98 protein-coding genes, 4 tRNA genes, 1 other RNA gene, 2 pseudogenes and 1 CRISPR repeat array (1 of these 106 running past the window's edge) are annotated in these 115,343 nt (G+C 72.8%); of the genes and pseudogenes, 45 read left to right on the top strand and 60 right to left on the bottom strand.

The window, feature by feature from the left end; all coding sequences use genetic code 11:
• A protein-coding gene (locus JK356_RS16455; protein WP_201868841.1) for an MBL fold metallo-hydrolase crosses the window boundary here: on the bottom strand, positions 1-384 show its 5' portion. 369 nt of this gene lie to the left of the window's left edge; only the first 384 of its 753 coding nucleotides appear in the window; it begins with the start codon at positions 382-384; its stop codon lies off the left edge, out of view.
• Between the two features lie 395 nt (positions 385-779).
• Between JK356_RS16455 and JK356_RS16450 the strand changes: the two genes are divergently transcribed.
• Both JK356_RS16450 and JK356_RS16445 read left to right on the top strand, forming a co-directional pair.
• Positions 780-1,118, top strand: a complete 339-nt coding sequence (locus tag JK356_RS16450) for a hypothetical protein (RefSeq protein WP_201868839.1) — start codon at positions 780-782, stop codon at positions 1,116-1,118.
• Positions 1,119-1,250: 132 nt separating this feature from the next.
• Complete coding sequence (locus tag JK356_RS16445; protein WP_201868831.1) at positions 1,251-1,733, top strand: VOC family protein; 483 nt, start codon at positions 1,251-1,253, stop codon at positions 1,731-1,733.
• Positions 1,734-1,760: 27 nt separating this feature from the next.
• Here JK356_RS16445 and JK356_RS16440 read toward each other — a convergent pair whose 3' ends face one another.
• The 5 genes from JK356_RS16440 to JK356_RS16420 form a co-directional block, all read right to left on the bottom strand.
• Entirely contained in the window at positions 1,761-2,981 is a 1,221-nt protein-coding gene (locus JK356_RS16440; RefSeq protein WP_201868830.1) for a sugar ABC transporter permease, read from the bottom strand.
• The gene (locus tag JK356_RS16435) at positions 2,972-3,724 is read right to left on the bottom strand and encodes an ATP-binding cassette domain-containing protein (RefSeq protein ID WP_201868950.1); all 753 of its coding nucleotides are present in this window, start codon (positions 3,722-3,724) and stop codon (positions 2,972-2,974) included. Before JK356_RS16435 ends, JK356_RS16440 begins: the two co-directional genes overlap by 10 nt.
• A 41-nt stretch (positions 3,725-3,765) precedes the next feature.
• Complete coding sequence (locus tag JK356_RS16430; RefSeq protein WP_307815654.1) at positions 3,766-4,848, bottom strand: substrate-binding domain-containing protein; 1,083 nt, start codon at positions 4,846-4,848, stop codon at positions 3,766-3,768.
• A 135-nt stretch (positions 4,849-4,983) separates the two neighbouring features.
• Positions 4,984-7,356 (bottom strand): SpoIIE family protein phosphatase, encoded by a 2,373-nt coding sequence (locus JK356_RS16425; RefSeq protein ID WP_307815652.1) that lies wholly within the window; start codon positions 7,354-7,356, stop codon positions 4,984-4,986.
• 117 nt (positions 7,357-7,473) lie between these two features.
• Positions 7,474-9,081 carry a hypothetical protein gene (locus tag JK356_RS16420; RefSeq protein WP_201868825.1) on the bottom strand — a complete coding sequence of 536 codons (1,608 nt, stop codon included), beginning with the start codon at positions 9,079-9,081 and terminating at the stop codon, positions 7,474-7,476.
• 615 nt (positions 9,082-9,696) lie between these two features.
• On the opposite strand from JK356_RS16420, the gene JK356_RS16415 reads away from it, so the two are divergent.
• Positions 9,697-10,665, top strand: a complete 969-nt coding sequence (locus JK356_RS16415; RefSeq protein WP_201868823.1) for a GlxA family transcriptional regulator — start codon at positions 9,697-9,699, stop codon at positions 10,663-10,665.
• A 272-nt stretch (positions 10,666-10,937) separates the two neighbouring features.
• A complete protein-coding gene (locus tag JK356_RS22405; RefSeq protein WP_307815651.1) occupies positions 10,938-12,551 on the top strand; it encodes a PE-PGRS family protein in 1,614 nt (537 codons plus the stop codon).
• A gap of 30 nt (positions 12,552-12,581) precedes the next feature.
• Here JK356_RS22405 and JK356_RS16405 read toward each other — a convergent pair whose 3' ends face one another.
• A complete protein-coding gene (locus JK356_RS16405; RefSeq protein ID WP_201868821.1) occupies positions 12,582-13,253 on the bottom strand; it encodes a DUF4157 domain-containing protein in 672 nt (223 codons plus the stop codon).
• Positions 13,254-13,412: 159 nt separating this feature from the next.
• Here JK356_RS16405 and JK356_RS16400 point away from each other — a divergent pair, with 159 nt between their 5' ends.
• Positions 13,413-14,261 carry an endo alpha-1,4 polygalactosaminidase gene (locus JK356_RS16400; protein ID WP_201868819.1) on the top strand — a complete coding sequence of 283 codons (849 nt, stop codon included), beginning with the start codon at positions 13,413-13,415 and terminating at the stop codon, positions 14,259-14,261.
• A gap of 10 nt (positions 14,262-14,271) precedes the next feature.
• Here the strand turns inward: JK356_RS16400 and JK356_RS16395 are convergent, their stop codons facing one another.
• Both JK356_RS16395 and JK356_RS16390 read right to left on the bottom strand, forming a co-directional pair.
• The gene (locus JK356_RS16395; protein ID WP_201868817.1) at positions 14,272-16,158 is read right to left on the bottom strand and encodes a protein kinase; all 1,887 of its coding nucleotides are present in this window, start codon (positions 16,156-16,158) and stop codon (positions 14,272-14,274) included.
• 212 nt (positions 16,159-16,370) lie between these two features.
• Entirely contained in the window at positions 16,371-17,675 is a 1,305-nt protein-coding gene (locus JK356_RS16390) for a D-arabinono-1,4-lactone oxidase (protein ID WP_201868811.1), read from the bottom strand.
• Between the two features lie 124 nt (positions 17,676-17,799).
• Between JK356_RS16390 and JK356_RS16385 the strand changes: the two genes are divergently transcribed.
• Complete coding sequence (locus tag JK356_RS16385; protein WP_201868809.1) at positions 17,800-19,029, top strand: amino acid deaminase/aldolase; 1,230 nt, start codon at positions 17,800-17,802, stop codon at positions 19,027-19,029.
• 13 nt (positions 19,030-19,042) lie between these two features.
• Here JK356_RS16385 and JK356_RS16380 read toward each other — a convergent pair whose 3' ends face one another.
• Positions 19,043-20,137, bottom strand: coding sequence for a DUF4185 domain-containing protein (locus tag JK356_RS16380; protein ID WP_201868807.1), 1,095 nt, complete (start codon positions 20,135-20,137; stop codon positions 19,043-19,045).
• 605 nt (positions 20,138-20,742) lie between these two features.
• On the opposite strand from JK356_RS16380, the gene JK356_RS16375 reads away from it, so the two are divergent.
• The 3 genes from JK356_RS16375 to JK356_RS16365 all read left to right on the top strand — a co-directional run bounded on the left by JK356_RS16375 (position 20,743) and on the right by JK356_RS16365 (position 24,091).
• On the top strand, positions 20,743-21,369 hold the full coding sequence (locus JK356_RS16375; protein WP_201868805.1) for a DUF4956 domain-containing protein: 627 nt from the start codon (positions 20,743-20,745) through the stop codon (positions 21,367-21,369).
• On the top strand, positions 21,366-22,223 hold the full coding sequence (locus JK356_RS16370) for a polyphosphate polymerase domain-containing protein (protein WP_307815648.1): 858 nt from the start codon (positions 21,366-21,368) through the stop codon (positions 22,221-22,223). Before JK356_RS16375 ends, JK356_RS16370 begins: the two co-directional genes overlap by 4 nt.
• 122 nt (positions 22,224-22,345) lie before the next feature.
• Positions 22,346-24,091 (top strand): CotH kinase family protein, encoded by a 1,746-nt coding sequence (locus tag JK356_RS16365; RefSeq protein WP_201868803.1) that lies wholly within the window; start codon positions 22,346-22,348, stop codon positions 24,089-24,091.
• A 231-nt stretch (positions 24,092-24,322) separates the two neighbouring features.
• Here the strand turns inward: JK356_RS16365 and JK356_RS16360 are convergent, their stop codons facing one another.
• The 4 genes from JK356_RS16360 to JK356_RS16345 form a co-directional block, all read right to left on the bottom strand.
• Positions 24,323-24,733, bottom strand: coding sequence for a DUF6069 family protein (locus tag JK356_RS16360; RefSeq protein ID WP_307815647.1), 411 nt, complete (start codon positions 24,731-24,733; stop codon positions 24,323-24,325).
• A complete protein-coding gene (locus JK356_RS16355; RefSeq protein ID WP_201868798.1) occupies positions 24,730-25,341 on the bottom strand; it encodes a TetR/AcrR family transcriptional regulator in 612 nt (203 codons plus the stop codon). The genes JK356_RS16360 and JK356_RS16355 overlap by 4 nt, the downstream gene beginning before the upstream one ends.
• Before the next feature lie 123 nt (positions 25,342-25,464).
• A complete protein-coding gene (locus tag JK356_RS16350) occupies positions 25,465-26,802 on the bottom strand; it encodes a VanZ family protein (protein WP_201868797.1) in 1,338 nt (445 codons plus the stop codon).
• Between the two features lie 156 nt (positions 26,803-26,958).
• Positions 26,959-27,972, bottom strand: coding sequence for a LacI family DNA-binding transcriptional regulator (locus tag JK356_RS16345; protein WP_201868796.1), 1,014 nt, complete (start codon positions 27,970-27,972; stop codon positions 26,959-26,961).
• Between the two features lie 325 nt (positions 27,973-28,297).
• Here JK356_RS16345 and JK356_RS16340 point away from each other — a divergent pair, with 325 nt between their 5' ends.
• Positions 28,298-29,266, top strand: a complete 969-nt coding sequence (locus tag JK356_RS16340; RefSeq protein ID WP_201868795.1) for a glycoside hydrolase family 6 protein — start codon at positions 28,298-28,300, stop codon at positions 29,264-29,266.
• A gap of 395 nt (positions 29,267-29,661) precedes the next feature.
• Positions 29,662-30,015, top strand: coding sequence for an SSI family serine proteinase inhibitor (locus JK356_RS16335; protein WP_201868789.1), 354 nt, complete (start codon positions 29,662-29,664; stop codon positions 30,013-30,015).
• A gap of 371 nt (positions 30,016-30,386) precedes the next feature.
• Here JK356_RS16335 and JK356_RS16330 read toward each other — a convergent pair.
• From JK356_RS16330 to JK356_RS16295, 8 genes are all read right to left on the bottom strand, one after another.
• Positions 30,387-30,460: transfer RNA gene (locus tag JK356_RS16330), tRNA-Thr, on the bottom strand.
• A 77-nt stretch (positions 30,461-30,537) separates the two neighbouring features.
• Positions 30,538-32,142 carry an alpha/beta hydrolase gene (locus tag JK356_RS16325; RefSeq protein ID WP_201868788.1) on the bottom strand — a complete coding sequence of 535 codons (1,605 nt, stop codon included), beginning with the start codon at positions 32,140-32,142 and terminating at the stop codon, positions 30,538-30,540.
• A gap of 62 nt (positions 32,143-32,204) precedes the next feature.
• On the bottom strand, positions 32,205-33,407 hold the full coding sequence (locus JK356_RS16320; protein WP_201868787.1) for a DNA polymerase III subunit delta': 1,203 nt from the start codon (positions 33,405-33,407) through the stop codon (positions 32,205-32,207).
• A gap of 318 nt (positions 33,408-33,725) precedes the next feature.
• Entirely contained in the window at positions 33,726-36,650 is a 2,925-nt protein-coding gene (tmk, locus tag JK356_RS16315) for a dTMP kinase (RefSeq protein WP_201868785.1), read from the bottom strand.
• A 103-nt stretch (positions 36,651-36,753) separates the two neighbouring features.
• Entirely contained in the window at positions 36,754-39,612 is a 2,859-nt protein-coding gene (gene topA, locus JK356_RS16310) for a type I DNA topoisomerase (protein ID WP_201868783.1), read from the bottom strand.
• A gap of 214 nt (positions 39,613-39,826) precedes the next feature.
• Positions 39,827-41,359, bottom strand: a complete 1,533-nt coding sequence (locus tag JK356_RS16305; protein ID WP_201868782.1) for a methyltransferase — start codon at positions 41,357-41,359, stop codon at positions 39,827-39,829.
• Positions 41,360-41,428: 69 nt separating this feature from the next.
• On the bottom strand, positions 41,429-42,085 hold the full coding sequence (locus JK356_RS16300) for a small secreted protein (RefSeq protein ID WP_307815646.1): 657 nt from the start codon (positions 42,083-42,085) through the stop codon (positions 41,429-41,431).
• Positions 42,086-42,580: 495 nt separating this feature from the next.
• Complete coding sequence (locus tag JK356_RS16295; protein ID WP_201868780.1) at positions 42,581-43,069, bottom strand: ubiquinol-cytochrome c reductase iron-sulfur subunit; 489 nt, start codon at positions 43,067-43,069, stop codon at positions 42,581-42,583.
• A 202-nt stretch (positions 43,070-43,271) separates the two neighbouring features.
• Between JK356_RS16295 and JK356_RS16290 the strand changes: the two genes are divergently transcribed.
• From JK356_RS16290 to JK356_RS16280, 3 genes are all read left to right on the top strand, one after another.
• Positions 43,272-43,781 (top strand): sigma-70 family RNA polymerase sigma factor, encoded by a 510-nt coding sequence (locus tag JK356_RS16290; protein ID WP_307815645.1) that lies wholly within the window; start codon positions 43,272-43,274, stop codon positions 43,779-43,781.
• Positions 43,778-44,575 carry a zf-HC2 domain-containing protein gene (locus JK356_RS16285; protein ID WP_201868777.1) on the top strand — a complete coding sequence of 266 codons (798 nt, stop codon included), beginning with the start codon at positions 43,778-43,780 and terminating at the stop codon, positions 44,573-44,575. Before JK356_RS16290 ends, JK356_RS16285 begins: the two co-directional genes overlap by 4 nt.
• Positions 44,576-44,785: 210 nt before the next feature.
• Positions 44,786-45,010, top strand: a complete 225-nt coding sequence (locus JK356_RS16280; protein WP_201868775.1) for a hypothetical protein — start codon at positions 44,786-44,788, stop codon at positions 45,008-45,010.
• Positions 45,011-45,086: 76 nt separating this feature from the next.
• Here JK356_RS16280 and JK356_RS16275 read toward each other — a convergent pair whose 3' ends face one another.
• The 6 genes from JK356_RS16275 to JK356_RS16250 all read right to left on the bottom strand — a co-directional run bounded on the left by JK356_RS16275 (position 45,087) and on the right by JK356_RS16250 (position 48,669).
• Positions 45,087-45,959: an RNA polymerase sigma factor SigF gene (locus JK356_RS16275; protein ID WP_201868773.1), complete on the bottom strand. Its 873-nt coding sequence runs from the start codon at positions 45,957-45,959 to the stop codon at positions 45,087-45,089.
• A gap of 225 nt (positions 45,960-46,184) precedes the next feature.
• Positions 46,185-46,967: a SigB/SigF/SigG family RNA polymerase sigma factor gene (locus JK356_RS16270; protein WP_201868770.1), complete on the bottom strand. Its 783-nt coding sequence runs from the start codon at positions 46,965-46,967 to the stop codon at positions 46,185-46,187.
• Positions 46,968-47,067: 100 nt separating this feature from the next.
• Complete coding sequence (locus JK356_RS16265; RefSeq protein WP_201868768.1) at positions 47,068-47,238, bottom strand: hypothetical protein; 171 nt, start codon at positions 47,236-47,238, stop codon at positions 47,068-47,070.
• A gap of 259 nt (positions 47,239-47,497) precedes the next feature.
• A tRNA-Ser gene (locus JK356_RS16260) sits at positions 47,498-47,587 on the bottom strand.
• A 46-nt stretch (positions 47,588-47,633) separates the two neighbouring features.
• Entirely contained in the window at positions 47,634-48,071 is a 438-nt protein-coding gene (gene tadA, locus JK356_RS16255) for a tRNA adenosine(34) deaminase TadA (RefSeq protein WP_201868944.1), read from the bottom strand.
• Between the two features lie 70 nt (positions 48,072-48,141).
• Positions 48,142-48,669, bottom strand: a complete 528-nt coding sequence (locus JK356_RS16250; protein ID WP_201868766.1) for a hypothetical protein — start codon at positions 48,667-48,669, stop codon at positions 48,142-48,144.
• A 272-nt stretch (positions 48,670-48,941) separates the two neighbouring features.
• Here JK356_RS16250 and upp point away from each other — a divergent pair, with 272 nt between their 5' ends.
• Positions 48,942-49,574 (top strand): uracil phosphoribosyltransferase, encoded by a 633-nt coding sequence (gene upp / locus JK356_RS16245; protein WP_201868765.1) that lies wholly within the window; start codon positions 48,942-48,944, stop codon positions 49,572-49,574.
• Between the two features lie 19 nt (positions 49,575-49,593).
• Here the strand turns inward: upp and JK356_RS16240 are convergent, their stop codons facing one another.
• The 4 genes from JK356_RS16240 to JK356_RS16225 all read right to left on the bottom strand — a co-directional run bounded on the left by JK356_RS16240 (position 49,594) and on the right by JK356_RS16225 (position 53,702).
• Complete coding sequence (locus JK356_RS16240; RefSeq protein WP_201868763.1) at positions 49,594-50,280, bottom strand: LytR C-terminal domain-containing protein; 687 nt, start codon at positions 50,278-50,280, stop codon at positions 49,594-49,596.
• Between the two features lie 90 nt (positions 50,281-50,370).
• Positions 50,371-50,676: a type II toxin-antitoxin system VapB family antitoxin gene (locus tag JK356_RS16235; RefSeq protein ID WP_201868761.1), complete on the bottom strand. Its 306-nt coding sequence runs from the start codon at positions 50,674-50,676 to the stop codon at positions 50,371-50,373.
• Positions 50,677-50,685: 9 nt separating this feature from the next.
• A complete protein-coding gene (locus tag JK356_RS16230) occupies positions 50,686-52,137 on the bottom strand; it encodes a M28 family peptidase (protein ID WP_307815644.1) in 1,452 nt (483 codons plus the stop codon).
• Between the two features lie 251 nt (positions 52,138-52,388).
• Positions 52,389-53,702: a nucleotide sugar dehydrogenase gene (locus JK356_RS16225; RefSeq protein WP_201868759.1), complete on the bottom strand. Its 1,314-nt coding sequence runs from the start codon at positions 53,700-53,702 to the stop codon at positions 52,389-52,391.
• 150 nt (positions 53,703-53,852) lie between these two features.
• On the opposite strand from JK356_RS16225, the gene JK356_RS16220 reads away from it, so the two are divergent.
• Positions 53,853-54,062: a hypothetical protein gene (locus JK356_RS16220; RefSeq protein ID WP_201868757.1), complete on the top strand. Its 210-nt coding sequence runs from the start codon at positions 53,853-53,855 to the stop codon at positions 54,060-54,062.
• Between the two features lie 161 nt (positions 54,063-54,223).
• Here the strand turns inward: JK356_RS16220 and JK356_RS16215 are convergent, their stop codons facing one another.
• On the bottom strand, positions 54,224-55,456 hold the full coding sequence (locus JK356_RS16215; RefSeq protein ID WP_201868755.1) for a pyridoxal phosphate-dependent aminotransferase: 1,233 nt from the start codon (positions 55,454-55,456) through the stop codon (positions 54,224-54,226).
• A gap of 425 nt (positions 55,457-55,881) precedes the next feature.
• On the opposite strand from JK356_RS16215, the gene JK356_RS16210 reads away from it, so the two are divergent.
• Genes JK356_RS16210 through JK356_RS16195 form a run of 4 tightly spaced genes read left to right on the top strand, consistent with a single transcriptional unit; the run spans position 55,882 to position 60,675 of the window.
• On the top strand, positions 55,882-57,498 hold the full coding sequence (locus tag JK356_RS16210) for a DASS family sodium-coupled anion symporter (RefSeq protein ID WP_201868752.1): 1,617 nt from the start codon (positions 55,882-55,884) through the stop codon (positions 57,496-57,498).
• A 32-nt stretch (positions 57,499-57,530) separates the two neighbouring features.
• A complete protein-coding gene (locus JK356_RS16205; protein WP_201868750.1) occupies positions 57,531-58,880 on the top strand; it encodes an extracellular solute-binding protein in 1,350 nt (449 codons plus the stop codon).
• A gap of 5 nt (positions 58,881-58,885) precedes the next feature.
• A complete protein-coding gene (locus JK356_RS16200) occupies positions 58,886-59,824 on the top strand; it encodes a carbohydrate ABC transporter permease (RefSeq protein ID WP_201868940.1) in 939 nt (312 codons plus the stop codon).
• Positions 59,821-60,675, top strand: coding sequence for a carbohydrate ABC transporter permease (locus JK356_RS16195; RefSeq protein ID WP_307815641.1), 855 nt, complete (start codon positions 59,821-59,823; stop codon positions 60,673-60,675). The genes JK356_RS16200 and JK356_RS16195 overlap by 4 nt, the downstream gene beginning before the upstream one ends.
• 104 nt (positions 60,676-60,779) lie before the next feature.
• Here the strand turns inward: JK356_RS16195 and JK356_RS22400 are convergent, their stop codons facing one another.
• Positions 60,780-63,359, bottom strand: coding sequence for a rhamnogalacturonan lyase (locus JK356_RS22400; RefSeq protein ID WP_201868744.1), 2,580 nt, complete (start codon positions 63,357-63,359; stop codon positions 60,780-60,782).
• Between the two features lie 223 nt (positions 63,360-63,582).
• The gene (locus JK356_RS16185) at positions 63,583-64,509 is read right to left on the bottom strand and encodes an NADP-dependent oxidoreductase (protein WP_201868742.1); all 927 of its coding nucleotides are present in this window, start codon (positions 64,507-64,509) and stop codon (positions 63,583-63,585) included.
• Positions 64,510-64,599: 90 nt separating this feature from the next.
• Between JK356_RS16185 and JK356_RS16180 the strand changes: the two genes are divergently transcribed.
• The gene (locus JK356_RS16180; protein WP_201868740.1) at positions 64,600-65,403 is read left to right on the top strand and encodes an SDR family NAD(P)-dependent oxidoreductase; all 804 of its coding nucleotides are present in this window, start codon (positions 64,600-64,602) and stop codon (positions 65,401-65,403) included.
• Between the two features lie 6 nt (positions 65,404-65,409).
• Here the strand turns inward: JK356_RS16180 and JK356_RS16175 are convergent, their stop codons facing one another.
• Entirely contained in the window at positions 65,410-65,685 is a 276-nt protein-coding gene (locus JK356_RS16175; protein WP_201868738.1) for a hypothetical protein, read from the bottom strand.
• 319 nt (positions 65,686-66,004) lie between these two features.
• Between JK356_RS16175 and JK356_RS16170 the strand changes: the two genes are divergently transcribed.
• Positions 66,005-66,481, top strand: coding sequence for a DUF5708 family protein (locus JK356_RS16170; RefSeq protein WP_201868736.1), 477 nt, complete (start codon positions 66,005-66,007; stop codon positions 66,479-66,481).
• Between the two features lie 7 nt (positions 66,482-66,488).
• Here the strand turns inward: JK356_RS16170 and JK356_RS16165 are convergent, their stop codons facing one another.
• The 6 genes from JK356_RS16165 to JK356_RS16140 form a co-directional block, all read right to left on the bottom strand.
• The gene (locus JK356_RS16165; protein ID WP_201868734.1) at positions 66,489-67,478 is read right to left on the bottom strand and encodes a TIGR03557 family F420-dependent LLM class oxidoreductase; all 990 of its coding nucleotides are present in this window, start codon (positions 67,476-67,478) and stop codon (positions 66,489-66,491) included.
• Positions 67,479-67,600: 122 nt separating this feature from the next.
• A complete protein-coding gene (locus JK356_RS16160; protein ID WP_201868732.1) occupies positions 67,601-69,643 on the bottom strand; it encodes a TIM-barrel domain-containing protein in 2,043 nt (680 codons plus the stop codon).
• Positions 69,644-69,705: 62 nt separating this feature from the next.
• Entirely contained in the window at positions 69,706-70,539 is an 834-nt protein-coding gene (locus JK356_RS16155; protein WP_201868730.1) for a carbohydrate ABC transporter permease, read from the bottom strand.
• 6 nt (positions 70,540-70,545) lie between these two features.
• Positions 70,546-71,460, bottom strand: a complete 915-nt coding sequence (locus JK356_RS16150) for a carbohydrate ABC transporter permease (RefSeq protein ID WP_201868729.1) — start codon at positions 71,458-71,460, stop codon at positions 70,546-70,548.
• Positions 71,461-71,480: 20 nt separating this feature from the next.
• The gene (locus JK356_RS16145; RefSeq protein ID WP_201868728.1) at positions 71,481-72,731 is read right to left on the bottom strand and encodes a sugar ABC transporter substrate-binding protein; all 1,251 of its coding nucleotides are present in this window, start codon (positions 72,729-72,731) and stop codon (positions 71,481-71,483) included.
• A 64-nt stretch (positions 72,732-72,795) separates the two neighbouring features.
• Complete coding sequence (locus JK356_RS16140) at positions 72,796-73,767, bottom strand: LacI family DNA-binding transcriptional regulator (RefSeq protein WP_201868727.1); 972 nt, start codon at positions 73,765-73,767, stop codon at positions 72,796-72,798.
• Between the two features lie 555 nt (positions 73,768-74,322).
• On the opposite strand from JK356_RS16140, the pseudogene JK356_RS16135 reads away from it, so the two are divergent.
• Positions 74,323-74,891: pseudogene (locus JK356_RS16135) on the top strand (DinB family protein).
• 52 nt (positions 74,892-74,943) lie between these two features.
• On the opposite strand, the gene JK356_RS16130 reads toward JK356_RS16135, so the two are convergent.
• Positions 74,944-75,957, bottom strand: a complete 1,014-nt coding sequence (locus JK356_RS16130) for a glutathione S-transferase family protein (RefSeq protein WP_201868725.1) — start codon at positions 75,955-75,957, stop codon at positions 74,944-74,946.
• A 248-nt stretch (positions 75,958-76,205) separates the two neighbouring features.
• Here JK356_RS16130 and JK356_RS16125 point away from each other — a divergent pair, with 248 nt between their 5' ends.
• Entirely contained in the window at positions 76,206-76,844 is a 639-nt protein-coding gene (locus JK356_RS16125; protein WP_201868723.1) for a ClpP family protease, read from the top strand.
• Between the two features lies 1 nt (position 76,845).
• Positions 76,846-77,448: a ClpP family protease gene (locus JK356_RS16120; protein ID WP_201868721.1), complete on the top strand. Its 603-nt coding sequence runs from the start codon at positions 76,846-76,848 to the stop codon at positions 77,446-77,448.
• 25 nt (positions 77,449-77,473) lie between these two features.
• Here the strand turns inward: JK356_RS16120 and JK356_RS16115 are convergent, their stop codons facing one another.
• The 11 genes and pseudogenes from JK356_RS16115 to JK356_RS16065 form a co-directional block, all read right to left on the bottom strand.
• Positions 77,474-77,887 (bottom strand): helix-turn-helix domain-containing protein, encoded by a 414-nt coding sequence (locus JK356_RS16115; protein ID WP_201868719.1) that lies wholly within the window; start codon positions 77,885-77,887, stop codon positions 77,474-77,476.
• Positions 77,888-78,005: 118 nt separating this feature from the next.
• A pseudogene (locus JK356_RS16110) lies at positions 78,006-78,588 on the bottom strand (DUF4291 domain-containing protein); the annotation flags it as partial.
• Positions 78,589-78,642: 54 nt separating this feature from the next.
• A CRISPR array of direct repeats spans positions 78,643-79,646; the repeat unit is 28 nt; unit sequence GGACCATCCCCGCGTGCGCGGGGAGCAG.
• Between the two features lie 101 nt (positions 79,647-79,747).
• Positions 79,748-80,458 (bottom strand): type I-E CRISPR-associated protein Cas6/Cse3/CasE, encoded by a 711-nt coding sequence (gene cas6e / locus JK356_RS16105; RefSeq protein ID WP_201868717.1) that lies wholly within the window; start codon positions 80,456-80,458, stop codon positions 79,748-79,750.
• A gap of 10 nt (positions 80,459-80,468) precedes the next feature.
• Positions 80,469-81,194, bottom strand: a complete 726-nt coding sequence (gene cas5e, locus JK356_RS16100) for a type I-E CRISPR-associated protein Cas5/CasD (RefSeq protein ID WP_201868716.1) — start codon at positions 81,192-81,194, stop codon at positions 80,469-80,471.
• On the bottom strand, positions 81,191-82,393 hold the full coding sequence (gene cas7e, locus JK356_RS16095; RefSeq protein ID WP_201868714.1) for a type I-E CRISPR-associated protein Cas7/Cse4/CasC: 1,203 nt from the start codon (positions 82,391-82,393) through the stop codon (positions 81,191-81,193). The genes cas5e and cas7e overlap by 4 nt, the downstream gene beginning before the upstream one ends.
• 33 nt (positions 82,394-82,426) lie before the next feature.
• Positions 82,427-83,062 (bottom strand): type I-E CRISPR-associated protein Cse2/CasB, encoded by a 636-nt coding sequence (gene casB / locus JK356_RS16090; protein ID WP_201868712.1) that lies wholly within the window; start codon positions 83,060-83,062, stop codon positions 82,427-82,429.
• A gap of 129 nt (positions 83,063-83,191) precedes the next feature.
• Positions 83,192-84,886: a type I-E CRISPR-associated protein Cse1/CasA gene (casA, locus tag JK356_RS16085; RefSeq protein WP_201868710.1), complete on the bottom strand. Its 1,695-nt coding sequence runs from the start codon at positions 84,884-84,886 to the stop codon at positions 83,192-83,194.
• 19 nt (positions 84,887-84,905) lie between these two features.
• A complete protein-coding gene (cas3, locus tag JK356_RS16080) occupies positions 84,906-87,701 on the bottom strand; it encodes a CRISPR-associated helicase Cas3' (RefSeq protein ID WP_201868708.1) in 2,796 nt (931 codons plus the stop codon).
• A 1,102-nt stretch (positions 87,702-88,803) separates the two neighbouring features.
• Positions 88,804-90,360 (bottom strand): hypothetical protein, encoded by a 1,557-nt coding sequence (locus tag JK356_RS16075; RefSeq protein ID WP_201868705.1) that lies wholly within the window; start codon positions 90,358-90,360, stop codon positions 88,804-88,806.
• Positions 90,361-90,429: 69 nt separating this feature from the next.
• Positions 90,430-91,143, bottom strand: a complete 714-nt coding sequence (locus JK356_RS16070) for an ATP-binding protein (protein WP_201868703.1) — start codon at positions 91,141-91,143, stop codon at positions 90,430-90,432.
• Between the two features lie 117 nt (positions 91,144-91,260).
• Positions 91,261-91,440, bottom strand: a complete 180-nt coding sequence (locus JK356_RS16065; RefSeq protein WP_201868702.1) for a hypothetical protein — start codon at positions 91,438-91,440, stop codon at positions 91,261-91,263.
• Between the two features lie 244 nt (positions 91,441-91,684).
• Between JK356_RS16065 and JK356_RS16060 the strand changes: the two genes are divergently transcribed.
• From JK356_RS16060 to JK356_RS16050, 3 genes are all read left to right on the top strand, one after another.
• The gene (locus JK356_RS16060; protein WP_201868937.1) at positions 91,685-93,265 is read left to right on the top strand and encodes an alkaline phosphatase; all 1,581 of its coding nucleotides are present in this window, start codon (positions 91,685-91,687) and stop codon (positions 93,263-93,265) included.
• Positions 93,266-93,472: 207 nt separating this feature from the next.
• Positions 93,473-93,706, top strand: coding sequence for a DUF2945 domain-containing protein (locus JK356_RS16055; protein WP_201868701.1), 234 nt, complete (start codon positions 93,473-93,475; stop codon positions 93,704-93,706).
• A gap of 7 nt (positions 93,707-93,713) precedes the next feature.
• Positions 93,714-94,046: a DUF3140 domain-containing protein gene (locus JK356_RS16050; protein ID WP_201868700.1), complete on the top strand. Its 333-nt coding sequence runs from the start codon at positions 93,714-93,716 to the stop codon at positions 94,044-94,046.
• A gap of 124 nt (positions 94,047-94,170) precedes the next feature.
• Here JK356_RS16050 and JK356_RS16045 read toward each other — a convergent pair.
• Positions 94,171-94,255: transfer RNA gene (locus tag JK356_RS16045), tRNA-Ser, on the bottom strand.
• Positions 94,256-94,349: 94 nt separating this feature from the next.
• Here JK356_RS16045 and ffs point away from each other — a divergent pair.
• The 5 genes from ffs to JK356_RS16020 all read left to right on the top strand — a co-directional run bounded on the left by ffs (position 94,350) and on the right by JK356_RS16020 (position 98,364).
• An RNA gene (ffs, locus tag JK356_RS16040) (signal recognition particle sRNA small type) lies at positions 94,350-94,446 on the top strand.
• 45 nt (positions 94,447-94,491) lie between these two features.
• Positions 94,492-96,603, top strand: coding sequence for a DNA polymerase III subunit gamma and tau (locus JK356_RS16035; protein WP_201868699.1), 2,112 nt, complete (start codon positions 94,492-94,494; stop codon positions 96,601-96,603).
• A gap of 92 nt (positions 96,604-96,695) precedes the next feature.
• The gene (locus tag JK356_RS16030) at positions 96,696-97,013 is read left to right on the top strand and encodes a YbaB/EbfC family nucleoid-associated protein (protein WP_201868697.1); all 318 of its coding nucleotides are present in this window, start codon (positions 96,696-96,698) and stop codon (positions 97,011-97,013) included.
• A gap of 25 nt (positions 97,014-97,038) precedes the next feature.
• A complete protein-coding gene (gene recR, locus JK356_RS16025; RefSeq protein WP_201868695.1) occupies positions 97,039-97,638 on the top strand; it encodes a recombination mediator RecR in 600 nt (199 codons plus the stop codon).
• A gap of 42 nt (positions 97,639-97,680) precedes the next feature.
• Entirely contained in the window at positions 97,681-98,364 is a 684-nt protein-coding gene (locus JK356_RS16020; RefSeq protein WP_201868694.1) for a DUF5063 domain-containing protein, read from the top strand.
• A gap of 29 nt (positions 98,365-98,393) precedes the next feature.
• Here the strand turns inward: JK356_RS16020 and JK356_RS16015 are convergent, their stop codons facing one another.
• Positions 98,394-98,813, bottom strand: a complete 420-nt coding sequence (locus tag JK356_RS16015) for a DUF1992 domain-containing protein (RefSeq protein ID WP_201868692.1) — start codon at positions 98,811-98,813, stop codon at positions 98,394-98,396.
• Positions 98,814-98,894: 81 nt separating this feature from the next.
• Between JK356_RS16015 and JK356_RS16010 the strand changes: the two genes are divergently transcribed.
• From JK356_RS16010 to JK356_RS15990, 5 genes are all read left to right on the top strand, one after another.
• Positions 98,895-99,512 carry a TetR/AcrR family transcriptional regulator gene (locus JK356_RS16010; protein ID WP_201868690.1) on the top strand — a complete coding sequence of 206 codons (618 nt, stop codon included), beginning with the start codon at positions 98,895-98,897 and terminating at the stop codon, positions 99,510-99,512.
• A gap of 223 nt (positions 99,513-99,735) precedes the next feature.
• Positions 99,736-101,007, top strand: a complete 1,272-nt coding sequence (locus tag JK356_RS16005) for an aspartate kinase (protein WP_201868689.1) — start codon at positions 99,736-99,738, stop codon at positions 101,005-101,007.
• A gap of 313 nt (positions 101,008-101,320) precedes the next feature.
• Entirely contained in the window at positions 101,321-101,998 is a 678-nt protein-coding gene (locus tag JK356_RS16000) for a SigE family RNA polymerase sigma factor (protein ID WP_374100661.1), read from the top strand.
• Entirely contained in the window at positions 101,995-103,200 is a 1,206-nt protein-coding gene (locus JK356_RS15995; protein WP_201868687.1) for a hypothetical protein, read from the top strand. The genes JK356_RS16000 and JK356_RS15995 overlap by 4 nt, the downstream gene beginning before the upstream one ends.
• A gap of 13 nt (positions 103,201-103,213) precedes the next feature.
• Positions 103,214-104,062 (top strand): SURF1 family protein, encoded by an 849-nt coding sequence (locus tag JK356_RS15990; protein WP_201868686.1) that lies wholly within the window; start codon positions 103,214-103,216, stop codon positions 104,060-104,062.
• A gap of 7 nt (positions 104,063-104,069) precedes the next feature.
• On the opposite strand, the gene JK356_RS15985 is transcribed toward JK356_RS15990, so the two are convergent.
• Both JK356_RS15985 and JK356_RS15980 read right to left on the bottom strand, forming a co-directional pair.
• A complete protein-coding gene (locus JK356_RS15985) occupies positions 104,070-104,546 on the bottom strand; it encodes a RidA family protein (protein WP_201868685.1) in 477 nt (158 codons plus the stop codon).
• Complete coding sequence (locus JK356_RS15980; RefSeq protein WP_201868684.1) at positions 104,543-104,701, bottom strand: DUF4177 domain-containing protein; 159 nt, start codon at positions 104,699-104,701, stop codon at positions 104,543-104,545. Before JK356_RS15980 ends, JK356_RS15985 begins: the two co-directional genes overlap by 4 nt.
• A gap of 45 nt (positions 104,702-104,746) precedes the next feature.
• On the opposite strand from JK356_RS15980, the gene JK356_RS15975 reads away from it, so the two are divergent.
• Positions 104,747-105,742 (top strand): ArsA-related P-loop ATPase, encoded by a 996-nt coding sequence (locus tag JK356_RS15975; RefSeq protein ID WP_201868682.1) that lies wholly within the window; start codon positions 104,747-104,749, stop codon positions 105,740-105,742.
• A gap of 20 nt (positions 105,743-105,762) precedes the next feature.
• Complete coding sequence (locus JK356_RS15970; RefSeq protein ID WP_374100660.1) at positions 105,763-107,205, top strand: ArsA family ATPase; 1,443 nt, start codon at positions 105,763-105,765, stop codon at positions 107,203-107,205.
• 11 nt (positions 107,206-107,216) lie between these two features.
• On the opposite strand, the gene JK356_RS22395 is transcribed toward JK356_RS15970, so the two are convergent.
• Positions 107,217-107,600, bottom strand: a complete 384-nt coding sequence (locus JK356_RS22395) for a WhiB family transcriptional regulator (RefSeq protein WP_201868680.1) — start codon at positions 107,598-107,600, stop codon at positions 107,217-107,219.
• A 274-nt stretch (positions 107,601-107,874) separates the two neighbouring features.
• Here JK356_RS22395 and JK356_RS15960 point away from each other — a divergent pair, with 274 nt between their 5' ends.
• Positions 107,875-110,154, top strand: coding sequence for a transglycosylase domain-containing protein (locus JK356_RS15960; protein WP_201868678.1), 2,280 nt, complete (start codon positions 107,875-107,877; stop codon positions 110,152-110,154).
• Between the two features lie 35 nt (positions 110,155-110,189).
• Here the strand turns inward: JK356_RS15960 and JK356_RS15955 are convergent, their stop codons facing one another.
• Positions 110,190-110,657 (bottom strand): GatB/YqeY domain-containing protein, encoded by a 468-nt coding sequence (locus JK356_RS15955; RefSeq protein WP_201868675.1) that lies wholly within the window; start codon positions 110,655-110,657, stop codon positions 110,190-110,192.
• A gap of 71 nt (positions 110,658-110,728) precedes the next feature.
• Here JK356_RS15955 and JK356_RS15950 point away from each other — a divergent pair, with 71 nt between their 5' ends.
• The 4 genes from JK356_RS15950 to JK356_RS15935 all read left to right on the top strand — a co-directional run.
• A complete protein-coding gene (locus JK356_RS15950) occupies positions 110,729-111,652 on the top strand; it encodes a metallophosphoesterase (RefSeq protein WP_201868673.1) in 924 nt (307 codons plus the stop codon).
• Positions 111,653-111,703: 51 nt separating this feature from the next.
• A tRNA-Pro gene (locus JK356_RS15945) sits at positions 111,704-111,777 on the top strand.
• Between the two features lie 1,128 nt (positions 111,778-112,905).
• On the top strand, positions 112,906-113,325 hold the full coding sequence (locus tag JK356_RS15940; protein WP_201868671.1) for a hypothetical protein: 420 nt from the start codon (positions 112,906-112,908) through the stop codon (positions 113,323-113,325).
• Positions 113,322-115,343 (top strand): tetratricopeptide repeat protein (locus JK356_RS15935; protein WP_236671412.1); only part of this gene is annotated, 2,022 nt, incomplete at its 3' end. The genes JK356_RS15940 and JK356_RS15935, both read left to right, overlap by 4 nt.

The following is a 115,343-nucleotide window of genomic DNA, read 5'->3' as shown; positions in this document are numbered from 1 at the left end:
GGTGCCCTCGGGGCCGTGGCGCGCGGGCAGCGCGGTGACGCGCAGCGGGCCGACGCTGGCGCTCTGCCACGGGTCGAGCGCCCGCACCGGATCGCCGAGCCGCTCGCGCGCGGCGCGGGTGGACAGCGTCAGCGGGGTGGTCGACAGCAGGACCCGGCCGGCGGCGTCCAGGTTGTCCGGGTGCTGGTCGTGCGAGAGCAGCACGGCGTCCACCGGCCCGAGGTGGTAGGCCGAGACGGCCGGGCCCTCCGTCTTGGCCAGCGCCCGGCCGACGACGGGGTACTCCCCCGGGCCGTCGAACGTCGGGTCCGTCAGCAGCCGCACGCCACCGGTCTCGATCAGGGCCGTCGGCCCGCCGACATACCGCAGGGAGAATCCGGTCACGGCGTCACCCTAGCTCCGCGTGCCGCCGGGCAGCGGGCGTGACGCGTGGGCGTCGCGACGTGCGCCGGGACCGGTGCCCGGGCGGCGGGACCACGATGTCCGGGCTGGGAACAGAGCCGGGCCCAAGGAGGGAACGAGACCATGCGCCACGACGCACGCGGGCGGGGCCGCACCTTTCGTGCCGTCCTCGCCCTCCCCGCCCTCCCCGCCGTCCTCGCCGTCCTCGCCGCGGTCGCCGTGCCGCTCCTGGCGGGGTGCGGCGGCGACGCCGGGGAGGCCGGTACCCGCAACGCCGGTACGGCGGCCGGCGAGGAGGCCGGCGGGGAGGACGGCGGGACGCCCGGGGCCGCGGCGGGCCAGCCGGACACCGTGTCCTTCCACGAGTTCGGCGCCAGATGGCGGCGCTCGACACGATGCTCGTCTACTGCGCCCCGGGCCTGCCGGGCGGCCCGCGGGACAGCTGCGGCCTCAGCGCCCTCACCGAGGCGGTCACGGAGCTGACCGGGGCGATGACGGAGAAAATCGACAGCGCCCCCGCCCCGGAGGAGTACACCGACGCCGCCATGGCGATCAGCCGGCTGGACGACGCGGTCAGCGACCTGGGCCGCTGCCACGCCTGGTACGCCAGGGGCGGCACGAGCCAGGATGCCGCGACCGACGCGGACTGCTTCCTGGCCTGGGAGCTGCTGACGTCCAGCTGGGAGGCGCTCAAGCCGGCGGTGGACTGGCCCTGACGCCCGGTCCCGCGGCCGGCTCGCCCGTCCGGGTTCCGCGCGCCGCGCCGCGATGAGTTCCGGCGGCCGCCCGGGTCCCCACCGTGACGCACACACCCGCCACCGGGGACCCGGGGAAACGGAGCACGGATCATGCCGGACGTCCAGAAGATCACGACCTGCCTGTGGTTCGACGGCAACGCGGAGGAGGCGGCCGCGTTCTACTGCTCGCTGTTCGACGATTCGCGGATCGTGGAGGTGCAGCGGTACACGGAGGCCGGCCCCGGCAGGCCGGGCGACGTCGTCTACCTCGTCTTCGAGCTGGCGGGCCAGCAGTTCTCGGCGATCAACGGCGGCCCGCAGTTCCGCTTCACCGAGGCCATCTCGCTGATGGTGGCCTGCGAGGACCAGGCCGAGGTGGACCGGCTGTGGGAGGCGCTGACCGCTGACGGCGGCCAGGAGTCGCAGTGCGGCTGGCTGAAGGACAGGTACGGCCTGTCCTGGCAGATCGTGCCGCGGCGGCTGAACGAGCTGACCGGCAGCGACGACCCCGCCGTCGCCGCCCGGGTCACCGAGGCCATGCTGAAGATGCGCAAGATCGACCTCAGCGTCATCGAGGAGGCGGCCCGGGGCTGACCGGCCGCCGCCGGCCGGGCGCGGCCGTCACGCGTGGCCGATGCTGAGCGAGGAGCGGCGGTTGAGAGAGTCCAGCACGATGGCGGCCAGCAGCACGGCCCCGGTGATCATGTACTGCACGGCGATCTCGATGCCGAGCAGCGCCATGCCCGAGGCGATGGACTGGATGACCAGCACGCCGAGCACCGCCGCCCACGTGCTGCCGCGCCCGCCGTAGAGGCTGGTGCCACCGATGACGGCGGCGGCGATCACGTTGATCAGCAGTTCGCCGCTGCCCGCCGCCTGGCTGACGGACGAGACGCGGGAGGCGAAGAACAGCCCGCCGAGCGCGGCCATGGTGCTGGAGATGGCGAAGACGGAGACCCGCACGGCGACGATGTCGACCCCGGCGCGGCGGGCCGCCTCCTGTCCGCCGCCGAGGGAGAACACCTTCCGGCCGTAGGTGGTGCGGCGCAGCACGAATTCCAGCCCGGTCACCACCGCCAGGAACAGCACCAGCGCCAGCGGCAGCCCCTGGAAGGCGGCGAGGACGGCCGCCGCCGCGAAGGTGATCACCGCGAGCACGGCCGTGCGCGCCACGATCTCGCCGGCCGCCCGGACCGGCAGCCCGGCCGCCGAGCGCCGCCGCCGCTGGAGCCACGAGAACAGGAAGAACCCGGCGACGCTCAGCGCGGCCAGCCCGTAGGCCGTGGCGCCGGGGAAGTAGGTGCTGGTCAGCCGGGCGAGGAGCCCTTCGTCGTTGAGGTTGATGCTGCCGGTGGGGCCGAGGATGTACAGCATCAGCCCGTTCCAGCCGAGCAGCCCGGCCAGGGTGACGACGAACGCGGGCACGCCCAGGCGCGCCACGAACAGGCCGTGGAACACCCCGATGGCCGCGCCGGCGCAGACGGCCAGCAGCAGGGCCAGCCACTCGGGCACGCCGTGGTTGGCGTTGAGGATGGCGAAGAGCGCGGCGCTGAGCGCGCTGACGGAGGCGACCGACAGGTCGATGTCCCCGACGAGCAGCACGAAGACGGCGCCGACCGCCATCAGCCCCAGCGCGGTGATGTCGACGCTGAGCGTGGACAGGTTGCGCGGCGACAGGAAGCTGCCGTCGAGCGACTGGAACACCAGCCAGATGACCAGCAGCGCGGCGACGACGGGCAGCGCGCTCAGTTCGCCGCCGCGTGTCCTGCGGTAGACCTCGGCGAGGTACCGGCGGGGCCCGTTGCCGGGTGCCGGGACGGTGGCGGGCTGGTTCACGGCCATCGGCGCTCCGCCCGCATCGCGGTGTTGTCGGTGGCCCCGGTGACGGACGACAGGATCTGTTCCTGCGAGGCGGTCCGGACGTCGAAGAAGCCGTTGTTGCGGCCGTGGCGCAGCACGGCGACCTGGTCGGCGACGGCCTTCACGTCGGACAGGTTGTGCGTGATGATCATGATTCCCAGTCCCCGTTCCCGCAGGCGTTCGATGAGGTCGAAGGTCTGGGCGGACTGCTCGACGCCGAGCGCGGCGGTCGGCTCGTCCAGCAGCACCAGCCGCGGGTCGCCCAGCAGGGCGCGGTAGACGGCCACCATCTGCCGCTGGCCGCCGGAGAGCGCCCGGACGGGCACGCGGCGGCTGGGGACGCGCAGGGCCAGGCCGCCGAGCAGGTCCCGGGCGCGGCGTTCCATGGCGACCTCGTCGAGCACGCCCAGGCGGTGGATCTCCCTGCCGAGGAACACGTTGCTGACGACGTCGAGGTTCTCGCACAGGGCGAGGTCCTGGTAGACGGCGGCGATGCCCAGCGCCTTGGCGTCGTGGGGCTGGCCGAGCCGGACGGGGCTGCCCTCCCACTCGATGACGCCCTCGTCGGCGGGGTCGACGCCGGAGACCACCCTGACCAGGGTGGACTTGCCCGCGCCGTTGTCGCCGACGAGCGCGACGACCTCGCCGGCCCGGATGTCCAGGCTGACCTGGGACAGCGCCTGCACGGCGCCGAAGCGCTTGGAGACGCCGCGCAGCCGCAGCATCGGGGGCTCGCCCCGCGCTCCGCCCGCTCTGTCCGCGCTGGTCACGGCAGCAGTCCGTTCCTGCGGCACGCCTCTTCGTAGCGGGGCGTGCAGATGTCCTCGGCCGTGTACAGGCCGTCGCCGACGACCTCGGACTTGACGTTGCCCGCCGTCACCGCGAGCGGTTCGGCCAGCACGGCGGGGACACGGGAGCCGTCGCCGAGCGGGACGGTGGTGGTGGCGGCGGAGTCGGGGGACTCGCCGCGGGCGAGCGCGACGGCCATGGCGGCGGCGGGGCGGGCCTCCTCCTGGTAGGGCTTGTAGACCGTCATGTACTGGTCACCCTCGAGGATCCGCTGGATGGCGGCGAGCTCGGCGTCCTGCCCGGTGACGGGGGGCGGCGGGTCGATCTGCGCGGCGCGGTAGGCGGCGATGACGCCGGCGGCCAGCCCGTCGCTGGTGGCCAGGACGCCGTCGATGTGGTCGGGGCCGAGGTCGGCGAGGGCGCCGGACATGTTGAGCCGGGCGTGGCGCGGTGCCCAGCCGGGGGTGTCGAACTCCCTGACGATGTCGACCTGGCCGGCGAGAACCTGCCTAGCGCCGCGCGCGAACACCTCGGCGTTCGGGTCGGTCGCGGAGCCGTTCATCAGCACGATGCGGGCGTCGCGGTTCCGGCCGACACCGGCGAGCGCCCCCAGCAGGGCGTAGCCCTGGAGCTCGCCGACCCGGGAGTTGTCGAACGACACGTACGCGTCGATGGGGCCCTGAGCCATGCGGTCGTAGGCGATGACGGGGATGCCCTCGCGGTCGGCCTCCTCGACGGAGGAGGCGATGGCGGTGGCGTCCACGGCGCTGAGGATCAGCACGTCGTAGCCCGCGGTGATCATGGACATCATCTGCCGCTGCTGGACGGCGACGTCGTTCTGGGCGTTGACGGACTCGACGGTGCAGCGGGGGCAGCGGTCCTTGATGTACCGCTCCAGGAACGGGTCGTCGAACTCCTCCCAGCGCGCGGTCTGGGTGTCGGGCATCAGCACGCCGATCGAGGGCGCGCTCTGGGCGCCGGGGTCGTGCCCGGCGGTGCCGCAGCCGGCGAGCGTGCCCAGCCCTGCCAGCACCGCCAGCGCCACCAGGGCGGCGGACACGGGTGCGGGGGCCGCCGCTGGGGGCCGTGGCCGCCGGGCCGGCCTCCGTATGGCCTTCGACATCATCGCGACCTCATCGCCCCTCGTTCGCGAACATCACATATAACGCTAAACGGACAGGCGGCGCGGCTCAGCTCAGGACGCGGCTGTCTCCAGCTCCTCGCCGGGCGGGCGGGCCAGCGCAATCTCGCACCACACCTGCTTGCCGCCGCTCAGCGGCACCGAGCCCCAGGCCAGCGAGACGGCCTCGACCAGCATGATCCCCCGGCCGCCGGTCGCCTCCCAGTCGCCGCTGCTGTCCTTGACGGGCGTGCGCGGCGAGGAGTCGCTGACCGCGACCCGCAGCCGGTCACCCGTCTGCGTCAGGTCCAGCCGCACCGGGCCCTGGGTGTGGACCAGGGCGTTGGTGACCAGCTCGGAGACCGCCAGCAGCACCGCGTCGGCGTCCTCCCGCACCCCCCAGGAGCGCAGCGTGCGGGCGGTGAAGCGGCGGGCGTGGCCCACGGCGTCGGGCAGCCGCCAGACCTCCCAGCCGGCCCGGCGGGGCTTGACCCGCATGCCGTCGTAGCGCAGCAGCAGCAGCGCCACGTCATCGTCACGGCGGCCGGAGCCGCCCAGCAGGGCGTCGGCCAGCGCCCCGGCGTCCCCGGCGGGCGTCGCGCCGAGCGTCTCCCGCACGCGGGCCAGCCCCTCCTCCACCGGCAGCGTCGCGGACTCCACCAGCCCGTCGGTCAGCAGCAGCAGCACCGTGCCCGCCGACAGGCCCATGGTCGTCATCGGGAAGTCGGCCTCCGGCACCACACCCAGCGGCGGGCCGCCCTCGACCTCGATCTCCCGCGTTGCGCCGTCCGGGTCGCGCAGCAGCGGCGGCAGGTGCCCGGCGCGCACGAACCAGGTGTCGCCCTCCTCCATGTCCATCGCCACGTAGCAGCACGTGGCGAACAGGTCGGTCTCCATGCCGGTCAGCAGGCGGTTGGCGTGGGAGATGACGACGTCCGGCGAGTGGCCCTCCACGGCGTAGGCGCGGATCGCGGTGCGGATCTGTCCCATGATCGTCGCGGCGGCGGCACTGTGCCCCTGCACGTCGCCGATCACGAACGCCACGTGCCGGTCGGTCAGCGGGATTACGTCATACCAGTCGCCGCCGACGTCCAGCCCGACCGTGGCAGGCAGGTAGCGCGCCTCGGCCTCGCCGCCGGGCAGCTCCGGGAGCGTGCGCGGCAGCAGGGTCCGCTGCAGCATCTCGGCCAGCTCGTGCTGCGCGTCGAAGGCACGCGCCCGCATCGTGGCCTGCCCCACCAGGCGGGCGGTGGCCGACAGCAGGAACCGCTCCTCGGCGCCGAACTCGTGCGGCGACCGCCACCCGGCCAGGCACGCCCCCACCACCCGGGCGTCGGCGAGCAGCGGCAGCACCGCCATGCCGCCGGGGCCGATGTCCGCCAGGCCCGGTTCCAGCGTGGTGCCGGACGTCCACAGGCTGGTGGTGCCCTCCCGCAGCGCCTCGGTGAGCGTCGGCAGCGCGGTGGCGGGCGCCTCGGGCCAGGACTCGCGCCACTGCTCCGGCCACACATCCGGCTCGGCCGGGTGGAAGGCGGTGATGACCAGCCGGTCACCCTCCAGCACGCCCAGCACCACCCGGTCCGCACCCAGCTCCCGCAGCGCCGCCACGGCCATCTCGCTGACGTCGCGCACCGTCACGGCCGTCGCCAGCGTGGCGGACAGCCGCTGCACCCGGGAGACCTCGTCGGCGCTGGGACGCAGGTGCGCGGCGTCGGCCAGCAGGCCCAGCACGTGCTCGGGCCGGTCCGCCTCATCGAGCGGCACCCGGCAGCGCATGTGCAGCCAGCGCAGCTCCCCGCTGGACATCCGCACCCGGAACTCCAGCTGCCGGGTCGCGTTCGTCGCGATCGGCCACGGCTCGACGATCGACATCAGCGCGGGCAGGTCCTCGGCGACGGTGTGCGCCAGCAGGCTCTCCACCCGCCCGTCGAAGGCGCCGGGCAGCACGCCCACCAGGTCGAGCGTCACCGGGCTCACCTCGACCCGGCCGGTGCTCAGCTCCATCGAGAACCAGCCGATCCCCTGCGTCTCCAGCACCCGCGCCGGCTGCGGCAGCGGCTCCGGCTGCCCGGCCGCCCCCAGCCGCTCCGCGATGTGGTCCGCGTACAGCTCCAGCAGCACCCGGCGGGCCGGGGCGCCGACGAGGGGATCGTGGGTGTAGAGCGCCAGCACGCCGCCCGGACGGATCACGCGGCCGCCCTCCCCCGACTCGCCGCCGCCCAGCGGCAGCGCGGCGGGGACGCTGGCGTCGGCGTTCCACACCGGCCTGCCGTCCCGGAACGCCTGGGCGACCGGGTGGCCGCTGCCGCGGGGGCAGCGCTCGTCGAACCGCTGCCGGACGTCCGGCGCCCCGGTGGCGTCGGCCAGCCGCAGCTCCCCGGCGTAGTCGTCCGGCAGGTAGACGGCAGCCGCCAGCGCCCCGCCGAATGCGCCCACGCGATCTGGCACGGTCCGCCTTGCCTCCTCGCCCACCGGCGATTTCCAGCCATCCCCAGCCTAAGGACAACGGGGGCGGCGCGCCGTTCCAGGCGCCCCGGGCGGTGGCCGCCGCCCGGGGCCGGAGCCTCACACGTCCTGCCCCAGGCCGGGCGGGTCGAGCAGACCCGGGTAGGACTGCTCCGCCACGTAGTGGCAGTACGTGTAGGTGTAGTCGGGGTCGAAGCTGTCCGAATCCGCGGCGTTGTGATCGGTGTCGCCGGGCGAGGTCATCAGGAAGTGGTAATCGCCCGCCGGGAGCCGCAGCGTCGTCGACGGGTAGTCGGTGCCGCTGTCCGAGCAGGAGGCGTCGCCCGGGTCGTCGGGGTACACCGAGCAGCCGTCGCACGGCTCCAGCGACTCCGTGCCGGTGCTCGGCCCCGTGTACAGCACGTCGACGGCGTACGGCGAGTCGTTGAGTATCTCCAGCGTCACCAGCGGGCCGCCCGTCTCCCCGGGCGGCGGGGGCAGCGCCTCGCCCGCGGCGGGCAGCTCCTGCGCGATCCGGGCGGCGATGAGGATGTCCCCGGCACGGCGGGCCCGCCGGTGGTCCGGGTAGGTGTCGGTGAACTCCGTGAGCGTCTCCTCGGCGCCCGTGTAGTCGCCGGTGAGGAACTGGTCGGTGCCGCACTGGTACATGCCCTCGGGCACGTTCTCCTCGCCCTGCTCCGCCAGGCCGCTGAGGTCCTCGCCCGGCAGGGAGGTCAGCAGCTCGCCCAGCCCGCGCAGCTCCTCCAGCGCCCGGCAGGGGGCGTCGCCGCTGATGCCGGCGACGGCCGCGTTCTGCCGCTGCTCCAGCTCGCCGGGGAGGCCGTGGGCCTGCTCGGAGCCGGGGAAGTCCGCCAGCAGCCGCGACAGCGGCTCGCTCGCGGAGGACGCCGCCGCGCTGTCCACGTAGCCCATGCCGCAGCCGTGGAGAGCGGCGGGCAGCTCCCCGGCCGCGCGCTCGGCCAGCCGTTCCGCCTCGCCGTCGTCGAACTCGTCCGGCAGCCCGTAGAAGAAGTCCAGCGGGGCGAGCAGCGGGCAGCCCTCCTCGTCCTCGGGAACGGCCGCCTCGTACAGCCCGTCCAGCCGCTCCGGCACCTGTCCGGCCGCGTCGCTGCCGGGATGCCCCGCGTGCACCGACAGGTAGGCGCTGACCGCCTCGTGGTAGTCGTCCTCGGCCGAGGCGAAGTCCGTCTGCGCGGCCCGCTGCACGATCCCGTCGGCCAGCTCCAGCCGCTCGCGCAGCACCTCCTCAAGCGCCGCGCGCTGCGCCGCGCCGAAGGACACGACCGCGGCGGCCGGCAGCGCCAGCAGCAGCACGCCCGCCGTCCACGGCACCCACGGCGGACGGCCGCCGCCCAGCACCGGCGGACGGCCCAGCCGCCAGGCGTCCAGCGCGAACAGGACGACCGCCGCCGCGTACAGCGCCACCCAGCGGCCGTCGATGCCGTCCGCGTCGACGGGCAGCGCGGCCAGCAGCAGCGCGCCGGTCGCGGCCCAGCAGGCGACGGCCCTCGGCCAGCGCCGCAGGTAGAGATAACCGGCGCCCAGGCCGCTGAGGTTGAGCAGCGCGGCGCTCAGCGCCGTCCCCGGATCACGCGGCCCGGCCGCCGGCGGTAACGGCGGCGGGGGCGGCGGATAGGCGGGCGGCGGCGGATACCCGGGCGGGTAAGCCGGGGGCGGACCGTACGGGGAACTGCCGTATCCGGACACTGATGACCTCCTGCGACGGGCGCGGCACTTCAGGCGGCAAGGCCGCGTTCTCCCTCCCACGAAGCCGCGCTCGCACACGTTAGGCGGCACCCCCCGGTACCCCTCCCCACGCTGCCGCCACGGCTACGCTCCGTACCGCCGCGATCATCTCACCGTGGGTGCGGCACGTCTACGCCAGACGGTCACGTTCCGGCAACCAGACCGGCGGGCCACCCGGCAGGGCCGGAGCGGGACGGCCGGCCGCGCGGAACGACCGGGACGGAACACCCGGCTCAGCCACCGGAAGAAACCAGAAGGAACCCGACGGCAAAGGCCCGGCAAGGGCGCGGCCGGCCGGGATCGTCTCCCCTCCGCACGACCCCGGCACCAGCGGCAACGACGCGCGCCCCCGTACCCCCCCAGTCAGACGGGGGCGCGCTGCGCGAGCCCGCGCGGGGCAGCCACCATGCCATACCCACGGCGGCGTCCGGTGCCATGACCGGCCACGCCCGCCGCTGCCCCGCGCGGTGTTGCGGCTGCCAGCTTCTCAGCAGAACTCCCGTGTCACCACGGTCTTCTGGGCCGGTTCCCGAGGGTTTCGGGTCACGTGTCCGCCGGGCGTGCCACGATGAACGCATGGCTATCCGACGCGTCGCCGCCTACGCCCCGCCCGGGGTCGCGCACATGGCGCTCGGCGTACTGAGCGGCGTCTTCCGGCGGCGGCCGGGGCTGCCGCCGTTCGAACTCGTGCTGTGCGCGCGGCGCCCCGGGCCCGTGCGGACCGATCTGAGGCTGCCGATGCACGTCGAGGCGGGCCTCGACGCGCTCGACGGCGCCGACCTCGTCCTGGTTCTTCCCACGCTCGACTTCCGCGAAGCAGAGGAACACGAAGACGTGCACGCCGCGCTGCGCCGGGCGCATGCCCGCGGCGCCGTCGTCGCCACCTTCTGCACCGGCACGTTCATGATGGCCGCCGCCGGGCTGCTGGACGGCCTGACGGCGACGACCCACTGGGCCTTCGCCGACGAACTGGCCGCCCGCTATCCGCGCGTCACCGTCAACCCCGAACCGCTGTACATCGACCACGGCAACCTCGTCACCGGCTCCGGCGCCGCCTCGGGCACGGACGTGGCGCTGCACCTGGTGCGGCGCGACCACGGCGCGACCACGGCCAACGCCATCGCCCGCGACCTCGTCACCCCGCCGCACCGCGAGGGCGGGCAGCGCCAGTTCATCACCACGCCGGTGCCGGCGGCCCGCGACGACGAGGCGCTGTCGGCCGTACTGGCCTGGGCGCGGGGCCAGTTGCACCGCCGGGTCTCCGTGGACGAGCTGGCGGCCCGCTGCCTGATGAGCCGCCGGACGTTCACCCGCCGCTTCCGCGCCGCCACCGGCACCACGCCGCACGCCTGGCTGCGGGCGCAGCGCCTGGCACGCGCCGCGGAGCTGCTGGAGACCACGGACCTGACCGTCGAGCAGATCGCGGCCCAGGTCGGCTACGCGGGCGGTGCGGAGCTGCGGGAGCAGTTCACGCGCTACCGCGGCCTGCCGCCGAGCCGCTACCGCAGCGCGTTCAGCGCCCGGCGCCCGGCCGCGGTCGGCTGAACGACCGCTGCCCGCCGGGGCAACGGACACTGGCCCGGTGCCGGCCCATGCCGCTCTCCCTCCCGCCCGCTCCGCATGCCAGCCTGGCGCCGGAACGATTGGCCCCACGACGGTCGACAAGAGGAAAGAGCGCCATGGACCGGCCGCACCGCAGCGAGGAAAACCGCATTCGGCCTCAGTCGCGCCCCCACCCGCCCCGCGCCACCGCCTTACCCGCGGCACCCGGCCCCGCCCTCGGCCCGGCGCAGGCGGCGCCCCGCACGCCCGAGGCCGTGGCCAGCGTGCAGCGGCTGGCCGGTAACCGGGCGGCGGCCCTGGCGGTGCAGCGGGCACGCGAGGAAGCGCCGGCCCCCGCGGCCCCCGCTGCCCCCGCCCGGCAGGGCCAGGCGGAACAGCCGGCAGACCAGCCAGCGGAGCGGGCCGACCCCGCCGCTGAGGTGATCGAGCGGCTCACCCGGTCGATCGAGGAAGACACCGTCGTCGACAAGGCCAAGCGGAACGTCTTCTCACCGCGCACCTGGTGGCCGGAACAGTGGCTCGTCGAGGGGCCGGTGCGCCTGCGGCGCGTCCTGGAACGGCGCATCATCGGCGGCAAACTGTTCTCCGAAGCCGACCTCAACGACATCACGACGCTCTCCCGGCTCAACCCCAAGTGGCTGCGGGACACCGGCATCGGCCTGATGTCGGAGGCCGAGACGTACATCGGCGGCGAGCTGCCCGACTACTCGGGGTGGCTCCAGCTCTCCCCCGGGAAGCGCCTGCTTATCGCCACGCTGGCCTTCCACGCGAACCACCCGGGCAAGCGGGCCCCGGGGACGCCCGCGCCGATCAGCCCCGACTACACGCTCGGCCGCTTCCTGATGGCAAGAAACCTGCCGGAAGACGAGCGGCGGGTGCTGGATGAGGAACGCGACCAGCAGATCCGCGAGACCGCGATCGACACGCTGCACCCGGCCGGGCTCCCCCGCGAACGCCGCCACGCGCTGGCGGAGACGGACCTGGTGAGCGACTACGCCGAGCGCAACCGGCAGGCCAACGAGATCCTCACCGCCGTCCTCCTCGTCCTCCAGCACGGTCTGCAGATCTACGACCCCGAGGCCAAGAAGCACGTGCCGTACGGCGGCGACGTCATCCGCGCCCTCGCCCACGGCGGCCGCGTCAACATCCGCATCCCGGCGCTGCGCGACGGGGACGACCCGATGGCGCTGACGGACTTCCTGGGGGCCACCAGGAACGGCCAGCTCACCGAGGCCACCAGCAAGCGCGCCTTCGCGACCCACCGCACCTCCATCGGCAAGAACAAGGAAGGCGAGGAGGGCACCTTCCAGGAGAAGGGCGGCACGCTCGCCTCCCTCACCAACATGGTCACGCCGTCCCTGCCCGAGCGCGGTGTCGAACGCCCCCGCATGATGGGCGTGGACATCGCCGGCGGCGGCCTCGGTTCCAGGGACTGGAACGGCGAGGTGGTGCTGCCCAACGGCTCGCACGGGCACATGCTGCTGGTCTTCACCCCGCCGACCCGGCGCACCGACGGCTCCCTGCTCGTCGGCATCGAGACCGTCGCGCCCGGCAAGCCCAGCCCCGTGGGGTACAAGCACGACTTCCGCTCCACCGAGGCCACGGCCAACCCCGAGTCCGTGCTGCACGGCCACAAGGGCGACAAGGTCGGCAAGGGCGGGCTGAAGAACAACGAACGGTACGTGGACCTGCGGCAGATGGGCGGCGACGGCGGCTGGCGGGCGTTCCTGGAGCAGGTCAAGCGCGAATGGTACGCCGAGCTCGAGCGCACCCAGGACGGCTCCGCGGAGCGGCGGCGGATGTACGAGCGTCTCGTCGGACCGCGGCAGAACTTCCGGTCAGGCGGCGCGCCGGGCCCGGCGCGGTGAGCCGCCGGGCACCCGCCGGGCCAGCGGCGCTCAGGCGTCGTAGGCGCCGGCGCCGGGGTCCTGCCGCTCCGGCGCGGCGGCCGGGGACGGGAGCGGACGGGACATCACCCTGGCCGCGGTGGCCTCGGCTTCCTGCTCGAAGCGGTCGGACGGATCGCTGATCTGGAGCCCGTTGCCGTGGTCGGTGCCGGCGACCGGGCCCTGCCGCTGCTGGATGACGTGGGTGAGTTCGTGGGCGATGGTGTGCTTGTCAGCGCCGCCCTCCCCGAGGACGACGTGGTTGCCGGAGGTGTAGGCCCGCGCCCCGATCTCGGCGGCGGAGGCCCGGGCGGTGCTGTCGGTGTGGAGGCGGACGTCGGAGAAGTCCGCACCGAGCCGGGCCTCCATCTCGCTGCGCAGGGAGGCGTCCAGGGGACGGCCAGAGCTGCGCAGCACGTCGTGCACGGTGGAGCGCTGCACGGCGGGCTCCGGCTGCTGGTGGCCGCACCCGGGGCCGTGCTGGTGCGCGTCCGGCGTCCACGGATACCCGGCCTGCCGGAGCGTCTGGACGACCGCCGCGTTGCCCGCGGCGGCCTGGAGCGCGTGGATGCCCGTCAGCGGTGACTGGCCGCCGGCCCGCGGCGGTCTGGCCGGTGTCCGGTCGCTGCGCCGGCGGTCGGGGCCGGCCTCGTTCCTGGCGTACACGTGCCCCTCCTTTCGCATGCTGCCCTTCCTTCGTACCGGAGGCGCAGGCAGCGGTCGGGGGACGGGAGGGCAGAACCGGGGGCAACGTCCGCGCGCTGCCGACCCGGCGCGCGGCGCGCCGCGGGGGGCGTCGGTGAGAATGAGCGCCTCCCCCGCCGCCGACGGAAAGGGCCCCTCATGCTGCGCCAGTTCCGGTGCGTACCCGCCGCCGCGGCGCTGCTGCTGGCCGCCGCCTGCTCCTCCGCCGCCACCACCGAGCCCGGCGGCGCCACCGGTGGCGGTGGTGGCGGTGGTGGCGGTGGTGACGGTGCCCGTTCCGGCCAGGAGCTGTGGCTGCCGGAGCCGGGGGCGGCCTGGCAGTGGCAGCTGACGGGCGAGCCCGACCTCAGCGCCGACGTCCCGGTCTACGACGTGGACGGCTTCGCCACGGACGCCGCGGCGGTCGCCCAGCTCCACGACCGCGGCGTGCGGACGATCTGCTACCTCAACACCGGCGCCTGGGAGGAGTGGCGGCCCGACGCCGGCGACTTCCCCGAGGAGCTGCTCGGCGAACCGCTGGACGGCTGGGCGGACGAGCGCTGGCTGGACATCCGCCAGCTCGACGCGCTCAGACCGCTGATGGCCGCGCGCCTGGACATGTGCCGCGACAAGGGCTTCGACGCGGTCGAGCCGGACAACATGGACGGCTACGACAACGACTCCGGCTTCCCCCTCACCGCCGAGGACCAGCTCGCCTACAACCGCCTGATCGCCGGGATGGCCCACGAGCGCGGCATGTCGGTCGGCCTGAAGAACGACCTCGGCCAGGTCGACGACCTCGCCGGCGACTTCGACTTCGCCGTCAACGAGGAGTGCTACGCCTATGACGAGTGCGAGGCGCTGACGCCGTTCACGGCAGCGGGCAAGGCCGTCTTCCACGTCGAGTACGAGGTGCCGGCCGAGGAGTTCTGCCCCGTCACCACCGCACTCGGTTTCAGCTCGATGGCCAAGCACCTCGACCTGGACGCCTGGCGCGGCCCCTGCTGACCGCGGCGCCTCAGCGCACCGGCACGGCCGCCGCGGGCTCCGCCGGCGTGGCCTGCCGCTCGGCCAGCCGGTCACGCTGGAGGTTCGTGGCCCGGTAGACGAACAGTATGGCCAGGGGAGCCGCGGCCAGCAGCGGGATCTGGAACACGATACTGCCCATCACCAGCGCCCGCGCGTCCTCCAGGCTGTCGCTGTCGCCCCACAGCAGCCAGCACGAGATGAGCGGAGCCACGGAGCACAGGTACACCAGCCAGGACCACCACCAGGCGGTCACCACCGGCTGCTTCGGCGATGAGGAGGGCGCGAGGACCCGCCACACCTCCTCGGCGATCCGCCGGGGCAGGAAGAAGCAGGGGCCGGGGATGTACCACGAGGCCGCCGCCATGACCGTGCTGTGCTGGAGGGAGTCAGGCGCCAGGAGCCCGGCGTTCCACCGCAGCCGCCAGAACCACAGCGTCCACAGCACCGCAGTCACCATCAACATGCCGTTGTGGATGCTGTTGTGAATGCTGGTAGCGGTGCTCCAGTCGTTCCACTCCTCGGAGCCGGGGCTGACCGAGTCGCCGTTCAGCCAGATGAACAGCTCGCTGCCGCGCGCCATGCTCGACATGCCGAACAGCAGCAGGGCGGCCAGCGACAGGCACAGCGCGATCGCCAGCCCCCGCAGCTGCTTGGCCTCGCGGGCCGCCCCGGCGGCGGGCTCCGGCGCCCGCGGCAGCAGCCGCGCCGTCGCCTCGTCACGCGCCACGCCGCGCTCCCCGCTGCCCGCGGGCGGTGGCGGGGCGGCGGGCCCGGGCGGCTGGCCGCCGGGCGCCTGCCTGGTCTCCTCGCGGGCCAGCTGCGTCGGCGGGTACGGCTCGGACGGCGCCGGGGACGGCCCGGGCACGGGGGACGGCGCGGCGGCCTGGGTGGGGACGGCGTGCGGGGCGGCGGCCCCCGCGTCGGCCACGGTCGGCACGGCCGCGGCGCTGCGCTGGTCCGCACCGTCGACCTGGTCGCCCTCGCTGTCGAGCAGCGCGATGGCCTGCTGCCCGAGCTGCGCCAGCACGTCGGCGGGCAGCCAGGCCCCGGACCGCGCGGCGTCCTCGGCCGTGCGCTCAAGCAGCTCCTCGACGGTGGGCCGCTGCTCCGGATCCTTGCGCAGGCAGTCGGTGATGAGCGGGAGCAGCCCCTCGGGCACGCCCTGGAGGTCGGGCTCCTTCTCCACGATCTTGAACATCACGGAGTGGGCGCTGCTGCCCTCGCTGGCGAACGGCACCCGGCCCGTGGCGGCGTACGCCAGCACCGAGCCGAGGCAGAACACGTCACCCGCCGGGGTCACCCGCTGCCCCAGCACCTGCTCGGGCGACATGAAGCCGGGCGAGCCGATCACCGCCCCGGTGCGCGTGAGCCCGGCCCCGGTGACGGCGTCCAGCGCGCGGGCGATGCCGAAGTCGATGACGCGCGGGCCGTCGACGGTGATCATCACGTTGCCCGGCTTGAGGTCGCGGTGGACCAGCCCCGTGGCGTGGATGTCGCGCAGCGCCTGCACCAGGCCGGCGGCCAGGAAGCGGACCGAGGACTCCGGCAGCGGGCCGTAGTCGTGCGCCACCACCTGATAGAGCGTGGGCCCGGCGATGTAACCGGTCGCCACCCAGGGGGTCTCCGCCTCGGTGTCGGCGTCCAGCACGGGCGCCGTCCACCGGCCGCCCACGCGCTGGGCCGTGGCGATCTCCCGGGCGAAGCGGGTACGGAACTCCGGCTCCCGCGCCAGCGCCGGCTGGATGGTCTTGACGGCGACCGTGCGGCCGCCCGGGGAACGCGCCACGTACACCTGGCCCATCCCGCCCTCGCCCAGTCGGCCGAGCAGGCGGTACTGCCCGATCGCGCGTGGATCGTCGGACCTGAGCGGATCCATGTGTGGCAGTCCTTCCCCAGCTCGCGGGCGCCTCGGTCCACCTGAGGATAGTCACGCACCGGCGGCGGCCCGCACCGGGGAGCGCACCAAGCAGGACACAACTCGCTTACGGGAAGCTGAACACGGCCCTGTTCCCGGGATCCTGCGCCCGGTGACGCGCCTGCGCAGCCTTTCCCGGCGCGGTACTGACGGCCCCACAGACTGACGGTCCGTCAGCCCAGCACCCGGTCGAGGTAGGGATTGCGGAACGTGCCATGCGGGTCGAGCCGGTCGCGCACGGCCCGGAAGTCGTCGAAGCGCGGGTAGCGTTCGCGCAGGGCGGCGGCGTCGAGCCAGTGCAGCTTGCCCCAGTGCGGCCTGCCGCCCACCGCGTCGGCGATCCCCGCAACGGCGCGGAAGTACCGTTCGTGCGGCAGCCGGTGGTACTGGTGGACCGCCACGTAGGCGGACTGACGCTGGTAGGCGGTGGACAGCCAGATGTCGTCGGCCGGGGTGAAGCGCACCTCCACCGGGAACGCGATCCGCTCGCCGCTGCGGTTCACCCAGCGGTCGATGGCCAGGAGCACGTCGGTGACGGTGTGCCGGGGGACGGCGTACTCCATCTCCCGGAACACGACGCGGCGCGGCGAGGTGAACACCCGGTAGGAGGCGTCGCTGTAGACGCGGGGCGACAGCGCCCTGGCCGCGAGGGCGTTGAGCCGGGGCACGGCGCCGGGGGCGGCGGCGCCGAGGCGGTTGACCGCGCCGAAGAGGGTGTTGGAGAGGAACTCGTCCTCGAACCAGGCCCGGGCGCGGTGCAGCGGGCGGGGCCGTTCCCCGGGCGCGAGCCGGTTGTTGCGCTTGACCAGGACGCGGTCGGTGTGGGGGAACCAGTAGAACTCGACGTGCTCGTTGCGTGCCAGGAGCTGGTCCAGCCGGCCGAGCACGGCGGCCAGCCGGGCGGGGCCCTCGGCGGCACGCAGCGCGAACGCGGGCTCGCACTGGAGCGTGACGCTGGCGAGGACACCGAGGGCGCCGAGCCCGACCCGGGCGGCGGCGAACACCTCGGGGTGCTCCCGCTGAGAGCAGCGCAGCAGCGAGCCGTCGGCGAGGACGAGTTCCAGCGCGCGTACCTGTGCGGCCAGGCTGCCGGAGCGCGCCCCGGTGCCGTGCGTGCCGGTGGAGAGGGCGCCCGCGATGGTCTGCCGGTCGATGTCACCGAGGTTGGTCATGGCCAGTCCGTGGGCGGCGAGCACCTGGTTGAGGCGGTGCAGCGGCATCCCCGCCTCGACGGTGACCAGGCCGGTGCGGGTGTCGACGCGCAGCGGGGCGTCCAGCGCGTCCAGCCGCAGCAGCACGCCGTCGGTGACCGCGATGCCGGTGAACGAGTGGCCACTGCCCACCGCCTTGACGCGCAGCCCTTCGGCCGCCGCCCGCCGCACCGCGTCCCGCAGCTCCTCGACGGTGGACGGCCGTTCCACCCGCACGGGGCGCGCGGTTTCGGTGCCCGACCAGTTCCGCCACAGGGCCGCCGTCATGTCGCGTCCTTTCCCTGCCTCCCTGCCGTCGCCGCCTGGGGTTGCCATCGGCGTCTGCCGCACTACGGTGTCCGGCACCGTCCGGCACCGACACCTGGGGGTCGACGTGAGCGCACCCGTCACTATGCCGCCTAGCGCCGTCCGCGGCGAGACCCGTGCACGGCTGGAGCGGGCCACCGCCTCGCTCGATCCGCCGTTCGCGGTCGTGGACCTGGACGCGTACGACGCCAACGCCGCGGATCTGGCGCGGCGGGCGCTGGGCAAGCCGGTCCGGGTGGCGAGCAAGTCGCTGCGCTGCCGGGAGCTGATGCGGCGGGTGCTGGCGCGGCGCGGCTTCCGGGGCGTGCTGGCGTTCACTCTTCCCGAGGCGCTGTGGCTGGCCGGCGGCGGGGAAGGTGAGGGGGACGGCTTCGCCGACGTGGTGGTGGGCTATCCGACGGCCGACCGCGCGGCGCTGCGGCGGCTGGCGGGGGACGAGGAGCTGGCGCGGCGGGTGACGCTGATGGTCGACTCCTTCGACCACCTCGACTTCCTGGCCAGGACCGCCCGCCCCTCCTCCCGCCGTCCGCTGCGGCTGTGCCTGGAACTCGACGCGTCGCTGCGGCTGTTCGGCGGGCGTCTCCACGTCGGCGCGCGCCGCTCCCCCACCCACACGCCGCGGGCCGCGCTGGCGCTGGCGCGGGCGGTGGTGCGCCGGCCGGGGTTCCGGCTGGTCGGGATGATGGCCTACGAGGCGCAGACCGCCGGGGTCGGCGACGCCCCGCCCGGCGCCCCGCTGCGCGGCCTGGCGGTGCGGGCCATGCAGCGGGTGTCCGTGGCGGAGCTGCGGGAACGCCGCGCCGCCGCCGTGGCCGCGGTGCGGTCTGTCGCCGACCTGGAGTTTGTCAACGGCGGCGGCACCGGCAGCGTGGAACGCACGGCGGCGGAGCCCGCCGTGACCGAGGTCGCGGCGGGCTCCGGGCTCTACGGTCCCGCGCTGTTCGACGCCTACCGCGGGTTCCGGCCGCGCCCGGCGGCGTATTTCGCGCTGCCGGTCGTGCGCCGTCCCGCGCCGGGCGTCGCCACCGTGCTCGGCGGGGGCTGGACCGCCTCCGGCCCGCCGGGCTCCGACCGGCTGCCGCTGCCCGTCTTCCCGCCGGGCCTGCGCTACCGGTGGACGGAGGGCCCCGGCGAGGTGCAGACGCCGCTGCTGGGCGCCGCAGCCGGCCGGCTGCGCGTCGGCGACCGGGTGTGGTTCCGGCATGCCAAGGCGGGCGAACTCGCCGAGCGGGTCTCCGTCTTCCACCTCGTCGCGGGCGACCGCGTGGTCGCCGAGGTGCCCACCTACCGCGGTGAGGGGCTGGTGACCGTGTGAGGGCCGCCGCCGGTCAGGGCCACAGGCCGCGGACGCGGAACTGCATGACGCGGTAGGGCCAGTCTTCGGCGGTGTTCCACTGGCTGACGGACAGGTGCAGGTCGCTGAGCGTGGAGCCGGGGATGAGGTAGCCGCCGTACAGCTGGGCGACGTGCGTGTCGTCCTCGTTCCCCCACTCCCCGCCCCAGATCAGCGTCTGCCGGTGCGCGGTGTAGAGGTTGGAGGTCGGATAGTCCATGACGATGGCGTCGATGCGGTAGTCCCCGGCGTTGAACCAGGTCAGGATCCACTTGCCGTCCAGCGGGCGCAGGCACAGCTCGCCGAACGCCCCTTCCAGGATGGGCGTGGGCGGGTTGCCCCAGGCCCACACGCCGTCCCGGTAGCCCCACGGCTCGTACGCCGTGTAGTCGGCGATGCGGTCGGCGGGCACCCGCTGCAGGATGAGCGGCTTGTCCCGCTGGAAGCCGGTGGAGTAGGTGTACACGAAGCCGTCGTTGCCCAGGCCCCAGGTGAGCAGCTGGAAGAGCCCGCCGTGCAGGTCCGCGGGCCACCGCTGGCCGGTGTGGGTCCAGGTGGCTCCGCTGTCGTCGGAGCGCCACACCTCGGTCCACACCACGGTGCCCAGGCCCTGGTTGACCATGGCGTGCAGGTACATCGTGCCGCCGATGGTGATGACGTCGGAGGGCAGCACGGTGGAGAACTCCGGGTTGTTGTGCTCGTAGTCCCACAGCTGCTGCGCCGCCTCCCCGCCGACGGCCCCGGACCAGGTGACCCCGGCGCTGAGGTCGGTGGTGTCCGACCACAGCGCGACCGGTGAGCGCCACCAGCCGGCGCCCACCCTGGCGCCTTCGAAGGTATCGCCGAAGACGAACAGCAGCCGCCCGTCGGGAGTGCGGGCCGGGATGCCGAGGTCGGTCGCTTCCATGCGGTACTCGCTCGTCAGGCCGGGCCCGGTGAGGTCGCCGAGCTTTGTCACCCGCAGCGCGCGGGGAGCCGGCTGCCGGGGCGCGGGCGCGGCGGAGGCGGACGGCGAGGAGAGTCCCAGCCCGCCGACGACGGCGGCGGCTCCCACGGCGGAAGCGGACTTGAGAAATGTGGCGCGATCCATGTCATGTGCATACCGCCGCGGATCGCGGCGGAGAACCCCTCCGGCGCGTACCGCGTGCCGGCGCGAAGCCCGTCACCGCCTTTTCCCGCTTTTCCCGCCCGTCGTCGCGTCACGTCTCGGCCAGCGGATCCGGCCCGGCGGCGCCCGAACATTACCGGAAGATTTCCGGTACGTATGGACGTCACGCCCGCAGCGCCCGCGCCGCCGCGTCGCGCGCCCGACGGCCACACGGGGCTCTGAGCACGGCAAGTTTCCTGAGCGAGCCGCAGCGCCGCTGCGGGGCCGCCGTAACAATTTCCGGGAATCTTTCGACGGCGGCGCCGAACCGATCGTTCCCAGCCACTTCCGGAGGCGGCCCCTCCGCACCCGCCACCACCGCCCTGATCTGCCACATTCCCACCATCCGCCCCGGCGCCGCCGCGCCGCGCCGCGCGCCGCCCGCCCCTGACCAGGCACTCTTCCAGGCCGCGTTCGGCCAGGAAGCGCCGTGGTGGCGGACCGTCACCGCCCGTACGGTTTTCTGACGGGTGCACGTCACCAGCTGGCCATCGCTGATTCACCTTTCTGCCGCCCCCCACACACCGTCGTTACGGGAAGGACGCGATATGCCGCAGCTAGCCCTCTGGCTCAGCGACATCGTCGCGGTGTCAGTCCTGGTCTTCGCCCTGTACTTCCCCCGGCACCGCCGCCGGGACCTGGTGGTCGCCTTTCTCGGCGTCAACATCGGGGTCCTCGCCGTCGCCAGCTCGCTCACCGCCGCCGGGGGATCCGCCACCGGCCTCGGCCTGGGCATGGCGCTCTTCGGCGTGCTGTCGATCATCCGGCTCCGCTCCACCGAACTCGACCAGCACGAGGTCGCCTACTACTTCTCCGCGCTCGCCCTCGGCATCCTCGGCGCCTGGCAGACCGACCAGGAGTGGCGCTCCGCGGCGCTGATGGCCGTCATCCTGGCCGTGCTGTTCGTCGGCGACCACCCGCGCCTGCTGCGCCAGCACCGCCGCCAGGTGATCGTGCTCGACCAGGCGATACCCGACCACGCCGCCCTCGTGGCCCACCTGGAGCAGGTCCTCGGCAACCGGGTCCATTCCGTCTCCGTCCAGCGCCTCGACCTGGTCAACGACACCACCGTCGTCGACGTCCGCTACCGCTCCGCCCCCGGCGCCAGCCCGCGGCCCCCCGCCCAGCCCCGCGTCGAAGCGGCGCCCCACAGCCCCGCGGCGGTGCAGCCGTGAGTGCCCGCCGGGAGGCCGCCACGGCGTCACCGTCCCTCGGCCCCGCGCTCGCCGAACTGCCGCCGACCAGCCTGAAGGAGCTCGTCGCCCGCGCCTCTCTCCAGACCCGCGTCGACCGCAAGTACCTCCTCCCGGTCAGCGACGTCCGCACCCTGCTGACGCTGCTGCCTCCCACCACCCGCGTACTGGAGATCGACGGCGCCCGCGACTTCGCCTACCGCTCGCTGTACTTCGACACCCCCGACCTCCTCGCCTACCGCATGGCGGCCTACCGCCGCCCCCGGCGCTTCAAGCTCCGCACCCGGGTCTACGAGTCGTCCGGCGAGTGCTGGCTGGAGGTCAAGGTCAGGGGCCGCCGCGGCGACACCGTCAAGCACCGGCTGCCCTACTCCCTCAGCGACCACACCACCCTCGCGCCCGGACGCTCCTTCGTCGACGCCACGCTGACCGACAGCCGCGTCGTCGCCAGCCGCGGCCTCACCTTCGCGTGGACCATGACGACCCACTACCGGCGCACCACGCTCCACCTGCCGGAGACCGACAGCCGGGTCACCATCGACCTCGGGCTGACCTGGTACGACGGCGAGCGCGCGCTGTGCCTGCCCGACACGGCGGTCGTCGAGACCAAGACGAGCGGCGGGATCTGCCTCGTCGACCGGCTGCTGTGGCGGAGCCGGTACCGGCCCTGCCGGATGTCGAAGTACACCACCGGTCTGGCCGCCCTCCGGCCCCACCTGCCCGCCACGCCCTGGCGGCGCACCCTGCGGCGCTACATGCCGCCCGGTGTCCGCCGCGAGGTGCCCCTGTCCGAGGCCCGTCTGCCCGGGCTGACCGACGCGGCGACCGCCCGTTGACCCCCGGCGGCGGGGCACCTCACCCGCACATCACGCACCACCCGGCACCACCTGCCGCCCCGGGAGGCCCGGCCCGGCCTCCCCCGATCCCTACGACGTGACACAAAGTGAGGTGTAGCGCTGTGCGCACACGACGGAAGCAGAAACGATGGGCGTCCCCGCGCGGGGCGGCCGCGACGGCCCTCCTCGCCGCGGCGGCCCCGCTCGTGACCGGCACGCCAGCGGACGCCACCGGCGACCGCACCGCCGCCCCGGCCGCCGCCACCGCCCTCCAGCAGGCCGACCTGACCGGGGACATCGAGTTCTCCGAACCGAGCGGCACCTTCACCGAGGCGCTGGACGTCTCCCTGTCCACCACCGTGGCGGACGCCACGATCCGTTACACCACCGACGGCACCGTCCCCACGGCCGAGTCGGACGCCTACGACGGCGAGCCGCTGCACCTGACCGCCACCACGCAGCTGCGCGCCCAGCCGTTCGTCGACGGCGCCCCCGCCGGCGAGCTGGGCACGGCCCTGTACGTCGCCGCCGAGGCCGGAGCCGCCGAGACCGCCCACGACCTGCCGGTGCTGGTGCTGGACGCCTACGGCGGCGGCAAGCCGGGCCGCGAGGAGTACCAGGACGTCGCCGCCATGCTCCTGGAGCCCGGTGAGGACGGCACCGTCACGGTCACCGACGACCCGACGCTCTCCTCCCGCGCCGGCTTCCGCCTGCGCGGCCAGTCCTCCTCCACGTTCGACAAGGCCCCCTACCGGCTGGAGCTGTGGGACAACGAGGACGACGACGTCGACCTGCCCCTCCTCGGCATGCCCGCCGACTCCGACTGGGTGCTGCGCGGGCCGTTCACCGACAAGAGCCTGATCCGCGAGGCGCTCGTCTACGACCTGGGCCGCGAGATGGGGCTGGCGGCGCCGCGCTACCGCTTCGTCGAGGCCTACATCAACCTCGACGGGGGCCCGGTGACGGCCGAGGACTACCAGGGCGTCTACATGATCCTCGAGACCATCAAGATCACCCCTGACCGGCTCGACCTCGCGGAGCTGGACGAGGACGACCTCACGCCGCCCGAGGTCACCGGCGGCTACGTCTTCGCCTCCGAGTGGGCCGCCGCCGAGGAGCCGACGCTGCCGTGCACGGGCGACAGCGACACCTGCTGGCAGGACCTGGAGGTCAAGGAGCCGGACGACCTCGAACCGGAACAGCTGGACTGGCTCGCCGGGTACGTGCAGGAGTTCCACGACGCGCTGCACAGCGAGAATCCCACCGACCCCGACACCGGGTACCCGGCCTACATCGACACCGGCTCCTTCGCCGACCAGGTCATCCTCAACGAGCTGTCGCGCGAGATGGACTCGTACATCCGCAGCACCTACTTCTACAAGGACCGCGAGGAGCCCATCACCGCGGGCCCGCTGTGGGACTACGACCTCACCTTCGGCGTCGGCGGCTACTTCGAGAACCAGGAGACCGCCGGCTGGCAGTTCGAGCAGACCCGGTACCCGATCGCCAACGACTGGTACCAGCAGCTGATGAACATCCCGGAGTTCACCGAGCAGGTCAACTCCCGCTGGCAGGAGCTGCGCCAGGGGCTGCTCTCCGACGAGGCGCTCCAGAGCCGCATCGCCGATCTGGCGGCACCGCTGGTGAACGCCGCGGAGCGCAACTTCGAGAAGTGGCCGAACCTCTCCTCTCCGTTCGTCAGCGCCTTCATCACGCCGGTCTCGGAGACCTGGCAGGAGCAGGTGGACATTCTCGAGGAGTGGCTGCTGGAGCGCGCCGCCTGGCTGGACACCACCAGCTGGGATCCCGATGACGACGAGGACGACGACGGCCCCGGCTGGCCCTGGCCCGGCTGGCCCGGCGTGTAGCCCCTCCGGTGGCGGCACGGACCCGGCGTTCGCCCGCGCGGCGAACGCCGGGTCCCCGTCGTTTTCCGGCCCTGCGTACGCACCCGGCGGCCCGGCCCCGGGCGGCCCCGGGTGCGGCCGCCCTGAGCGGCTGCGCCTCCTTCTCTGGTGCCTCTCCGGTACCTCCCTGGTGCCTTCCTGTCTCCTCCCTGGCTCCTCCCTGGTTCCCCGGGGCGCGGCGGGTGCTGGCCGTCAGCCCGTGGCGGCACCGGCTCCCGCTCCGCGAGAGCCGCCGCCCAGCCCCGGGATCAGCACCGCCGCCACCGCCAGGTGCATCAGGGCGAGCGAGACCCGGGCGCCGCCGTTCATGCCGTCGCCGGTCAGCGGCAGGAACGAGACGGCCAGTACGGCGCCGACCACCCCGGTCCAGACGGCGCGGGCGTGCGGTACCCGGAACCGCTCCAGGGCGGTCAGCAGTCCCCAGCCGAGGAGCGACGCGAGCAGCGCGACGACCGCCACGGGCGCGGCGCCGATGTCGAGCGTCTGCTCGCCGTCGGTGATCCGCAGCCGGTGTCCCAGCAGTGGGTCCGTCACCAGCCACACCAGAACCGGGGCCAGGACAGCCAGCGCCGTCGCCGTCAGGCGCCGCTGCCGCGCACTCACGCGGCGCCTTCCGCCAGCGCCCCGTGGAGGAAGACCTCAACCAGCTCCCGCGGGGACAGGTCGGGCTCCTCCTGGGTGAGCGGCCGGGTGAAGAGCAGCCCGAAGAAGAGGGCCGCGATCTGCTCCGGCGGCCGGCGCAGGGAGCCCTTGTCGGGTTCCAGCAGCTCCGCCAGAGCGGCGCAGATACGGGTCGTCGACTCATGGCGGCCGGCGCCGCGCTCCGTGCCGGGGTGCTTGCCGCCGAGATGCCGCAGCGAGCCGACGACCGCGCCCATTCTGTCCATGTGCGCCCGCAGCGCCTCGGCCGCCTCCACCAGCCGGTCGGACAGCGGCTGGGACACGTCGATCGCGCTGAGTTCGCGGGTCGCGTGCTCGGGGGAGAGCGCCTCGGCTATGCAGGCTCGCAGCAGCTCGTCCTTGTCGGCGAAGACCCGGAAGATCGTGCCCTCGCCGATGCCCGCGGCGCGGGCGATCTTCGCGGTGGTCACGGCGGCGCCGTACTCGGTGATCAGCGGGATCGCGGTCTGGATGATCATTTCGCGGCGCTGCTCCGGCGACATGGCGGGGGCGCGCCGGCGGGTGGTCTCGTTCTTCTTGGCTGCACTCATGGCCGCAAGAGTACGGAGTGAGTCCTCACTCCGTCAATGAGTGAGGACTCACTCCGTACAATCTCCCCGTGCCTGCCCACTCGCCGGCCTCCATCCACCTCGTGCCGGACGGTCCGGCCAGCGCTAGCGGCGCGCCAGCGCCAGCGGTTCGCGGGCTTCGGACTTCGGCGGCTCGCCGGCGCCTGCGCCGGGTGCCTCCGGGGCGTCCGGCGTCGTCGCGGGACCGGACTGGGGGCGCTCCTGCGGCACGGGCGCGGGCGGGCGCGTCGGCGGCAGTGCCACGTTCCGCACCCCGGAGATCCGCTCGTGGATGCCCAGGTGCCCCGGACCGCCCAGGACCGACAGCGCGTACCAGCCGAGAACCCCGGCGCACAGCACCGCCACGGCGATGAGTCCGTGGTTGCCCTCGACCAGCTCCCGGACGGTTTCGGCGTCCACCCGGCGGACGGACACCGCGAGCGTGATCACCGACGGCTCGTAGATCAGCAGACCGAGCACCAGCAGCCCGGCGGCGGTCAGCGGCCAGACGACGATGCTGAGCAGCAGCGCCCTGACCGCCTGCCGCAGCGGGGCGGGCCGCTGCGAACCGTCGCTGCGGACCAGCCGCAGCCGCAGCAGCCACTTGCCGGGCGTGGCCCCGGTGAGCACCGGCAGCGCGACGAACCAGACGAGGTACACCACCACGATCTGCCACCGCTCGTCGAGGGGAGCGCCCGCCAGCATCTGGGACAGCCCCGTGAGCAGCTCGCCCAGCACGACGACCACGGCCGTCACCGCGCACCCGACCAGGTCCACCGCGAGCGCCGTCAGCCGCCGCCCCAGCGGCACCCGGCCATCGGCCAGCGCCCGCGCGTCCAGCGACTCCAGCGACGGCAGGGCGCGGGCCACCGGACCCGCCACCAGCCAGCCAAGGGCGGCGCCCGACGCGTTCAGGATCAGGTCGTCCACGTCGAAGAGGCGGTACGGGCACGGGTACACCCCCCACAGGCCGGTGTACTGCGTCAGCTCGAAGAAGAGCGAGACGCCCAGCCCGGTGGCGGCCGTCTGCCGCAGGCCGCGGCCGGCGTGGCAGCGCAGGAAGACGCCGAGCGGGAGCAGCAGCAGCAGGTTGAGCAGGGCGCCGGCCACCGCCGGGTTGTGCAGCACCAGGTCGCCGAAGGTGACGCGGTGACCGGCCTCCTTCCAGATGTCGCCGAAGGTGTTCCCCGGCACCAGCTGCGGGTCGGCCACGTCGGCGTACCGCACGCACATCCCGGCGCGGTCCCGTGGCAGCGGCACGATCGTCATGCAGAACGCGGTCAGCGCGTAGTACCCGAAGACGCAGACGGACAGGGTCCGCCAGCGCGTGATGACGCCGTGCCGGCGGTAGAGCGTGATCGCGGTGGGCAGCAGGAGCAGCGCCAGGCAGAGCGGGAACAGCGCGGCAGCCGTCTTGATCGGTACGAGGTATGCAGTCGCCACGAGGAGGACTATACACGGCATGTATACACGCGGTGTATAGACGCTGAGGAGACTGTGTGATGACACAGAATGAGCCGGGATGTCCGAAGTCGAACGGGCTGCTGTCACCTCCGGCCGGAGCCGGTCGCGCGCTGCGGCCCGCCAGCCGCCCGGGCGTCAGGTGCTGGCGCGCACGACCAGACGGGTGGGCAGAAGAAGCGGGCTGGGCTCCTCGCCGGCGATGAGCGCGGCGAGCATCCGGGCCATCTCGCTGCCCAGCGCCTGGATGGGCTGGTGCACCGTCGTCAGCGCCGGGTCAGCGATGCGGGCGACGTCGAGGTCGTCGAAGCCCACCACGGCGACATCGCCCGGGACCGCGCGCCCCGCGCCGCGCAGCGCGCGCAGCGCCCCGGCCGCCATGTTGTCGTTGGCGGCGACGATCCCGTCCACCTCCGGGTGCCGCTCCAGCAGCTCGGCCATGACGAAGGCACCGCCGGGCTCGGTGAAGTCACCGCACACCGGGCTGAGCGGTTCGCGTCCGGCGAGGATCATGGCTTCGCGGTAGCCGCGGTAGCGTTCCCGGCTCACGCGGGTGTCCAGCGGGCCGCAGAGCATGGCCACCCGCTGCCGTCCCCGGGCGAGCAGGTGCTCGGCGGCCTGGCGGGTGCCGCCGGCGTTGTCGACGTCCACGTACCACGGCGGCTCGTCGCCCACCGGACGTCCGCCGAAGACGACGGGGACCTCCGCCGCCTCCCCCACGATGGCGAGCACCGGGTCGTTCTCCCGGACCGCCATCAGCATCACCCCGTCGACGCCCCGGGCGTGCAGGAGCTCCGCCAGGCCGCGGCGGCTGCGGTCGGACGCCGCGAGACAGAGCATCAGGTGCAGGCCGGCCTCCTCCAGGGCGGCGGACGCGCCGACGATGACGCGGGCGAAGAACGGGTCGGCGAAGATCGACGGCGCCTCGCCCGAAATGACCAGGGCCACCACGTTCTTCTGCCGCGCCGCCAGCGCCCGGGCGGTCGGGTTCGGCACGTAGCCGAGCTCCTGGATGGCGCGCAGCACCGCCTCCCGCTTCTCGCGGCTGACGTGGGGCGCGTTGTTGAGCACGCGCGAGGCCGCCGAGCGGGAGACGCCGGCCCGCTCGGCCACCTCGTCCAGCGTGGGCCTCCGACGTGGCGTGTGCGTCATGGGCGGTCACTCCTCCTCGCTCGCACAGGCCGCTGGGAACGACTGGGAGCGCTTCCAGTTTTCGGGCGCACTCGCAGCGCACGCACCCCGGTGACGTCCCGTTATGACGCGACCCTTGACAGTGCTGACCTGCGCTCACACCATAGCCACGGAACATCCGTTTGAATCTCCAGAGTTGGGAGCGCTTCCAAAATGCCCGGCGCTCCCGGCCTGGCACGCGCGCCCGGAGCGCCACCGCCGGGCGTCACCGCTCCACCCGTCCTCGCGTCGCGGGCCGTAGGACGAACGCCGCGCGGCGCTGTTACCCCCACGAATGAGGTCCACCATGCGCAGACTCCTCCGCGGGGCAGTGGCCGCCGTCCTCGCGCTGCCGCTGTTCCTGACCACGCAGCCGTCCGCCCAGGCGGCGTCCGACCCGACCGCCATGACCAGCGGCTTCTACGTCGACCCCGACTCCAGCCCGGCGGTCTGGGCGGCGTCCAACCCCGGTGACGGACGGGCCGCGGCGATCAGCGAGTCCATCGCCAGCGTCCCCATGGCCCGCTGGTTCGGGTCGTGGAGCGGCGACATCTACTCCGCCACCAGCTCCTACGTCGGGGCCGCCGCGGCCGAGGACAAGCTGCCGATCCTCGTCGCCTACAACATGTACGGCCGCGACGCCTGCGGCGGGCACTCCGGCGGCGGCGCCGAGTCACCGACCGCGTACGCCAGCTGGATCGAGGCCTTCGCCCGCGGCGTCGGCGACCGGCCGGCCGTCGTCGTGCTCGAGCCGGACGCGCTCGGCGACTTCAGCTGCATGTCTGACGACCAGATCGCCGAGCGGCAGAACATGCTCACCAACGCGCTCCAGCAGTTCAACTCCCTGGCGCCGAACGCCTGGGTCTACCTCGACGCGGGCAACCCCGGCTGGGTCGACGCCTCGACGATGGCCGACCGGCTCCAGGCCTCCGGCCTCAGCCTGGCGCGGGGCTTCTCCCTGAACGTCTCGAACTACATCACCACCGACGAGAACATCGCCTACGGCAACGAGCTCAACCAGGTGCTCAGCCAGCGGTACGGCTACAGCAAGCCGTTCGTCATCGACACCAGCCGCAACGGCAACGGCTCGAACGGCGAATGGTGCAACCCGGCCGGCCGCCGGATCGGCACCCCCACCCAGGAGGGCGGCGGCGCCGAGATGCTCCTGTGGATCAAGACTCCGGGTGAGTCTGACGGCGACTGCGGCGTCGGAGCGGGCTCCGCTGCCGGTGACTTCCTGCCGGAGGTCGCGTACCGGATGATCTACGGCTACTGACCCCGGCCTGTCAGCGGCCCTGGCGCGCGCCAGGGCCGCTGTCGTCACCCGTGGGCGAAGGCCGGGACCGGCGGTTGCGGTGCCGGCGGCCAGCCGAAGCGCTCCGACCCGACCAGCTCCCCAACTCCCTTACCCCACACAGTATTTCGGCACCCACCCGGTGTGCTTCCTGGGATGAACCAGCGACCGAGAGGGAAAGGAAGAGTAAAGAGGCACGTCGCGAGCGGACCGGACGAGCCGCTGCGTGAGTGCCGTTCCATGGGTCGGCCCTTGCGAGAAGGGAACACACCATGTTCGAGCCGCTGAGACCCCAGGAATCACACCGGCCGCGGTGGTCGCGGAGAGCTTCACGGCCGCTGGCGGCCGCCGGAGTCGCCGTAGCCGCCGTCTCGGCCATGGCACTCGCCCCCGCCGCCTCGGCCGCCCCCGCCACCACCGCGGCCGAGTCCGAACTGACGCTGTCGATACTCCCCGAGTACCCCGACGAGCGGAACCCCACCACGGTCGTCACGCTGGAGTGTGACCCCGCCGGCGGCGACCACCCCGACCCGAAGCTCGCCTGCGCCGAACTCGCAGCGGTAGACGGGAACTTCGAAGCCCTCGACCGGCCCGCGTACTGCACCTCGGAGTGGGACCCCGTCACCATCACCGCCACCGGCACCTGGCGTGGCCGCACGGTCGACTTCAGCGACACCTACACCAACCGCATGTGCGCTGCCGTCGCCACCGGTGGGGTGTACGACTTCTAACGCGCCAGCACGCCACCGCTCAACCGCCCCGCCCCGGCACCGCCGGTGCGGGGCCCGGCCGCGCGCCGCCCTCCGCCACCGGCATGAGCGAGGACGCGGCAGTCCGGTCGGGCACGGACGGCCGACTCGACTGCCTTGGTTCCGTGCAGGCGCCGATGACTCAGTACCGTGCGCGCGCCCCAGGCCGGACCGCTTCGCCCCGCCCAACGGCAGCGGGTCGCTGCTGGTGCCGTTGACAGCGGTGATCCAGATGGCGCCCGCCTGGAGCCGCGCCTGGCTGCCGATCGCGGCGCGCGTGGCCCGGCAGGCACGCAAGGGCAGCGCATAAGAAAAAGCCCAGGTCACTGGCTAGCTGACCTGGGCTATTGCTGAGCCGCCTGTGGGAATCGAACCCACGACCTACGCATTACGAGTGCGTCGCTCTGGCCGACTGAGCTAAGGCGGCATGTGCGCGAATAGTCTACATGCCCCGCGGGGTGCCCCTGACCCCGTACCCGGTGGGCGGGGTCAGGGGCAGGCGGGTCAGTGGCAGACCAGGCCGTCCTCGGGGCTGGTGCCCTCAAGGAGGTAGGTGTTGACCGCCTCGTCTATGCAGGTGCTGCCCATGGCGTAGGCGCCGTGGCCGTCGCCCTCGTAGGTGAGGAGGACGCCGGAGGACAGCTGGTCGGCGAGCCCTTCGGCCCACGCGTAGGGAGTGGCCGGGTCGCGGGTGGTGCCGATGACGAGGATGTCGTTGGCGCCCTCAGCCGCGATGGAGACCGGCTGTCCGGTGGGCTCGACGGGCCACAGGCCGCACTGGAGGGTGGCCCAGGCGAAGTCGACGCCGAAGGTCGGGGACGCCTCCACGTAGGAGTCGAGCAGCTCGCGGACCTCGTCCGGGCTGGAGGCGGCGGCCGGGCTGTCGAGGCAGCTGATCGCCGGGAACGAGTTCATGATCGTGCCGTAGGTGCCGTCCGGCTCGCGCTCGTTGTACGAGTCGGCGAGGGCGAGAAGGCCGCTGCCGTCGCCGTCCTCGATGGCCGCGGACAGCGCGCTGCGCAGATCGGGCCAGAGGAACTCCGCGTACAGGGCCTGGGCGACGCCCGTGGCGGCCAGGGACTCGGTCAGGGGACGGTCCGGCTCGCCCGTGGGCAGCGGCTCCGCGTCCACCTGCGCGTAGAAATCCTGGAGGGCCTGGGAGGCGGCGTCAGCGTCCTGCGTGCCGAGCGGGCAGTCGCTGCGCGTGACGCAGTCCTCGGCGAACGAGCGGAACGCCGTCTCGAACCCGCCCGCCTGCTGCCGGTCGGTGTCCACGGTCGGCAGCCGCGGGTCCATGGCCGCGTCCAGGACCAGGCGGCCGGCGCGGTGCGGGAACAGCCCGGCGTACACGGCGCCGAGCTTGGTGCCGTAGGAGGCGCCGTAGTACTGGAGCTGCTCGTCGCCGAGCGCCGCGCGCAGCACGTCCATGTCGCGGGCGGACTCGATGGTGGAGATGTGCCCCAGCAGCTCGCCGGTGTTCTCCTGGCACGCCTCGCCGAACTCCTCGAGCGCGGCGGCCAGCGCCTCGACCTCGTCCTCGTCGTCCGGCGTCCGGTCGGTCTGGGTGTGCTCGTCCATCTCCGGGCCGGTCAGGCACTCGACGGCCTCACTGTCGCCCGTGCCGCGCGCATCGAACCCGACGACGTCATAGGCGGAGAGCACCTCGGGCGGGAAGAGGTACTCGTACGTGCCCTGGGCGAACTCGACGGCGGAGGCGCCGGGGCCGCCCGGGTTGAGCAGAATGGACCCGATGCGTTCGCCGCCGTCGTCGGCGGGGCGGCGGGTGACCGCGAGCTGGATGTCCTGCCCGTCGTCGGGGTTCTCATAGTCCATCGGGACGGTGAGCTCGGCGCACTCGAAGCCCGGAGGGCCGCAGGCGCTCCACTCCAGCTCCTGCTCGTAGTACGGGCGCAGGTTCGCCGGGATCTCCTCGGGGAGCGGCTCCAGGGGCGGCGCGTCCGGCGCCGCGTCCTGGGTCTCGTCGGGAGAGGCGGAACCGTCCGGCGCTCCCTGGCCGGAGTCGTCATCGTTGCAGCCGGTGGCGAGCGCCAGGACGCTGGTCAGGGCGAGCGCGGCGGCGAGTGTGTGCCGGCGAGGCGCAAATCTCATGTGTCCCCCCCGTAAGGCCGTCGGGGCCGTTGGCATGTGCAGGTTGGTGTGAGCCTAGCCAATCAGCGCAGCGCCATGGTCATCGCCTCCACCGCGAGGAGGGGCGCGACGTTCCGGTCGAGCGCCTGGCGGCATTCCAGAATGGCCTCTATCCGGCGCAGTGTCCGCTCCGGTGTGGAGGAGGCGGCGATGCGCTCGACGGCCGCCTGGCTCTCGCCGCCCGCCAGCGCCGTCGACGACCCGAACTGCCGTGCCAGCACGTCACGGTAAAAGGCGGCCAGGTCGGTCAGCGCGAGGTCGAGGGCGTCGCGCTGGGTGCGCGTCGCCCGCCGCTTCTGGCGGTCCTCCAGCTCCTTCATGGCGCCCGCCGTGCCGCGCGGCAGCCGCTTGCCCTCCGCCGCGCCGAGGGCGGCGCGCAGCTCCTCCTGCTCCTTGCCGTCCAGCTCCTCGGCGAGCTGCTTGGCGTCTTCCGCGGCGGCGTCGACCAGCTCCTGGGCGGCACGCAGGCAGCCCCCGATGTCGGTGACGCGCTCGGGCAGGCGCAGCACAGCCGCCCGGCGGGCGCGGGCGCGCTCGTCGGTCGCCAGGCGGCGGGCGCGGTCGATGTGGCCCTGGGTGGCCTGGGCGGCCGCGTGGGCGATGCCGGGCTCGACGCCGTCCCTGCGGATGAGCGCGTCCGCGACGGCGGCCACGGGCGGGGTGCGCAGGGCGATGTGGCGGCAGCGGGAGCGGATGGTGGGGAGCACGTCTTCCGTGGACGGCGCGCACAGCAGCCAGACGGTGCGGGGCGCGGGCTCCTCGACGGCCTTCAGCAGGACGTTGCCCGCGCCCTCGGTGAGGCGGTCGGCGTCCGCCATGACGATGACCTGCCAGCGGCCGCCCGCGGGCAAGAGCTGGGCGCGGCGCACCAGCTCGCGGGTCTCCTTCACGCCGATGGAAAGCAGGTCGGTGCGGACCGTCTCGACGTCGGCGTGGGTGCCGACCATGGTGGTGTGGCAGCCGTCGCAGAAGCCGCAGCCGGGCTGGCCGCCGAGGGCGCGGTCGGGGCTGAGGCACTGGAGGGCGGCGGCGAAGGCGCGGGCGGCTGTGGTCCTGCCGGAGCCGGGAGGGCCGGTGAACAGCCAGGCGTGCGTCATCGAGGAGCCGGTGAGCGCGGGCTCCTCGCCGCCGTCCACGGCGGTGACGTAGGCGTCGGCGTCGCGCGCGGCGGCCGCGAGCTGCTCGACCACGCGCTCCTGGCCGACCAGGTCGTCCCAGACCGCCATCGCTGCCTCCGCGTGCTCTCAGGGGGGTTCGTGCGCTGGTGACCATTGTGCGGCAGGGCACTGACAGTGAGGGCAGTCACGCTCGCAGCGACGAGTAACCGTCGACACGCTGGGGTGGCAGGAAGCTGGTCGTGGCCGCCCGTGTCCGGGGGGCCGTGTCCGGGGGCACCGTCCCGGTGGCTGGCACGGCGCCGCCGGCGCCGGCTTGCACGCCGCGGCCGAGGCGGAGCGGATCGCCGCTGCCGGGCTGGCCGCACGGCACGGGGCCCGGCAGCGCGTTGTGGTGACGCGGTGCCGGGCCCCGGACGGCAGCGGTGGTCAGCGGCGCTTGCCCTTGCCGCCCTTGCCATCGCCGGAGTCCTCGTCGTCCTCCGGGTCCTCGTAGGGGCCGAGGAGCTCGTCGGCCAGGGTCGGGGCATCGTCCAGCGGCGTCTCCTCCGCCCAGGCGGGACGCTGGCGCTCACGGTCCTGCGGCGGCTCGTCCGCCACGCGCGGCAGCGGCCGGGTCTCACCGGCGTCGTCGGCGCCGGGGAGCGGCAGGACCTCGGTCTCCTCGTTGTCCGGGTTGGACGCCGGGATCTGCGGGAGCTGGACGGTCGCCGTGCTGTCCTCGGCGGCCAGGCGGGCCTCTTCGGCGCGGCGCAGCGCCTCCTCGGCCCGGCGCTGCTTCTCCAGCCTGCGCGCCTCGGCCTCGGCGCGCAGCCGGGCCTCTTCCTCGGCCTCCTTGCGGCGGCGCTCCTCTTCCTCGCGGCGCCTGCGCTCCTCTTCTTCGAGGCGGCGGCGTTCCTCCTCCGCCCGGCGGCGCGCCTCCTCGGCCCGGCGGCGCGCCTCCTCCGCCCGGCGGGCCTCTTCGGCGCGGCGGCGCTCCTCTTCCTCGCGCCGCTTGCGTTCCTCCTCCTCGGCGCGCAGCCGGGCCAGCTCGGCCTGCCGCTCGCGTTCGCGGCGTTCCTCCTCCTCGCGGCGCTCGCGCTCGCGCCGTTCCTCTTCCTCGCGCCGCTTGCGTTCCTCTTCTTCGCGCCGCTTGCGCTCTTCCTCGGCCTTGCGGCGCGCCTCTTCGCGGGCGCGCAGCTCGGCCTCGGACAGCGGCAGCATCTGGTCGAGGCGGTGGCGGGCGGCGGTGGTGACGGACTCCGGGTCCTGCCCGGCGTCGATGACGAGGTAGCGGGCGGGGTCCGAGGCGGCCAGCGCCAGGAAGCCCGCGCGCACCCGCTGGTGGAACTCGTGCGGCTCGGACTCCAGCCGGTCCGGCGCCTCGGTGAACCGTTCCCTGGCGGTCTCGGGCGAGACGTCGAGCAGGATCGTCAGGTGCGGCACCAGGCCGCCGGTCGCCCAGCGGGAGATGCGGGCCACCTCGGCGGGCTCCAGGTCACGGCCGGCGCCCTGGTAGGCAATGGAGGAGTCGGTGTACCGGTCGGTGATGACGACGGCGCCGCGTTCCAGGGCCGGGCGGATGACGCTGGCGACGTGCTCGGCGCGGTCGGCCGCGTACAGCAGCGCCTCGGCCTCGTGGGACAGGCCGCCCGAGGAGACGTCCAGCAGGATGGCGCGCAGCCGCTGCCCGATGGGCGTGGCGCCCGGCTCCCGGGTGACGACGACCTCGTGGCCCTTGGACCTGATCCACTCGGCGAGCGCCTCGGTCTGGGTGGTCTTGCCCGCGCCGTCGCCGCCCTCGACGGCGATGAAGAAGCCCTTGGCGGACACCTCGGGGCCGCGCTCGGCGACGTCGCGGAGCGCGACGCTGAGGTCGTGGCGCAGCGGGGTGCCGCGCCGGTCGTCGGTGCGGCCGAGCACCAGCGCGGCGACGGGCAGCAGCAGGGCGCCGGCGATCATGAGGGTGAACGCGGCGCCGCCGTGGTGGATGGTGAAGTCGCCGCGGTCCACGCGGTGAGGGCCGATCAGGGCGGCGGCCAGCGGCGCGGCGACGGCGGCGAGGGCGATGGCCACCCGCACCACGGCGTGCAGGTGCTGGGTCAGCCGCGGCCTGCGGAACTCCTCGGTCTCCTGGTCGAGCAGCACGTGCCCGGTGCGGGCGCCGACGCCGGCGGTGATGCCGGTGGCCAGGGCGGTGAACTGCACGGTCGCGGGGTCGGAGATCAGGCCGGTGCCGAACAGGCCGAGGCCGGTGAGCGCGAGCGTCAGAGCGAACAGCCGCCGCCGGGTGAGGCGGGGCAGCATCTTGGGGGCGAGCCGGATGCCCGCGGTGACGCCGCCGGTCAGGCCGAGGACCAGCAGGCCGAACGTGACGGGGCCGCCGCCGAGGTCGCGGGCGTGCAGGACACCCAGGGACACGGCCGCGGCGATGCCGGCGGCGAGCGCGGCGCAGCCGAGGACGAGGACGGAGATCGCGCCCGTCCGGCCGCGCTCGGGCACGGTCCCGGCGGCGGGCCGCCGCAGGCCCTCCAGCGGGGACACCGGGCGGCGGGCCGACTCGCTGCTGGGCAGGCTCAGCGTGGAGGCCACGGACAGGGCGGCCGCGAAGCAGCCCGCGGCGACGTAGGAGGCGAAAGCCGCCTGGTGGTCACCGAACCAGTCGATGCCGGTGGCGAGCAGGTTGCTGAGGAGCGTGGCGCCGACGAGCGCGGCGGCGGCCACGGGGAGCGCCAGGAAGGAACTGCGCAGCCACAGCCGCCGCAGCGCCTCGTGGTGGTCGGGCAGCGGCCGGATGGCGGCGCCCTCTGGCGGGGGCGGCGGCAGCAGCTGGGGTGAGACGCTGTCGCGGGCGATGGTCCACACCCGTTCGGCCGCTCCGGTGAGGAAGACCGACAGCAGCAGGTAGACGTAGGCGCTGTCGGGCACCCAGTCGATCCACAGCGGCGCGATGATCAGCAGGATGGCGCGGAACGCGTCGGCGCCGACCATGGTCCAGCGGCGGTCGAGCGGTCCGGCTGGTGCCAGCAGCCCGCTGACCGGGCCGAGCAGCACGGCGCCCACCAGGACGGTCGCCACCAGCCGGACGGCGATGAGGAGGGTGAGGGCCAGGGCCACGCCCTGGTAGTCGCCTCCGAAGAGCTGGTCACCGTCCGCGGTGACGTGGAGCGCCGCTTCCCAGCCGAGGAGCAGGAAGACCAGGACGGCCAGCACGTCGCCGACTCCGCCCGTGAACTGTGCCTCCCACAGACGGCGCAGCGCCGGGACCTGAAGCAGGGCGCGGCGCGCACGTTCGCGCGAGCCGGCGGCGAGCGCCTCGTCGGTGGCGCCGCCGACGGCGGGGTCAACAACCTGTGGTTGCTCTGCTCGCGTCATTCGGTCAGCGTAACCTTCGCACGGAGTCCGGGGGCGACCCACCCGAACGTTCAATCGAGTAACGGCCGCTGTGTCGCGGACCGTTGCTGGTGAGGCTACTCCCCTACTCGGGCGTACTTCCCGTCGTCGTCTTCGCGGCCGTCTTTGTGGCCGTCTTCTTGGCCGCGGTCTTCTTCGCGGTGGTCTTCTTGGCCGCGGTCTTCTTGGCGGTGGTCTTCTTGGCCGCGGTCTTCTTGGCGGTGGTCTTCTTGGCCGCCGTCTTCTTCGCCGTGGTCTTCTTGGCCGCGGTCGTCTTCGCGGCCTTCTTGGCGGTCTTCTTCGCGGGCCCCTTGGCGCGCCGCTCCGCGAGCAGCTGGAAACCACGCTCCGGGGTGATCGTCTCCGGGTCGTCGTCGCGGCGCAGCGTGGCGTTCGTCTCGCCGTCCGTCACGTACGGGCCGAAGCGGCCGTCCTTCACCACCACGGGTCTGCCGGTCGCCGGGTCCTCGCCGAGCTCCTTCAGCGGCGGGCGGGCGGCGGCCCGGCCGCGCGTCTTGGGCTGGGCGTAGAGGGCCAGCGCCTCGTCGAGCGTGATGGTGAAGATCTGCTCCTCGCTCTGGAGGGAGCGGGAGTCTGAGCCCTTCTTCAGGTAGGGGCCGTAGCGCCCGTTCTGCGCGGTGATCTCCGTGCCGGTCTCGGGGTCGACGCCGACGACGCGCGGCAGCGACAGCAGCTTGAGGGCGTCCTCGAGCGTGACCGTGTCGAGCGACATGGACTTGAACAGCGAGGCCGTGCGGGGCTTCGGCGCCGACTTGCCGCGGCCCTTGGTCTCGGACTCGGGCAGCACCTCGGTCACGTACGGGCCGTAGCGGCCGGCCCGGGCGACAATCTCGTGGCCGGTCTCGGGGTCGGTGCCCAGCGAGACCTCGCCGCTCGGCTTGGCGAGCAGTTCCTTGGCGAGGTCGACCGTCAGCTCGTCGGGCGGCAGGTCATCGGGCACATCGGCACGCTTGCCGGGCTCCCCTTCCTTCTCCGGCGGCGCCTCGACGTACGCGCCGTAACGGCCGACGCGCAGCGTGATGCCCTCGCCGACGGGGAACGAGGAGATCTCCCGGGCGTCAATGGCGCCGAGATCGGTGACGAGGTCCTTCAGTCCCGCCAGGTGGTCGCCGCCGTCTCCGTCGCCGTCCGGGCCGTCCTCGCCGAAGTAGAAGCGGCGCAGCCACGGCACGGCCTGCGCGTCGCCGGTGGCGATGCGGTCCAGGTCGTCCTCCATACGCGCGGTGAAGTCGTAGTCCACCAGGTGGCTGAAGTGCCGTTCCAGCAGGTTGATGACGGCGAACGACAGGAAGGAGGGGACCAGAGCCGAGCCGCGCTTGAAGACGTAGCCGCGGTCGAGGATGGTGCCGATGATGGTGGCGTACGTGGAGGGGCGGCCGATCTCGCGCTCCTCCAGCTCCTTGACGAGCGTGGCCTCGGTGTAGCGGGCGGGCGGCTTGGTGGAGTGCCCGTCAGCGGACATCCGCGTGGCCGTCAGCGGGTCGGACTCGGCGACCGGAGGCAGACGGCGCTCACGGTCGTCGAGCTCTGCCGCCGGGTCGTCAGAGCCCTCGACGTACGCCTTGAGGAAGCCGTGGAAGGTGATGACCTTTCCGGTCGCGCTGAACTCGCAGTCGCGGCCGTCGGCGCTGGTGCCCCCGACGCGGACGGCGACGGACTGGCCGACGGCGTCTTTCATCTGGGAGGCGACGGTGCGCTTCCAGATCAGCTCGTACAGGCGGTACTGGTCGCCCGTCAGGCCGGTTTCGGCGGGGGTGCGGAAGCGGTCGCCGGAGGGGCGGATCGCCTCGTGCGCCTCCTGGGCGTTCTTCACCTTGCTGGCGTAGACGCGGGGCCGCTCCGGGAGGTAGTCGGCCCCGTACAGCTGCGTCACCTGGGAGCGCGCGGCGGCGATCGCGGTGTCCGACAGGGTGGTGGAGTCGGTCCGCATGTAGGTGATGAAGCCGTTCTCGTACAGCCGCTGGGCGACCTGCATGGTCGCCTTGGCACCCATGCCGAGCTTCCGCGAGGCCTCCTGCTGGAGGGTGGTGGTGCGGAACGGCGGGTAGGGGGAGCGGCGGTACGGCTTGGACTCGACCGAGCGCACGGTGAACGCGGTCTCGGCGAGGGCGTCGGCGAGCGCGCGGGCGGAGTCCTCGCTGAGCTGCTCGACCTGGCCGGGGTTCTTCAGCTGGCCGTCGGGGCCGAAGTCGCGGCCCTGGGCGACGCGGCGGCCGTTGATGCTGGTGAGGCGGGCGTCAAAGGTGCCCTCGGCGGATGCGGGGGCGAACGTGCCGGTGAGGTCCCAGTAGTCGGCCGAGCGGAAGGCGATGCGCTCGCGTTCGCGCTCGACGACCAGGCGCGTGGCGACGGACTGCACGCGGCCGGCGGACAGCCGCGGCATGACCTTCTTCCACAGCACGGGCGAGACCTCGTAACCGTAGAGGCGGTCGAGGATGCGGCGGGTCTCCTGGGCGTCGACGAGAAGCTGGTTGAGCTCGCGCGGGTTCTCGACCGCCTCGCGGATGGCGTCCCGGGTGATCTCGTGGAAGACCATGCGGCGGACGGGGACCTTGGGCTTGAGCACCTCCTTGAGGTGCCAGGCGATGGCCTCTCCTTCGCGGTCCTCGTCGGTGGCGAGATAGAGCTCGTCGGAGTCGGCGAGCAGCTCCTTGAGCCGCTTGACCTGCTCCCGCTTGGCGCTGTTGATCACGTAGAGGGGCTGGAAGTTCTCGTCGACGTTGACGCCGAGGCGGGCCCACGGCTCGCCCTTGTACTTGGCAGGCACCTCGGCGGCGCCGTTCGGGAGATCGCGGATGTGCCCGACGCTGGCCTCGACCACGTAACCGGGGCCCAGGTAGCCCTTGATCGTCTCAGCCTTGACGGGTGACTCGACGATGACGAGCCGCCGTCCGCCGTTCGCGGACTCATCGGTCGGGGACACTTCTCTTCTCGCTCTTCTCTCCAGCCCGGGGACAGTACTGTCGGTGCGGAGTGTGACGGTACCTCCCGCCTCCGTGTCAAATGGGAATACCCCACAACGCATCTCGAACGGTAACCCGACTCCGCGCATTCCCGCTGCTCGAAGACCGCCCGGCATGTTGTCCGTGAACGGTCACGCGGCGGGACGGCGCGCCGGTCCCCGGCGCGGGTGGTGCCTAGGGAACAGGGACGAGAAACCCCTGCTCAACGAGGGGGCGGAGCCACGTCGGAGCCTGGGCGCGGAGCGCCGCCTCGTCCTCGCCGAGCAGCTGGGCGATGGCGTCCAGGATTGCAGTGGCGACGAGTGTGCCGTCACAGCTGCCGGCGAAGCCGGCGGCGACGGTGTCCACCGCACGGGCGCGCATCATGCCGTGCCGCTGCCGCAAGATCACGTGTTCGGGGTCCTCGGCGCCCGGCTGGCCCACCTGTTCCTGGGTCACGCCGTCGGCGAGGCGGAAACGCGCGCGCAGCAGCGCGGTGTCGTCGCGCCCGCGCAGGAAGTCCTGGCGCGCGAAGTGGGCCTTGATCGTCTCGCCCAGCGGCTGCTCGACGGCGTGCGGCCACTCCTCGACGGTGATGGCGGGGCGGGTGGCGGCCGCCGCTGACTTCCGCAGGGTGATCCAGCCGAAGCCGACGGAACGGGTACGCCGTGCGGCGAACTCAGTGAGCCATTCTTCGTACCTTTTCTCGTACACCTCCGGGTCGCCCCGGTGGGCGCCCGCGTCGCGCAGCCACAGCTCGGCGTACTGGGCGACGTCCTGCTCCTCACGCTGCACGATCCAGGCGTCGCAGCCCGGGGGCACCCAGCCGGCCAGGCGCTCGCGCCAGTCCTCGCCCTCGACGTGCTGCCAGTTCGCCAGAACGTGGCACCAGCCGCCGTCGGCGAGGTACGCCGCCGAGCGGTGCACCAGGGTGCGGCACAGCTCGTCCCCCGCCATACCGCTGTCGCGGTAGGTCAGGCGCTGCCCCGCCGTGGCGGCGGCCGGGGAGATGACGAACGGCGGGTTCGACACGATGAGCCCGAACGCCTCTGACTCGTCGCGCGGCTCCCCGCCCAGCGGCTCGAACAGCGGCCCCTGCCGGAGGTCGGGCTCCGGCGCCCCGGACAGCGCCATGGTCAGGGCGGCCATGCGCAGCGCCCGCGGGTTGACGTCGGTCGCGGTGACGTGCGCCGCGTGGCGCGAGGCGTGCAGCGCCTGGATGCCGCAGCCGGTGCCGAGGTCCAGCGCCCGGGCCACCGGGTCGCGCACGGTGAGCTGGGCCAGCGTCATCGAGGCACCGCCGACCCCGAGGACCACCTCGCTGCCCGCCTCCCGGCCCGCATCGGAGACCACCCACCAGTCGGCCGGCTCCCCCGGCCCCTCGGCGGCGAACGGGCGCACGTCCACGGCCGCCCGCACCGTCCCGCCCTCGCCGGGCACGACCCACCCGTCGGTGAACGCTTCCTCGGGCAGCGCCGCTCGCGCCCGCTCCTCGGGCACGGCGCGGCGGAGCAGGAACAGCCGCACGAGCGTGGCGAGGGTCCCTTGCTCACCGCGGGTGGCGAGCAGCGCGGGCACGCGCTCGCCGCGTGCCAGTGCCGCGTAGGCGGTGGCGCCGAGCAGCTCCAGCAGACCGTCGGGGGTGAACGAAGCGGCCAGCAGAGCGTCCCGCAGGCGGGCGGCGCCCGGGCCGGGGGTGGGGAGGTCGTCGGTAATCACGGTTGACATTGTCGTCCGGCGTCGTCCGTGGCCGCGGCCCCGTCCGACCGTGGCGCGCCGGGGCGGCCCGCCCCCGGGTCAGGACCCGGTCTCGTCCTCGTCCTCGTCCTCTTCCTCAGTCTCGGTCTTCTCGCCGCTGCCGCCCTGGCCGGCCGTCTCCTCGCCCGAACTCCCGTCGCCGTCCCCGTCGTTCGAAGGGCTCTGGCATCCGCGCTGCCGGGCCATGGCTTCGCCCAGCTCGCCCTCCTGGAGTTCGTTCAGCGCGTCGTCACCGCTCTCGCCCAGCTCCGCCAGCTGGTCGGCGATCTGTGTCAGCCCGTCGGCGAATTCAGCCTGGTCGGAGGTGTCCAGGCCGTCGATGGTCTCCTTCAGCTCGTTGTAGGAGTCGGAGATGCCGCGCAGCTCCCTGACGGCCTCGCGGCGCAGCTGCTCCCCGTCGTCAACGGGCGGATCCCCCGCGTCGTCCACCGCCTGGGCGATTGAGCGGTAGGCCTCGGAGATGTCCTGGAAGGCCGTGGAGTCGGTCTCCTGCACCTCCTCGGGGTCCCGGTCGCCCTCGCTGGCCTCGGTGATGGCCGTCGTGGCGGACTGGATCTGCTCCACCTGGGGCCGGATCTGGTTGCAGACGCTCCTGGCCCATGCCTCGGTCTCCTCGTCGTTGTCGTCGCCGCCACACGCGGAGAGCGTGAGCAGCAGCGCCGCGCAACCGGACAGCACCGCGAGCTTCTTGTTCACCGTTTCTCGTCCCTTCGTACCGCTCGCGCCGGAACTTACACGGCCCGCATCCCTCATCCGAGTGACAGAAGGGACTGTCGTCCCGTATTACGGCCATTTGCGCCACCGGATGGGTGACATATCAGGAGGCCACCGCGGCTGGTGATCTCGGACACGCTCCGCGTGTCGCCTGGGCGCGCGGAGAAACCCGGCAGCCGTGGACGGCAGGCCGCAGGAGGCAGGAGACGGCATGCACGCGACGTCACCGGAGCTCCGCCGCACCCCGCCTGACGTGCCATGGGGTGGTGCCGGACCGGCACATGACGGCGTACACCCCGGGCGAGGCCCGGACGCGGGCCGCGGCGGGCAGTGTGCGGGCGCCGTCCCCCGAGCGGCGCCCGGCACGCGGCACTGCCCCGCAGTGCAACCAGATCGTTACTCACAGCAATCAGAATACACAACGTAATCAGTTGCGCCAAGAGCCTTACGTTGAGTATTTCCTGCGGCGGGGAACGCTCAGCCGGTGACGATCTGGTCGCCCTCCACCCGCACCGGGATCGACGGCAGCGGCTCCTGCGCCGGCCCGTTGCGCACCTCGCCGGTCGCCGCGTCGAAGACCGAGCCGTGGCACGGGCAGTGCAGCTCCGCCCCCTCGGCCAGCACGGCGCATCCCTGGTGCGTGCACAGGGCGCTGAACGCCGCGACGGTCGACTCGTCGGCGCGGAAGACGAACGCTTCCTCACCGTCCGGCGCCGTCACGGCGGTGGCCCGCCCGACCGGCACCTCATCGACCGCGATCAGCGGCTCCCCCGCCGAGTCCGACCCGTCCGAACCCTCGGTCCCGTTCGTCTCCTGTGAGCCCTCGCTGTTCGAGCCGCCCTCCGGCTCGTCGGAGTCATCGCTGCCGCACGCCGCCAGGGCCAGCGTGCCCGCAGCACCCGCGGCGGTGGACAGCAGAACGGCGCGGCGGCTGGTCCGTGCCGGCTGTGGCGTCGGCTGTGGCATGTGTGGGGTCTCAGTCATACCTCTTTCAACGAAACCGCCCCGGCTCCGGTTCACCGTGCCCTCGCGCCACCAGCCAACCGGACCCGGGCCACGCGTCGAACCAGACACCCCCGTGCCTCGTGTCACAGGTAGCAGCCCCACGCGCGAGGAGGGAGCCCGGAATGCCCGGCCGCACATCCGTCGTCCGCTCCGGGCGGGCGCCGTGAGCGAGCAGACCGACGAAGCGCTGATGCGCGCACTGCACGAGGAGCACGCCGCCGCGCTCTGGGCGTTCACCCTCCGCCTGACCGGCGACCGCGCACGCGCGGAGGACGTCGCCCAGGAGACGCTGCTCCGCGCCTGGCGCCACCCCTCGGTGCTCGACCAGTCCGCGCGCTCCGCCCGGGCCTGGCTGTTCACCGTGGCGCGGCGCATCGTCATCGACGGCTGGCGCTCGGCTGCCTCCCGCGCCGAGGTCACCACCGACACCCCACCCGAGACCGCGGCGCCCGACGACATCGAACGCGCCGTCCAGGGCCTCCTCGTCGCCGACGCGCTGGCCGAACTGGCCCCGCGGCACCGCGAGGTGATCTCCCTGTGCTACTACCAGGGCCTTTCCGTCGCCGAGGCGGCGGCCCGCCTCGGCGTGGCCGAGGGCACGGTCAAGTCCCGGACGCACTACGCGCTCCGCGCGCTGCGCCTGGTGCTGCAAGAGAAGGGCATTGGCCAGTGAGCACGCAAGATTCGGGCACCGCCCCGCAGGGCCCGTCGCACGACCCGTTCCGGACCTACGACGCCGCGTACGTGCTCGGCGCGCTGTCGCCCCGGGACCGCGCCGCCTATGAGGCCCACCTCGCCGGCTGCGCGGACTGCGCCCGCGCCGTGCGCGAACTCGCCGGGCTGCCCGGCCTGCTGGCGCTCTCCCGCGACCCGTTTCCCCCAGCGGGCACCCCAGCGGGCACCCCGAAGGGCAACGCAGAGGGCAACGGGGCGGGCGGCACAGGGCACGGCGCCAAGCCCGCGCCGCTGCCCCCGCCGCCTCCCGGCCTGCTGCCGGCCCTGGTGGAACGCGTCACCGCCCGGCGCCGCCGGGGCCGCCGCCTGGTGGCCGCGCTGTCCGCCACCGCCGTGGCCCTGGCCGCCTGCCTGGCGCTCGTGCTGGCCTTCGGCTGGGCGCCGGGCGCGGGTCCGGAGGGGGGAAGCGGGGCCCGGGACAGCACGGCGATGACGCCGCTGGGCCCCTACCCGGTCGAGGCCAGCGTCAGCCTCGCGGACACCGGTCAGGGCTCACGCGTCAGCATGGAGTGCGCCTACGGCGCGGGCGAGTCCGAGCGCCCCGGGCAGCCGATCACCTACACGCTGATCGCCGTCGAGAACGACGGCACCGAACGTGAACTGGCCCGCTGGCAGGCCATGCCCGGTGAGACGGCGCGGATGACCGTCGGCACGCCGCTACGGCCTGACGAGATCGTTGCGCTGGAGGTGCGGGTCCCCGGCGGGCCGGCCGTCCTGCGCATGCCGATGTGAGCCGCGCGCACCCGCGCACACCGGAGCGGCGGGCGGAAACGGCCACGAGAGGGCGAACGAAAGGGTGCACGAGAGGGAGAACGAGAGGGACAACGAGAGGGCGAACGAGCAGGCGAAGAAGACAGGAAGGCAGCGAAAAGACCCCGGCGCACGCCACCAGGTGCGGACGCCCGCGTGAGCCGTCGCCCGGCTTTCGCTAGGGTCACAGGCATGGCGCACAACCCCCAGGCACCCCACGGCCCGCAGCACTCGCAGGAGCCCGACCCGGCGGGCAGCACGCAGATGTTCCAGGCGTTCGTCAACCAGGGCGCGACGGACCGCCGCGGCTCGGCCACCGCCGGTGGCTCCTCGTCCAGCATCAGCGTCGGCATGATCGCCGGCGTCGTCCTGGTGATCGCCGTCGTGATCGCGGTCGCGGTCATCGCCTTCACCTGACCGCCCGGTACGGCGCCTGTGCAGCGTCGCTCCGTGTCTCCCGGACCGGCGGGCCCTTCGCCGGTCCGGGTGGTCCTCACTCCTCGGCGGTCAGTCCCTCGCGGAGCTGAGCGAGCGTACGCGTGAGCAGGCGCGAGACGTGCATCTGCGAGATGCCCACCTCCTCGCCGATCTGGGACTGCGTCATGTTGCCGAAGAACCGCAGCATGATGATGCGACGCTCGCGGGCGGGCAGCCGCGCCAGCAGCGGCTTGAGCGATTCGCGGTACTCCACGCCCTCCAGGGCGGCGTCCTCGTAGCCCAGGCGGTCGGCGAGCGAGCCCTCGCCGCCCTCCTCCTCAGGCGAGGGCGAGTCCAGGGAGCTCGCGGTGTACGCGTTGCCCACCGCCAGGCCGTCGACGACCTCTTCCTCGGAGACGCCGAGGCAGGCGGCGAGTTCGGAGACCGTGGGGGAACGGTCCAGGCGCTGGGACAGCTCGTCGCTCGCCTTGGTCAGCGCCAGGCGCAGTTCCTGGAGGCGGCGCGGCACCCGCACCGACCAGGAGGTGTCGCGGAAGAAGCGCTTGATCTCCCCGACGACCGTGGGCATGGCGAACGTGGGGAACTCCACGCCGCGTTCGCAGTCGAAGCGGTCGATGGCCTTGATCAGCCCGATGGTGCCGACCTGGACGATGTCCTCCATCGGCTCGTTCCGGCTGCGGAAGCGGGCCGCCGCGTACCGCACCAGCGGAAGGTTCAGCTCGATGAGGGTGTCCCGGACGTAGGCCCGCTCCGGGCTGTCAGGGTCGAGCGTCGCCAGCCGCTGGAAGAGGGAGCGGGAGAGAGTCCTGGTGTCGAGGCTGTCACTCTCCGCTTCGGGTTCGGGCGGCAGCGAGGGTGAGTGCTGCTCGGGTACGTGCGGCCTGCCGGTCGTGGTGAGCACCTTGGAGCTGCCCAGTTCTACGGACATGCCACCCCCTTGAGGTCGTGGATGGGTCGCGGCGGCGCGCCTGACACGGGACTGCCCACTCGAAGCCTCGCTGAAAGACGTCGCCCTCTCGTGGATACCGGATCAGCCGCCACGGCAAACGCGGTTCTAGCAGAATGTCACACGTCATCAACACGATGTAGCTCGTTGTCGATAAAACGCCACAGGTGATCCGCGAGTTCCCGACTGACCGGTCGCTCAGTCGACTTAACTCTCGATCAGATTTGCGATACGGAGTCGTGTGACGCTGCGCGCCAGCATCCGGGAGATGTGCATCTGGGATACGCCCAGCTCGGCGCTGATCTGTGACTGCGTCAAGTTGCCGAAGTAGCGCAGCAGCAGCACGTGCCGCTCACGCTCGGGCAGCTGGACCAGCAGATGCCGCACCAGGGCGCGGTGTTCGACGCTCGTGAGGCCGGGGTCCTCGTAGCCGAGGCGCTCGATCAGCCCGGGGGCGTCCTCCCGCTCACGCACTGCCTCCAGCGAGGCGACGCGGTAGGCACGCCCCGCCTCCGCACTGGCGAGGACCTCCTCCTCGGTGAGGCACAGCCGTTCGGCGATCTCCGCCGTGGTCGGGGTGCGGCCGAGGGCCACGGTCAGCTCCTCGCCCGCTGAGCGGACCCGGCCCCAGCGCTCGTGCACGCGGCGCGGAACGTGCACGGACCTGACGCTGTCGCGGAAGTAGCGCCTGATCTCCCCGACGATCGTCGGCATCGCGAAGGTCGCGAACCGCACGCCGCGGCCGAGGTCGAAGCGGTCGATGGCCTGGATAAGACCGACGGTGCCGACCTGGACGATGTCCTCCAGCGGCTCGTTCCGGCCCCGGAAGCGGAGGGCGACGTACCGCACGAGCGGCAGGTTGGCCTCGATCAGCGCGGCGCGGACCCGGGCGTGCTCAGGAGTACCGGGCTCCAGAGTGGCCAGCCGCTCGAACAGCGCCTGCGTGAGCGCACGCGCCTTGGCCCCCCGGGACGCCTGCGTCGCCGCCACCTGCCTGCCACCCTCCACGCCCGTACCGGTGCAGAAGCTGTCATAGCATCACAAGACATATACACACTGTGCAAGCACCCGGTCACAACGTGTTCGGCGCTCAGCGGCCGAGGAGCGCGGCGAGGAAATCGCCGAACCCGTCGGCGGCGCCAGAGAGCGCGAGGATGACCATTCCGGCGAAGTCCGACGCCTTCCCCGGCCACGTGACGACCGAGAACAGCGCCACGACGGCCACCAGGTACACGGCGCCCCGCCGCGTCCGCGCACGCATCGCCCCTGCCCCGCGGCTCACGCCGGCCCCGGCTTCCCGGCCAGGAGCGGCCGCGGTCCCGTCCGGCAGTGCCAGCCGTCCCGCTCGCCCGGTTGTCCGTGCCCGCCGGCCACGCGTGCTCCCTCCGCCTCAGGTTCCCGGCGCCGTGAGCGCATTCAACCACTCCCCACCACGCCACACGCCGGGCCGGTCCGGGCACCAACGACGAGAGGGCGGGCCCGGTGCGGGGCCCGCCCTCTCGTCGTACTGGCGGTTCGCCTGGCGGTAGCGGAGGGATTTGAACCCTCGGTGGAGTTGCCCCCACACTCGCTTTCGAGGCGAGCTCCTTCGGCCGCTCGGACACGCTACCGGGAGGAAGCTTAGCCCACGTGGGGCGGCGCACGGAAACCGCGGGGTCAGCCGCCGCGGAAGAAGGACGTGAGCAGGGCGGCGCAGTCGTCCGCGAGAACGCCGCCGATCACCTCGGGCCGGTGGTTGAGCCGCCGGTCGCGCAGCACGTCCCACAGCGAGCCCGCCGCGCCCGCCTTCGCGTCCGCGGCGCCGTAGACGACACGGTCCACCCGGGACAGCACGCTCGCCCCCGCGCACATCGTGCAGGGCTCCAGGGTCACCACGAGGGTGCAGCCGGCCAGCCGCCACTCACCGAGGCGGCGGGCGGCCGCGCGCAGGGCGAGGACCTCGGCGTGGGCCGTAGGGTCGCCGGTGGCCTCCCGCTCGTTGCGGCCCGTTGCCAGCGGCTCGCCCACGGGCCCGCCCGGGCCGAGCACGACCGCTCCCACGGGCACGTCAGCGGTGGCCCGGGCGGCCTCGGCCTGCGCCAGGGCCTGGCGCATGGCGGGCCGCCACGGATCACGCAGCGGGTCGCTCACCCCCGGGTCCGTCGGGTCCGCGACGGGCGGCGGCTCACCTGACGGCCTCCAGCATGTCCGAGCAGCCGAGCGCCTCCGCGATCTCGCTGAGCGCCTCGCCCGGCGTCAGCTTCAGCACGGTGCCCGCGTCGACACCGAAGTCCGCCAGCAGGCCGCTGTCGCCCACCGGGCCGCGCGGCACGGCGTCGGCGTCCGCGTCGTCCCCGTCCTCGTCCGCGTAGCCGTCCTCGCTGCCGTCGAGGTCGACGAGCTGGTCGAGGTCGGCGGGGCTCTCCGGCTCCCGGCCCAGCAGCTCATCGGTCAGCAGGATCTCGCCGTAGGCGCTGCGCATCGCCTGTGCGGCGTCGGAGACGAACACCTTCGGGTCCTCCTCCTCACCGTCCACCCGGACGATGCCGAACCAGGCGCCCTCCTGCTCGATGCACACCAGGACGGTGTCATCCTCCGGGGCGTTGTCGCGGGCCAGCTCGGCCAGCTCGTCAAGGCTCTCCACGTCGTCGAACTCTGTGTCGCTCGCTTCCCAACCGTCTGCGGTCCGCGCGAGCAGTGCGGTGAAGTACACCGTGACTCTCCCCACTCGGTTCGGCCTACCACATGCATCGTGGCAGAAAAGGGGTGCACTGTCGGGTAACTCGGCAGTTCACCAACGGAATGTCCGCCAACGTTGTTCCCAGCCCGTGCGCCGGGCGCGTGTCCGCTGTCGTTCCTGCGTGATGGCGCAGCCGCGCATGTGCCCTCTCCCTCCTCGCGGAGTTACTTTCCACACGCCGCCGCGCGCTGTCCACCTCGGTGACCAGCGCTAGGAATGCCCGAGGTGTTCGCTACTGTCGGGTCATGCGTATCCACGTCGTTGACCACCCGCTGGTGGCGCACAAACTGACCACGCTGCGCGACGAGCGCACCGACTCCCCCACGTTCCGGCGGCTGGCCGACGAACTGGTCACCTTGCTGGCGTACGAGGCGACCCGCGACGTACGCACGGAAGTGGTGGACATCGCGACTCCGGTGGCCCGCACCACGGGAGTGCGGCTGTCCCATCCCCGCCCCCTGGTCGTCCCGATCATACGAGCGGGTCTGGGCATGCTGGACGGCATGCTCCGGCTGCTGCCGACGGCCGAGGTGGGCTTCCTCGGCATGCTGCGCGACGAGGAGACCCTCCAGGCGTCGACGTACGCGAACCGGATGCCCGAGGACCTCTCCGGGCGCCAGGTCTACGTCCTCGATCCCATGCTCGCGACCGGAGGCACGCTGGTCGCCGCCATCCAGGAGCTGATCAGGCGGGGGGCCGACGACGTGACCGCCCTGTGCCTGCTCGCGGCGCCCGAGGGCGTGGAGCGGCTGGAGAGCGGCCTGGCCGGTGCGCCGGTGACCGTCGTGACCGGCGCGCTGGACGAGCGGCTGAACGAGCAGGGCTTCATCGTGCCCGGCCTGGGCGACGCGGGAGACCGGATGTACGGCCTGGCGTGAGGAACGCGGCGCGCGCCGCTCAGCAGCCGGAGGCGCCGTCACCGCCGGAGGCCTGCCGCTCGCTGGTGAGCTCGGCCAGGCGGCGCTCGGCCTGCCGCTCGCCGAGCAGGCTGTCGAAGCCGTCGCCGAGGACGAGGTCGACCTCCATGGGGGCGCCCCGTTCCCCGGTGGGATCGCCGGTCTCGGCGCCCTCGACCCACGCGCCGACGGCGGCGACCGCGCCGGACTCGGCGGCGGCGCTGGTGGCGAGCAGCAGCCCCGGGGCCTCGACGTTGCCGTCGAGCTCCTCGGGCGCGTTGTCCACCTCGCCGATGGTGAAGCCGCGCTCGGCGAGCTGGTCCGCGGTCCGCTGGGCCAGGCCGGTGCGGCGCGTGGCGTTGTAGACGTTGACGGTCACCGCGTCCGGCTCGGGCGGCGGCGCGAGCCGCTCACTGCCGGCGGCGGGCGCGCACTCGGCCGAGGCGGCGGGCGACTGGCCGCCGGAGGCGTCCCGGGCCTGGGCGCCGCCGCCCGAGCCGTCGTCGTCCGCGGTGAAGACGTCGACTACCTGGAGCGTGCCGTAGCCGAGCAGGCCGAGCACGGCCGCGGCCGCGAGGGCGGCCAGGGCGAGCCGGAGGCGGCGGGGGCGCCGCCTCATCCGGGGATAGCGGTCACCCGTGATCCGGTACTTGCGGCCACGCATACCGGGCGGCGTCAGCATGCTCATGGGCGCAGCGTAGTAAGACAAACGGCTGCTGCCTACTAAATGATCAACGGCGGCGGCGCTCCGGCCCCGAACGGGGCAACCCGCCGGGGATCAGTCGGAGTCCTCCAGCTCCAGGACACGTGCGTGCAGCACCTGCCGCTGCTGAAGAGCCGCCCGCACCGCCCGGTGCAGGCCGTCCTCGAGGTACAGGTCACCGCGCCACTTCACGACGTGGGCGAAGAGGTCACCGTAGAAGGTGGAGTCCTCCGCCAGCAGCGTCTCCAGATCGAGCTGTCCCTTCGTGGTGATCAGCTGGTCGAGGCGCACGGGGCGCGGCGCCACGTCTGCCCACTGCCGGGTGTTGTCCCGGCCATGGTCAGGGTAAGGTCGTCCGTTTCCGATGCGCTTGAAGATCACACGGAGAGCCTACCGGGCAAGACGCTCCGTCCGCAGCCTCGTTGCAGCGGCATAACTGCCGAGCGCGTGGGCGATCAGGTCCACGTTGAGGTCCAGGGCCGGTTCGCTGATGTTGCCGAGGCGGTCGCACGCCTGGTGGTAGCAGGGGTCGTAGGGCTCCCCCGCGGTGCCGCCCCACAGCGCCGCTTCCTCCTCGGTCTTGACGCCCTCGGCTCCCGTGAAGGTGCCGCCCGCCGGGATGCCGGCGGCCACGAACGGCCCGTAGTCGCTGCGCCCGTTGAACGCGGTGGGCCGCGTGGCCAGCCCGCGCGCCGCGAAGAACTCCTCGATGAGCTGTGCGATGCCGGCCGATCCGGGCGGCGCCTGCGGGTCGTCGCCGTCGTAGACGAAGAGCCCGTAGTTGGGCGAGGCGATCATGTCGAAGTTGAGGTAGAGGGCGATCTCCTCGCGACCGGCCTCGCTCAGCGTGGCCACGTAGTGCTCCGAGCCGAGCAGGCCGGACTCCTCGGCGGACCACAGGGCGAACCGCACCCGGTCGCCGCCCGCCGCCCAGCCCAGCTCGGCCAGGCGCTGCGCGGTCTCCAGCAGCCCAGCGGCGCCCGAGCCGTTGTCGTTGATGCCCGGCCCCTCGGGCACCGAGTCCAGGTGGGCGCCCGCCATGACGACGGGCGTGCCGGGTTCCCGGCCGGGCGCGTCGGCGATGAGGTTGACCGTCTCGCGCTCCTCGGCCCGTTCGGCCACCTCCAGCCGGACGGTCACCCGCTGCCCGGCCGCCAGGTCATCGGCGAGCGCCTGGCCGTCGTCCCGGGCGAGGCCCGCGGTGGGGATGACGCCGGCGCCGGGGTCGCCGAGCGTCCCGGAGAGCTCACCGGGCACGTCGTTGACGATGAGGGCGGCGAGCGCGCCCGCCTCGGCCGCGTTGGCCTGCTTTTCGGCGAAGGTGCACTCCCCGCGCGTCAGCAGTGCGATCCGGTCCGCGACCGCGCCGTCCGCGAAGTCCGCCGCCCGGCAGCCGAGTCCCGCCACGGCCAGGTCGGCGGTCAGGCCTCCCTCGGGGGTGGGCGGGGTGTATGTCATCAGCCGGACCGGCACGTCCTGTTCCGCGGGCGTGAGCCGTGTGAGCCGCTCGGCGGCGGTCTCCCGGTAGGGGAAGGTGAACCGCTGGTAGGTCACCTCGTACCCGGCGCGGGCCAGAAACGCGCCCGCGTACCGCACGGAGCGCTCGTGGCCGGGTGTGCCCGCGGCGCGGTGGCCGCCGCTGGCGTCGGCGATGCGCTGGAAAGCCGCCAGGTGGCGCAGAGCGCCCTCGGCGGAGGCGGCTGCGACGAGGCGCTGGGCCAGCGGTGCCCCGTCGCGGCCGGTCGCGGCGCTCGCGGCGGAGCTTCCGGCAGGAGCCGCGGCCAGGACGGTGGCGAGGGCGGCCAGGGACAGGCCCAGGGCCAGGACTCGGTGTGCTCTCACGGAGCACGACGCTAGGCGTCGTGGCCGCTCCGGGGGCGGGCACGGCCGGGCGCGCCAGGAATGACCACCTGATGGTGTGACGTATCGGCGGCCGGGGCGACGCGGGGGACGCCGCACACGCTGGTGGCGCCGGTGACGGCCTCGCTGTTGCGGGCAGTGGTGACGACCGTGCGCTGGCTGACGGTCGCGATGGCGGAGCGCTGCCGGGCGGGGCGCAACGCGCGGGAGCGCGCCCGGCGTTCGGCGTGCCCTCAGACGGCGGGGACCTCGAGCACGGCCGGCTGCGCGTCGAGCCAGGTGAGGTCCTGGCCGGGGTGGCGGGTGCGGACGAGGACCAGGTCCCAGGCGCCCGCGGCCGGGTCGTGCTCGCTGTCCAGCTGCCGCCGGGGCGGGCCGGGCAGGGTGAGCGAGGGGATCAGCGGGTCGGTATAGGCGACGCGGACGCCCTCGGCGGCGAGGCGCGTGAGGATGGCGAGCGCGGGCGACTCCCGGACGTCGGCGACGCCCGGCTGGCGGGCGGCGCCCACGAGCAGGACCCGGGCGCCGCGCCGCGGCCTGCCGCGTTCCGCCAGGGCGTCGAGGGCGCGGCGGGCGACCGCCTGGGGACGGGCGGTCAGCGCCGTCACGGCGGCGTCGGTCAGCGGGGCGGCGACGCGGCGGGCGCGCAGCTGCCAGAGCAGGTACTGCGGGTCGCGGGTCAGCCGGTGGCTGTCCTCGGCGGCGCCCGGTCCGGGCGGGAAGGGCGCGAGGCCGAAGGCGCCGAGCGCCGCCGCCTCGGTGACCTCAGCCGGGTCCAGGCCGAGGCTGCCGCAGGCGTCGGCGAACTCGCTGGCGAGGGCGGAACGGACGGCGCGGGCGCTGCTGGCCAGAATCCGGGCCAGCTCGGCGGCCTCGGGGGACCCGACGCGGTGGACGCTCGCGGCGGTGTGCGCGAGCAGGCTGGCGGCGCGGCGCCCGCACTCCGCGGTCAGGCCGCCGACGAGGCGGTGCGCCGTGGCCGGGGTGCGGCGGGGCGTGCCGCAGCCGGTCCGCTCGGGGGCGCTGGCGACGTGGACGTCACGGCCGGGCGTCAGACCGCGGGCGGCGAGCGGGCGCGCGAGCAGGTCGCGCGTGGTCCCGGCGTACACGGTGGACGTCAGCACGAGGGTCTGGCCGGGGACGGCGTGCGCGACGGCCGCGGCGCAGGCGGCGCGGAGCGCGGTCAGGTCGGGCCCGCGGCGGGCGTCGACGGGTGCCGGCACACAGATCAGAACGGCGCCGGCGTCGGCGAGGCGTGCCGGGTCGCCGGTCAGCTGGAAGCCCCGGGCGCCACCGCTGAGGTGGCGGCGCAGCCGGTCGCGGTCCCGGGGTGTGAGGTCGACGTGCCCGCGCCGGATGGCCTCGCGCCGCCCGGCATCGGCGTCGAGCCCGATGACCGTACGGCCGGGTGCGTCGAGGAAGGCGAGGGCCAGGGGAAGACCCGCGGCGCCGAGGCCGACGATGGCGACGGCGTGCGCCGTGGCCGCCGGGCGCTGAAGCGGAGGCGCGGGGGCGGGGACAGCGGGCGTGAGCGCTGGCGTGGACACGAGGCCGAAATTATTGAGGTCTCGCCGTATTTTTTCGTCATGACATGATGTGCCGGGGGTTTTCTCACCTGCCTGGCGCCACGGCACGGAGACGGCCTGGAGGGGCTCGCCGCGCGCGGCGGCGGGAGCGGGCAGCTGCCGGAGCGGGTCGTGGCGCTGGACCGGGCGGACATCGCACGGATGTTCTCCCGCATCAGCCCGCAGGTGCGGGACGCGGCGGTGGCGGCGCTGGCCAGGGCGCCGCGCAAGCCCGTGACGGGGCAGCGCAAGTGCCACGCGCCCGCGCAGCTGCTGGGCTGCCCGCTGGCGGTGAGGCGCGAGGACAACAACGCCGTGGCCACCGGCGCCTCGGGCACGTGACGGACGAGCCGCGGCGGGTCCGCGGGGGCGACTGCTTGGTGACGATGCCGATCCACCGCTCTCGGGTGCGGCGCGCTCGGCACTGCTGTGTGCGAGGAGGAGCTGCTGGCCGCGTTCGGGGTCTGCGAGTACGGCGGCGCGTGCGGGCTGACGGGCCGGCCCTAGTCCGCGGCGAGGGCGCCGCGCAGCCGGGCGAGCGGCTCGGCGACCCAGGGCAGGGCCAGCGGGTCGGGGGCGCGCAGGGCCTGCCAGCGCTGCTCCTCGGTGTCGCCGTACAGCAGGCTGGTGGCGACGCGGACGCGCGGCGCGGCCGGGTCGTCGCCGAACGCTTCGCCGGGGAGCACGCCGATGTGGTGGCGCTCCAGCAAGCGGCGGGCGAGCGCAGCGCCTCCCGCCGGGCCGGGCAGCCCGGGGTAGAGGTAGAAGCCCGCCTGCGGGGCGCGGCAGTCGGCGCCCGCCGCCGTGAACTCCTGATGGACCGCGCGGGCGACCGCGCCGTGCAGACGCCGGGCCGCGGCCACGTGCGCCCGCACCTCGGGCGGCTCGCCGAGGACGTATGCGGCCACGTCCTGGAGCGGTGCGGCCAGGCAGGACCAGATCTCGCTCGCGACGCCGGCGAGGGCGGTGGCGAGGCGGGCGCCCCAGGGGCCCTGGGGGAGCCGGGCGAGGCCGACGCGCCAGCCGCCGAGCGCGACGGACTTGCTCAGGCCGGTGGTGACGACGGTGCGGTCCGGCAGGTGGTGCGCGGCGCTGGGCGGGGGCGGAGCGTGCGGGTCGTGCACGAGGTCGGCGTAGATCTCGTCGGCGATGACGGCGAGGCCGTGGCGCCCGGCGAGGGCGCAGACCTCGCGGACGAGGCCGGGGCGGGCGATCGTGCCGGTGGGGTTGTCGGGGATGGTCACCACGAGCACGCCGGGTTCCGCGCCCGCCGCGCGGGCGGCGTGCAGCGCGTCCGGCAGGAGCGCCGGGTCGGGTACGCCGCCGCACGCGGCGGGGACGGGCACGCTGGTGACGCGCTTGCCCGCCAGCGCGGCCTGTGCGGCGTAGCTGACCCAGGACGGGCGGGGCAGGACGACGTCGCCGGGCAGGGCCGCGAGCAGCGCGAAGAGCAGCGGCTTGCTGCCGGGGGCCAGGACGACGCGGTCGTCGTCGGTGGGCAGGCCGCGCCGGGTGAACCAGGCGGCGGCGGCGCGGCGCGCCGCGGCGGTGCCGGCGACCGGGGCGTAGCCGTTGCTGCCGGGGCGGGCGGCGGCGCGGGCCAGGACGTCGGCGACGCCAGGAGGGACGGGCAGGCCCGCTTCGCCGAAGCCGAGGTGGAGGACGGGGGCGCCCGCCTGGCGCAGGGCGGTCAGCCGCTCGTGCAGGGCCAGGGTCGCGGAGTGCGCGGGGAGCATGGGGGCGATGCTAGGGAGCCCGCCGGCCGCCGTGTGGCCGTTCGCGGACATTCGCTCGGACGCGCGACGTGTCATCGGCGTTCAGGCGCGCATCGCCGGTTTTGGGGCGCGAATATGACAGGCTGAACAATCCACTCGGTTGATCTGAAACTGGCTCACTTGCCCTCAGTACCAACCCCACTCTTACCCCAGCTTCACCTCCAGTCCCTTACGCACCCGAGGCGGTGGCGCACGATGACCGACGCAGGCCAGGAACGGGAGGCTGCCCCGGTGGTCCGGGCGGCGCGCGGCGCGCGGGTGCGGCGGTGACGGGCGCTCCGGCCGGAATTCCCGGGGGTCACAGCGGGCAGAAGTCGGATTATCCGTCCCACGGGGAACGTACGTTCGCCGTGGGCGGTCCCGACGACCTCGCCCAAGGACTGCCGATGACGCCAGACCCGAGCAAGTCACTGCGACCCGACCGACCCAAGACCGACGTGGAGAAGGCCCTGCTGGGCCACGCCACCTACCGGAGCCTCGGTGAGCAGCGCCTGACGCCCGCCGAGGAGCGCTTTGAGAAGGCGCGTCAGACCACAGGGCTGTGGCTGGCGCCGCTGGTGACGCTCGTCTTCCTGTTCCTGCCACTCGACATGGCCGTCCAGCAGCAGCTGGGCGCCGTGCTGCTGGGTGTGATCGTCCTGTGGGTGACCGAGCCGGTGCCGATTCCGGTGGGCGGTCTCCTCGGTGTCGGCGCCATCGTTGTGCTGGGCGTGGTTCCGGCGGACGAGGCGCTCGCGCCGTTCGGCTCCTCGACGATCTTCACGTTCATCGGGGCGTTTATCCTCGCCCAGTCCATGCTCGCCAGCGGGCTGGCGCGGCGGTTCGCGTTCCGCGTCCTGGCGCTGCCCGGCGTGGGCCGCTCCACGTTCCGGGTGATCATCGCCTTCGGCGGCATCACGTGCGTGCTCTCGGCGTTCGTGTCGAACACGGCCACCGTCGCCATGCTGCTGCCGACCGCGCTCGGCATGCTGACCGTCATCGCCCGGCTGCTCCAGGAACGCGGCGTCGTGGCTCAGGACTTCGACCCGCTGCGGCTGCGGGTCGGGGCGGCGCTGGTGCTGATGCTGGCGTACGGCGCCAGCGTCGGCGGCCTGCTCACGCCGATCGGATCGCCGCCGAACCTGATCGGCCGTGACCACATCGAGCGCGTCACCGGCGAGCGGATCTCCTTCGCCGAGTGGGTGGCGACCGCGTTGCCGGTGTGCGCGCTGATGTTCGCCGCGCTCGCCGTCGTGCTGCTGCTGGTCAACCGGCCGGAGGTGCGGCGTCTGGAGGGCGTCGAGGAGTACGTGCGCGACCAGCGGGCGGCGCTGGGCCGGATGTCACGGGCGGAGATCAACACGCTGATCGCCTTCGGCGTGACCGTCACGCTGTGGATCCTGCCGGGCATCGTGGCGCTGGCCGCCGGCACGGACTCCTCCGCGTACGCCACCGTCAGCGACCGGCTCGACGAGGGCGTCGTCGCGGTGCTCGGCGCCTCGCTGCTGTTCCTGCTGCCCGTGGACTTCAGCCGCAGGCAGGCCACGCTGAACTGGAGCGACGCGGCCCGCATCGACTGGGGCACGATCCTGCTCTTCGGCACCGGCGTCATCTTCGGCACGCTGCTGGCCGACACCGGGCTGGCCGAGACCATCGGCGAGTCCGCCTCCGACTGGCTGGGGCTCTCCAGCGTGCTGGCGATCACGGCGTTCGCCGCCGTCCTGGCGATCGTCGTGTCAGAGACCACGAGCAACACGGCCTCGGCGGCGGTCGTCGTGCCCATCATCCTGCCGGTGGCCGCCGCGGCGGGCGTGGACCCGGTCCAGCCCGCGCTGGCCGCGACGTTCGCCGCGTCGTTCGGCTTCATGCTGCCGGTCTCCACGCCGCAGAACGCGATCGCCTACGGATCCGGGCTGGTGCCCATCACGCGAATGATCCGTTCCGGCATCAGTTTCGACATTTTGGGAGCCATCCTGATCATTCTGGTTCTGCCAGTGATGATCAGCATGACGGGAATCGGCTGATATCCACCACTGAGGTCACGCAGGGAGTGCTCATGCCGGGATCGAACGGTCCGCGCGGACCGCGCAGGAGAACCCTGATCGCGGCCGCGGCGGCCGGGGCCGTCCCCGGCTGCGGCCTCCTTCCGGGCGGCGGCTCAGGCGGTCCCGACCTCGACGCCGCCGCCCGCGTGCCGCGCGGCGACGTCACCCTCAACTGGTGGTCGTTCGCCATGGCCACCCACGACGGCGGCGACCTGCGGCCCCTGCTGATCGACGCGTTCCGCGAACACCACCCCAACATCCGCGTCGAGATCACCGAGGCGCCCGCCGTCACCGACATCACCCGCACCACCCTGACCACGACAATCGCCAGCGGCGCGCCGCTGCCCGACGTCTACATGGGGGACATCGCCTGGCCGGCGCAGTTCGCCCACAACGCCATGGCGCTGCCGCTGCGCACCCTCGTCCCGGACGGCTACTGGCAGCGCTACCCGGAGGCGGTGCGCCGCTCGCTCAGCTACAACGGCGACGTCTACGCCTTCCCGCTCTACGCCGACCAGCCCTACCTCTTCTACCGCGCCGACCTCCTCGACCGGCACGGCCTGCCCGTCCCCGAAACCTGGGAGGAGCTGGACCACGCCGCCCGGACCGTGATGCGGGCGGGCGACGCCCCGTACGGGCTGCTGCTCCAGGGCGCGGTCTTCGAAGGGCTCACGTGCAACGTCGCCGAGTTCGTCGCCGACGCCGGCGGCTCCATCCTCAGCGAGAACGGTGACCGCGCCACCTTCGGCCGGCGCGCCGGCGAGCGCGTCTTCGGCTACCTGCACGACGCGGTGACCAGCGGCCTGCTGCCCAGCTCCGCCTCGACGTTCAAGGAACAGGACACCGCGGACGCCTTCGTCGGCGGCGAGGCCGTCTTCCTGCGCAACTGGGCCTACGTCTGGGGCGTGGTGAACGCTCCGGACTCCCCCATCGCCGGCAAGGTCGGCGTCGCCGTGCGCCCCGGCTTCGAGGGCATGGCAGGCCACGGCCACGGCTGCCTGGGCGGCTGGTGCAACTTCGTCAACCCGCATTCGAAGAACCTCGGCGCGGCCACCGCCTTCGCCCGCTTCTGCGCCGACGACGAGGCCCAGCGGCTGATGATGCGCCACTCGGCCTACCTTCCGGCCGTGACCGCGCTGCGCGAAAGCCGCGAGGCGCGCCGCTCGGACACGCCGGTGCTGGCGCTCGCCGCCGACGTCCGGCTGGTCGCCCGGCCCACCCAGTCGCCGCGCTACACCCAGGTCAGCAAGGCCCTCTACACGCAGACCAACCGCGTACTCAACGGCGGCGCCACCCCGCGCCAGGCGGTCGCCGCCGCGCGGGACGGTATCGAGGCGGCGCTGGAAGGGCGGTCCCTGTGAGCGTGATGACGCGCACCCGGCGCGGACCGGGCGGGATCCGCAGGCGGCGGGCGCGCACCGGCTGGTACTACACCGCCCCGGCGCTGGCCGTGCTGGCCGCGGTGACGATCTTCCCCGTCCTGTACTCGGTCGCGCTGAGCTTCAGCGAGGTCCGCCTGACGTTCGACGGCCTGCGGATCGAGGACTGGACGCTCAGCAACTACACCACCATGTTCACCAGCTCGGCCTGGTACGACGCCGCGCTGTTCACCATCGGGTACACGGTCGGGACCGTCGCCGTCGAGCTGGCCCTGGGCACAGCGGTGGCCGTGCTGCTCGACCGGCTCGAGATCGGCCGCGGCTGGCTGCTGGCGCTGCTGCTGATCCCGTGGTCGATGATCACCGTCGTCTCCGCGCAGCTGTGGGGCTACCTCTACAACGCCACCTATGGCGCCGTGACCTGGGCGTTCAGCCTCGTGCAGACCGATCCGCCGGTGATCCTGGGCACCCCGGCGCCCGCCATCACGGCCCTGGCGGTGGCGGACATCTGGAAGACCACGCCGTTCGTCGCCGTCATCATCCTCGCCGGGCTCGTCCGCATCCCCCGGGAGCGGTACGAGGCGGCGGAGGTGGACGGGGCCGGCGCGTGGGCGACGTTCTGGAACGTGGTCGTCCCCGGGCTGCGGCCGGTCATCGCCGTCGCGGTGCTGTTCCGGGTGCTCCAGGCATTCGGCATCTTCGACCTGCCCTTCGTCCTCACGCAGGGCGGCCCCGGCACGGCCACGCAGTCGCTGGCCATCCTCGGCTACAAGTCGCTCTTCGAGGACCTCGACATGGGCATGGGGGCAGCCGTCGCCACCTCCACCGGCCTGCTGGTGCTGGGCGGCTGCCTGCTGTTCCTGCGGCTGTTCCGGTCGCAGGTGGACGAGACCGAGAGCGGCTCGACCTCAGGAGGACGGCTGTGAGCTGGCGCCAGACCAGGCGGCGCAGGGGCGTGCGCCGGTACCTCAACCCGGTCACCCTCGGCGGCCTGCTGCTCGTCGTCATCACGGCGGCGCCGCTGTACTGGATGGCGGTGACCTCGTTCAAGACGCCGGTCGAGGCGGGCGCCTCGCCGCCGACGTTCTTCCCGGAGAACCCGACGCTGGACAACTACCGGCGGGCGTGGGGCGAGGCCGACATGGACCGCTACCTGGCCAACAGCGCGATCGTCTCCGTCAGCGCCACGGTCATCGTGCTGGGACTGGCGCTCTTCGCCGGATACGCGCTGGCGCGCACCCCGATGCGCGGACGCTCAACCGTGCTGGTGGGGCTGCTGATGATCTCCGTCTTCCCGGTGATCGCCGTGGTGACGCCGCTGTACCTGGTGGAACGGCACTTCGGGCTGCTGAACAGCTATCCGGGGCTGATCGTGCCGTACGTGGCGTTCCACCTGCCGTTCGCGGTGTGGATGCTGCGGAATTCGCTGCTTGACCTGCCGGTGGAGCTGGAGGAGTCCGCGACGATCGACGGCGCGAGCGCCAACCGCACCCTGTTCTCCGTCGTCCTCCCCCAGGCGGGCCCGGCCCTCTTCACCGCCGGCGTCTTCACGTTCACGGCCTGCTGGACCGAGTTCCTGATGGCGCTCACGCTCAACAGCGACAGCCGCCTGCGGACCATCCCCGTCGGCATCGCGCTCTTCGGCGACCGCTACGAGGTCCCCTACGGCACGATCTTCGCCGCCGCCATGACCGCCACGGTGCCCATCGCCTTCCTCGTCCTCGTCTTCCGCCGTACCGTCCTGTCGGGACTGACGGAGGGCGCCGTCAAGGGCTGACCGCCGGCGCCGCTCAGGCGCCGGGCCGAGCGACACAGCGGCGGCGGCCGGCAGCCGCCGGGCCGCCGGGCCACCGCCGCTGACCGCGCGGTCTGCCGCCGGGATCAGGTCAGCTGCGCGAGCAGCGAGCCGGCCTGGTGTATGAGCGCGGCGCGGGCCTCGCCGGAGACGCGCCCCGGCCACGGGTGGCCGGCGATCGCCGTGAAGCACTCCAGAGCGGACACCGCGCGCGCGGTCCTGCCGTGGTCGAGGTGGTGCTCCGCCAGCGCGGCCACCACCAGCAGGCGGGCCGCCGCCAGGAGGCTCACGTCCCCGCTCCGCACGTACGACCGCACGGCGTCCTCCAGCGCCGGCACGCCGCCCGGCGTGTAGTACGACGGGACCGGGACGTCCGCGAAGTCCATGTCGGAGGCCAGGTAGAAGCTGGGGTGAGCGGGCTGGTTGTACGCCGTCTGCTGCCGCGCCACCTCCACACGGTACTGCGGGTCGTGCATGAGCGTGTAGAGCTTGTGCCCGGTCAGCTCCGTGCTCAGGTAGATCCGCATCGCCGTGCTGTCGGCCGTCGGCAGCAGCAGCTCCTCCCGCCAGTCGCCGAGGATGTCGGCCACCAGTGAGGGGTTGCCCTTCGTCCAGTTGTTGGTGGTCGTGTCCCTGGCGGTCAGCAGGGTGCCCCGGCGCCAGTCCTCGATGGCCGGCGTTTCGTAGGTCTCGGTGGTGGCGCCGGTGAGGTACTGCGTCGTGAGGTCGCCGGCCCAGCGGATCGACTGGTTGGTGCCGGGGGTCTCGGCGCTCAGCTCCTCGCCGGAGGCGCTCCACATGCCGGCTTCGCCGCCCGCGCCGCCCTCGGGCACGCCTGCCCACACCTCGATGCCGGGGACGTCCGGGTCGACGTCACCGATCATGCCGCGGCCGGTGTCCTCGCCGGTGTAGCCGCCCCACAGCACCTCACCGGTCGCCGCGTCGCGCAGGGCGTAGCCGTACGGGGCGTACGCCGCTCCCTCGTGGACGGTGAAGATCTCCAGGCCGGGGCGGCCGGGGTCGATGTCGGTGACGTGCATGGCGTCGCCGTGTCCCAGGCGGGCGCTGGCGCCCGGATCGGCGCTCTGCCCGGGCATCTCGCCGAAGGAGCTGTACAGCAGGCTGCCGTCGTCGTCGAGGGTGGCCGAGCCGTAGACGATCTCCTGGCGGCCGTCGCCGTCCACGTCGGCGGCGCTCAGGGAGTGGAAGCCCTGCGTGGTCAGCGTGCCGTACTCCGGGTCGGTGCCGTCGACGCCGTGCGGCGCGTCGTTGAACGGGTTCGACATCGGCGCGTGCCCGCTGTCCACGTACCACTCCTCGCGCAGCCGGTCGCCGTCCCAGCGGTAGGCGACCAGCGTGGTGCGCGTGTAGTAGCCGCGCGCGAAGACCGCCGAGGGGTGCCGGCCGTCGAGGTAGGCCACCGATGCCAGGAAGCGGTCGACGCGGTTGCCGGGCTCGATGCGGCTCATGGCGTAGTCGCCCCACATCAGCCCGTCGTCGCCGCGGCCCGGCTGGTAGGGCACGGTCTGGAGCTCGCCGCCGGTGGCGCCGTCGAAGACCGTCAGGTACTCGGGGCCGTCAAGGACGAATCCTTCGAAGGACCGCAGGTCGTTGCGCTCGCTGCGGCTGGGGGCGTAGACGTCGATGAAGTAGTCCGCCAGCTGCCCGGCGTCCGCGCGGGAGAGCGGGTAGCTGAACGACAGCTCGTCCTGGGCGCCCAGCGCCTCCTCGACCGTGGCGGGCCAGTTGCCCGCCTGCACCTCGGGGTGCTCGTGCCAGTCCTGGAACATCCCGGCCAGGTGGTCGCGGTAGTCCTCGGCGCTCAGGCGGTAGTCGTCCTGGTGGGAGTACCCGGCGAGGCGGTCGGCACGCGGCATGGTGAGGTACTCCCGCGCGACCGGCTCACCGTCCTCGAAGCGGGTGACGGAGGTGCCGGGGGCTGTCTTCATCATCAGCTCGGCGCGGCCGTCGCCGTCGAAGTCGTAGACGGGGAACTGCGTGTAGTGCGCCCCGGAGCGGATGTTGACGCCGAGGTCGATGCGGTACAGCAGGGTGCCGTCGAGTTCGTAGGCGTCGATGTAGGTGTTGCCGGTGTAGCCGGTCTGGGAGACGTCCTTGGCGTTGGACGGGTACCACTTGACGACGTACTCGTACTGTCCGTCGCCGTCGAGGTCGGCGACGGACATGTCGTTGGCGCCGTAGGTGTACTCCTCGCCGGCCGGGGTGACGCCGCCCTCGGGCTTGGTCAGCGGGATCTCGTAGTAGCCCTGCGACCAGGGCGACACGGGCTCGCTGCGGTCGGTCTCTTCCCCGTCCACGACGGCGGCGACGCGGTACTCGCTGTCCGGGGAGGCGCCCTCGTCCAGGTAGTTGGTGCTGTCGGTGACGGTGGCGACGCGCTCGCCGTCCCGGTAGACGCGGAAGTCGGCCCCGGCCAGGCCGGTGGCGGTGTGGCCGGTGACCTCCGAGGCGAGCAGCCGCCAGCTGAGGAAGACGCCCTCGTCGGTCGCGACGGCGACGAGCCCGCGGTCGAGCCGCTCCAGCTGCACGGGCCCGGCGTCCCGGCCGCCGCCGCTGCCCCGGCGGCCGTCGGCGGACGAGCCCGCCTGGGCACCGCCGACGGCGGTGGCCACCATGATCCCGGCGAGCAGAGTGCTCAGCGCCATGGCCGGCAGGCGTCTGCCGCGGCCCGCTCTGTCCCCCGTTATGTGCCGTTCTGTGTCGACGTGGCCCACGTTCTTTCCTCCGGCTCCCGCGTCGAGGCGCAGTTGTAACGTTTCATTGAGTCGTTTCAATTGAGTCGTTTCAATTCGTCCCGGACGCGGTGACGGTACGGGGGGTCCCTGGGGCCGTCAAGACATCGCGCAGCGGCTCGCGCGCGGCCCGGCCTCAGCCGACGGTGACGGCGATCTTCCCCCGGGTGTGCCCTTCCTCGCTCAACCGGTGTGCTTCAGCGGCCTGTTCGAGCGGAAACACGGCGGCCAGGTGAGGGCGCAGCGCCCCCGCCTCGGCCATGTCGCTCAGCGCACGCAGATCGGCCGGGTCGGGGCGCACGAAGACGTACTGGCCGCCCAGTTCCGTCACCGTGCTGTCCGCGATGGAGGCCGCCCGCCCGCCGGGCGCCAGCACCCCGCGCGTCGCCGCCAGCGCCTCGCCGCCGACCATGTCGAACACGGCCGTCACTCCGTCAGGCACCAGCGCCTGCACCCGGTCCGCCAGCCCTTCGCCGTAGACCACGGGCTCGGCGCCCAGGTCCCGCAGGTAGGCGTGGTTCCGCTCACTGGCCGTGCCGATGACCCGCGCACCGAGGTACCGCGCGATCTGGACGGCGAACGAGCCGACGCCGCCGGCCGCCGCGTGGACGAGCACCCGGTCGCCCTGGCCGACGCGGAGCGCGCGCTTGAGCACCTGGTACGCCGTCAGCCCCGCGAGCGGGAGCGTCGCCGCCTCCTCGAAGCCGAGGTTGCGCGGCTTGGGGCCGAGCGTGCGCACGGGAGCGGCGACCAGCTCCGCGAAGGTGCCGCGCGAGAGCATGTCCTCGCGCACGTAGCCGATCACCTCGTCCCCCTCGGCGAACTCCGGCACGGCCGCCCCCGGCCTGACCACGACGCCCGCCATGTCCCAGCCGGGGATCACCGGGAAGACCGCGTCCACCATCGGCTCCAGGTAGCCGTAACGGCACTTCCAGTCCACCGGATTGACCGAGGCGGCCCGCACCTGGACCAGCACCGCGTCGGGGCCGGTCTTGGGCGCCGGAAGCTCGCCGTACTCCAGGACGTCGGGGCCGCCGTAGTGGCGGTAGAACACAGCCTTCACGGCCGCGCCTCCCTTCGCAAAAGGGTGCAAACACCACTATTCTCCCTGCGCATCACTCCCCTGTCGCGCGCAACCGAAGGGACCAGCACAGTGACACGGACCCGCGCCACCAGCACGTTCGACTTCAGCGGCTCCGTGGTGCTGGTCACCGGCGGCGGGTCCGGCATCGGGCGCGCCACGGCCGAGGCGTTCGGCCGCGCCGGAGCGCAGGTCGCGGTGACCGACGTCGCAGAGACGCACGCCAAGGCGACCGTCGACGCGATCCGGGAGGCCGGCGGGGCAGCGGAACTCTTCCTCGCCGACGTGACCAGCGAGGCCGCCGTCGACCGGCTGGTCGACCGCGTCGTCGCGCACTTCGGGCGCCTGGACATCGCCCACAACAACGCGGGCGCCGGCGGCGGCGTGACACCGCTGGCCGAGGTGAGCACCGAGGAGTGGCGGCGCGTCATCGACACCGACCTGACGTCCGTCTTTCTCTGCCTGAAGGCGGAGATCCCCGCCATGCTGGACAGCGGCGGCGGTGCCATCGTCAACACCGCCTCCGCGCTCGGCCTCATCGGCGCGCCGAGCATGGCCGCGTACACGGCCGCCAAGCACGGCGTCGTCGGCCTGACCCGGGCCGCCGCCCTCGACTACGCGCGGCGCGGCATCCGGGTCAACGCCGTCTGCCCCGGCGTCATCGACACGCCGCTGCTGGCCGGGCTGCCGAAGGGCGCGCGGGACCAGATGGCGCTGGGCGCGCCGCTCGGGCGCCTCGGCCAGCCCGACGAGGCGGCGGCGGCCGTCCTGTGGCTGTGCTCCGGCGCCGCCTCGTACGTCACCGGTCACGCCCTTCCGGTCGACGGCGGCGCGGTCCCCGGCGGCGCCGCGGCACGGTTCGGCGAGCTGGGCTGACGCTGCTTAAGGCGTGTGGTCGTACGGAGAAGAGTTCAGGACGCTGGTCTCCCAGCTGTGGATCAAGAGCAGCAGCGCTGCCGCGACCCGGAGATCGCAGCGCTCGTCCCGTACCTCGAGAAAACTGCGGCGCTGACCGGGGTGATACCGCAGCTTCAGCCGGCCATCCTCGGCAAACCGCATCCGGCGCGGCGGCTCCACACCGACGAAACTGCCAAGCGACACAATGGCCAGCAGGTACTGGACCGGCAGCAGCGGCACCCACACCGCCCACCACAGCATCGCGCCCTTCCACGCGCGCCACGACGCCTCGTGTCCCCGCACCAGCGGGGCCGCCGCAGGTCGGGCAGCGAGCCACGCTGCCGCCGCACCACCGCAAGCACCTCACCGTCCGCGCCGCGCACCTCGTACTCCGGGCACTCCTTCCCTCCCCCGGACGAGTCACCACCCTGGCCCACACTCCGCCACGGTCCCGCTCCCGCCAGAGCATGAACGAACGCACGCCCCGCTTACGTGACTTCAGGTAGTCCTCGACCGTGCCCTGGGCGGCACCTGCCGCTCCGGCCACCCCAGCGCACGTGCCGACGAGTGATCCTGCTTCTTGCCCTTCGCCTCCACCCCCGAGGCCAGTATCCCCGTCGCAAGAGGCGACGGCGACTCATCGGACATCGTCTCCGTCCACACGGCCGTCGCCATGCGGCAAACCTTCATCCGCCGCCAGGCCGTGGAGGTACTGGAGGCGGACCGGCACAGCGAGGGGAGTCTCCATCGAAGGGTGCAGGCCGGATCGTCCGCGCGGAGGGCGCGGCGGCGGGAGGACGTTTCTACGCTGAGTGAGAAGAGGGGCCGGGCGCCACAAGCTATCCGAGAGGGACGCGCGATGAGTCGTGGCAGGAAGTACCTGGCCGAAGGGGTGGGGGCGTTTGTTCTGGGCCTCGGTCTCCTGGTCTTCGGCGGTGATATCGAGACGCCGGTATTGTCGCTGAGCAAGACGGGCATAGCCCTTATGGTCGCCGGCGGCATTGAGGCGCTGGCCGGCCTCTATCACACCGCCCGCCAGTCACCGGGACGGAGTTAGCCCGCGTTTATCCGGCCGCGGCCACGGCATTCGCGGGGGCGCCGAGGCGGCGGAGCGGCTCGTTGAGTTCGCTCGCGAAGAAGTCGAGGAAGCCGTCGGGGTCCGGGCCGGCATTCTGCATGACCAGGTGGTCAAAGCCGGCGTCCACGAAGCGGCGGGCGACCTGGAGGTAGCGCTCGGGGTCGCTGCCGCAGGCGAAGGTGCTCAGGATGTCCTCTTCCCGCACGGTGGCGGAGGCCGCGGCGAAGTTCGCCGGGTTGGGCAGCTCGCTCATGACCTTCCAGCCGGACAGCGCCCAGCGCGTCGTCTCCCAGGCGGCACGGGCGGCGGTGCGCTCGTCGGGTGCCCAGGCGACCGGCACCTCGGCGTAGCGCGGGCCCTGGCCGCCGGCGCGGTGGTAGTGGTCGACGATGCTGGGCTTGGCCTCGGTGGCGAACAGGCCGTCGCCCAGCTCGGCGGCGATCCGCGCCGAGTCCCGGCCGCTGGCGGCCACGGCGATCAGCGGCGGCTTCGACGGCAGGTCGAAGATCCGGGCGTCCTCCAGGCGCAGGTGCTTGCCCTCGTAGGAGCGGTAGCCGCCCATGAAGAGCAGCCGGATGATGTCCAGCGCCTCGCGCAGCATCTCGTGCCGGACGCTCACGGGCGGGAAGCCGCGCCCGATGACGTGCTCGTTGAGCCGCTCCCCCGCGCCGATGCCCAGGACGAAACGGTCGTGCGAGACGAGAGCGAGCGTGGCCGCCGCCTGGGCGATGATCGCCGGGTGGTAGCGGACCGTCGGACAGGTCACCCCGGTGGCCAGCTCGATGCGCTCGGTCCGGGCCGCGATCGTGCCGAGGACGGTCCAGACGAACGGCGAGTGGCCCTGGTTGTCGAGCCAGGGGTGGTAGTGGTCGCTCATCTCGACGAAGTCGAACCCGGCAGCCTCCGCCCGCACGGCCTGCCGTACCAGCTCGTCCGGCCCGAAGCCCTCAGCAGACAGCTTGTATCCGATCCGCACAGCGCACCTCCGTGATGTCTGACGGTCACATTGACACATAAACCAGACATCCGCGCGCGGAACGTGCCGAACGGGTGAGGAGCGCCGCGCGGGCGGGCGGCTCCCTCACCCGTGCGGGGGGCTCAGTCCTCCCGGATGGGCAGCCGGGCGCCGTCGCGCAGCAGCAGCGGCAGCCGGTCCAGCGGCGCGTCCAGGCGCACCGTGCGGCCGCCCTCGTGCACCTCGCCGCTCCAGGCACACGTCCACGAGGCGCCGGCCGGCAGGTAGACGTCGCGCGCCGTGGCGCCCGCCTCGGTGACCGGCGCGACCAGCAGGTCCGGCCCCAGCAGGAACTGGTCGGCGACCTCCCATGCCCGCGCGTCACCGGGGAAATGAAGGAACAGCGGCCGCATCACGGGCAGTCCCTCGCGCGAGGCGGTGTCCATCTGCGCGGCGACATAGGGCCGGATCCGTTCCCGCAGCCGCAGGTAGCGCACCATGATCCGGTACGCCTCCTCGCCGTAGGACCAGACCTCGTTGGGCCCGCCGGTCATCCGCCCGCCCAGCGGCAGCCACGGCAGCCGGAAGCCGTGCAGCCGGAAGATCGGGCAGAACGCGCCGAACTGGAACCACCGGATCACGATCTCGCGGTACGCCGGGTCGTCCGGATCCCCGCCGTGGAAGCCGCCGATGTCCGTGGTCCACCACGGGATGCCGGACAGGCCGATCGACAGCCCGGCCGCGATCTGGGCGCGCAGCGTGGCGAAGTCGGTGCCGATGTCGCCGGACCACACGGCCGTGCCGTACCGCTGGCTGCCCGCCCAGGCCGAGCGGCTGAACGACATGCCGTCGGTGTTGCCCGAGGCGGCCATGCCCTCGTAGAACGTGCGCGCCACCTCGCGCGGGTAGAGGTTGGCGACCTCCTGGCCGTGGCCGGCGTGGAAACGGAGGTTGGCGGGGTAAGCGGGCTTCATCTCCGGCTCGCAGGCGTCCAGCCACCACAGGTTGATGCCCAGAGACTGGTAGTTGTCCCGCGCCTTGCCCCAGAAGAAGTCGCGCGCCTCGGGGTTGGTGGGGTCGAAGAACGCCACGCTGATCCGGTGGTCCGAGCCCTTGTCGACCCACGTGGCGTGCGCCGCCGTGCCGTACTCGTTGGCGACGAACAGGCCGCGCCGCTCCATCTCCGCGTAGTTCTCGCTCGACTGGTTCACGGACGGCCAGACGGACACCATCAGCTTGACGCCCATCTCCTCCAGCTCCCGGACCATCGCCGCCGGATCGGGCCACTCCTCCGGGTCGAAGCGCAGGTCGCCCAGGCGCGTCCAGTGGAAGAAGTCGGCGACGATGACGGACAGCGGCAGCCCGCGCCGCTTGTGCTCGCGCGCGACCTCAAGCAGCTCCTCCTGGGTGCGGTACCGCAGCTTGCACTGCCAGAAGCCGGTGGCCCAGGAGGGAAACGCGGGCGCGTGGCCCGTCGCGTCGGCGTAGGCGCGCAGCAGCGCGGCCGGGTCATCGCCCGCCGTGATCCAGTAGTCGATCTGCCGGGCGGCGTCGGCGACCCACCGCGTGCCGTTGTCGGCGAGTTCGACGCGCCCGACCGCCGGGCTGTTCCACAGGAAGCCGTAGCCGCGGCTGGACAGCAGGAACGGGATGGAGACCTCGGTGTTGCGCTGCACCAGGTCCACGACGGTGTGCTTCCGGTCCAGCCGGCCCTCCTGGTGCTGCCCGAGCCCGTACAGCCGCTCGCCGTCGTAGGCGGCGAAGTGCTGCTCCAGCCGCTGGTAGCCGTGGCCGACGGGGGTGTGCACGCGGCTGCCCGGCCACCAGAAGTGGGCCTTGCGCTCGGCCAGCAGCTCGCGGCCGTCCTCGGTGCGCAGGAACCGCACCTGGCCCTCGGGCGTGACCTCGGCGGTGAGGCGGCCGTTGACGAGCGTTGCGGGCGGCAGCGGATCGGTGGGCGAGCCCAGGCCGTTGCGGAAGACCCGCAGCCCGGTCAGGTCGGGGATGGTGACGCGCGCGCCGCCCGGGTCGGGGCGGTCGAGCAGGGCGCCGGGTATGTCGTCGCGGACCTCGCCGAGGATGGCGCGGACCCGGACCGCGTCGGGGCCCCAGGGCTCGATGCGCAGCGTCTCGTGCCCGCCGCGCCATTCGAGGCCGCCGTCGTGCTCCCGGAACATGCTGGCCATGTGGTGTGGCTCCTGTGTGGGGTGGGGGTGGTGCGTGCGAAGTGCCCTGCGCGGGAGGGGAGTCAGTCCTTCACCGAGCCCCCCGTCATGCCGACGGCGATGTACCGCTGCGCGATCACCAGCAGCACGGCGGCGGGTACGGACGCCAGGACCGCCGAGGCCATCAGGGCGTTCCAGTCGGTGGTGTTGGCGCCGACGAAGCGGTAGATGCCGACGGTCACCGGCGTGACGGCCTCGCGCGAGGTGAGGGTGATCGCGAAGAGGAAGTCGGCCCAGGAGAACAGGAACGCGAACAGGCCGGCGGTGATGACGCCGTTGCGGCTCATCGGCAGCACGATCCGCAGGAACGTCCGCCACTGCCCGGCGCCGTCCAGCGCCGCCGCCTCCGTGACCTCGGCGGGCACGTCACGCAGCTGGGCGCGCAGCAGCACGGCGGCGAACGGCACCGACAGCGTGGACTGGGCGAACATCAGGCCGATCGTGTTGTTCAGCAGCCCCAGTTCGCTGTAGATCGTGAACAGGGAGTTGGCCTTCACGATGCCCGGCAGCATCTGCACGACCAGCAGCACCAACAGCAGCAGCGCCGCGTGCCGCAGCCGGAACCGGGCGAGCGCCCAGGCCAGCGGGGCGGCGATGGCCAGCGTGATCACGACGTTGCCGCAGGCGACGAAGAGCGAGATCAGCAGGTGCCTGCCCTGGGTATCGAACGCCGACCGGTATCCGTCCAGCGTCGGGTCCGCCGGGAACCACTTCGGCGGGATGGACAGCAGCTCGTGGCTGGGCTGGAGCGAGGCGTTGACCATCCAGTACAGCGGGAAGAGGAAGACGGCGACGAGGGCGACGGCCACCGCCGTCGTGGCCCAGCGGCGCACGGTGGCGCGGTGTGCGGTGGTCATCTCCGGCTACCTCCCGGTCTGTTCCTTGCGGACCGCTCGCAGGTAGACGAGCGCGAAGATCATGGCGATGACGATGAGGACGTTGCCGACGGCCGCGCCCTGCCCGAAGTGCAATTCGGTGAAGGACAGCTGGTACGACCAGGTGGACAGCAGCTGGGTGGCGTCGGCGGGCCCGGCCTGGGTGAGCACCATGACGATGTCGAACGCCTTGATCGTGTAGATCAGGCCGAGCATCAGCACCACCGAGGTGACCGGGCGCAGCAGCGGCCAGGTGACGTACCGGAACTTCTGCCACGCGCCGGCGCCGTCCAGCGAGGCCGCCTCGTACAGCTGCGGCGATATGCCGGTCAGGCCGCCGTAGAGGATGACCATGTTGAACGGGATGCCGATCCACACGTTGGTGATCACGACCGCCGCCATGGCGTGGTCGGTGGAGACCAGCCACGGCACCGGGTCGTCGATCAGGTGCAGGTTCATCAGCACGTGGTTGACCACGCCGTAGTCCTTGTCCAGCAGCCAGCGGAAGACCGTGCCGGAGACCAGCAGCGGCAGCAGCCACGGCAGCAGGAGCAGCGCCCGCAGCAGCCCGGAGAGCGGGAAGTGGCGGCGGAAGAACAGCGCCAGTGCCAGGCCGATGGAGAACTGGAAGAACAGCGAGGCCGCCGTGAAGACGGCGGTGTTCCACAGCGTGGTGGAAAACAGCTCGTCGCCGAGGATGGCCGCGTAGTTGTCCAGGCCGCTGAACGGGGCGCCGCCGCCGTAGAACGACGTGAGCGTGTAGTCCTGGAAGGACATCACGACGTTCGCCGCGATCGGGTAGCCGAAGAACAGCGCCAGGTACAGCAGCGCCGGCACGTAGAAGCTCAGGCGGACCAGCCGGGTGCGGCGCTCCGCGGCCGCGGCCGCGCTGGGGGTGCTCATGGTGTCGGTCCCTCGCATTCCTACTCGTCCCCCGACTCGGCCTCGCGCTGCGCGGCGGCGAGCGCCTCGGCGGGCGACGCGCCGCCGGTGGCGACCTGGTGCATGGCTGTGGAGAGGGCCTGGGCGACCGCGGGGTAGGCGGTGCCGAGTTCGACGGTGCGGGAACGGGCGGTGGGCGCGCTCTCGACGAACGGCGCCAGGTCCGGCTGGTCCGCGAGCAGCCGCTCGGCGACGTCGGGGTGGCTCGGCACGTCGGCACGCAGCCGCGACCAGGTGTACATGTTGTCCGGCTCCAGCACGCAGTTGAGCAGCTGCACCGCCTTGTCCTGCTTGTCGCCGCGCGGCACGGCCCACGCCTCGCCGCCCATCGGCGTCGCGGGCTCGCCGCCCTCCCGGAGGGTGGGCAGCGGGACGACGCCGTAGTCCAGGTCCTCGTAGGCGTCGAGCGCGGCGAGCTGCCAGGAGCCGTTGATCATCATGGCGGCGTGGCCGCCGGCGAACTGCTCGGCGACGTCCGACTGCGACCAGTTGAGCGCGGAGGCGGACACCGAGCCGTCGTCGAAGAGGGAGCCCCAGAACGACAGGGCGGTCACGGCCTCCGGCGAGTCCAGGTCGGTCAGTTCAGCGCCCGCACCCCACAGGAACGGCTCGAACTGCCAGGTGCCCTCCTCAGTGCCGATCGCCGACAGCGCCAGCCCGTAGCGGTGCCCCTCGGTGAGCGCGGCGGCGGTGCGGCGCAGCTCCTCCCAGGTGGTAGGCGGTTCGAGGCCGGCCTCGGCGAAGACCTCGCGGTCGTAGAAGAGCGCCAGGCCGTTGACGCCGGGCGCGACGCCGTACAGCTCGCCGTCGTAGCGGCCGGTGTCGAGCACGCTGTCGTAGAACCCCTCGGTGTCCACCTCGTCGTCCAGCGGCAGCAGCGCGCCGGTGGAGGCGAGCTTCGGCAGGTCGGGGTTGTCGCTGAGCACCAGGTCGGGGAGGGTGCCGGCGGCGCCGTCGCGCAGCAGCTTCGGGACGAGCTGGGAGCGGGGCATGACCTCCCGCACGACGTCGACGCCGATGCGGGCGCCGCACTCGTCGAGTATCTCGGTGAGGGCCGTGTTACCGGGCTCCGCGGTGTAGTAGTCCGCGACGGTCAGGGTGTGGGGGCCGGTCCGGGCGGTGATCAGCGAGCAGCCGCCGAGGGCGGCGGCCAGCGTCAGCGCCGTCGCGGCGGCGGTGACGGCGCGGCCCGGGCGGCGCGCCGGGCGCGGATGGGGGCGAGCGTGCGGCATGGGCGTTCCTAGGGCATGGCGGCGACGGTGGCGCCGGCCGTGGCGGGAAGCGTTTTCCGGGAAATCAGGCGGCGGGTGCGGTGGAGGCCCGCACCGTGAGCCGGGGTTCGAGCAGGACGGCGGGGCCGCCGGGCGGCTCCTCGTCGGACATGAGCAGGTCAACGGCCCGGGCGGTCATCTCGGCCGCGGGCACGGACACGGAGGTCAGTAAAGGGCTGCCCGCCGTGGCCACGGCGTCGGAGCCGATCGTGACCAGCGACAGGTCCTCGGGGATGGCGCGCCCGTAGCCGCGCAGCAGCGGCGCCAGGTGCGGGGTGGCGGCCTCGTTCTGCACGATCAGCGCGGTGGCCCCGGGCCGCTCCTGGAGCACGCGGGTGAGGGTGGCGGCGGTGGCGTCCCAGTCGCCCTCGCAGGGGCGGTGGGTCAGCCGCACGCCGCGTTCCCCGGCCCGCTCGGCCGCTCCGGCGGCGGTGCGCTCGGCGAACCCGGCGCGGCGCCGGTAGGCGGCCAGGGGCGCGCCGAGCAGGATCACGTCGCGGTGGCCGAGGTCGGCGAGGTGGTCGACACACAGCCGCCCGGCGGCGCGGAAGTCCAGGTCGACGCAGCGCAACCCGGCCGGGTCGCGCGGCAGGCCGAGCAGCACGGTGGGCACCGGCAGGCCCCGCACGACGTCGAGGCGGGGGTCGAGGACACCGACGTCCATCAGGATCAGGCCGTCGAGGAGCGCGGCGTCCATGATGCCGTGCTCGTCCTCGTCGGTCAGCAGCAGCACGTTCCGGTCATGGCGGCGGGCGGCCACGCTCGCCGAGAGCATGAACTCCGCCAGCAGCGGCCGGTGGGTGCCGTCCTCGACGCGGACGGCGAGCCCGATGGCGCGGGAGCGGGCCGAGGCGGGCGGGCGGTAGCCGAGGGCGGCCACCGCGTCCAGGACGCGGCGCCGCGTCGGCGCGGAGATCGAGCGCTTGCCGCTGATCACGTACGAGACGGTGCTGACCGCGACCCCGGCGTGCCGGGCCACGTCGGTGATGGTGGCCATGCCTGCCTCCTTCGCGGTCATCGAAACTTTCGACGCGAACCTCCTGGTCGCGGCGAAGCCAGCGGCGACGGAGACACTAAGACGGCCCCAGCACGGACGTCTAGGGCGAGAGGTTTCTTTCGACAGATTTCGATCGCCGGGGTTGTTCCGGCCGTACCCAGCGGGCTGCCGCGTGGCGGCCGCACCCCCGTAGGGTGGGCAACGACCGCGTCTAGGGGAGGGGTTCACATGACGCAGCCTCCGCAGGGGGGTTTACCGCGCCCGTTAGGTCTCCCGTCGCAGCAGCCGTCCGCGCCGGGCCCGTACCAGCCCTACCAGCCGTATCCGCCGGCGTACGGTTCCCCGCCGCCGCCCGGCATGCCTCCTTCTGCCCCGCCGCCCGCTGGCCGGCCGCGCCGGCCCTGGTGGGTGGCCGCCGCGGTCGCCGCCGTGCTCCTCGCCGGAGGCGGCACGGCGTGGCTGCTCGCCAGCGGCGGCACCGAAGAAACGTTCCACTGGTACGCGGAGTTTCCCGACGAGTGAGCCAGCCGGGCCCGGCGGCGCACCATGGACGGCATGAGCCGCATCAGCAGCGCGGCGCGCCGCCACAGACGCGCCGCGGCCTTCGTGCCCCCCGACCGCGACCCGCGCCCCGCCACCCGCACCACCGGCGACGAGCGCGCCATGCTGCACGACTTCCTGCGCGTCCAGCGCGCCACCCTGGAACTGAAGTGCTCCGACCTGACGACGGACCTCGCCCGCCGCTCCGTCGAACCGTCCACCCTGTCCCTGCTCGGCCTCGTCCGCCACCTCGCCGACGAGGAGCGGCGCTGGTTCCGGCGGGCCCTCGCGGGCGAGGCCGCGCCGCCCCGCTTCACCACCCCCGCCGACCCCGACGGCGACTTCGACGGGGCGGTGCCGCACCCGTCCGTCATCGCGGCGGCCTGGCACGCCTGGGCGCTGAGACGGCCTTCAGCGACCGCTTCCTCGCCCGCGCGCCGCACCTCGGCATCACCGGCCACGACGCCGGGCGCGGCACCGTCTCGCTGCGCTGGGTGCTGCTGCACCTGATCGAGGAGTACGCCCGCCACAACGGGCACGCCGACCTGCTGCGCGAACGGATCGACGGCGCCATCGGCCTGTGAACCGCCCCGGCCGACGGCGCCGCCGCGCACGCCCGCGCGCCGGACGCCGGGATCACCCCGCCGCCGCGATCTCCTCGTCCGCCGGCGGCGGGGGCGGCGGCGTGCCGTCGCCGAACGGCCGCCCGCCCAGCTCCTCGCGGTGGTGCGGCGTCCGCCAGCCCGACAGGTCCGGCCCCGCCGGCACGATGCCCGTCGGATTGATCCCCGTGTGCACCTCGTAGTAGTGCCGCTTGATGTGGTCGAAGTTCACCGTGTCGCCGAACCCCGGCGTCTGGTACAGGTCCCGGGCGTACGCCCACAGCACCGGGTCCTCGGTGAGCTTGTTGCGGTTGCACTTGAAGTGGCCGTGGTAGACCGCGTCGAACCGCACCAGCGTCGTGAACAGGCGGATGTCCGCCTCCGTGATGGTGTCGCCCACCAGGTAACGCTGCCGGGCCAGGCGCTCGGAGAGCCAGTCCAGACGCCGGAAGACATCGGCGTACGCCTTCTCGTACTCGTCCTGCTCGGTGGCGAAACCCGCCCGGTACACGCCGTTGTTGACGTCCCGGAAGACCGCGTCCATGACCTCGTCGATCTCGTCACGCAGCGGCTCCGGGTACAGGTCAGGCGCCCCCGGCCGGTGCAGCGCCGTCCACTCGGTCGCGAAGTCCAGCGTGATCTGCAGGTAGTCGTTGGTGGCCAGCTTCCCGCTCGGCACGTCCACGATCGCGGGCACGCTCACCCCACCCGGGTAGCCCGTCTCCCGCTTGTCGTACGCCTCGCTCAGGTACCGGATGCCGAGCACCGGGTCGCGGCCGTCCGGATCCAGCGTGAACCGCCAGCTGCGGTCGTCCTGGATCGGGTCCACCACCGCCAGCGAAATCGCCTTCTCAAGTCCCAGCAGCCGCCGGGAAATCAGCGCCCGGCTCGCCCACGGGCACGCCAGGCTCACCACCAGCCGGTACCGCCCGGGCTCCACCGGCCAGCCGTCCCGCCCGTCGGCCGTGATCCGGTCCCGGAAGTGCGCCGGGGACCGCCGGAACTTCTTCCTGCCGTACTCGGTGTTGCCGTCGCCCGACCGCCTCATCCGTCCGTCCCATCCGTTGTCCGTTCAACCATTTCCTCCAGCCTAGGAGGAGCCAGGCGCACACGCACCGTTATCGCACCCGTACAGTCCCCCCTTCCCTGCACGGCCCGCTCTGCCAGCGGCGAATCCGCTGCGGGCCGATCCGTGCCCGCCACCCGCCCTTCCCCGTCAAGACTCGGGACACCGGCACCGGGACGACGGCCCGGGACAGGAAACCGGCACGGCTCCGGAAGGAAGGCAACGCACCCATGACAGCCACCGGCTCACCGCCACGGGCCGCCAGCGGCGGCACACCGCCCTCACGGTTTGACGACCACCTGGCGGCCGAACTCCTCAAACAGCGCATCATCTTCCTCGGCTCAGAGGTCGACGACACCGTCGCCAACCGCATCTGCTCCCAGATGCTGCTGCTGTCCGCCGAGGACCCGCGCAGCGACATCAGCCTCTACATCAACAGCCCTGGCGGCTCCGTCCGCGACGGCCTCGCCATCTACGACACGATGCGGCTGATCCCCAACGACGTCGCCACGCTCGCCATCGGACTGGCGGCCAGCATGGGCCAGTTCCTGCTGACCGTCGGCACCGCCGGCAAGCGGCACGCCCTGCCGAACGCGCGGATCATGATGCACCAGCTCACCGCCGGCATCGGCGGCACCACCGCCGACGTCGAAATCCAGGTCCAGGATCTGGAGTTCACGCAGCGCTCACTGGAACGCATCCTCGCCGAACACACCGGCCAGACGCCCGAGACCATCGCCCGCGACAGCGACCGCGACCGCTGGTTCACCCCGCAGCAGGCGAAGGAGTACGGCATGATCGACCACGTGCTGACGTCCCTGGAGGACGTCCGCCCCGGCGGCGCCGCACGGCGCAGGACGGGGTTCTGACATGGGCCAGTACACGATCCCCACCGTCGTCGAGCGCACCCCGCAGGGCGAGCGCGCGTACGACATCTACAGCAGGCTGCTCTCCGAACGGGTCATCTTCCTCGGCACGGAGATCGACGACGGCGTCGCCAACGTCGTCATCGCCCAGCTCATCCACCTGGAAGCGGCCAGCCCGGAACGGGAGATCTCCATCTACATCAACTCCCCCGGCGGCTCGTACACAGCGCTGATGGCCATCTACGACACCATGTCGTACGTCACCGCGCCGATCTCGACCATCTGCGTAGGCCAGGCGGCCTCCACCGCCGCCGTGCTGCTCGCCGGCGGCGATCCGGGGCGGCGCGTCGTGCTGGAGCACGCCCGGGTGCTGCTGGGGCAGCCCGCCAGCGGCCTCCAGCGCGGCACCTTCGCGGACCTCAGCCTCCAGGCCAAGGAGCTGATCCGGATCCGGTCACAGGTCGAGGACGTCCTCTCCCGGCACACCGGGCACGACGTGGCCACGCTCCGGGCGGACATGGACCGCGACAAGGTCTTCACGGCCGAGGAGGCCGTGGCGTACGGCATCGCGGACCACGTGCTGACGCGGCGGGCCGTGCCCGCCTGACACCAGCGCGGCGGGACCGGCGGCCTCAGGCGGCGAGCCGCACCATCGCCGTCGGCGGCACCGGTCCCCGTCCCGCGGCTCCCGGCCGGGCGGCGGCCGCGCGGCCGAGGGCGGAGACGGCGCGGGCCGGGCGCCGCCGGTACAGCTCGCGCTGGGCGCGGTCCAGCAGGTCCGACAGCCCGAGGCCGAGCGCACGGGCGGCCGCCGCCAGCACCTCCGACGAGGGCTCCTTGCGGCCGCGTTCGATCTCGGAGAGGTAAGCCATGGAGATACGCGCCTCCTCGGCGACCTCCTTCAAGGTGCGCTCCTGCCCGAGCCGCTCGCGGCGCAGGACATCACCGACCAGCTGCCGCCACAGCGGCTCCCTGACCGCCTCGCCGGCCGGGGGGACCGGACGCAGCGGCACGACACGGGCTTCGTTCGACGCGTTGCTGCTCACCCCCTCAGCCTAGGAAGGGGCAGGCGTCCTGAGCCCTTTCCGGCGGTCTGCCCTCCGCGAAACAGCCCGGCTGCTGCTCGCCGCCCGCCTGCCTGCGCCCCCCGGGGATTACAGGGGGACGCACGTACGCCAGCTTCTCGTCGGGCACGGGGTACGGGGTCTCGGGCGGCAGCAGGTGCCGGGCACGGTCCAGGTCGCCGTCACGGACGTGGCCGTGGACCGCGTGGGCCAGCGGCGTGACGTCGGTGACCGACACGATCCACTCGTCGGCGTAGCGCCGCGCGGCCTCACCGCCCAGGCCCAGCTGGAGCGACCGGTGGGGCAACGGCCGCAGGTGCAGGTTCCGGATCCCACTGGACCCGTGCGGGCGCGCGCCTCAGCTCGCGTTTCCACGCGTCGCGGCTGGTGTGGAGCGTGGGTTCGTAGTGCGACAGGCAGGCGTGCGCCAGCGCCCACTCGAAACCGTCCCGGGTGATCTCGACAGCGAGCACGGTCTCCTGGCGCGCCTTCGTCGCCCAGCCGCAGCGGTACATCATCCACAGGAACGACGGCTTGATCCACGTCATCCGGTCCCGCTTCCACGCCGGAGGAAACCGCCCCTCCCGGGCCGCCGGAACACCGATCTCCGGGGCGTACGCCTGGTACACGGTGACCGTCGACTCCGTATACCGCGCCCTGATCTGGTACTTCGGTACTGTCACGCCACTAGCCTGGTCACCGTGCTGGCTCTGGTGCCACCGATTTCCGCGAGGAAGAACCACCCTCCGCGGTCGCGGGGAGCAGAAGCCCTAGGGCGGGGTGACTCGGGGGCAGCGCGGACCATCCCCGCGTGCGCGGGGAGCAGCATCGGCCCGCTCACCCAGCGGGAGGCGCGGCAGGACCATCCCCGCGTGCGCGGGGAGCAGGACAGCAGGGCTGTACGCCCGCCTGAGCGGCGAGGACCATCCCCGCGTGCGCGGGGAGCAGTGGTGACCGCGCAGGCTGTCGGCGAGTGTGAAAGGACCATCCCCGCGTGCGCGGGGAGCAGACCGCGATAGGGGCGGTGGCTGGGTTGAGGGCAGGACCATCCCCGCGTGCGCGGGGAGCAGTGGCGTCCATTCTCCAGGATGCGCTGACGCCGGGGACCATCCCCGCGTGCGCGGGGAGCAGATCAGTGTGCGCCTGGCGTCGGCAGGGTCGCCCGGACCATCCCCGCGTGCGCGGGGAGCAGCCACGAGTGCGAGATCCACACCCGGTACCTCGGGGACCATCCCCGCGTGCGCGGGGAGCAGGTAGGCAGCGGAGTCCATGGTCATCTCGTTCACGGACCATCCCCGCGTGCGCGGGGAGCAGGTCGGCGCAGCCGCCGGTGCGGCGGATCTGGTCGGACCATCCCCGCGTGCGCGGGGAGCAGCGTCGCGTAGGCGCCGTCCCGGTCGAGGAGGGAGGACCATCCCCGCGTGCGCGGGGAGCAGTGGACGATCTACGCGCGAAGGTGGACGCGGTGAGGACCATCCCCGCGTGCGCGGGGAGCAGTCACCGCTTGATGCCGGCTCGTCGGCGCTGGCCGGACCATCCCCGCGTGCACGGGGAGCAGCCGCCCACCACTACGTCGAGGTTCGGGCGGATGGGACCATCCCCGCGTGCACGGGGAGCAGCTGGCCAAGGCAGGCCCACCAATCGAACAGGCAGGACCATCCCCGCGTGCACGGGGAGCAGTGATAGCGGGCGCGGGCCGTGACGTCGATCGAGGGACCATCCCCGCGTGCACGGGGAGCAGACTTCTTGACCTGTGGTTTTATCGCGGCCAGGCTTCGTTTTCGTTTACCTTCTCTGTCCTCGAACCCCTACTGAGTTGGACGGGCGGTGGCCAACTGGCCATCACGTGACAGGCGCCAGGGTCATCAGGCCACAGCCGTACGCCTTGGCCTTGCCCAGCCCGTGGGTCAGCGTGCGCCGGAACGCGGCCAGGTCGGTGACGCGCAACCGCCCGTCGAAGGTGACGCGGGTGAAACGCACCGGCTCGCCGCTCTTGGCGCCCTTCTTGAACCGCAGCGGCATGACGTCGCGGACGAGCACCTCGCACTCGTCGCCCCGCTCGGTCAGCCGCCGCTCCGGCGGCTTGCGCACGATCTCGAACCCCGCGCGTTCCTCCTGCTTGAGGAGCCAGGCCAGCTGGTGGCGCGGTGTGACGTGTGCCGTCCGCTTGGTCGGTGCGTCCGGCGGGTCCTGCGGCCTGCGGACGTAGTGGACGGGATTCGCCGTGAGCCGGAACGCCCAGGTGCCGCCTACTGCCAGCCGCTCCAGGAACCCGCCGTAGTCGAAGGTCGTCCACCCGGGCGTGTCCAGGGCAGGCCAGCCCGCCTGCTCGACGAGGTGGGTCAGGTCGGGGCGCTGCGGGCTGACGACGTACAAGTCAGCGCGGCCCTCGGCGTTCATGTCCACGCGCCACAGCACCCGCGGCCCCTGTCCCCCGCGCGGCGGCGGCTCGGGAAAGGCCAGGTTGACGGCGCCGTGCATCAGGTGGGGCGAGCCGAGGAGGCGACGGGCCCTGGGCCGGCCGGTGTTGAGGCGGAAGCGGGTCAGGTACATCGGGGCGTCCTCATGGCGCGGGAGAGAGAACGGCGGTCGGGTCGTGGTCGTCATCGCCGGGCGGCGGGACGGTCCGGTCGGTGACGACACCGCGCAGCCCGTACTGGCGGTGGCGCGGGTCGAAGCTGAGCGGGGTGTCGCGCAGGGACAGGTGCGGGGCCTGGCTCGGCGGGGCGTCGAGGAACAGGTCGAGCGCGGGCGGCCCGGCGGACTGCTGCTCGTTCTTCGCCATCCGCTGAAGCCGCCGCTTGTACCACGGCGACGCCTGCCACTCGGCCCCACGCAAGGCCTCCTCCAGCGTGACGTCTTCCAGCGGCCGGCCCATCTCGACGGGGCGAGAGGGCGGGCAGGAACGGCGGCCCAGGTACGGGAGGAAACGCGGTGCGCGCAGGGCCTGGTGGAGCCGGTTCAGGAGTCCAGTGTCTCCCTCGACACCGGCGACGAAGACCGCGTCGGCCAGGTAGAAGCGATCCGACAGCGGCATGGCCTTGCCGGAGTCCTGGTGGTGGGCGGTCTGGAAGTCGCGCAGCCGGGTGCCGGGCTGGTCGATGCGCACGCCGAAGCGCAGCGCGGCCAGGTCGGACAGGTCGGCGGTGCGAGGGCGACCCTCGGCGGCGGCGAGCAGGCCGAGCACGCCGCTCTTGGTGGGCGCGTTCTCCGTGGTCCGGCGGGCGAACCGGGCGGCGGAGCCCCAGGACTGGAGCGGCCCGGCGAGCCGCAGCAGCAGGACGGTCATGCCCCGGACCCCAGGCGCTGCCGCACGGCCTCGCTGACATCGCTCACCAGGTCCTCCAGCCCCACGTTCTGGCCAAGTTCTGCCAGCGGCTTTGTCTCCTCGCCGATGCGGAAGACCCAGCTGTGGTCGTGGCCCCCCTCCATGCCGTACGCCCTCTCCAGTTCCGCGGCGTACTTGGCGAGGCGGCAGCAGCTTTCGCGGAGGTGGCCGCCCTCGGGCCCTCGGGGGACGGGTTCTTCGAAGGCTGCGGCGAAGTTCACCGGCCAGCGGTCGCGGAGCTTGACGATGACGGCCGAGGGGAGGGTGTGGTTGCCAAAGGTGTTGATCTTGCCGGTGGGCATGGAGGTGATGAACGCCTCCAGGAACGCGCCAACCGCCTTCTCGACGGGCGTGGTCGGGGCCTTGTCCTCCCGGAGTCCGGCGCCCAGGTTGGCGTGCAGCGCGTCGACATCGACGGCGGCGTAGCGGTACAGCGTCGCCGAGTTGAAGTCGATGGTGCCGATCATCCCGGCGCCGGACTCGTCGTCCTCGCTGCGGTCGTCGACGGCGGTGTAGTAGTCGGACTCGATGTCGGACTTGTGGACGCTGAGGGCGTGCGCGACCTGCGCGGCGGCGTCCACGTTGAGGTCGCTGGCGTCGGCGACCATGCGGCCGAAGAGGGCGATGTCCACCGAGTGCCGGGTGTCCACGGCCCGGCGCGCGGCGGCCTTGTGCTCCTTCTGCTTGAGATACTCCTTCAGCTTTTTCGGGTCACCGTCCGGCCCGCCGCCCGCAATGGCGATCTCGGCGAGGGCGTCGAGCTGCCGCCTGCTGAGGAACATCAAGTACGACGACTCGGGCGAGGCCGCCTTCTCCTCGCCGTCCTTCTCCTTGCGCTTGGGCACCTCGATCTTGGAGCCCGTCGCCGCTACCAGGGTCTCCTTGGCCAGCTCGACGGCCGTGGGAGCAAGGGAGGCGTCCCGCGCGGTAATGCGCTCGGCCAGTGCCTCGGCGACCTTCTTCGTCCTGACCCCCAGTTCCTCGGCCGGGAGCAGGTCGCTGAAGGCCCGGCGCGTGGCGCGCTTCCAGGCCTGGCTCGATACCCGGGCACGCCGGACACCCCCGAAATAGGCTGATTTCGGCGTGCCGGTGTCATCGCGGTTGAGGTTGCTTGGCGGCACGGTCTGAAGGATGTGAATATCGAGGATGGTCCGGTTCACCGTAATTCCGTTCTCTGGCTAGGGCAGCGGCGGTCAGTCGTCGTCGGTGGGCTGGTCATTGCTGGCGGGCGCTGACTCGGCACGGTGAAACTCGCGCCCCCAGGCACGGCGCACGTCGCCCTGGCGGTGTTCGTACTGCCATTCGAGGAGCTGGGAAGCGAGGCGGCCGTAATCCAGCGGGATCCGCTCTGCTCGGAGCAGCGTGACCATGTCGCGCAGGCGACCCCCGAGAGTCTCGATATCGGAGGCCGTGCCGATCCGCACGAACCGCTTGCGGATCGTCGGGGGGAACTCCTCGACGGAGACGCCGCTGTCCGCGGCCCCCGACCTTGCGGCACCCAGCTGCCGCACGGCGCGGCCAAGCGGCCAGTGCCAGTCGTGCATCGGCTGGTCACGCACCGACTGCTGGTGCAGCGCCCACAAGGTCACGGCCAGATGGACCGCCGTGTCCTCCCGCTCGATGACGCTGTCGGATGCCGGTTCCTCCAGCTCGCTGTAGCGCCTCTTGGTCAGCTCCTCCATGTGGTCAAGGCCCCAGCTCGCGGGAGAGGCGTGCGGCGGGCGTCCCGCCTCGCGCCGCAGCCGGGCTACGGCGCCGACAGCCATCGCCACGTCCTGCTGATAGCCGCGCTGGAGCTGCTTGATGGTCGCCACGGTCGCGTCACGCACGAGCGCCCGATCAGGTTCACCGGAACCGTGTTCACCGACGGCGCCGGCACCGTCCTCATCGCCAGACTCTGGCTGAGTGGTCATTGTGGTCTCCGTGTAGTGGTCCGGGGTCGTGTCCGCTGGCAGGGCTCAACTGGTTGATTGGTCAGCCGGTGTCTTCAGCACGTAGGCCAGGCGGGAATGGAACCAGCGCTCGGCGCGGCCCGCGTCAATAAGCCGTTTGACCATGCCGGGCAGTTCGACCACCCGTCCCTCGTCGGCAGCCGGGCTGGCGGATTCCAGCAGTTCCCGGGCGTGTTGCAGCAGGTGGTATCGCACAGTTGTACGCCACTCGCGCCGCGCGTCCTCCAGATCAGGAAAATCTGGCAGCATCGAAAGCCACGCTCGGTAAGGCCCATCAAGAGCCCCGAACGCGGCATCGCGAGCCGAGTTATCCGGGGATTCATGGTCGGTCCCCGCTGCGCGGGCGAGATTGGCGGCAAGCTGGCCGAGGGCGCGCACGGCCTGTTCAGCCTCGTCGGCCGCGTCCACGGCTGCGGCGCCATACTCCGGGTTGGCCTCGTGCAGCGTGATGACGGGCAGGACGAGGGAGTCGTCCACGATCTCGTCCACGACGGCCTGCTGGGTGCCGTAGACGGTGCCGATCAGGCGGAGCCGGATCAGTTTCTTCGGCGGGAACACCTCGCCCATGGTGGTGAGCTTCGCGAACCACTCGGCGACGCCGGGAGGACGAAGGGCGGCTGGCTCCCCCTTCTTGCTCTTCTCCCCGGCGTGGGACTTGGCGGGCAGCAGCGACGCCAGCCCACGCCACGCGGAGCGGCTCGGGTCGTGCCGGACCGGCACGTACACCGGCTTGCGGCGCTCCGTCTTCTCCCGTGTCCAGCTGCGACGAAAGGCCGTCATCGGCTCCAATGTGTGCGGATCGGGAAGGGCCAGCGGATCGCCGTAGCCGAGGACGACGCCCGTAACCGCGCCGTCCTCGGCGTGAAGCCGGATCCTGCGGGTCTGCCACGTGTACAGATCCCGGAGGCTGCGGGGGCGGCTCGCCGCGTCCGGCTGGGGCGCGGGACCTGTCGGGGGACGTCGCCAGGCGGGCCGTTCCTCATCTTCGGTGCGGGTCTCCCCGCCGTACGCCTCCTCCAGGGCGATGAGGTTGAGAAGGAGAGTTTCGCGGAGCGTGTCGCCTTCGGCGAAGACGCCACCGAGGCCACCGAGCGAACCAACACCGAGCGGATAGACTTTGCCGTTCTTCGGGCGCGTGTCGTCTCCGAGCATCGCGGACTTGATGCCCGAGGTGTCGTAGGCGTGCGCGTGCACCAGCCAGCGCGCGGCCTCCGCGTAGGAGAGCCGGTCGACGCCTGGTTCCCGCATGGAGAAGAACGTCTCGCCGACCGGCACGTCCGCGACGATGCGGCTGAGCGGCGCTATCTCGTTCTTCGCCGTCCGCAGCCCGGCCACCTGGAAGAACGGACGCTCAGGATGGAACAGCTGGAAGCACTCGCGGTGCTTGTCGAGGTAGGTCCGCACAGGAGCGAGTGACCGGTCATCCAGCCACAGCTCCTCCCAGTCCTCGATTTCCGCTGGGCCCTCCAGGGCGTCGTAGAGGATGGCGAGCAGCAGGCGGAGCAGAGCGATCTCCTGCGTCGGCACATCGCCGACGAGCCGCCTCAGCTCACCCGCCTGCTCGAAAAGAGCCCTGAGCGACACCTCTTCGACCACGCCGTCCAGCCGTTGGACCGGAAGCCACGGATTCGATACGAGGTCGAACGACGGCTCCACCGGCGCCACGTCCCCCCTGGTCGTTCCGTCGCTCGTGCCACCCATCTCCCCACCACCTCATCGGTCACCCCGCTGCGCCCGCACCGGAACCGGGCACACCAGAAGACGTCACCGTCAGTCCGTCCGTGCGACTGTAGGTAACTTCGTAGCCTGCCAGACGGCACTGACAATCCGCATCCAAAACGAGGATCAGCTCGCCAGCCAGCCAAGGGCACTCCTTGGCCTGCCAGGCCGGAACCGAGAAACGCTCCAGCTCGGCCTTGGTTTCGTCGATCCGCTTGGACGTGCTCAACTGCCAGGGCAGCGTGACGGCGCTCGCCGCAACGGCTTCGGCCGCGCGGCGGCTGGGCGGGACATCCGTGGGCAGTTCGAGACCACCGCGTTCACCCTTCTTCTCGCCGTCCAGCCACGGCACGGTCGTGAGCCGCCCGTCGGCCTGCCGCTGGATCACGAGTACCTCAAGCGTCTCCGCGCTGTCGCGCACCTGGGCACGGCCCGCGCTGGTGTCGTCGGCGTCACCGGCGTGCGCCTCCAGCCAGCCGTACAGCGGGCGTCCGGGGCGGCGGACCGGGCCGAGCAGGAAGCCCTCCGCCTTCTGGCGTTTGCGCGCGAGCAGCGCGTCGTGCTGCGCGCGTGCGTCGTCCAGGGCCTCGGTCCACTCAGGCGGTACCGCCTGTTCCTCGCCGTACGCGGCCTGGACGAGCGGGCTGATGTGGCCGGGCAGTTCGAGCGGTTTTCCCTTCAGGTGCGGGGTGAGCACCGCCAGGGACCGCAGCACGGTGTACTCGCCCTGGTAGACGGTGCGGGTCCCGCACACGGCGCGCGGCGGTGTCTCCGACCAGTCCTTCACGCCGGTGATCAGGCAGCGGGCCGAGGCCAGGCGCTCGGGCCGCTTACGGGGGTGGCGGTGCAGCCGTCCTATCCGCTGGAGCAGCAGGTCGATGGGCGCTAGGTCGGTGACGAGCAGATCGAAGTCGATGTCGAGTGACTGTTCCGCGACCTGGCTGGCCACGACGATGTGTTTCCTGGGCCGCTCGTCGCTGTTCCGCCCGAACCGCCGCAGCAGAGCGGCGTCGTTGGCCGCCCGGTCGGCGGCGAGAAACCGCGAATGCGCCACGGTCACCGCGTCCTCGCCGAACCGTTCGCGCAGGGCGTTGGCGGCCTCCAGGACGCGGTCCACCGTGTTGCGGATGACGAGCGCGCAGCCGCCCTCCGCCAGCTCCCGTTCCAGCCGGTCGGCCAGGGACTTTGTGTCGTCCGCGAGGCGTTCCACCACGACCTCGGTGCGGCGGCCAGAGGCCGCCCGCGGGCGAGCCGTGAGCGTGGGCTGGCCAGGGGCGACGGCCGTGAGCAGGGGGTAGGCCTCCGGGTCAGTCACCACCTCGGCCGCCGCTTCGGCTCCCGCATAGGCGGCGACGAGCGCACGCCTGCGCTCGGCCGGGAGCGTGGCCGAAAGCAGCACGACCGGCACCCGGTAGGCCGCGAGCCATTCCAGGACCCGGTCCAGGTAGCGGCTCATGTAGGCGTCGTAGGCGTGGACTTCGTCGATGACGACGACCTTGCCCGCCACGGCGAGATGCCGGAGAGCGAGGTGCCGGGTCTTGAGCCCGGCGAAGAGCAGCTGGTCAATCGTCGCGACCGCGAACGAGGCGAGGAGCCGCTTCTTCCGGCCGCGCAGCCACTGGTGGGCGTGGAGGCCGGTGGCACGGGCCCCCGCGCGGCCCGTGCCCTGGTCACCATCGGGGTCCACGGCGGCGATAACATGCCTGTCCTTCCGGAGCAGCCCGGCCCACTCCTCGTTGAGCGCGGCCTTCGCGTGCGCGAGTACCACAGACCTGCGCCCCTCGCCGGGCAGATGCTTCAGCCATTCCAGCAGGCGGGGGAACATGGCGTCGCTCGTGGCCCTGGTCGGCAGCGCCAGCAGCACCCCGCCCGCACCCGAGCGGGCCGCCAGCGTCTCTGCGGCGGCCAGGGCCGCCTCGGTCTTGCCCTCGCCCATGGGTGCCTCGATGAGCAGCAGACCGGGAGCCGGCATGGTGCGGGCAAGGCGTACGGACTCGGACTGCACAGGGCGGATCGCCGCGTCCTCCAGCGTCGGGAAGCGCTGGGCGAACAACTCGGCTGCGTCGTGCGGGGGTTCCTCGGGCATCCACGCAGGCGGCAGGTCAAGCCCTTCCCAGGCGGCACGGAGGCGGCGCTCCTCTCCGCGCGGCCCGGCCGGCTGCCAGCTCTCAGGGTCGTAAGGGAACAGCTCGCGTGCGCTGGCGATCCAGTCGGCCACGATCACGATCGACGTCAGCAGGGCCTGCACCGGCTGTGACAGCCGCACCGTCCCCCACTTCGGAAAACAGTCGTCGGCTCCGGAGAAGACAGCACAGGCATCCAGCAGTTCGAACTGGGCCCGCCGCCAGGTCTCTTCGCTGGGGCCAGGGTGGCGCAGCAGGTGGGGGCGAAGCTGAAGGTCGTGGATGTGCTGGTGATCGGGAGGCACGCCGTGGTGTCCCCCGACGACCACGGCGAACTGCCCGGAGACTCGGCCCCGGATACCGAACCGCTCTTCCAGCCACTCCTGGAGAAGGAGTTGTCCGGCCAGCCCATGCGGGGCCAGCTGGCGCTCCTGCCCATACTCGCGAGCCGACTTCATGGCCAGCCCCGCTTCGCGCATGGGAGCGGCCAGGTGCTCGAACCGGCATGCGAAAGAAACGGTCGATTTGCCGATATCATGACAACTTCCCAAGAAGACAACGAGGCGTTTGGCGTCCTCCTGCCCACCAGGCAACTCGCAGCCGATCAAGTGCCGGACCGAGTGCGGCACCCAGTCTTCCCAGAGCTTCTTGGCTACTGCTCCGCTGTCGGCCATGTGCCGCCACAGCGGTAGTGAGGCGCCATCCTCGCGGTCATACTTCGCCCATGCCACCCGGGCAGGTAGGGACAAATCGCCAAAGGAAGCAGGCGATAACCCACCAGACAACCTAACGCCCCCTCTCTCTCTGGACACCGCCCGTACCTCTACCTATAGATGTGGCCGCCCAGCCCGGACACTCCGGGGTGGGCGGCGGTTACGTTATGAGCAAGAACGGCTGGGGAGACGTGTAGCCAGGACGACGATGACCAAAATCGCCACCCAGACGATTGGGGCCCAAGGGGACGGCGCCGCCGGTAAGCTCGCGGGAAGGCACGCAAGCCAGCACCACGGCCACGACTCACGCCCCGGGCGCTCAGACGGGACGCCAGCCACTACACTCATTGCAGTTCTCCTTTTCTGAGGCTTGGAGGACTGGGCCGGGCCCTCTGCTCCTCTCGTGCCGGCGAGAGGCGGGCCCGGCCTTTGCTATGCACGGACCGTACAACACCCAAGCACGCCGCCTCAACTTACGCTGCGTGGAAGCGACTTATTTCTGACGAGCGCCTTGCGCACGTGGCTCCCCTTCCTAGTTCGTGTAACCCCTCACGTAGACGGGGACTGCCACGTGGTTCTCCGCCTTACTTGCAGTCGGACGCAGTTCACCCCCGCATGCGCGGGGAGCACGAGGAGCGTTGCCCGCGTGGTACCCCTTCCTAGGGGTCATCCCCGCGTGCGCGGGGAGGACAGCGGCCTCGGCACCGTGCAGGACGCAGGCGTCGGCTCACCTCCGCTTGCACGGGGAGCAATTACTCGATCCTAGGGCGCCAGTCGGGCGTGACGAGGTCGCATGGTGTGGCGGGACTACCGCTCGTGCGTTTCGCCCCGGCTGAGCCCACCCCCGCCGGTAAGTGTCCGCAGTCCCCCGACGTTCGGCGGGAAGGGTGGTGAGGCCGGCGTGACGCAAGATCGGGCGGGAGGCCGCAGAGCCGCTCCGCGGTGCGGGCGAGGCCGTTCATGGCGGCTCACCTCAGTCAGGCGGAACAGTGGGCGCATCGGAATTGGGGGCAGGAGACGGTGGCCACCGGTCGCGGATGCCGTCGCGGCGGCAAGGCGGATGTCACAGCCGGGTCAGGTACATCGTGCCGCAGGAGAAGCACTCCACTCCCCGTTCCGCGCCCGACAGCTGTTCCGTGAGGACCTCGGCGGACTCGCCGTCGGCGTCCACGGTGATGGTCTGGCGTGCCTGTCCGATGACCTCGCACGTGCCGGTTGACACGTCGTACAACGGCACCGTGGCGCTGTACGTCCCGTCGCTGCCGGTGAACTCGGTGGTGGTGGTCCCCCCGCACACGTCGGGCCCCGTGATGGCGTACGTGCCGGGGCGTTCCTCGACGAACTCGTAGACGTTGCCGTAGCTGTCCTCCCACATGCCCTCCAGCCCGTCGTCCTCCGTCGCTTCGGGGAGGGAGTCGTCCGCCGGATCGGTCCCGGCGCCGCCGTCCGTGCCCGCGTCGCCGGTATCCGCCCCGGGGCCGGAACCGGCGCCGTCCGGTCCCTGCGACGAGGCAGACGTGTCAGAGGAGCCGGACTGGGAGTTCACGATGACAACGCCGAGGACGATGGCCGCGACGATCCCGATCACCAGCAGCGTCACCATCCCGCCGAAGCCCGCGCCCGTGCCGGCCGAGGCGGTCGCCGCGCCAGCCGGGGCCGTCCCGCCCGCCCCTGAGGGTGGCACCGGCGGGCCCAGCGGGCTCGGCCCGTACGGCGAGACGCCGGGGCCGGGCACCGTCATCCCCGCCCCCGGGTGCGGGCCGTAGGCCGGGGCAGGCGGAAGCCAGCCGCCCGCCGGCGGCGCGCCCGGCGTGGCACCGGACGTGACAGCCGGCCCCTGCGGCGTGCCCGCGACCGGGGCGGGGTGCGGGCCGGCGGCCCCCGTGTTGCCGCCGCCCGCAAGCGAGTTGCCTCCCGCCCCCGCCGCCTGGGGCGGCGACGCGTACCGCTGCGCGTGCGCCGCCGCGTGCGCGCCGTCCGTGTCGCCCAGCTGCCGCCACAGCACCAGCGCCTCGCCCAGCAGCGCGCCCGCCACGGCGTGCTGTCCGAGCAGCAGGCCGCGCACGCCCTCCTCGTGGGTGAGGTACGCCAGTGCCCGGCTGTCGCCCGCCCGCTGGGCGGCTCCGCGCCCGTGGCCAAGGACGCGCCCCCAGACGCCGAACCGCAGCGAGCGGCCCAGTCCGGGCGAGGCGGCCCGTGCCAGCGCGGCCGCGAGGTCGAACCGCTCCTCTCGTTCAGCCAGCCAAACAGCTCGTTCCAGGACCGCCGCGTGGGCGGCGAGATCGGCGGGCGTGGTCGTGGGCAGCGCCGCCCACCGCGTGAAGTAGTCACACAGCCGGTCGGCGGGGAACGCCGGGGTGCCGCGCCGCCACAGCGCGTCCGCCACGTCCAGCACGCAGCGGTAGCCGCGCTCCGTGCCCTCGGCCAGGCCGAGTTCGGTCAGCCGCTCGCACACGGCCGCCGGATCGGGCACGTTGGTCAGCGCTCCGACGTGCGCGGCCGCGACCTCCGCGTTGCCCAGCGTCGCCAGGAGGTGCAGCGCCACCATGGGCCCCGCGTCCAGCTGGTCCAGCAGCAGCGGCAGCAGGTCGGCGACGGCGGCGGGCGCGGGCAGCCGCACCTCGCCGGACGGTTCCGTCCGGGCCAGCCGGGCGGCGCGGAGCAGCAGCAGGGGCCGTCCCGACGCGGCCTACCACAGCTCGGCCGCCGCCGCCCGCTGGTTCTCCGGCAACGGCCGCCCCAGGGCGCGTTCGAGCAGCGCTTGACCGGACTCGCGGGCAAGACCGGCGAGTTCGAGGACGGTGCCGTCGCCGAGCAGGGTGCTGTCGTGGCTGGCGAAGACGAACGCCGCGTCCGGGGCGGTGTCCCTCAGCTCGCGCAGCTGCTCGGTGGTCAGTTCGGCGTTGTCGACGTACACCGTCAGCCGCAGCCCCGTCATCAGCTGCCGCAGTTCGCTGCGCGCGGGCGCGTATCCCTGGGTCTGGTAGCAGGCTTCGAAGAGTTCCTGTGCCAGGTCGCTGGCTTCGCCGTGGGAGGCGTCGAGGAAGACGACGCCGTCCTCGCGCGGCGGGAGCGTGCGGGCCGCCGCGTGCCGCAGCAGTGTGCTCTTCCCGCAGCCGCGCGGTCCCCATAACTGGACGGCGCCGCCGGTCTGGAGTGCGCGTGCGAGCGCCGCTATCTCGGCGTCCCGGCCAAGCGGGGCGGGCTGCCGCCGCGCCGGGAGCAGGGCGATGCGCGGGCGCCGCGCCGGCCGGGGGAGCTGTCCCGGCGGCAGCGGGGTGACCGTCGCCCCGCGGTGGGCGTCTATCACGGCGTGATAGTTCCCGGCGATCACTGGTCCGCTGGTGTTTCCGCCGGCGCCGGCCCAATGAGCGAAGCCGGCGTTGTGTCCCGTGTCGTCCATGGTCCCCTCCCCCTTCCGCCGTCCGCTGCGGGCGGCGTGCTGGTGACGACGTCGTGCGGCGGAACCGCCGAACGCGTCGCTCGTGCGCGGCTTCGTTCCCCCGGCTGGTGCGCCGCCTCACCCGGACGCGAGAACGCCCAGCAGGCGCAGGTCCCCGGCGCTGATCGTGCGGCCGCCGGTGGTGACGACGCCCTTCTCCCGCGGGCCGCGCACGGCCTCGTCAACGCTGGGCCCGGCGGCCCCGGACAGGGCGGCGGACGGGAACACCGGTTCCCCGGGCCGGCTCGCCTCCCTCATGACACCTGTGGTCCGCTGGCACGGCCTGTTGGCCCGCCGGGGTGGCGATGCCCCCGTTGCGGCGCGCGCAAACACGTCGTCCGGTGGCTTCCCGGCCTGCCGCGCGCCGCGCCCGTCCAGCTGCACCGCACGACGACACCGGAACCAACTCCGGTAATCGACACGGGTATTGCGGCCCCAAGTCGGCCGTCGCGGGCATAGCATCGTCGGCGTGCCTGCTCACGGACCCACGCGCCGCACCGTCATGACCACCGCCGCGGCCGCCGCCCTGCCGCTCGCCACGGCCCGCCAGGCCAGCGCCGCCGGGGCGCCCGGGTTCCGCCACGGCATCGCCTCCGGCGATCCGCTGCCGGACGGCGTGCTGCTGTGGACGCGGATCACCCCCGTGCCCGAGGCTGTGCCCGGCTCGGGCGCCGGGCCCGACACCGAGGTGGCCTGGGAGGTCGCCACCGACCCGGAGTTCGGCTCCGTGGTGACGCGGGGCAGCGTCACCGCGAGCGCCGCGACCGACCACACGGTCAAGGCCGACGTGCGGGGCCTGCGTCCCGACACGGCCTACTACTACCGGTTCAGCGCCGACGGCGTGACGTCGCCGGTGGGGCGTACCCGCACGGCGCCGGCCGCCGGGGCGAGCCCGGCGAACCTGCGCCTGGGCGTGGTGTCGTGCTCCAACTACGAGGCCGGGCATTTCGCCGCCTACCGGCACCTCGCCGCCCGCGGCGACCTGCACGCCGCGGTCCATCTCGGCGACTACATCTACGAGTACACCACCGGCGTCACCCCGGCTGAGCCGGTGCGGCGGCAGGAGCCGCCCCATGAGGTGCTGCTCGCCGACTACCGGGTCCGGCACGGGCACTACCGCACCGACCCCGACCTCCAGGCGCTGCACGCCGCCCACCCGGTGATCGCGATCTGGGACGACCACGAGACCGCCAATGACGCCTGGCGGGAGGGCGCCCAGAACCACTCGCCGGACACGGAGGGCCCGTGGGCGGCACGCCGGGCGGCGGCCGTGCGCGCGTACTTCGCGTGGATGCCGGTCCGCCCGGCGGTGGAGGGGACCACCTACCGGCGGCTGCGCTTCGGTGACCTGGCCGGCCTCCACCTGCTGGACCTGCGGTCGTTCCGGGACCAGCAGGCCGGACGCGGCGGCAGCGAGGTCGACTCGCCGGACCGGACGATCACCGGGCGCGCCCAGCTGGAGTGGCTTACCACGGGTCTGGCCGAGTCCGGGACGCAGTGGCATCTGATCGGCAACTCGGTCATGATCGCGCCCGTGGCGTTCGGGTCGGTGCCCGCGTACCTGCTCGGGCCGATCGCCGAGTGCCTTGGCATCCCGGAGGGCGGTCTCGCGGTCAACACCGACCAGTGGGACGGCTACCCGCACGACCGGCAGCGGCTGCTGGACCACCTGCGGGAGCGGGAGATCACCAACACCGTGTTCCTGACCGGGGACATCCACATGCACTGGGCCAACGACGTGCCGGTCAGCGCCGCGACGTATCCGGTGTCCCCGTCCGTCGCCACCGAGTTCGTGGTCACGTCCGTCACGTCGGACAATCTCGACGACATCCTCGGGGTGCCGCCCCGCACGGTCTCCGGCGTGGCCGAAGCGGCCGTCCGCGCGGCCAACCGGCACGTCCGCTGGGTGGACATGGACGTGCACGGCTACGGCGTCCTGGACGTCACCCCGGAGCGAGCGCAGATGGACTACTTCGCGCTGACCGACCGTGCCGATCCGGAGGCCGGCAGCTCCCTGCTGCGGTCGTACCTGACCCGTTCGGGCACGCAGCGCGTGGTCCGGGCCGACGAGCCGGTCGCCTGAAGCCGCGCCGCCACCCGCCGCGGTGCGCCGGGGGCCCGTCCCGCGTGCCCCGGCCGCTGTGCCCCACCCCTCCCCCGACCGTGCCCCGGGGCTGATCCCGCTCCCTCGCGGGCGCGGCCCGAAGCTGCGGCACGCCCGCATGGCCCGTACGTTGAAAAGAGGCGAAGCGCACAAACACCACTGTCGGCGTGATCAGGGAGAAACGGGATGGCGAAGGGCCACGGCGGGGACAAGAAGCTGAAGAAGGGCGACAAGGTGACCTGGAGCAGCCACGGCAGCCAGGCCGAGGGCAGGGTGGAGAAGAAGGTCACCGACCGCACGGAAGCCGCGGGCCGGACGGTGAACGCCTCCCCCAAGGAGCCGCAGTACCAGGTGCGCAGCGAGAAGTCCGGCAAGGCCGCCGTGCACAAGCCGTCCGCGCTGAAACGGAAGAAGAAGTGAGGCCGCCGTGGACGAGGACGAGCGGAAGCGGGTCTGGGACGAGTTCCGCGCGCTGGTGAACGTGAAGCCCGCCGACCTGGAGACATGGCTGGCCTCGGCGGAGTCCCAGAGCGCCGGGCAGCACAAGGACGGCGGCGAGTCCACGGGGCACGCCTCCGGCCGCCGGATCGTCGGCATCCTGCGCACCAGGAAGAGCGATCTCACGGACGACGACTACCAGCACATGCGCAAGGTCGTCGGTTACATCCACCGGCACCTCGCCCAGCGCCCCTCCGGAGACGTCCGGGACACCCGGTGGCGGTACTCGCTCCTGAACTGGGGCCACGACCCGCTCGCCTGAGATGACCGGACGCGGCGGGGAGCCGCGCCCGCCGCGCCAGCCCGTGCCGCCGGGCCGAGAACGACGAGGGGCCCCGGCCGTGATCGTGGCCGGGGCCCCTCGTCTGCCCTGTGCGGGCGGGAGGCGGAGGATACGAGATTCGAACTCGTGAGGGTGTGAACCCAACACGCTTTCCAAGCGTGCGCCCTAGGCCGCTAGGCGAATCCTCCGCCCCACACGATACAAGACAGGGCGGGGCGGGAGCTAACCGCTGCCGGGGAACCCGGGGGGACAAGCACGCTGCGGGGATCCGGTAGGGTTAGGGACAGCCCCTCGTGCGGCGTTATCTCGCTGAACTCCCCCAGGGCCGGAAGGCAGCAAGGGTAGGCGGGCTCTGTCGGGTGCGCGAGGGGTCCTTTCGTGTGCGGGGGCGGTCTGTCAGTGGTGCCCGATATCGTCTACTGACGTGTCCTCCCTCGCGCTGTACCGCCGCTACCGACCCGAGACCTTCGCCGAGGTCATCGGGCAGGAGCACGTCACGGTCCCGTTGCAGCAGGCCCTGCGGAACAACCGGGTCAACCACGCCTACCTGTTCAGCGGGCCCCGCGGCTGCGGCAAGACGACCAGCGCGCGTATCCTCGCGCGGTGCCTGAACTGTGAGCAGGGGCCGACCCCGACGCCCTGCGGCGAGTGCCGGTCGTGCCGCGATCTCGCGCGGAACGGGCCGGGCTCGATCGACGTGATCGAGATCGACGCGGCCTCGCACGGCGGCGTGGACGACGCCAGGGAGCTGCGGGAGAAGGCGTTCTTCGGGCCCGCGTCGAGCCGGTACAAGATCTACATCATCGATGAGGCGCACATGGTCACCTCGGCGGGGTTCAACGCCCTGCTGAAGGTGGTGGAGGAGCCGCCCGAGCATCTGAAGTTCATCTTCGCGACCACCGAGCCGGACAAGGTCATCGGCACGATCAGGTCGCGGACGCACCACTACCCGTTCCGCCTGGTGCCGCCGGGGACGCTGCGCGACTACCTGGCCGAGGTGTGCGACCGGGAGCAGATCGCGGTGGACGAGGCGGTGCTGCCGCTGGTCGTGCGCGCGGGCGGCGGCTCGGTGCGGGACTCGATGTCCGTGATGGACCAGCTGCTCGCGGGCGCGGGCGAGGACGGCGTCACGTACGAGATGGCGACCGCGCTGCTGGGGTACACCGACGCGGCCCTGCTGGACGCGGTGGTCGACGCCTTCGCGGCCGGGGACGGGGCGGCGGCGTTCGGGGTCGTGGACCGGGTCATCGAGGGCGGGCACGACCCGCGCCGGTTCGCCGCCGACCTGCTGGAGCGGCTGCGGGACCTGGTGATCCTGGCGGCGGTGCCCGACGCGGCGGAGAAGGGGCTGATCGACGCGCCGGGCGACGTGCTGGAGCGGATGCGGGCGCAGACGGAGAAGATGGGCCCCGCCCAGCTGAGCCGGGCGGCCGACCTGGTCAGCGCGGGGCTGAACGAGATGCGCGGGGCGACCTCACCGCGGCTTCAGCTCGAGCTGATCTGCGCCCGGGTGCTGCTGCCCGCCGCCTACGGGGACGAATCGGCGCTGCTGAGCCGCCTGGAGCGGCTGGAGCGGGGCGGGCTGGCCATGGCGGCCGGGCCCGCGGCCCCGGCCGCGTCCCCCGCTCCGGCGCCGTCGCCGTCGGCGCCACCGGAGCCGGAACCGCGCCAGGCGCAGGGCAGTGGCCGCCCGCCCGGGGCGTGGCCCACCGGCAGCGGGCAGGCCGGGCCGAAGCCGCCGCAGCAGCCTTCCCAGGCGCCGCAGGCACCGCAGGCGGCGGCGCCGCCGGCGCCGCCCGCGGCGGGCGGCGGGCGGCCGCCGGGTGCCTGGCCGACCAGCGGGCGCGTGCCCGGCGCCTGGCCCGGGTCGGCGGGCGGCGGCGCGCAGCCGCAGCAGCCCGCGGGGGCTGCCGGGCCGGCTCAGCCGCAGCAGCCGCAGCAGCCCGGCGGGCAGACGCCGGGTGTGGACGCGAACCAGGTGCGGGATCTGTGGCCGCGCATCCTGGAGGCGGTCAAGGGCCGCCGCCGCTACAGCTGGATCCTGCTGAGCCAGAACGCGCAGGTCGTCGGCTTTGACGGCAGCACCCTGAGCCTGGGCTTCGCCTCCAGTGGCGCCCGGGACAACTTCCTGAACAGCGGCAGTGAGGACGTGCTGCGGCAGGCGCTGTCCGAGGCGATGGGCGTGCAGTGGCGGATCGAGGCGGTCGTCGACCCGGGCGGCGGGCCGCCGCCGCCCGGTCCCGGCGGGCCGACCGGGCCGTCCGGCCCCGGCGGAGGCCGGGGCCCGCTCCCCCCGGGGCCGCCGCCGCAGGCGCCGCCCGCCGCCGCGGCCCCGCCGCCGGCGCAGTCCGCGCCGCCCCAGGCGTCCGCCCCGGTGCCGCGCCCGGCCGCGCCCGAGCCGCCGCCGGAGGATCCGGGGGAGGCTGACCCGTTCGAGGACAAGCCGGCCCCGGGCGGCTCCGCTGCGCTGTCGCCTTCCGACCTGATCGTCCGGGAGCTGGGGGCGACGATTATCGAGGAGTTCCGTCACGAGTGAGACCGCGGCGGCGTGAACCCGTAGGCTCGTGGGGGTACGCAATGTCGTCGAGGTGCCAGGAGTGAGCCGTGTTCTCCGGTGGTGGGGTCGACATGCAGCAGCTGCTGCAGCAGGCCCAGAAGATGCAGCAGGACCTTGCCAAGGCCCAGCAGGAGCTGGCCGAGACGCCGGTCGAGGGCAGCGCGGGCGGCGGGCTGGTCAAGGCCACGGTCACTGGCTCCGGTGAGCTGAAGGCCCTGGAGATCGACCCGAAGGCGGTGGATCCGGAGGACACCGAGACCCTCGCGGACCTGGTCGTGGCGGCCGTGCGGGACGCCAACAGCGCCGCCCAGGAGCTGGCCCAGGCCAAGCTCGGCCCCCTCGCGCAGGGCCTTGGCGGTGGCGGCGGCCTCCCCGGCCTGCCGCTGTAGGACCGCGGGAGAGGCGGTCGTTGCCGTGTACGAAGGCGTGGTCCAGGACCTCATCGACGAGCTGGGCAGGCTGCCGGGCGTGGGGCCGAAGAGCGCCCAGCGGATCGCGTTCCACATCCTCCAGGCGGACTCCGCCGACGTGCGGCGGCTCGCGCGCGCGCTGACGGAGGTGAAGGAGAAGGTCAGGTTCTGCTCGCTGTGCGGGAACGTGGCGCAGGAGGAGCAGTGCCGCGTCTGCCAGGATCCGCGCCGCGACCCGGCGGTGATCTGCGTGGTCGAGGAGCCCAAGGACGTGGTGGCCATCGAGCGCACCCGCGAATTCCGGGGCCGCTACCACGTGCTGGGCGGCGCGATCAGCCCGATCGACGGCGTCGGGCCCGAGGACCTGCGGATAAGGGAGCTGCTCGCGCGGCTCGCGGACGGCTCCGTCACCGAGCTGATCCTGGCGACGGACCCCAACCTGGAGGGTGAGGCGACGGCCACGTACCTGGCCCGCATGGTCAGCTCGATGGGGCTGCGCGTCACCCGGCTAGCCAGCGGCCTGCCCGTGGGGGGAGACTTGGAGTACGCCGACGAGGTCACTCTCGGGCGAGCCTTCGAGGGGAGACGGCTGCTTGATGTGTAGTGCGGGTCCAGTTCCGGCGACCGTCCAGGAGGCGAGAGCGAGATGACCGAGCCGACGACCAGCAGGCCGCCCGGTGACGGGGCGCTGAGCGGCGACGGACCCGACAGCTTCGCGGTGCAGATCGCGGACCAGATCGAGAGCTTCACGGTCGCGGTCACCGAGGTCGCCAAGGGCGACGATCCTGACAGCGCCGTGCCGTATCTGCTGCTCCAGGTCTCCCAGCTGCTGCTCGCGGGCGGGCGGCTGGGCGCGCACGAGGACATCGTGCCCGAGGAGAGGTACGAGCCGGACACCGGCCCCGAGCCCGACATGGACGAGCTGCGGGAGCGGCTGGCGTCGCTGCTGGCGCCGGTGGACGTCTACTCCGAGGTCTTCGATCCGTACGTGCCGCGTTCGACCCCGGTGGCCTCCCGGATCTCCGACGACCTCGCGGATGTGCTGAGCGATCTGCGGCACGGCATGGCGCACTACCGGGCGGGCCGGATCACCGAGGCGCTGTGGTGGTGGCAGTTCTCCTACCTGTCGAACTGGGGCCCCACGGCGAGCGCCGCGCTGCGCGCGCTCCAGTCGCTCGTCGCGCACGTCCGGCTGAACACGCCGCTCGCCGAGCTGAACGGCCTGGACACCGACAGCGACGCCGAGGACGGCGACCTGGAGCGGCAGGCGGGCCGCGTCATGGAGGCGGAGATCGCCCAGCCGCTGGGGCTGCGGAACGGCCGGAGCTGACGCGGGTCACGGCGCCCCGGCGGCGGGGTTCAGCCGCTGGCGGCGCCGTTGCGGTTGCGGGCCTGGCGCCAGTCCCGCACGACCTCGTCGGCGTCGTACGGCACCAGGTTCAGCGGCGGTCCTTCCAGCGGTCGGCGCATGGCCTGGCGGATGGTGCGGTTGATCTCCTCGATGATGCGCCGCACCCGTTTCTCGGACGGGGCGGCCATGGCTGCGGCGAGCGCGTCCTCCGCTTCCTTGCGCAGGGCCAGGCTCGGCGGCAGGAGGGAGAGGTCCTCGCTGCTCATCTTGCGCTTGAGCCACCAGTTCTCGTCGTACGGCTCCTGGTGTCCCGGGAGCGGTTTCCCGGCCCCGGGCAGGTCGTCGAAGGCGCCGCGCTCCTGCGCCTCGCGGATCTGCCGGTCCACCCAGGACTCGAAGCTGACGCCCGGCGGCTTCCGCTCGGTCATGGCCGCTCCTCCGTTGTGATACACACGTACCATTAAGCGCGGTTCCAGCCTAGCCAGCCGACGCGAGGAGAGCGAGACTCCGTGCCCCGCACCGCTGACCACGCCGCGCGCCGCGCGCAGATCGTGGAGGCCCTGATCCGGGTGGCCGTCCGCGACGGGCTGCACGCCGCCACGATGCGGTCGGTGGCGGCCGAGGCCGGAGTCTCGGTGCGGCTGGTGCAGTACTACTTCGCGTCCAAGGCGAAGCTGCTGCACGCCGCCCTGGACCACCTGGAACGGCGCAGCACCGCGCGCTGGGCGGCGCGGCTGGACGGCCTCCCCGACCCCCCGCCGCCCCGCGCCTACGTGGAGGCGTTCCTGGCCGAGGCGCTGCCGACGGACGACTTCAGCCGCGCGTTCCACCTGGTGTGGATGTCCTGCGCGGCGCTGGCGGTGACGGATCCAGAGCTCGCCGCGCAGCCGTTCGTGGCGGGGCCGTCGCGCCGCGAGCGCGACCTCGCCGGGGCGCTGGCCCGCGCCCGGGACGCCGGCCTGCTGCGCGGCACGGCGCTCCCGCCCGCCGAGGAGGCGGCGCGGCTGCTGGCGCTGAGCCACGGGCTGGGGACCAGCGTGCTGGCCGGGCTGCGGGACGCCGAGTCGGCGTGGGCGGTGCTCCGCGGCCACCTCGACCAGCTCTTCGCGCCCGCCGCGCAGCGGTGAGCGTTCGCCCCCCGACGGGGCCGGGTGCCTGGCGCGGCACCGCGCGCACGCATGTGTCCGTGTGAGGTCCCTAACGTTTCGGTCTGGTTTCCGTGTGCCGTTCTTGGACGGCGGGCAGGGGTGGTCGCTGAACGGGCGGGCAGATCGTCGCGCTCGGTACAATTCATCCGGCCGTGGCCACCGATATGGCTACGGAGAGTGAGAGAACGAGGAGCGAGCACACGTGGGCCTTGTCGTGCAGAAGTACGGTGGCTCCTCCGTTGCCGACGCCGAAGGCATCAAGCGCGTCGCCAAGCGGATCGTCGAGGCGAAGAAAAACGGCAACCAGGTCGTTGTCGTGGTCTCCGCCATGGGTGACACGACGGACGAGCTGATCGATCTTGCGGGGCAGGTCTCGCCCGTCGCGTCCGGGCGCGAGCTCGACATGCTCCTGACCGCGGGTGAACGGATCTCCATGGCGCTGCTGGCCATGGCGATCACTTCCCTCGGACACCAGGCGCAGTCGTTCACCGGCAGCCAGGCCGGGGTGATCACCGACTCCGTGCACAACCGGGCCCGCATCATCGACGTCACGCCCGGCCGCATCCAGAGTTCGGTGGACGAGGGGAACATCGCGATCGTCGCGGGCTTCCAGGGCGTGTCGCAGAGCAGCAAGGACATCACCACCCTGGGGCGCGGCGGTTCCGACACCACGGCCGTGGCGCTGGCAGCCGCCCTCAACGCCGAGGTCTGCGAGATCTACACCGACGTCGACGGCGTGTTCACGGCCGACCCGCGGATCGTCCCCAAGGCGCGCAAGATCGACTGGATCTCGTTCGAGGACATGCTGGAGCTGGCCAGCTCCGGTTCGAAGGTGCTGCTCCACCGCTGCGTGGAGTACGCCCGCCGCTACAACATCCCCATCCACGTCCGTTCGTCCTTCTCGGGCCTGACGGGCACCTGGGTCAGCAACGAGCCGCAGGAAGGCAAGCCGGTGGAGCAGGCAATCATCTCCGGGGTCGCGCACGACACCTCCGAGGCGAAGATCACCGTGGTGGGCGTCCCCGACAAGCCGGGCGAGGCCGCGACGATCTTCCGCGTCATCGCCGACGCGGAGATCAACATCGACATGGTGGTGCAGAACGTCTCCGCCGCCGCCACCGGCCTCACCGACATCTCCTTCACCCTCCCGAAGTCCGAGGGGCGGCAGGCCATCGCCGCGCTGGAGAAGCAGCGCGAGGCGATCGGCTTCGAGTCGCTGCGGTACGACGACCAGATCGCCAAGATCTCTCTGGTCGGGGCGGGGATGAAGACCAACCCGGGCGTCACCGCGACGTTCTTCGAGGCGCTGGCCGGCTCGGGCGTCAACATTGAGCTGATTTCGACGTCCGAGATCCGGATCTCCGTCGTGACCAGGGAAGACGCGGTCAAGGAAGCCGTCCAGGCCGTGCACACGGCCTTCGGGCTCGACAGCGAGAACGAGGAGGCCGTCGTCTACGGGGGCACGGGGCGGTGACGTCCCGGCGGCCTGAAGGATCGTTTCCGGCCGCATGTGAAGCTTCCGTGGCCAACTCGTAGGCCCTCACGGGTTGATTCGAGCAGATACCGAGCGAGACGATTTCCCTCCCCGCACCGCGGTGGGCAACCACCGCGGTACGGGGAGCGTCTTCTGCCAGGCCAGAGCCCACGCAAGACGCGGCAACGAACCGGACGGGCCCACACAGGCACAGACAGGCAAGGCGGGCGGTAGGCATGACGGAAGTCCCCCCACCCCACCGAGTCCTGTCCACGCCGTACAACCTTCTGGGGGGAGAGCGTGTCCAACTGGCGTGGCAGAAGTCCTCAATTTCACGGCAGTGCCCCGGCGACGCTTCCCGGCGGCTCCGGCATCCCCGGGCGCCGCAGGCCGCGGGAGCATGCCCGTGATCGCTCCCGTACCGGCGTCGCGTCCGGCGCGCGCCCGCGCCTCCGCTCAGGACGCGGGCGGCGCGATGGCTGAGGGCACCGCCGTCGAGGGCACCTCCGTCGACTTCCTCACCGAGACGTACCGCGCCCACTACCGCTCGCTGCTGGGCCTCGCCGCCCTGCTGCTGGACGACACCGCCTCGTGTGAGGACGTCGTACAGGAGGCGTTCATCCGGGTGCACTCGGCGCGCAGCCGCGTCCGCGACCCCGAGAAGACGCTGGCGTACCTGCGCCAGACCGTGGTCAACCTCTCGCGCTCCACGCTGCGCCGCCGCATCCTGGGCCTGAAGCTGCTCTCCCGCCCCCTGCCGAACGTGGCAAGCGCCGAGGAAGGGGCGTACGAGCAGCTGGAGCGCGATGACCTGATCCAGGCCATGCGCGGGCTCCAGCGGCGGCAGCGCGAAGTACTCGTGCTGCGGTACTTCGCCGACATGAGCGAGGCCGAGGTCGCCAGAACGCTCGGCATCTCGGCGGGCTCGGTCAAGGCGTACGCCTCGCGGGGCATCGCCGCGCTGCGCACCGCCATGGAGGCCCTGCAATGACCGACCGCGGCACCGGCCAGGAGCCCGCGGACAAGCGGGCCGACGACCTCAGGGACACCGGAGAGGCGGAGGACACGGCGCTCGAGGCGGAGCTGCGGCGCCTGCTGCGCGAGAGCGTCGAGCCCCTTGAGCCCTCCCCCCACGCGCTGCAGGAGCTGCGCCGGGCGGTGCCCGAACGCCGCCGCCGCAGACGCCACCTGCTGCTGGGCACCGCCGCTTCGGTGGCGCTGCTCGGCGTCGGCGTGCCACTGGCGTTCCAGTCCGCCGCGACGGTCAGCGGCGACGGCGGCGCCAGCGCCAGCGCCGGGCAGGAGGCGCACAGCGGCGCCGTCGGCGAGGAGTCCCACGGCCACCCCAACGAGGGCTCCGACCCGGTCGGACGGGGCAGCACGGACCCGGGCCAGTCCACCGGCGGCGACAGCGGGCAGGGCTACACCGAGGGCGGCAGCCGCTCGCCCAGCGACGACGAGACGGACATCCTCAGCGTCACCTCCCCCGACTGCGCGCGCGAGCAGCTGGGCGGTGCCGAGGCGTGGACGGAGGAGCCCGACGCCAGCGGCACCGTCTACGGCACCATCCGCCTGGCGAACGTCTCCGCGCAGTCCTGCCGGGTCGACGGGACCGGTGAGCTGACGGTGGTGCCGTTCGGCGCCACGACCACGGCGGACGTGCAGATCCTGCACCGCACCGAGGGCGACCGCGCCACCGAGCTGCCCGTGCCGGACGAGACCCAGCAGGAGCTGATCCTGCCGCCCGGCGCGGCGTACGAGGTGCGGTTCGCCTGGGTGCCCGACCCCGCGTCCGCCCGCTCCTGCGCCGTCGGCGGTACCGGGCCCGGGCCGACGTCCGAGCCGGCGCCGCCGCCCGGCGCCACCCCGCAGGCGGACGACACCGCCGCGGACGGCACGGCGGACGGCGGCGGGACCGGCGGCTCCGGCGGAAGCAGCGGAAGCGGCGCGGGCGGCGGCGAGGAACCGGCGGACGGCGACCCGGGCACCGGCGGCGGGCCCCCGCCGCCGGGCGACGACGCGGGCGGCACCGGCAGCACGGGCGGCGAGGACACCGGCGGCGGCTCGCCGGGCGGCGTCGCCCTCCGGTACACGCCGTCCGCCGGGGAGCCGCAGGCCGCGGAGATCGTGCTGGAGGGGGTCTGCTCGGGCACGGTGTACCGCACCGGAGTGCTGGAGGCCCCCGCGGGCTAGTTACGGTGGGGACGTGTACCGGTTTCTGCTGACCCCGCGGTGGTGGGCGATCAACGTCTTCGTCGTGCTCGCCATCCCTGTCTGCCTGGTGGCGGGCCTGTGGCAGCTCGGGCGGTTCGAGGACCAGGTGGACAGCCACCGCGAGCAGCAGGAGCGGGTGACGGACACCTCCGCCACGCCCCGTCCGCTGGCCGAGCTGCTGCCGCTGACGGGCGAGACGGTGAACCAGCACGCCGCCGTCACCGGGACCTACGACCGGGAGCACGAGCAGCTGGTGCCCGGCCGTGAACTCGACGGCCGGACCGGCTTCTACGTGATGACACCGCTGCGCCCCGAAGACGGCGCCGCCGCCGTTCCCGTGGTGCGCGGCTGGCTGCCGGGCGAGCCGGACCCGGCGCAGGTACCCGCCCCGCCGGACGGTGAGGTGACGGTGACGGGTCTGCTGCAGGCCCCCGAGTCGCCCAGCGAGGTGGGGGCGCGCACCGGGCTGCCCGACGGGCAGATCGGCGTGATCGGCGCGGCCTCGCTGATCAACGTGCTGCCGTATCCGGTCGAGGACGCGTGGCTGACCGTGACCGAGGCCCAGGCGCCGATGGCCACGGTGCCGGGCACGGCACCCACGGGCACCGGCCTGGACATGGACGCCTTCCAGAACCTCGGCTACACGGCCGAGTGGTTCGTCTTCGCCGCGTTCGCGCTGTTCATGTGGTACCGGCTCTTCCGCCGCGAGGTGGAGATGCAGCGCGACGCGGAGCTGGGGCTCGGCCCCGAAGCGGAGACCGGCGCCACGGCCGGCCCGGGAAGCGACGGCCCCCAGGGCGGCGGCCCCGGGGCCGGGCTTGCGGCCGCGGGCCGGCCGTAGCGTCGGCTCAGCTCTCGGCCTCGTCGGCCAGCTCTACCTGCACCTCGACCTCGACCGGGGCGTCCAGCGGCAGCGCGGCGACGCCCACGGCGCTGCGCGCGTGCTGCCCGCGCTCACCGAACGCGGCGCCCAGCAGCTCGCTCGCCCCGTTGATCACCTGCGGCTGGCCCGTGAAGTCCGGCGCGGAGGCGACGAAGCCGGTCACCTTCACGACCCGCGCGACGCGGTCCAGCGACCCGGCCACGGACTTGACGGCGGCCAGGGCGTTCAGCGCGCAGACGGCGGCCAGTTCCTTGGCGCGCTCCGGGCTGACCTCGGCGCCCACCTTGCCGGTGGCCGGCAGCTTCCCGTCCACCAGCGGCACCTGTCCGGAGGTGTAGACATACCGCCCGCTGCGGAGGGCGGGCACGTACGCGGCCACCGGGGGCACCACCTCGGGCAGCCGGTGACCGAGCTCCGCAAGCCGTTCCTCGACCGCGCTCACTGCTGCTTCTCCCGCTTGAAGTACGCCACGAGCTGCTCCGGGTTGGGTCCCGGCACGACCTGCACCAGTTCCCAGCCGTCCTCACCCCAGTTGTCCAGGATCTGCTTGGTGGTGTGGACCAGCAGCGGCACCGTCGCGTATTCCCACTTCGTCATGGGCCCCACTGTAGCCATGCCCGCCCGTCGCTTAGGCTCCCTGGCGTGAGCGGCTCAGCTAGCACGCCGCCCCGGCTGCACGTGGTCAGCGGCAAGGGCGGCACGGGAAAGACGACCGTCGCCGCCGCACTCGCGCTCGCCCTGGCTGAGGAGGGCCGGCGCACGCTGCTGGTCGAGGTCGAGGGCCGCCAGGGCATCGCCCAGCTCTTCGAGACGGAGGCGCTGCCGTACGAGGAACGGCGGATCGCGATCGGCCCCGGCGGTGGCGAGGTGTTCGCGCTGGCCATCGACGCCGAGCAGGCGCTGCTCGACTACCTCCAGATGTTCTACAAGCTCGGTGGCGCGGGCCGCGCCCTGCGGCGCCTGGGGGCGATCAGCTTCGCGACGACCGTCGCGCCCGGCGTGCGGGACGTGCTGCTGACCGGCAAGGCGTGCGAGGCGGTCAGGCGGCGCGGCCCCGGCGGCCGCTTCGCGTACGACGCGGTGGTGATGGACGCGCCGCCGACCGGGCGCATCGCGCGTTTTCTCGGGGTCAACGACGAGGTCGCCGGCCTGGCCAGGGTCGGGCCCATCCACCACCAGGCGCAGGCGGTGATGCGGGTGCTGAAGTCGCGCGAGACGGCCGTGCACCTGGTGTCGCTGCTGGAGGAGATGCCGGTGCAGGAGACGGCGGACGGCGTCGCCGAACTGCGCGCCGCCGGGCTGCCGGTGGGCTGCGTCGTGGTCAACATGGTGCGCCCGCCGGTGCCGTTCGGCGCGGCGGTGCCGGCCGGGGGGCTCACCCCGCGCGGCGAGCGGGCGCTGGCCGAAGCGCTGGCCGGGGCGGGTCTGCCGCACGCGGACCGGCTGGTGGCGCCGCTGCTGGCGCAGGGCGCGGCGTACGCGGCGCGGCGGCGGCTCCAGGAGCGGCAGCGCGCGGAGCTGGACCGGCTGGGGCTGCCCGTCAGGGAGCTGCCGCTGCTGGCCGAGGGCGTCGACATCGCGGGCCTGTACCGGCTGGCGCGGCGCCTGCGGAAGGACCTGCGGAGTCATGCGGAGTAAGCGGTGGTGAGGTGGGCGACGTGACCGGGACCGGGACCGCGCCCGGCGGGGGCGCGGAGGTGAACGACGTGCCCCGGCTGGCCGTTGACCCGCTGCTGGATGATCCGGAGACGCGGATCATCGTGTGCTGCGGCGCGGGCGGCGTCGGCAAGACGACGACGGCGGCGGCGCTGGGCCTGCGGGCCGCGGAGCGCGGGCGGCGCGTGGTGGTGCTGACGATCGACCCGGCGCGGCGGCTGGCGCAGGCCATGGGGCTGACCGAGCTGGACAACACGCCGCGGCCGGTGCCGGGCATCGACAAGGCGGCGGGCGGCGAGCTGTTCGCGATGATGCTCGACATGAAGCGCACCTTCGACGAGATCGTCGAGGCGCACGCCGATCCGGCGCGGGCCCGCGCCATCCTGGAGAACCCCTTCTACCAGTCGCTGTCGGCCGGCTTCGCCGGGACGCAGGAGTACATGGCGATGGAGAAGCTGGGGCAGCTGGCGCAGACCGGCGAGTGGGACCTGATCGTGGTGGACACGCCGCCGAGCCGGTCCGCCCTGGACTTCCTGGACGCGCCCGCGCGGCTGGGCTCGTTCCTCGACGGGCGGCTGATCCGCGTGCTGATGGCCCCGGCCAAGGCGGGCGGCAGAGCGGGGCGGAAGGTGATGAGCCTGGGCGTGGCCGGGCTGTCGCTGGTCTCCGGCTCGCTGGGGAAGCTGCTCGGCACGGCGCTGCTGCGGGACGTGCAGACGTTCGTGGCGGCGATGGACACGATGTTCGGCGGCTTCCGCGCGCGGGCGGACGCGACGTACCGGCTGCTCCAGGCGCGGGGGACGGCGTTTCTCGTCGTGGCGGCGCCGGAGCGGGACGCGCTGCGGGAGGCGGCGTACTTCGTCGAGCGGCTGGCCGGGGACCGGATGCCGCTGGCCGGGCTGGTGCTCAACCGCGTGCACGAGGCGGCGGCGGGCTGGCTGTCGGCGGAGCGCGCGCTGGCGGCGGCGGAGACGCTCCAGGCCGCGGCGGAGCACGAGGGCCGGGCGGAGAAGAATTTCCCCGACGGCCGCATTGTGGATCATAGGACCGGGCAGACTGCTTGTCGGAACGGTTCCGCCTCTCCCGACGCCGTTCCGCGGCCCGTTCACGGCCCCGTAGTTCACGCGGAGGACCACGCGGACGAGGACGTCCCGCCGGACTCCGCGGCCGCCGGTTCCCGTTCCGCCGACACCGACCGATCCGACGTCTCCGAGCTGCCTACCCGGGAAGCCGCCGCCGTCCTCGCGGCTGGTCTGCTGCGCGTGCACGCCGAGCACATGCGGCAGGTGACGCGCGAGGAGCACACGCATGCCCGGTTCACCGCCGTGCACCCCGAGGTGCCGGTGGCGCGTGTGTCCTCCCTGCCCGAGGACGTGCACGACCTGGCCGGCCTGCGTACGGTCGGGGAGCTGCTGGCGCGGCAGGAGCCTGCCGCGCGTTCCTGACGGCGCCGCGGTCAGCCCGCGGCGGCCGCGTAGCCGCCGTACTGTCCGGCGTACGCCTCGTGGGTGTGGTCTGGCGCGCCGGAGCGGGTGGTCCGGGCGGGCCGGGTCTGCTCGAGTTCGCGCTCGTACTCCGAACGCGCCGTCTCCAGCAGGCGGCGCCAGGAGGTCACGGTGGGGCGCCTGCGCAGCAGCGCGCGCCGTTCCCGCTCGGTCATGCCTCCCCAGACGCCGAACTCGACCCGGTTGTCGAGCGCGTCGGCGAGGCACTCGGTGCGTACGGGGCAGCCGTTGCAGACTGCCTTTGCCCTGTTCTGCGCCGCTCCCTGTACGAACAGTTCGTCCGGATCCGTCGTGCGGCAGGCCGCGTGCGCGGTCCAGTCCGTTGCCCAGCTCATGCCGGTGCCGTCCTCTCCCGAATCGAGGCGCCCCCACGGCGGCAAGTGGCGTATCCGCCCTCGCCAGTTGAGGACGTTACGGAAGGCAAGCAGGGCACAACACCCCCAGTAGGCCTAATCTTGCATGGCCCGTTCGGACTATGGCGGCGCTCGTGATCACCCACTCGAGTGATCACAGGCCATGGCCTGACCCACTGGTTACGCTTGTGAACAAGTGGCAGCTTAGGCGAACGCCCCATGCCGTGTCCGGGGTTCGGGAACGTAGGCTTGCCGTATGGCTAGAAGGCACCCGCGCGGTGGTCGCGGAGTGAGCACGGCGGGACAGGTCGCCAAGTTCCTCGGGGTCAGCGTGCTGTCCGGAGCGGTCCTGGCCGGACTGGCGCTCCCGGCCGTGGGCGCGCTCGGGCTCGCGGCCAAGGGCACGATGGAGGGCTTCGACGAGATCCCCGACGCGATGCTCACCCCGCCGCTGAGCCAGACGACCACGATCCTCGACGCCGAGGGCAACGAGATCGCCGAGGTCTACACCCGCAACCGCACGGTCGTCAGCCTCGACGAGATGTCCGACTACCTCCCGCAAGCGGTCGTGGCCATCGAGGACGCCCGGTTCTACGAGCACGGCGCCGTGGACCTGCGCGGCATGCTCCGCGCCCTGACCCGCAACGTCGAGCAGGGCGGCGTCGCCGAGGGCGGCTCCACCCTCACCCAGCAGTACGTGAAGAACGTCTTCGTCGAGCAGGCGGGGGACGATCCCGAGGCCGTCGCCGAGGCCACGCAGCAGACGGGTGCCGCCGGCTTCGGCCGCAAGATCCGCGAGATGAAGTACGCGATCCAGCTTGAGGAGGAACTCACCAAGGACCAGATCCTGGAGAACTACCTCAACATCACGTACTTCGGCCAGCAGGCGTACGGCGCCGAGGCCGCCGCCCAGCGGTACTTCTCCAAGAGCGCCGCCGACCTGGAGCTCCACGAGGCGGCCATGCTCGCCGGCCTGGTGCAGTCACCCAGCCAGTACGACCCGCTGCTCAACCCCGACGCCGCGCTCCAGCGCCGGAACACGGTCCTGGAGGCCATGGTCGACAACGACGTCATCACCCGCGAGGAGGCGGACGAGGCCCAGGAGCGCGACCTCGGCCTGAACGTCAGCGAACCGCGCAACGGCTGCATCACCGCCGTCGCCGACGCCGGCTTCTTCTGCGACTACGTCCGCGAGGAGTTCCTGAGCAACCCCGCCTTCGGCGAGAACCGCGACGACCGCCAGGCGCTGTGGGCGCTCGGGGGCCTCACGATCCACACCACCCTCGACCCGCAGGCGCAGGCCGCCGCGGTCGCGGCGGCGCAGGACAACGTGTACGCCAGCGACTCGGTGTCCGCCGCCATCACGCAGGTCGAGCCCGGCACGGGCCACATCCTGTCCATGGCGCAGAGCCGCCCCTACGGCAACGACCCCGAGCAGAACCAGACGGTCATCAACCTCAACGTCGGCGCCGACATGGGCGGCAGCGCCCACGGCTTCCAGCCCGGCTCGACGTTCAAGCCGATCACGGCGGCGGCCGCCCTGGAGGCAGGCGTCTCACCGGCCCAGACCTACACGACGGACTACGAGCTGACCGTGCCGATGGACGACTTCCGCAACTGCGAGGGCCAGCCGCTGGGCTCCGCCGACGAGCCGGTGTGGGAGCTGTCGAACGAGCGCGAGGACGAGGCCGGCACCTGGGACATGACGGAGGCGCTCGGCCAGTCGATCAACACCTACTTCGTGGAGCTGGAGCGCCAGGTCGGCCTGTGTGAAACGGTCTCGATGGCCGAGTCCCTGGGCATCCGCAAGGGCAGCGGCGAGCCGCTGGACGAGGTGCCGTCCGTGACCCTCGGCGGCCAGAACACCACGCCGCTGATGATGGCCGCCGCCTACGCCGCGTTCGCCAACGACGGCACCTACTGCGAGCCGGTCGCCATCACCGCCGTGATCAACTCGGAGGGCGAGGAGCTGGACATGCCGCCCGCCGACTGCCAGCAGGTCATGTCGCGGGAGACCGCCCGGCTGATCAACGCGATGCTCTCCGGCGTCGTCGAGGACGGCACCGGCGCCACGGTCGGCCTGACCGACCGGGACAACGCGGGCAAGACCGGTACCACCGACGAGCGGCGGGACGTGTGGTTCGTCGGCTACACCCCGGAGATCGCCACCGCCGTCCACGTCGGCAACGAGAACGAGCTGATGCCGATGGTCGACCTCACCATCGGCGGCACGTACTACGAGCGGGCCAGCGGTGCCGCCGTCGCGGGACCGATCTGGCGCCAGGCCATGACGGGCGCGCTGGCGGACGTGCCGGCCACCCGGTTCCCGGAGGTCGACCTGCCCCGCGGCAACGACCGCGACCGGGACGACCGTGACGACCGCGACAACGACCGCGGGGGCGACCGCCGTCCCGGCGACCGCGGTGGCGACCGCGATGACCGCGGCAACGGCGACCAGCCACCGCCGCCGCGCGGCGGACTGCCGGACATCGATCTTCCCGACGACTGGGGCGACTGGGGAGGCTTCCGGCCCTGAGACGGCCCTGAGACGGAGCGGGCGGGCCGCCCGGGTCAGCCGCTGGCGAGCGCCTTCTGGACTTCCTCCGCCACGCGGCGGCCCTCGGCCCGCCCCGTGACCTTCGGCTTCAGGATCTTCATCGCCGCTCCCACGGCGGCCTTCCCCTGGGCACCGTCCGCCTTCGCCTGGGCCACCGCCTCGGCGACCAGCGCGCTCAGCTCCTCGTCCGTGAGCGGCTCCGGCAGGTAGGCCGACAGCACCTCGCCCTCGGCCCGCTCCCGCTCGGCCTGCTCGCGGCGGCCGCCCTGCTCGAACGCCTCGGCCGCCTCGCGCCGCTTCTTGGCCTCGCGGGCGATGACCTCGATGACGTCCCCGTCGGAGAGCTCCCGCGCCTTCTTCCCGGCGACCTCTTCCGTCGTGATCGCGGCGAGCGTCATGCGCAGCGCCGCCGCCCGCAGCTCGTCGCGCTCCTTGATCGCGGCGGTCAGGTCGTTCTGGATACGGGACTTCAGCGTCGTCATGGGTGCCATTGTCGCAGCCAGGCGTGACGGGCGGTGCGCCGTGTGACTCGCGGGTCTGCGACCATGGGGCCATGCGACGCGTCCCTCTGGCCCTGACCGCCCTGACCGCCGCCACCGCAGCCGCTGTTGGCTACGCCGCCGGGATCGAAGTGCGGTCGTTCCGCCTGCGCCGCGTCACGGTTCCCGTCCTGCGGCCCGGCATGGCGCCGCTGCGGGTGCTGCACGTCTCGGACATCCACATGGTCAGCGGGCAGCGCGCCAAGCAGCGCTGGCTGCGCTCCCTGGCCGGGCTGCGCCCCGACTTCGTGATCAACACCGGGGACAACCTCTCCGACCCCGAGGCCGTCCCCGAGACGATCGACGCCCTCGGCCCGCTGCTGGAGTTCCCCGGCGCCTACGTCTTCGGGTCCAACGACTACTACGCCCCGGTGCTGCGGAACCCGGCCAGCTACCTCGTGAACCGTTTCTCCGGCCGCCACGGCCTCAACGGCAACGCCCCCGCCGTGAACGTGCCGCGCAACCCCTGGTGGGAGCTGCGCGACGCTTTCGACGCGGCGGGCTGGGCCAACCTCACCAACCGCCGCGGCCGCCTGAAGACCGGCAGCACCGAGATCGCCCTGACCGGCCTGGACGACCCGCACATCCGGCGCGACCGCTACGCCGAGGTCGCGGGCGGGCCCGAGCCCGGCGCCGACCTCTCCCTCGCCGTCGTGCACGCCCCTTACCTGCGCGTCCTCGACGCCTTCACCGCCGACGGCTACCCGCTGATCCTCGCGGGCCACACCCACGGCGGCCAGCTGTGCGTGCCCTACTACGGCGCCCTGGTCACCAACTGCGACCTCGACACCCGCCGCGTCAAGGGCCTGTCCGCCCACGAGGCCGGCGGCCGCGTCGCCCACCTCCACGTCTCCGCCGGGTGCGGCACCAACCGCTACTTCCCCCTGCGCTTCGCCTGCCCGCCGGAGGCCACGCTCCTCACGCTCACCCCGGCCTGACAACCGGATTTCCCCCAGACGCCTGCGTCGGCTACAGTAGGAGCCGCTCTACGGGGTGTGGCGCAGCTTGGCAGCGCGCTTCGTTCGGGACGAAGAGGTCGTGGGTTCAAATCCCGCCACCCCGACACAGGACAGAGGCCCAGTCGCAATCACGCGAAGGGGCCTCTAAGTGTATGTACGGCAGCGAAGTACAGCTGCCTCTACGCCTCTGCCGATCGTCCTCGTCCGGTCGCTCCTTCCGCTTGCGGCTCACCGCCGCCCCGCGCCGCCTGAGCTTCCGGAGCGCACCCCGTGACTCCGGACGGGGGCACCAGGTGTACGCCTCGACCACCTACAGCGATCTCACAGTGGCCCGAGCCGACAAATGGACTGCGTCTGTTCACGCACAGATGACACTTGCCTCTACTTAATCGCCCGGCCGGCAGATCTCACAATGGGGGGCACTCATGCCGCAATGACTGGCGTTTATTTCTCTCTCCGGCTCCAGATATTTTATTCAAGCAACGAATCGCAGCCACTGGAATCGACCTTCTCTCTCGCCACGACAAAGGGAGGCAAATGCTTCTCCGGACACGGCAGCACTCATCGAAAATCGCACTCTCACCTCCCTTCTCGTTCGGTCCGCAAGAACCCTGTCCCGCGCATACCGAAACGTGCGCTCTACGCGCCTATCTTCAGTTGCCTTACTCTCACGGGCAGCACGTTGCGGCAAGAGGTCCACCTTTTCGATCCTGACACAGCCACGAGCTTTCACATATTCCACGCACATTCGACAGAAAAGACCCTGCGATCACATCACGCCACCAATCGGGGCGCTTTATTAACATGAGAAGCGACAGAAAAGCAGTCCGCCGGACGTCGAAATCTTCCCGCTACAGTCAGCCCCGCAGCGAGTCCGAAGCACCTCACCACCACCAAGCTGAGGACTCAGCCCTGTCATCGGGGGGCGATTACCTGCCCCTACCTAGGCCGACGAAACGGCCATCCAGCCCACAGAGCACCCTGGTTCCCTCCGGCAGCGATGGTCACACGGTCAGCACCGCTGACGACACCGACGACGGCGCTCGGAGCCCTCGGCACGGTAGAGGCATCAGGTCGGTTCTGCCACGTGGTGTGCCGGACCGGTGAAGGCGGCAGGGTCTTCCAGCCAGCCGACGACGAAACCACTTGGGCAACGTGAACGTTAGGACTGTACGAGCAGAGGTCGCGTCCCTACGCTGGGTTACCCGAAAGGGCGATTGTCGGGAGGTCAGGTGAGCGGCGAAGCGGTGCAGTTGGTGGAGCAGGCGGCGCCGTATCTGTTGTCTGCGGTGAGTGCCTACGGGATGGCTGTGTTCTCCCGGGCGGAGAACGCGGCGGCGGATGCCACGGCGAACTTAGGGCGGCGGATTCTGCGGGCCGTGTGGCGTCGCCGGGACGAGCAGGGGCGACAAGAGCTGGAAGCCGCGGTCCGGGACGCGGCCGAGACACCAGAGGACGCGGATGCGGCGGCCGCGGTGCGTCAGCAGGTCAAACGTGCCCTGCGGGAGGACGCCGAGTTGCGGGCCGAGCTGGCCCGTCTGCTGCCCGCTGCCGGGGAGACGGTGCGTGTGACGGCCTCGGGTGAGCGATCGATTGCCGCCAAGACCATCACCACGGCCATCACCGGAGACCACACGAGGATACAGTCATGAGCGACAGCGCAGCGGCCGGGGGAGGCCCCCAGGCAGCAGGCGCGCGGTCGGTGGCGGCCGAGCGCATCGGGGTGGCGATCACCGGGGACAACGGCCGGGTGGTGGTGCTGTCGGCCGAGGCAGTGGGCTGGGCCCGGGACGTGGAGGCGCCGCCGGGGGCGGGGAACCTGCCCGGGTCCGCATCCGGGCTCTTCGTCGGTCGTAAGGACGAGCTGACCGAGCTGCGCCGGATGCTGACCGATCAAGGGGAGGCCGCGGTCACCCAGGCGTCTGGGATACGGGCGATCCACGGGCTGGGCGGCATTGGCAAGAGCACGCTTGCCCTGCACTACGCCCACACCTACCGGCGTGCGTACACGCTGGTGTGGTGGATCAACGCTGCCAGTACCGAGCAGATCGTCACGGGCCTCGCCGGCCTCGCAACGCGGTTGTGCCCGCAATGGGCAGCCACCGCGGGCATCGAGGAGCGGGCGGCGTGGGCAGTTGTGTGGCTGCAGTGGCATCCCGGCTGGCTGCTCATCTTCGATAACGTCGAAGACCCCGCCGACCTGCACCACTACCTGGGCACGCTGCCGGACGGGCACCACCTGGCCACCAGCCGCATCGCCACCGGCTGGCACAAGATCGCCCCCACCATGCCCCTGGGCCTGCTCGACACCGATGCGGCCGTGGACCTGCTCTGTTCCCTCGCCTTCGGACGAGCACACACCCCCACATCGGAGCAGCGCCGGGACGCCGCTGCCCTGGCCGCCGATCTCGGCTATCTGCCGCTGGCACTGGAGCAGGCGGGCGCCTACCTGTTCGAGACTGGCACCTTGCTGGCCGACTACCGGCAGATGCTCGGGCAGGTCATGGATACCGCTGCTGGTGGGATCGACCCAGAGCGCACCATCGCCCGCATCTGGCACCACACCCTGGCCGCCATCAAAGGCCGCAACCCTCAGGCCGTCACCTTGCTGAACGCCATGGCGTGGCTCGCGCCCGACGGCATCCCCCGCAGCCTGCTCGCCCCGCTCTGCTCTGACTTGCTCACTCTCAACGAGGCCCTGGGAGCGCTGCACGCCTACAACATGATCTCGTTCAGCGCCGACCGGCAGAGCGTCAGCGTCCACCGCCTGGTACAGACCGTCCTGCGCCACCAGCACGCTGACTCCGACGGTTATCCGCCCGGCCGGCAGGAGGCCGAACACCTCATCCAGCAAGCCACACTCGACGACGACACCGACACGGATACCGCGCAGTGGGAGCGGCTTCTGCCGCATGTCATCGCCGTTGCCGACTCCACACCGCCTCGTAGTCCGGCATCGACCGCCACCGCCGGCGCCTACCACGCCGCCGCGCAGTACCTGTACCGCCAGGGACGCGACGCCCACACCATTCCCCTGCGCACGGCCGCCCTCACCCAGTGCGAACAGGTCCTCGGCACCACCCACCCCCACACCCTCACCAGCCGCAACAACCTCGCCGGCGCCTACGAGTCAGCGGGAGACCTGAAACGCGCCATCCCCCTGTACGAAACCACCCTCACCCAGCGCGAACAGATCCTCGGCACCACCCACCCCGACACCCTGGCCATCCGCAACAACCTCGCCTACGCCTACCAAGCGGCGGGAGACCTGAAACGCGCCATCCCCCTGTACGAAACCACCCTCACCCAGCGCGAACAGGTCCTCGGCACCACCCACCCCGACACCCTCACCAGCCGCAACAACCTCGCCTACGCCTACCAAGCGGCGGGAGACCTGAAACGCGCCATCCCCCTGTACGAAACCACCCTCACCCAATGCGAACAGGTCCTCGGCACCACCCACCCCGACACCCTCACCAGCCGCAACAACCTCGCCTACGCCTACGAGTCAGCGGGAGACCTGAAACGCGCCATCCCCCTGTACGAAACCACCCTCACCCAGCGCGAACAGGTCCTCGGCACCACCCACCCCGACACCCTCACCAGCCGCAACAACCTCGCCTACGCCTACGAGTCAGCGGGAGACCTGAAACGCGCCATCCCCCTGTAT

Origin of the sequence: Streptomyces sp. 7-21, from assembly GCF_016741785.1 — a bacterium.
In the GTDB taxonomy this organism is placed as follows: Bacteria; Actinomycetota; Actinomycetes; order Streptomycetales; family Streptomycetaceae; genus Streptomyces.
This window is presented reverse-complemented; position numbering and strand designations above follow the sequence as displayed.

Coding starts and splice junctions, on each gene's coding strand:
- JK356_RS16450 (WP_201868839.1), top strand. CDS start 780: ATGGCGGCGCTCGACACGATGCTCGTCTACTGCGCCCCGGGCCTGCCG.
- JK356_RS16445 (WP_201868831.1), top strand. CDS start 1,251: ATGCCGGACGTCCAGAAGATCACGACCTGCCTGTGGTTCGACGGCAAC.
- JK356_RS16440 (WP_201868830.1), bottom strand. CDS start 2,981: ATGGCCGTGAACCAGCCCGCCACCGTCCCGGCACCCGGCAACGGGCCC.
- JK356_RS16435 (WP_201868950.1), bottom strand. CDS start 3,724: ATGCTGCGGCTGCGCGGCGTCTCCAAGCGCTTCGGCGCCGTGCAGGCG.
- JK356_RS16415 (WP_201868823.1), top strand. CDS start 9,697: ATGGCTATCCGACGCGTCGCCGCCTACGCCCCGCCCGGGGTCGCGCAC.
- JK356_RS16405 (WP_201868821.1), bottom strand. CDS start 13,253: ATGCGAAAGGAGGGGCACGTGTACGCCAGGAACGAGGCCGGCCCCGAC.
- JK356_RS16400 (WP_201868819.1), top strand. CDS start 13,413: ATGCTGCGCCAGTTCCGGTGCGTACCCGCCGCCGCGGCGCTGCTGCTG.
- JK356_RS16395 (WP_201868817.1), bottom strand. CDS start 16,158: ATGGATCCGCTCAGGTCCGACGATCCACGCGCGATCGGGCAGTACCGC.
- JK356_RS16390 (WP_201868811.1), bottom strand. CDS start 17,675: ATGACGGCGGCCCTGTGGCGGAACTGGTCGGGCACCGAAACCGCGCGC.
- JK356_RS16385 (WP_201868809.1), top strand. CDS start 17,800: ATGCCGCCTAGCGCCGTCCGCGGCGAGACCCGTGCACGGCTGGAGCGG.
- JK356_RS16380 (WP_201868807.1), bottom strand. CDS start 20,137: ATGGATCGCGCCACATTTCTCAAGTCCGCTTCCGCCGTGGGAGCCGCC.
- JK356_RS16375 (WP_201868805.1), top strand. CDS start 20,743: ATGCCGCAGCTAGCCCTCTGGCTCAGCGACATCGTCGCGGTGTCAGTC.
- JK356_RS16355 (WP_201868798.1), bottom strand. CDS start 25,341: ATGAGTGCAGCCAAGAAGAACGAGACCACCCGCCGGCGCGCCCCCGCC.
- JK356_RS16345 (WP_201868796.1), bottom strand. CDS start 27,972: ATGACGCACACGCCACGTCGGAGGCCCACGCTGGACGAGGTGGCCGAG.
- JK356_RS16340 (WP_201868795.1), top strand. CDS start 28,298: ATGCGCAGACTCCTCCGCGGGGCAGTGGCCGCCGTCCTCGCGCTGCCG.
- JK356_RS16335 (WP_201868789.1), top strand. CDS start 29,662: ATGGCACTCGCCCCCGCCGCCTCGGCCGCCCCCGCCACCACCGCGGCC.
- JK356_RS16325 (WP_201868788.1), bottom strand. CDS start 32,142: ATGAGATTTGCGCCTCGCCGGCACACACTCGCCGCCGCGCTCGCCCTG.
- JK356_RS16320 (WP_201868787.1), bottom strand. CDS start 33,407: ATGGCGGTCTGGGACGACCTGGTCGGCCAGGAGCGCGTGGTCGAGCAG.
- tmk (WP_201868785.1), bottom strand. CDS start 36,650: ATGACGCGAGCAGAGCAACCACAGGTTGTTGACCCCGCCGTCGGCGGC.
- JK356_RS16305 (WP_201868782.1), bottom strand. CDS start 41,359: ATGTCAACCGTGATTACCGACGACCTCCCCACCCCCGGCCCGGGCGCC.
- JK356_RS16295 (WP_201868780.1), bottom strand. CDS start 43,069: ATGCCACAGCCGACGCCACAGCCGGCACGGACCAGCCGCCGCGCCGTT.
- JK356_RS16280 (WP_201868775.1), top strand. CDS start 44,786: ATGGCGCACAACCCCCAGGCACCCCACGGCCCGCAGCACTCGCAGGAG.
- JK356_RS16275 (WP_201868773.1), bottom strand. CDS start 45,959: ATGTCCGTAGAACTGGGCAGCTCCAAGGTGCTCACCACGACCGGCAGG.
- JK356_RS16265 (WP_201868768.1), bottom strand. CDS start 47,238: ATGCGTGCGCGGACGCGGCGGGGCGCCGTGTACCTGGTGGCCGTCGTG.
- tadA (WP_201868944.1), bottom strand. CDS start 48,071: ATGCGCCAGGCCCTGGCGCAGGCCGAGGCCGCCCGGGCCACCGCTGAC.
- upp (WP_201868765.1), top strand. CDS start 48,942: ATGCGTATCCACGTCGTTGACCACCCGCTGGTGGCGCACAAACTGACC.
- JK356_RS16240 (WP_201868763.1), bottom strand. CDS start 50,280: ATGAGCATGCTGACGCCGCCCGGTATGCGTGGCCGCAAGTACCGGATC.
- JK356_RS16215 (WP_201868755.1), bottom strand. CDS start 55,456: ATGCTCCCCGCGCACTCCGCGACCCTGGCCCTGCACGAGCGGCTGACC.
- JK356_RS16210 (WP_201868752.1), top strand. CDS start 55,882: ATGACGCCAGACCCGAGCAAGTCACTGCGACCCGACCGACCCAAGACC.
- JK356_RS16205 (WP_201868750.1), top strand. CDS start 57,531: ATGCCGGGATCGAACGGTCCGCGCGGACCGCGCAGGAGAACCCTGATC.
- JK356_RS16200 (WP_201868940.1), top strand. CDS start 58,886: ATGACGCGCACCCGGCGCGGACCGGGCGGGATCCGCAGGCGGCGGGCG.
- JK356_RS22400 (WP_201868744.1), bottom strand. CDS start 63,359: ATGGCGCTGAGCACTCTGCTCGCCGGGATCATGGTGGCCACCGCCGTC.
- JK356_RS16175 (WP_201868738.1), bottom strand. CDS start 65,685: ATGCTGTGGTGGGCGGTGTGGGTGCCGCTGCTGCCGGTCCAGTACCTG.
- JK356_RS16160 (WP_201868732.1), bottom strand. CDS start 69,643: ATGGCCAGCATGTTCCGGGAGCACGACGGCGGCCTCGAATGGCGCGGC.
- JK356_RS16155 (WP_201868730.1), bottom strand. CDS start 70,539: ATGACCACCGCACACCGCGCCACCGTGCGCCGCTGGGCCACGACGGCG.
- JK356_RS16150 (WP_201868729.1), bottom strand. CDS start 71,460: ATGAGCACCCCCAGCGCGGCCGCGGCCGCGGAGCGCCGCACCCGGCTG.
- JK356_RS16145 (WP_201868728.1), bottom strand. CDS start 72,731: ATGCCGCACGCTCGCCCCCATCCGCGCCCGGCGCGCCGCCCGGGCCGC.
- JK356_RS16140 (WP_201868727.1), bottom strand. CDS start 73,767: ATGGCCACCATCACCGACGTGGCCCGGCACGCCGGGGTCGCGGTCAGC.
- JK356_RS16130 (WP_201868725.1), bottom strand. CDS start 75,957: ATGAGGCGGTCGGGCGACGGCAACACCGAGTACGGCAGGAAGAAGTTC.
- JK356_RS16125 (WP_201868723.1), top strand. CDS start 76,206: ATGACAGCCACCGGCTCACCGCCACGGGCCGCCAGCGGCGGCACACCG.
- JK356_RS16120 (WP_201868721.1), top strand. CDS start 76,846: ATGGGCCAGTACACGATCCCCACCGTCGTCGAGCGCACCCCGCAGGGC.
- cas6e (WP_201868717.1), bottom strand. CDS start 80,458: ATGTACCTGACCCGCTTCCGCCTCAACACCGGCCGGCCCAGGGCCCGT.
- cas5e (WP_201868716.1), bottom strand. CDS start 81,194: ATGACCGTCCTGCTGCTGCGGCTCGCCGGGCCGCTCCAGTCCTGGGGC.
- casA (WP_201868710.1), bottom strand. CDS start 84,886: ATGGGTGGCACGAGCGACGGAACGACCAGGGGGGACGTGGCGCCGGTG.
- cas3 (WP_201868708.1), bottom strand. CDS start 87,701: ATGGCCGACAGCGGAGCAGTAGCCAAGAAGCTCTGGGAAGACTGGGTG.
- JK356_RS16070 (WP_201868703.1), bottom strand. CDS start 91,143: ATGGACGACACGGGACACAACGCCGGCTTCGCTCATTGGGCCGGCGCC.
- JK356_RS16065 (WP_201868702.1), bottom strand. CDS start 91,440: ATGAGGGAGGCGAGCCGGCCCGGGGAACCGGTGTTCCCGTCCGCCGCC.
- JK356_RS16060 (WP_201868937.1), top strand. CDS start 91,685: ATGACCACCGCCGCGGCCGCCGCCCTGCCGCTCGCCACGGCCCGCCAG.
- JK356_RS16055 (WP_201868701.1), top strand. CDS start 93,473: ATGGCGAAGGGCCACGGCGGGGACAAGAAGCTGAAGAAGGGCGACAAG.
- JK356_RS16030 (WP_201868697.1), top strand. CDS start 96,696: ATGCAGCAGCTGCTGCAGCAGGCCCAGAAGATGCAGCAGGACCTTGCC.
- JK356_RS16020 (WP_201868694.1), top strand. CDS start 97,681: ATGACCGAGCCGACGACCAGCAGGCCGCCCGGTGACGGGGCGCTGAGC.
- JK356_RS16015 (WP_201868692.1), bottom strand. CDS start 98,813: ATGACCGAGCGGAAGCCGCCGGGCGTCAGCTTCGAGTCCTGGGTGGAC.
- JK356_RS15995 (WP_201868687.1), top strand. CDS start 101,995: ATGACCGACCGCGGCACCGGCCAGGAGCCCGCGGACAAGCGGGCCGAC.
- JK356_RS15980 (WP_201868684.1), bottom strand. CDS start 104,701: ATGACGAAGTGGGAATACGCGACGGTGCCGCTGCTGGTCCACACCACC.
- JK356_RS22395 (WP_201868680.1), bottom strand. CDS start 107,600: ATGAGCTGGGCAACGGACTGGACCGCGCACGCGGCCTGCCGCACGACG.
- JK356_RS15960 (WP_201868678.1), top strand. CDS start 107,875: ATGGCTAGAAGGCACCCGCGCGGTGGTCGCGGAGTGAGCACGGCGGGA.
- JK356_RS15955 (WP_201868675.1), bottom strand. CDS start 110,657: ATGACGACGCTGAAGTCCCGTATCCAGAACGACCTGACCGCCGCGATC.
- JK356_RS15950 (WP_201868673.1), top strand. CDS start 110,729: ATGCGACGCGTCCCTCTGGCCCTGACCGCCCTGACCGCCGCCACCGCA.